Origin of the sequence: Pseudomonas sp. Z3-8, assembly GCF_051131975.1 — a bacterium.
In the GTDB taxonomy this organism is placed as follows: Bacteria; Pseudomonadota; Gammaproteobacteria; order Pseudomonadales; family Pseudomonadaceae; genus Aquipseudomonas.
This window is the reverse complement of record NZ_CP071643.1, coordinates 3,277,625-3,392,967: the sequence shown is the minus strand read 5'-3', so window position 1 is coordinate 3,392,967 and position 115,343 is coordinate 3,277,625. Positions and strand designations below refer to the sequence as shown.

At 61.9% G+C, this 115,343-nt stretch carries 94 protein-coding genes and 2 pseudogenes (2 of these 96 running past the window's edge); 52 read left to right on the top strand and 44 right to left on the bottom strand.

The annotated features are described in order from the left end of the window. On the top strand, window positions 1-354 hold the 3' end of the coding sequence (locus J3P94_RS15450; protein WP_434568663.1) for a LysR family transcriptional regulator. Its footprint begins 501 nt before the window's first position; the window shows 354 of its 855 coding nt (coding positions 502-855); the start codon falls outside the window, past its left edge; the stop codon is at window positions 352-354. A gap of 10 nt (window positions 355-364) precedes the next feature. On the opposite strand, the gene J3P94_RS15445 is transcribed toward J3P94_RS15450, so the two are convergent. Continuing rightward, on the bottom strand, window positions 365-820 hold the full coding sequence (locus J3P94_RS15445) for a PACE efflux transporter (protein WP_434568662.1): 456 nt from the start codon (window positions 818-820) through the stop codon (window positions 365-367). A 106-nt stretch (window positions 821-926) separates the two neighbouring features. Here J3P94_RS15445 and J3P94_RS15440 point away from each other — a divergent pair, with 106 nt between their 5' ends. Then, window positions 927-1,811, top strand: coding sequence for a LysR substrate-binding domain-containing protein (locus J3P94_RS15440; protein ID WP_434568661.1), 885 nt, complete (start codon window positions 927-929; stop codon window positions 1,809-1,811). A gap of 60 nt (window positions 1,812-1,871) precedes the next feature. On the opposite strand, the gene J3P94_RS15435 is transcribed toward J3P94_RS15440, so the two are convergent. Both J3P94_RS15435 and J3P94_RS15430 read right to left on the bottom strand, forming a co-directional pair. Next, window positions 1,872-2,117 carry a hypothetical protein gene (locus J3P94_RS15435; RefSeq protein ID WP_434568660.1) on the bottom strand — a complete coding sequence of 82 codons (246 nt, stop codon included), beginning with the start codon at window positions 2,115-2,117 and terminating at the stop codon, window positions 1,872-1,874. A gap of 240 nt (window positions 2,118-2,357) precedes the next feature. Then, window positions 2,358-3,539 carry an MFS transporter gene (locus J3P94_RS15430; protein WP_434568659.1) on the bottom strand — a complete coding sequence of 394 codons (1,182 nt, stop codon included), beginning with the start codon at window positions 3,537-3,539 and terminating at the stop codon, window positions 2,358-2,360. A 141-nt stretch (window positions 3,540-3,680) separates the two neighbouring features. Here J3P94_RS15430 and J3P94_RS15425 point away from each other — a divergent pair, with 141 nt between their 5' ends. Next, window positions 3,681-4,145 (top strand): winged helix-turn-helix transcriptional regulator, encoded by a 465-nt coding sequence (locus J3P94_RS15425; RefSeq protein ID WP_434568658.1) that lies wholly within the window; start codon window positions 3,681-3,683, stop codon window positions 4,143-4,145. Window positions 4,146-4,151: 6 nt separating this feature from the next. On the opposite strand, the gene J3P94_RS15420 is transcribed toward J3P94_RS15425, so the two are convergent. Next, window positions 4,152-4,886, bottom strand: a complete 735-nt coding sequence (locus J3P94_RS15420; protein ID WP_434574184.1) for a substrate-binding periplasmic protein — start codon at window positions 4,884-4,886, stop codon at window positions 4,152-4,154. Between the two features lie 247 nt (window positions 4,887-5,133). Here J3P94_RS15420 and J3P94_RS15415 point away from each other — a divergent pair, with 247 nt between their 5' ends. Further along, on the top strand, window positions 5,134-5,829 hold the full coding sequence (locus J3P94_RS15415; protein WP_434568657.1) for a tRNA (adenine(22)-N(1))-methyltransferase: 696 nt from the start codon (window positions 5,134-5,136) through the stop codon (window positions 5,827-5,829). 77 nt (window positions 5,830-5,906) lie between these two features. On the opposite strand, the gene J3P94_RS15410 is transcribed toward J3P94_RS15415, so the two are convergent. Then, a complete protein-coding gene (locus J3P94_RS15410; protein WP_434574182.1) occupies window positions 5,907-6,563 on the bottom strand; it encodes a glutathione S-transferase in 657 nt (218 codons plus the stop codon). 188 nt (window positions 6,564-6,751) lie between these two features. Here J3P94_RS15410 and J3P94_RS15405 point away from each other — a divergent pair, with 188 nt between their 5' ends. Beyond that, window positions 6,752-7,315, top strand: a complete 564-nt coding sequence (locus J3P94_RS15405; RefSeq protein ID WP_434568656.1) for a TetR/AcrR family transcriptional regulator — start codon at window positions 6,752-6,754, stop codon at window positions 7,313-7,315. A 1-nt stretch (window position 7,316) separates the two neighbouring features. Here the strand turns inward: J3P94_RS15405 and J3P94_RS15400 are convergent, their stop codons facing one another. The 3 genes from J3P94_RS15400 to J3P94_RS15390 all read right to left on the bottom strand — a co-directional run bounded on the left by J3P94_RS15400 (window position 7,317) and on the right by J3P94_RS15390 (window position 12,183). After that, window positions 7,317-9,605, bottom strand: coding sequence for an Orn/Lys/Arg decarboxylase N-terminal domain-containing protein (locus tag J3P94_RS15400; protein WP_434568655.1), 2,289 nt, complete (start codon window positions 9,603-9,605; stop codon window positions 7,317-7,319). Beyond that, on the bottom strand, window positions 9,602-11,011 hold the full coding sequence (potE, locus tag J3P94_RS15395; protein ID WP_434568654.1) for a putrescine-ornithine antiporter: 1,410 nt from the start codon (window positions 11,009-11,011) through the stop codon (window positions 9,602-9,604). The genes J3P94_RS15400 and potE overlap by 4 nt, the downstream gene beginning before the upstream one ends. Window positions 11,012-11,187: 176 nt before the next feature. Then, a complete protein-coding gene (locus J3P94_RS15390; protein ID WP_434568653.1) occupies window positions 11,188-12,183 on the bottom strand; it encodes an aldo/keto reductase in 996 nt (331 codons plus the stop codon). Window positions 12,184-12,296: 113 nt separating this feature from the next. Between J3P94_RS15390 and J3P94_RS15385 the strand changes: the two genes are divergently transcribed. From J3P94_RS15385 to J3P94_RS15365, 5 genes are all read left to right on the top strand, one after another. Continuing rightward, window positions 12,297-13,220, top strand: a complete 924-nt coding sequence (locus J3P94_RS15385) for a LysR family transcriptional regulator (RefSeq protein WP_434568652.1) — start codon at window positions 12,297-12,299, stop codon at window positions 13,218-13,220. Window positions 13,221-13,565: 345 nt separating this feature from the next. Further along, the gene (locus tag J3P94_RS15380; protein ID WP_434568651.1) at window positions 13,566-13,994 is read left to right on the top strand and encodes a DUF2231 domain-containing protein; all 429 of its coding nucleotides are present in this window, start codon (window positions 13,566-13,568) and stop codon (window positions 13,992-13,994) included. Beyond that, the gene (locus J3P94_RS15375; RefSeq protein ID WP_434568650.1) at window positions 13,991-15,283 is read left to right on the top strand and encodes a PQQ-dependent sugar dehydrogenase; all 1,293 of its coding nucleotides are present in this window, start codon (window positions 13,991-13,993) and stop codon (window positions 15,281-15,283) included. The genes J3P94_RS15380 and J3P94_RS15375 overlap by 4 nt, the downstream gene beginning before the upstream one ends. Before the next feature lie 184 nt (window positions 15,284-15,467). Continuing rightward, the gene (locus J3P94_RS15370; RefSeq protein ID WP_434568649.1) at window positions 15,468-16,232 is read left to right on the top strand and encodes an SDR family NAD(P)-dependent oxidoreductase; all 765 of its coding nucleotides are present in this window, start codon (window positions 15,468-15,470) and stop codon (window positions 16,230-16,232) included. A gap of 20 nt (window positions 16,233-16,252) precedes the next feature. Continuing rightward, entirely contained in the window at window positions 16,253-16,444 is a 192-nt protein-coding gene (locus J3P94_RS15365; RefSeq protein WP_434568648.1) for a hypothetical protein, read from the top strand. 663 nt (window positions 16,445-17,107) lie between these two features. Here J3P94_RS15365 and J3P94_RS15360 read toward each other — a convergent pair. Continuing rightward, complete coding sequence (locus tag J3P94_RS15360) at window positions 17,108-18,436, bottom strand: OprD family porin (RefSeq protein WP_434574180.1); 1,329 nt, start codon at window positions 18,434-18,436, stop codon at window positions 17,108-17,110. A gap of 218 nt (window positions 18,437-18,654) precedes the next feature. Here J3P94_RS15360 and J3P94_RS15355 point away from each other — a divergent pair, with 218 nt between their 5' ends. Then, entirely contained in the window at window positions 18,655-19,434 is a 780-nt protein-coding gene (locus tag J3P94_RS15355) for an EAL domain-containing protein (RefSeq protein ID WP_434568647.1), read from the top strand. An 81-nt stretch (window positions 19,435-19,515) separates the two neighbouring features. Here J3P94_RS15355 and J3P94_RS15350 read toward each other — a convergent pair whose 3' ends face one another. After that, window positions 19,516-21,237: an amidase gene (locus tag J3P94_RS15350; RefSeq protein ID WP_434568646.1), complete on the bottom strand. Its 1,722-nt coding sequence runs from the start codon at window positions 21,235-21,237 to the stop codon at window positions 19,516-19,518. Between the two features lie 269 nt (window positions 21,238-21,506). On the opposite strand from J3P94_RS15350, the gene J3P94_RS15345 reads away from it, so the two are divergent. The 8 genes from J3P94_RS15345 (at window position 21,507) to J3P94_RS15310 (ending at window position 30,053) form a co-directional block, all read left to right on the top strand. Continuing rightward, on the top strand, window positions 21,507-22,511 hold the full coding sequence (locus J3P94_RS15345) for an ArsJ-associated glyceraldehyde-3-phosphate dehydrogenase (protein WP_434568645.1): 1,005 nt from the start codon (window positions 21,507-21,509) through the stop codon (window positions 22,509-22,511). Window positions 22,512-22,520: 9 nt separating this feature from the next. Further along, a complete protein-coding gene (gene arsJ / locus J3P94_RS15340) occupies window positions 22,521-23,726 on the top strand; it encodes an organoarsenical effux MFS transporter ArsJ (protein ID WP_434568644.1) in 1,206 nt (401 codons plus the stop codon). A gap of 127 nt (window positions 23,727-23,853) precedes the next feature. Further along, window positions 23,854-24,585 (top strand): GntR family transcriptional regulator, encoded by a 732-nt coding sequence (locus tag J3P94_RS15335; RefSeq protein WP_434568643.1) that lies wholly within the window; start codon window positions 23,854-23,856, stop codon window positions 24,583-24,585. 123 nt (window positions 24,586-24,708) lie between these two features. Further along, on the top strand, window positions 24,709-25,998 hold the full coding sequence (locus J3P94_RS15330; protein WP_434568642.1) for an MFS transporter: 1,290 nt from the start codon (window positions 24,709-24,711) through the stop codon (window positions 25,996-25,998). A 27-nt stretch (window positions 25,999-26,025) separates the two neighbouring features. Next, window positions 26,026-26,856 carry an amidohydrolase family protein gene (locus J3P94_RS15325; RefSeq protein ID WP_434568641.1) on the top strand — a complete coding sequence of 277 codons (831 nt, stop codon included), beginning with the start codon at window positions 26,026-26,028 and terminating at the stop codon, window positions 26,854-26,856. Window positions 26,857-27,043: 187 nt separating this feature from the next. Continuing rightward, the gene (locus J3P94_RS15320; RefSeq protein ID WP_434568640.1) at window positions 27,044-29,227 is read left to right on the top strand and encodes a PAS domain-containing sensor histidine kinase; all 2,184 of its coding nucleotides are present in this window, start codon (window positions 27,044-27,046) and stop codon (window positions 29,225-29,227) included. Then, on the top strand, window positions 29,224-29,586 hold the full coding sequence (locus J3P94_RS15315) for a response regulator (protein ID WP_434568639.1): 363 nt from the start codon (window positions 29,224-29,226) through the stop codon (window positions 29,584-29,586). The genes J3P94_RS15320 and J3P94_RS15315 overlap by 4 nt, the downstream gene beginning before the upstream one ends. 20 nt (window positions 29,587-29,606) lie before the next feature. After that, window positions 29,607-30,053 (top strand): HIT family protein, encoded by a 447-nt coding sequence (locus J3P94_RS15310; protein ID WP_434568638.1) that lies wholly within the window; start codon window positions 29,607-29,609, stop codon window positions 30,051-30,053. A gap of 66 nt (window positions 30,054-30,119) precedes the next feature. Here J3P94_RS15310 and J3P94_RS15305 read toward each other — a convergent pair whose 3' ends face one another. Then, on the bottom strand, window positions 30,120-31,163 hold the full coding sequence (locus J3P94_RS15305) for an RHS repeat-associated core domain-containing protein (RefSeq protein WP_434568637.1): 1,044 nt from the start codon (window positions 31,161-31,163) through the stop codon (window positions 30,120-30,122). Between the two features lie 527 nt (window positions 31,164-31,690). Here J3P94_RS15305 and J3P94_RS15300 point away from each other — a divergent pair. After that, complete coding sequence (locus tag J3P94_RS15300; protein ID WP_434568636.1) at window positions 31,691-32,854, top strand: (R)-mandelonitrile lyase; 1,164 nt, start codon at window positions 31,691-31,693, stop codon at window positions 32,852-32,854. On the opposite strand, the gene J3P94_RS15295 is transcribed toward J3P94_RS15300, so the two are convergent. Beyond that, on the bottom strand, window positions 32,842-33,735 hold the full coding sequence (locus tag J3P94_RS15295) for a LysR family transcriptional regulator (RefSeq protein ID WP_434568635.1): 894 nt from the start codon (window positions 33,733-33,735) through the stop codon (window positions 32,842-32,844). The genes J3P94_RS15300 and J3P94_RS15295 overlap by 13 nt on opposite strands. A 187-nt stretch (window positions 33,736-33,922) precedes the next feature. Here J3P94_RS15295 and J3P94_RS15290 point away from each other — a divergent pair, with 187 nt between their 5' ends. After that, the gene (locus tag J3P94_RS15290; protein ID WP_434568634.1) at window positions 33,923-35,041 is read left to right on the top strand and encodes a hypothetical protein; all 1,119 of its coding nucleotides are present in this window, start codon (window positions 33,923-33,925) and stop codon (window positions 35,039-35,041) included. 47 nt (window positions 35,042-35,088) lie between these two features. Here J3P94_RS15290 and J3P94_RS15285 read toward each other — a convergent pair whose 3' ends face one another. Then, window positions 35,089-35,946, bottom strand: a complete 858-nt coding sequence (locus J3P94_RS15285; RefSeq protein ID WP_434568633.1) for a lipase family protein — start codon at window positions 35,944-35,946, stop codon at window positions 35,089-35,091. Window positions 35,947-36,240: 294 nt separating this feature from the next. Here J3P94_RS15285 and J3P94_RS15280 point away from each other — a divergent pair. Further along, a pseudogene (locus J3P94_RS15280) lies at window positions 36,241-36,360 on the top strand (transposase domain-containing protein); the annotation flags it as partial. A gap of 16 nt (window positions 36,361-36,376) precedes the next feature. Here J3P94_RS15280 and J3P94_RS15275 read toward each other — a convergent pair. Continuing rightward, window positions 36,377-36,834, bottom strand: a pseudogene (locus J3P94_RS15275) (winged helix-turn-helix transcriptional regulator). Window positions 36,835-36,930: 96 nt separating this feature from the next. Between J3P94_RS15275 and J3P94_RS15270 the strand changes: the two are divergent. Next, complete coding sequence (locus J3P94_RS15270) at window positions 36,931-37,887, top strand: aromatic alcohol reductase (RefSeq protein WP_434568632.1); 957 nt, start codon at window positions 36,931-36,933, stop codon at window positions 37,885-37,887. 288 nt (window positions 37,888-38,175) lie between these two features. Here J3P94_RS15270 and J3P94_RS15265 read toward each other — a convergent pair whose 3' ends face one another. Beyond that, window positions 38,176-39,204: an alpha/beta hydrolase gene (locus J3P94_RS15265; protein ID WP_434568631.1), complete on the bottom strand. Its 1,029-nt coding sequence runs from the start codon at window positions 39,202-39,204 to the stop codon at window positions 38,176-38,178. 25 nt (window positions 39,205-39,229) lie between these two features. Beyond that, the gene (locus J3P94_RS15260) at window positions 39,230-39,571 is read right to left on the bottom strand and encodes a cyclophilin-like fold protein (protein ID WP_434568630.1); all 342 of its coding nucleotides are present in this window, start codon (window positions 39,569-39,571) and stop codon (window positions 39,230-39,232) included. Window positions 39,572-39,801: 230 nt separating this feature from the next. Here J3P94_RS15260 and J3P94_RS15255 point away from each other — a divergent pair, with 230 nt between their 5' ends. From J3P94_RS15255 to J3P94_RS15235, 5 genes are all read left to right on the top strand, one after another. Beyond that, window positions 39,802-40,695 (top strand): LysR family transcriptional regulator, encoded by an 894-nt coding sequence (locus J3P94_RS15255; RefSeq protein ID WP_434568629.1) that lies wholly within the window; start codon window positions 39,802-39,804, stop codon window positions 40,693-40,695. 310 nt (window positions 40,696-41,005) lie between these two features. Beyond that, on the top strand, window positions 41,006-41,488 hold the full coding sequence (locus J3P94_RS15250; protein WP_434568628.1) for a formate dehydrogenase subunit gamma: 483 nt from the start codon (window positions 41,006-41,008) through the stop codon (window positions 41,486-41,488). Continuing rightward, window positions 41,482-43,041: a formate dehydrogenase beta subunit gene (locus tag J3P94_RS15245; protein ID WP_434568627.1), complete on the top strand. Its 1,560-nt coding sequence runs from the start codon at window positions 41,482-41,484 to the stop codon at window positions 43,039-43,041. Before J3P94_RS15250 ends, J3P94_RS15245 begins: the two co-directional genes overlap by 7 nt. Further along, window positions 43,038-45,914, top strand: coding sequence for a formate dehydrogenase subunit alpha (fdhF, locus tag J3P94_RS15240; protein WP_434568626.1), 2,877 nt, complete (start codon window positions 43,038-43,040; stop codon window positions 45,912-45,914). Before J3P94_RS15245 ends, fdhF begins: the two co-directional genes overlap by 4 nt. Further along, window positions 45,911-46,135, top strand: a complete 225-nt coding sequence (locus J3P94_RS15235) for a formate dehydrogenase subunit delta (RefSeq protein ID WP_434568625.1) — start codon at window positions 45,911-45,913, stop codon at window positions 46,133-46,135. Before fdhF ends, J3P94_RS15235 begins: the two co-directional genes overlap by 4 nt. A 268-nt stretch (window positions 46,136-46,403) precedes the next feature. On the opposite strand, the gene J3P94_RS15230 is transcribed toward J3P94_RS15235, so the two are convergent. The 3 genes from J3P94_RS15230 to J3P94_RS15220 form a co-directional block, all read right to left on the bottom strand. After that, complete coding sequence (locus J3P94_RS15230) at window positions 46,404-46,724, bottom strand: isochorismate lyase (RefSeq protein ID WP_434568624.1); 321 nt, start codon at window positions 46,722-46,724, stop codon at window positions 46,404-46,406. A gap of 193 nt (window positions 46,725-46,917) precedes the next feature. Beyond that, window positions 46,918-47,199, bottom strand: coding sequence for a fructose-bisphosphate aldolase (locus J3P94_RS15225; RefSeq protein WP_434568623.1), 282 nt, complete (start codon window positions 47,197-47,199; stop codon window positions 46,918-46,920). A 469-nt stretch (window positions 47,200-47,668) separates the two neighbouring features. Next, on the bottom strand, window positions 47,669-48,808 hold the full coding sequence (locus J3P94_RS15220) for an epoxide hydrolase family protein (protein ID WP_434568622.1): 1,140 nt from the start codon (window positions 48,806-48,808) through the stop codon (window positions 47,669-47,671). A 247-nt stretch (window positions 48,809-49,055) separates the two neighbouring features. Between J3P94_RS15220 and tspO the strand changes: the two genes are divergently transcribed. Further along, window positions 49,056-49,496 carry a tryptophan-rich sensory protein TspO gene (gene tspO / locus J3P94_RS15215; protein WP_434568621.1) on the top strand — a complete coding sequence of 147 codons (441 nt, stop codon included), beginning with the start codon at window positions 49,056-49,058 and terminating at the stop codon, window positions 49,494-49,496. Then, on the top strand, window positions 49,496-50,521 hold the full coding sequence (locus tag J3P94_RS15210) for an alpha/beta hydrolase (protein WP_434568620.1): 1,026 nt from the start codon (window positions 49,496-49,498) through the stop codon (window positions 50,519-50,521). Before tspO ends, J3P94_RS15210 begins: the two co-directional genes overlap by 1 nt. Here the strand turns inward: J3P94_RS15210 and J3P94_RS15205 are convergent. After that, window positions 50,463-51,707 carry an acyl-CoA dehydrogenase family protein gene (locus J3P94_RS15205; protein WP_434568619.1) on the bottom strand — a complete coding sequence of 415 codons (1,245 nt, stop codon included), beginning with the start codon at window positions 51,705-51,707 and terminating at the stop codon, window positions 50,463-50,465. The two genes, J3P94_RS15210 and J3P94_RS15205, sit on opposite strands and share 59 nt — an antisense overlap. 381 nt (window positions 51,708-52,088) lie before the next feature. On the opposite strand from J3P94_RS15205, the gene sfnG reads away from it, so the two are divergent. Continuing rightward, window positions 52,089-53,186: a dimethylsulfone monooxygenase SfnG gene (gene sfnG / locus J3P94_RS15200; protein ID WP_434568618.1), complete on the top strand. Its 1,098-nt coding sequence runs from the start codon at window positions 52,089-52,091 to the stop codon at window positions 53,184-53,186. Between the two features lie 124 nt (window positions 53,187-53,310). Here sfnG and J3P94_RS15195 read toward each other — a convergent pair whose 3' ends face one another. Then, entirely contained in the window at window positions 53,311-54,414 is a 1,104-nt protein-coding gene (locus J3P94_RS15195; protein WP_434568617.1) for a sigma-54 interaction domain-containing protein, read from the bottom strand. A 401-nt stretch (window positions 54,415-54,815) separates the two neighbouring features. Here J3P94_RS15195 and gabP point away from each other — a divergent pair, with 401 nt between their 5' ends. The 4 genes from gabP (at window position 54,816) to J3P94_RS15175 (ending at window position 60,986) form a co-directional block, all read left to right on the top strand. Then, window positions 54,816-56,216, top strand: coding sequence for a GABA permease (gene gabP / locus J3P94_RS15190; RefSeq protein WP_434568616.1), 1,401 nt, complete (start codon window positions 54,816-54,818; stop codon window positions 56,214-56,216). A gap of 333 nt (window positions 56,217-56,549) precedes the next feature. Continuing rightward, a complete protein-coding gene (locus J3P94_RS15185) occupies window positions 56,550-58,271 on the top strand; it encodes a type I secretion system permease/ATPase (RefSeq protein WP_434568615.1) in 1,722 nt (573 codons plus the stop codon). Further along, entirely contained in the window at window positions 58,264-59,634 is a 1,371-nt protein-coding gene (locus tag J3P94_RS15180; protein WP_434568614.1) for an HlyD family type I secretion periplasmic adaptor subunit, read from the top strand. The genes J3P94_RS15185 and J3P94_RS15180 overlap by 8 nt, the downstream gene beginning before the upstream one ends. Before the next feature lie 2 nt (window positions 59,635-59,636). After that, window positions 59,637-60,986, top strand: a complete 1,350-nt coding sequence (locus tag J3P94_RS15175) for a TolC family outer membrane protein (RefSeq protein ID WP_434568613.1) — start codon at window positions 59,637-59,639, stop codon at window positions 60,984-60,986. 680 nt (window positions 60,987-61,666) lie between these two features. On the opposite strand, the gene J3P94_RS15170 is transcribed toward J3P94_RS15175, so the two are convergent. The 5 genes from J3P94_RS15170 to J3P94_RS15150 form a co-directional block, all read right to left on the bottom strand. Next, window positions 61,667-67,279: a putative Ig domain-containing protein gene (locus tag J3P94_RS15170; protein WP_434568612.1), complete on the bottom strand. Its 5,613-nt coding sequence runs from the start codon at window positions 67,277-67,279 to the stop codon at window positions 61,667-61,669. A gap of 454 nt (window positions 67,280-67,733) precedes the next feature. Then, window positions 67,734-70,391, bottom strand: coding sequence for an excinuclease ABC subunit A (locus J3P94_RS15165; protein ID WP_434568611.1), 2,658 nt, complete (start codon window positions 70,389-70,391; stop codon window positions 67,734-67,736). A 221-nt stretch (window positions 70,392-70,612) separates the two neighbouring features. Continuing rightward, on the bottom strand, window positions 70,613-72,352 hold the full coding sequence (locus J3P94_RS15160; RefSeq protein WP_434568610.1) for a dipeptidase: 1,740 nt from the start codon (window positions 72,350-72,352) through the stop codon (window positions 70,613-70,615). Between the two features lie 346 nt (window positions 72,353-72,698). Then, window positions 72,699-74,702, bottom strand: coding sequence for a peptidase U32 family protein (locus J3P94_RS15155; protein ID WP_434568609.1), 2,004 nt, complete (start codon window positions 74,700-74,702; stop codon window positions 72,699-72,701). A 105-nt stretch (window positions 74,703-74,807) separates the two neighbouring features. After that, complete coding sequence (locus tag J3P94_RS15150; RefSeq protein WP_434568608.1) at window positions 74,808-76,376, bottom strand: sensor domain-containing diguanylate cyclase; 1,569 nt, start codon at window positions 76,374-76,376, stop codon at window positions 74,808-74,810. Window positions 76,377-76,504: 128 nt separating this feature from the next. Here J3P94_RS15150 and J3P94_RS15145 point away from each other — a divergent pair, with 128 nt between their 5' ends. Beyond that, on the top strand, window positions 76,505-76,963 hold the full coding sequence (locus J3P94_RS15145) for a metallophosphoesterase family protein (protein WP_434568607.1): 459 nt from the start codon (window positions 76,505-76,507) through the stop codon (window positions 76,961-76,963). Between the two features lie 10 nt (window positions 76,964-76,973). On the opposite strand, the gene J3P94_RS15140 is transcribed toward J3P94_RS15145, so the two are convergent. The 3 genes from J3P94_RS15140 to J3P94_RS15130 all read right to left on the bottom strand — a co-directional run bounded on the left by J3P94_RS15140 (window position 76,974) and on the right by J3P94_RS15130 (window position 80,120). After that, a complete protein-coding gene (locus J3P94_RS15140; RefSeq protein ID WP_434568606.1) occupies window positions 76,974-77,876 on the bottom strand; it encodes a sugar phosphate isomerase/epimerase family protein in 903 nt (300 codons plus the stop codon). A 130-nt stretch (window positions 77,877-78,006) separates the two neighbouring features. Next, complete coding sequence (locus J3P94_RS15135; RefSeq protein ID WP_434568605.1) at window positions 78,007-79,176, bottom strand: Gfo/Idh/MocA family protein; 1,170 nt, start codon at window positions 79,174-79,176, stop codon at window positions 78,007-78,009. 20 nt (window positions 79,177-79,196) lie between these two features. After that, window positions 79,197-80,120 (bottom strand): TIM barrel protein, encoded by a 924-nt coding sequence (locus J3P94_RS15130; RefSeq protein ID WP_434568604.1) that lies wholly within the window; start codon window positions 80,118-80,120, stop codon window positions 79,197-79,199. 127 nt (window positions 80,121-80,247) lie between these two features. Here J3P94_RS15130 and J3P94_RS15125 point away from each other — a divergent pair, with 127 nt between their 5' ends. Together J3P94_RS15125 and J3P94_RS15120 are read left to right on the top strand one after the other, a co-directional pair. Next, window positions 80,248-81,303 carry a LacI family DNA-binding transcriptional regulator gene (locus J3P94_RS15125; protein ID WP_434568603.1) on the top strand — a complete coding sequence of 352 codons (1,056 nt, stop codon included), beginning with the start codon at window positions 80,248-80,250 and terminating at the stop codon, window positions 81,301-81,303. Between the two features lie 239 nt (window positions 81,304-81,542). Continuing rightward, window positions 81,543-81,848, top strand: coding sequence for a DUF6482 family protein (locus J3P94_RS15120; protein WP_434568602.1), 306 nt, complete (start codon window positions 81,543-81,545; stop codon window positions 81,846-81,848). Between the two features lie 14 nt (window positions 81,849-81,862). Here J3P94_RS15120 and J3P94_RS15115 read toward each other — a convergent pair whose 3' ends face one another. The 6 genes from J3P94_RS15115 to J3P94_RS15090 are packed head-to-tail and all read right to left on the bottom strand — an operon-like array spanning window position 81,863 to window position 86,828. Next, window positions 81,863-82,354, bottom strand: coding sequence for a DUF2878 domain-containing protein (locus tag J3P94_RS15115; protein WP_434568601.1), 492 nt, complete (start codon window positions 82,352-82,354; stop codon window positions 81,863-81,865). Further along, a complete protein-coding gene (locus J3P94_RS15110; protein ID WP_434568600.1) occupies window positions 82,351-83,619 on the bottom strand; it encodes a class I SAM-dependent methyltransferase in 1,269 nt (422 codons plus the stop codon). Before J3P94_RS15110 ends, J3P94_RS15115 begins: the two co-directional genes overlap by 4 nt. Further along, window positions 83,591-84,406 carry a DUF1365 domain-containing protein gene (locus tag J3P94_RS15105; RefSeq protein ID WP_434568599.1) on the bottom strand — a complete coding sequence of 272 codons (816 nt, stop codon included), beginning with the start codon at window positions 84,404-84,406 and terminating at the stop codon, window positions 83,591-83,593. The genes J3P94_RS15110 and J3P94_RS15105 overlap by 29 nt, the downstream gene beginning before the upstream one ends. Further along, the gene (locus J3P94_RS15100; protein ID WP_434568598.1) at window positions 84,403-85,650 is read right to left on the bottom strand and encodes an NAD(P)/FAD-dependent oxidoreductase; all 1,248 of its coding nucleotides are present in this window, start codon (window positions 85,648-85,650) and stop codon (window positions 84,403-84,405) included. The genes J3P94_RS15105 and J3P94_RS15100 overlap by 4 nt, the downstream gene beginning before the upstream one ends. Before the next feature lie 3 nt (window positions 85,651-85,653). Then, window positions 85,654-86,409 carry an SDR family NAD(P)-dependent oxidoreductase gene (locus J3P94_RS15095; RefSeq protein ID WP_434568597.1) on the bottom strand — a complete coding sequence of 252 codons (756 nt, stop codon included), beginning with the start codon at window positions 86,407-86,409 and terminating at the stop codon, window positions 85,654-85,656. Then, window positions 86,406-86,828: a nuclear transport factor 2 family protein gene (locus J3P94_RS15090; RefSeq protein ID WP_434568596.1), complete on the bottom strand. Its 423-nt coding sequence runs from the start codon at window positions 86,826-86,828 to the stop codon at window positions 86,406-86,408. Before J3P94_RS15090 ends, J3P94_RS15095 begins: the two co-directional genes overlap by 4 nt. Window positions 86,829-87,258: 430 nt before the next feature. Between J3P94_RS15090 and J3P94_RS15085 the strand changes: the two genes are divergently transcribed. The 8 genes from J3P94_RS15085 (at window position 87,259) to J3P94_RS15050 (ending at window position 96,312) form a co-directional block, all read left to right on the top strand. Beyond that, the gene (locus J3P94_RS15085; protein ID WP_434568595.1) at window positions 87,259-88,563 is read left to right on the top strand and encodes a flavin-containing monooxygenase; all 1,305 of its coding nucleotides are present in this window, start codon (window positions 87,259-87,261) and stop codon (window positions 88,561-88,563) included. After that, complete coding sequence (locus J3P94_RS15080; RefSeq protein ID WP_092327904.1) at window positions 88,563-88,973, top strand: RidA family protein; 411 nt, start codon at window positions 88,563-88,565, stop codon at window positions 88,971-88,973. Before J3P94_RS15085 ends, J3P94_RS15080 begins: the two co-directional genes overlap by 1 nt. Before the next feature lie 10 nt (window positions 88,974-88,983). Beyond that, a complete protein-coding gene (locus tag J3P94_RS15075; RefSeq protein ID WP_434568594.1) occupies window positions 88,984-89,658 on the top strand; it encodes a DUF1028 domain-containing protein in 675 nt (224 codons plus the stop codon). Continuing rightward, the gene (argE, locus tag J3P94_RS15070) at window positions 89,651-90,820 is read left to right on the top strand and encodes an acetylornithine deacetylase (protein WP_434568593.1); all 1,170 of its coding nucleotides are present in this window, start codon (window positions 89,651-89,653) and stop codon (window positions 90,818-90,820) included. Before J3P94_RS15075 ends, argE begins: the two co-directional genes overlap by 8 nt. 15 nt (window positions 90,821-90,835) lie before the next feature. Beyond that, on the top strand, window positions 90,836-92,329 hold the full coding sequence (locus tag J3P94_RS15065; protein ID WP_434568592.1) for an aldehyde dehydrogenase: 1,494 nt from the start codon (window positions 90,836-90,838) through the stop codon (window positions 92,327-92,329). Window positions 92,330-92,392: 63 nt separating this feature from the next. After that, the gene (locus J3P94_RS15060; protein WP_434568591.1) at window positions 92,393-93,841 is read left to right on the top strand and encodes an APC family permease; all 1,449 of its coding nucleotides are present in this window, start codon (window positions 92,393-92,395) and stop codon (window positions 93,839-93,841) included. After that, complete coding sequence (locus J3P94_RS15055) at window positions 93,838-95,220, top strand: aspartate aminotransferase family protein (RefSeq protein ID WP_434568590.1); 1,383 nt, start codon at window positions 93,838-93,840, stop codon at window positions 95,218-95,220. Before J3P94_RS15060 ends, J3P94_RS15055 begins: the two co-directional genes overlap by 4 nt. Before the next feature lie 51 nt (window positions 95,221-95,271). After that, window positions 95,272-96,312 carry an ABC transporter substrate-binding protein gene (locus J3P94_RS15050; protein ID WP_434568589.1) on the top strand — a complete coding sequence of 347 codons (1,041 nt, stop codon included), beginning with the start codon at window positions 95,272-95,274 and terminating at the stop codon, window positions 96,310-96,312. 180 nt (window positions 96,313-96,492) lie between these two features. Here the strand turns inward: J3P94_RS15050 and J3P94_RS15045 are convergent, their stop codons facing one another. From J3P94_RS15045 to J3P94_RS15020, 6 genes are all read right to left on the bottom strand, one after another. After that, the gene (locus J3P94_RS15045; protein WP_434568588.1) at window positions 96,493-97,404 is read right to left on the bottom strand and encodes a LysR family transcriptional regulator; all 912 of its coding nucleotides are present in this window, start codon (window positions 97,402-97,404) and stop codon (window positions 96,493-96,495) included. Between the two features lie 214 nt (window positions 97,405-97,618). Further along, on the bottom strand, window positions 97,619-98,821 hold the full coding sequence (locus J3P94_RS15040) for an NAD(P)/FAD-dependent oxidoreductase (RefSeq protein ID WP_434568587.1): 1,203 nt from the start codon (window positions 98,819-98,821) through the stop codon (window positions 97,619-97,621). An 826-nt stretch (window positions 98,822-99,647) separates the two neighbouring features. Then, the gene (locus J3P94_RS15035) at window positions 99,648-100,595 is read right to left on the bottom strand and encodes an IS110 family transposase (protein ID WP_434568586.1); all 948 of its coding nucleotides are present in this window, start codon (window positions 100,593-100,595) and stop codon (window positions 99,648-99,650) included. A gap of 421 nt (window positions 100,596-101,016) precedes the next feature. Next, window positions 101,017-101,391 carry a response regulator transcription factor gene (locus tag J3P94_RS15030; protein ID WP_434568585.1) on the bottom strand — a complete coding sequence of 125 codons (375 nt, stop codon included), beginning with the start codon at window positions 101,389-101,391 and terminating at the stop codon, window positions 101,017-101,019. A gap of 100 nt (window positions 101,392-101,491) precedes the next feature. Further along, window positions 101,492-102,142, bottom strand: a complete 651-nt coding sequence (locus J3P94_RS15025) for a response regulator transcription factor (RefSeq protein WP_370870915.1) — start codon at window positions 102,140-102,142, stop codon at window positions 101,492-101,494. A gap of 18 nt (window positions 102,143-102,160) precedes the next feature. Continuing rightward, window positions 102,161-103,231: a sensor histidine kinase gene (locus J3P94_RS15020; RefSeq protein WP_434568584.1), complete on the bottom strand. Its 1,071-nt coding sequence runs from the start codon at window positions 103,229-103,231 to the stop codon at window positions 102,161-102,163. A gap of 401 nt (window positions 103,232-103,632) precedes the next feature. Between J3P94_RS15020 and J3P94_RS15015 the strand changes: the two genes are divergently transcribed. Then, the gene (locus tag J3P94_RS15015) at window positions 103,633-104,574 is read left to right on the top strand and encodes a LysR family transcriptional regulator (RefSeq protein WP_434568583.1); all 942 of its coding nucleotides are present in this window, start codon (window positions 103,633-103,635) and stop codon (window positions 104,572-104,574) included. A 20-nt stretch (window positions 104,575-104,594) separates the two neighbouring features. On the opposite strand, the gene J3P94_RS15010 is transcribed toward J3P94_RS15015, so the two are convergent. Next, window positions 104,595-105,614 (bottom strand): GlxA family transcriptional regulator, encoded by a 1,020-nt coding sequence (locus tag J3P94_RS15010; RefSeq protein WP_434568582.1) that lies wholly within the window; start codon window positions 105,612-105,614, stop codon window positions 104,595-104,597. A gap of 209 nt (window positions 105,615-105,823) precedes the next feature. Between J3P94_RS15010 and J3P94_RS15005 the strand changes: the two genes are divergently transcribed. The 5 genes from J3P94_RS15005 (at window position 105,824) to J3P94_RS14985 (ending at window position 111,639) form a co-directional block, all read left to right on the top strand. Continuing rightward, entirely contained in the window at window positions 105,824-106,825 is a 1,002-nt protein-coding gene (locus tag J3P94_RS15005) for an ABC transporter substrate-binding protein (protein ID WP_434568581.1), read from the top strand. A gap of 99 nt (window positions 106,826-106,924) precedes the next feature. Beyond that, window positions 106,925-107,896 carry a helix-turn-helix domain-containing protein gene (locus tag J3P94_RS15000; protein WP_434568580.1) on the top strand — a complete coding sequence of 324 codons (972 nt, stop codon included), beginning with the start codon at window positions 106,925-106,927 and terminating at the stop codon, window positions 107,894-107,896. A 71-nt stretch (window positions 107,897-107,967) separates the two neighbouring features. Further along, window positions 107,968-108,900: a SphA family protein gene (locus J3P94_RS14995; protein ID WP_434568579.1), complete on the top strand. Its 933-nt coding sequence runs from the start codon at window positions 107,968-107,970 to the stop codon at window positions 108,898-108,900. A gap of 10 nt (window positions 108,901-108,910) precedes the next feature. After that, window positions 108,911-110,164 (top strand): MFS transporter, encoded by a 1,254-nt coding sequence (locus J3P94_RS14990; RefSeq protein ID WP_434568578.1) that lies wholly within the window; start codon window positions 108,911-108,913, stop codon window positions 110,162-110,164. Between the two features lie 17 nt (window positions 110,165-110,181). Continuing rightward, a complete protein-coding gene (locus J3P94_RS14985) occupies window positions 110,182-111,639 on the top strand; it encodes an amidase (protein WP_434568577.1) in 1,458 nt (485 codons plus the stop codon). Between the two features lie 874 nt (window positions 111,640-112,513). Here the strand turns inward: J3P94_RS14985 and J3P94_RS14980 are convergent. After that, the gene (locus J3P94_RS14980; RefSeq protein ID WP_434568576.1) at window positions 112,514-114,001 is read right to left on the bottom strand and encodes an aldehyde dehydrogenase family protein; all 1,488 of its coding nucleotides are present in this window, start codon (window positions 113,999-114,001) and stop codon (window positions 112,514-112,516) included. A 117-nt stretch (window positions 114,002-114,118) separates the two neighbouring features. Next, a protein-coding gene (locus J3P94_RS14975; protein ID WP_434568575.1) for an alginate export family protein crosses the window boundary here: on the bottom strand, window positions 114,119-115,343 show its 3' portion. The gene runs 104 nt beyond the window's last position; only the last 1,225 of its 1,329 coding nucleotides appear in the window; its start codon lies off the right edge, out of view; its stop codon occupies window positions 114,119-114,121.

Sequence of the window (115,343 nt, the reverse complement as noted above, 5' to 3'; positions counted from 1 at the left end):
GTCTGGGTCGGCGCGATTCAGGCGACGGCCAACCCGGCGCAGCCGCTCGCCTTGGCTGTGCATGCAGCGCAGTGCCCTTATCGGCAAGCCATGATGCAGGCGCTCAGGGAGAGCGGTTACCGGCTGCGCGTAGTTCTGGAAAGCCCGTCCAACCAGGCCGTCAAGGCCTGTGTCGAGGCCGGCCTGGCGATCAGCCTGATCGACCGTGCTCGCGTGACCGAGCACATGCGGATCCTTGATGGCCTGCCGGTGATCGCCGACCATGCAGTGGTGTTCATGCGCTCCCAGGCATCACGCGGCAATGAAGCGGTAGACCTGCTTGGCCAGGCCATGGAGCAGCGTTTTCGACTGTAGGCGGGCTGTTTCAGGTGGCGTTGGCCTTGCAGGTCGAGGCCTGGTCGGGCTGCGCCGAAAGCGGAACATCAAACACCCGGTCGAATGCCCACTGAAAAACCAGGGCGTAGAAAAAGAAAAACACGAAGAGCCCCAGGTTTGTCGCCAATGCCTGCCACAGGCTGATACCCAGCCACGCGGCAATCACTGGCGTGAGGATCAGCGTCAGGCCGCCTTCGAATCCTAGCGAATGACCCAGACGCCGCCGCCAGTTGCGCTGGCGATTGTCCTGGCGCCGCTCCCAGGCTTCGAACAAACCATTGAACAGCATGTTCCAGGCCAGCGCGACGGAAGAAATCAGCAACGACAGCAGGGTCGAATAACCCATGCCCTGCTGGTAGATCAGCGCCAGTGCGGGGGCCACGAACAGCACGCCGCCGGCTTCGTAGAGAATGGCTTGAAGGATTTTTCGAGGTGCGCCTTGCATCGGTGGTCTCCTGGGAAAGGGGGCAGGACCACAGCCTGGCGAGTTGAGCGGCGGCGCACAATTGAGCTAAATTGAGCCTCGCTCAACCTGAGTAATGCTTGCCGCCATGTTTGCCAGACAGCCCCTGACCGCCTTGCGCGGCTTCGAGTCCGCCGCACGGCTGGGCAGCTTCAAGGCGGCGGCCCAAGAGCTGAGTATCAGCGCCGCGGCGATCTCCCATCAGGTCAAGAGCCTCGAAGCGTTTCTGGGCGTGCGGTTGTTCGAACGCTCCAGCCAGAACGTACGCCTGAGCCTCGATGGCGAGCGGCTTTATCCGCATATCCACCGGGCCTTGGCGGAGATCCAGCACGGCTTGCAGACGTTGGCGCCGCCTTGTGTCGCGCAATCACTGGTGGTGAGCACGACGCCGGCCTTCGCCAGCCTGTGGCTGATCCCGCGGCTCGGTGATTTTTATCGAGCGCACCCGGACATCAGCGTCCGACTGCACAGCAGCAATGACGTCGTCGACCTGCAGCGTGACGCCAGCATCGACCTGGCGATTCGCGCTGTGTTCACCTCGGATCCGCAACTGTTCGAGCAGCCATTGCTGGATGAATATTTTGCCGTCTACTGCCACCCCGGCTGGCAGCCTCCCGCAACGGGGGCTCCCGTCGAGTTGATCGACGTGCCGTGGCTGAGCAGTTCCGATGTCGCGGTCGATTGGCCGGCCTGGTGCGCCCGGGCCGGCACTTCGGTCTGGCTGGATAATGCCCGCGTGCGAGGCTATGACGAAGAGCAACACGCGCTGCAGGCGGCAATCGTCGGACACGGTCTGGTGCTCGCCAGCCAGGTCCTGGTTGCAGAGGCTGTGGCCCGCGGGCAGTTAGTGCCTTATCGGCCGGAGGTTCGCCTGGCGGGCGCGCGCTATACCCTGGTGTGCGTACCGGGACGGGAGCGGCAGCCAGCGGTGCGGGCATTCAGTGAATGGTTGCTGGGGCAGGGCGCCTGCTGAAACAGGGCGTCAAACGGCTGGGCCATGGAAAACCCGATTGGCGCGGGAACAGGTTCGAGGTCAAGGCTGTCCCTGGACTTTGGTCGAGACGAGACTCTCGTAACTTTCTGGATGCGGTGCCTCGGTGAAAATCACGTTGGAACGCTCGCTGCGGCACTTGAACTTCACGCCCTTGCGCGGCGTCATCTCCCTGGCCGTCTCAAGGCAGATCTGCCTTGAAGCGTAGGTCGGCCCCGGTCTGCGTTCTTCAACGCAGCCCTCGAAGCCACTGCAAATCGTCATAACGACAAAATATACGGTCATCATCCTTGTATTGCTCCGCTGGGCGATGCGATTGACTACCTCAGCGCCTGCCGCTGTTCAGTTGAACAGGCAGGGCCGATGAGGCGGATGATGAGCGCTTCATCGAACCTTCAGCAATGGCACGCCAGTGCCATTTGTCGGAATATTGTCGCTTTTTCGAATGTTTTTAAAACTGCCGTTTCTGTCGCCAATATATTGGCGAAAACGCCGTTATCGATAGTTTTTGCCAGGGGTCAAAAAGGCCTAGCTCCGCGCCGAGAAATACCATGCAACCAGCGCCGCTAGGCTGATCGAGGCGCCCAGTAAACTCACCGCCTGCCAGCCCCAAAGCGCATACACCTGAGTGGCAGCTGCCGCCCCCAGCGCGCTGCCGACCGAGTAGCAACACATGTACGCGCCAACCATGCGGCTCTGGGCGTCGGGCCGCGCGGCGAAAAGAAAACTCTGGTTGGTCACATGCACCGCCTGCACGGCGAAATCGAGCAGGATCACCCCCACGACCAGCGCGATCAACGACGACTCGGCAAAGGCGATGGGCAACCAGGAGAGCGCCAGCAGCCCCAGGGAAAGGCCGGTCACCCGTTGCCCCCAGCCTCGGTCAGCCCAACGGCCGGCCCTCCTGGCGGCGAGCGCCCCGGCAACGCCGGCCAGGCCGAACAGGCCGATGGCGGTGTGTGAAAGCGACAGCGGCGCGGCACTGAGGGGCAGTACCATGGCGGTCCATAGCACGGAAAACGCCGCGAAGATCAGCAGGGCGAACAGGCCTCTGCTGCGCAGGACCGGTTCAGTCAGGAACAGTTTGAACAGCGATCGAATGAGCGCTGGGTAGGTATGCTGGTTACGTAGCGGTTTGGCGGGTGGAGCTATTTTCCATAACACTGCCGCGATCGTCAGCATCAGTCCTGACGAAACGAAATAAACCGCACGCCAGCCCGCCAGGTCGGCGATCAGCCCTGAAGTGAACCGAGCCATGAGAATGCCCAGCACAATCGCGCTGGTCAAGGCGCCCACGGCCTGCCCGCGTTGGGCGGGTGGAGACAGCAGCGCGGCGTAGGCGACCAGTACCTGCACGACCACCGCCATCAAGCCCGTGAGGCTCATGGCTGCCAGCAGGACCAGCCACTGCCGGGAAGCGCCGACGGCCGCCAGCGCCAGCACCGACAAGGTCACGAGCGTCAGGATCAGCCGCCGGCTGTCGACCTTGTCGCCCAACGGCACGATGAACAGCAACCCCAGCGCGTATCCAGCCTGAGTGGCCGTCGCCACGATGCCGATCGATCCGGGCGTCACGCCGAGGCTTTGTGCGATGGAGGCGAGTAACGGCTGGGCAAAATAGACATTGGCAACGGCCAGTGCGCAAGTCACCGAAAACAATAACGTCAGCGTTTTGGACAAGCCTCGTTCCAGGGCGGTAAATGCGCTCATGTTCCTCTCCGTGGGTAATCCTGGTTTCAATTGAAAACCTGTTTGCGATTTATGCGGGACTGGGTTTTAAATTGCAACCACTTGGGCGAGACTGACCGACGAGTAAACGGCGTACCGCAGCCCCGTCCGAAGGTAAACAAGATGGTTGAGAACGATGTGTCGCATAACCGCGAATGCCCCGTGGCACGCACGCTGGAAGTCATCGGTGATCGCTGGTCGCTGATGATCATCCGCGACGCCTTCGATGGGCTTCGCCGCTTCAGCGAGTTTCAGAAGAACCTGGGGGTGGCCAAGAACATCCTGGCGTCGCGACTCAAGGCCCTGGTCGAGGTCGGCGTGTTCGAGGTGCGGCCCGCCTCGGATGGGAGCGCCTACAAGGAGTACGTCCTGACGGAAAAAGGCCAGGCGACTTTTGCGCTGGTCGTCAGTTTGAGGCAGTGGGGCGAAAGGTTCCTGTTCACCCCGCAGGAGACAAGGTCGCTGTTGGTAGACAACGAGTCGGGGCAGCCGCTGATGCCGATCGAGGTTCGCTCATCAAGCGGCCGGAAACTCGAACCGTGGGATTGTCACCGGGTCAGGCGGGTTGCCGGCGCGTCGGGAAGCTGATGTGCTTCAGCGTTCGGCAGGTTGCTCGTAGCGTTGCTGGATGCGCGCCAGTTCACCGGACCGGCGCAGATGCTCAAGCGCGCTGGCCCACTTGGCAATCACCTGCTCGTCGCTGTCGACACTGAAGGCGATGTACAGCGAGGAGCGGTAGAGTTCGATGGGAATCCTGCGCAATGTTCCGGTGGGTATTTTCAACTGGCGGCTGTAATACGCCACTCCCGCATCGGTATCGCCGACGATGATATTCGTCCGCCCGGCCAGCAACATGCGGTAGAGCAGCTTGCTCTCGGTGGCGCTCTTGTCCAGGTTGTTGAAGCCCAGCGATTTCAGCATCTGGGGCACCAGGCCGGCATGGCGGGTGGTGATTTGCGGGGCGCGCAGCAGTTGTTCCAGCGAAGTGATCGGCGGCGCGTCTGCCAATTGATAGGCGTGGATGGATTCTTCGACAATCGGCCCGACCCACTTGTACAACGGTTCGCGCTCCGGCGTGCGGAACAGCGAGTACATGATGGTCTTGGGCCGGGTCCGCAATATTTGCGTGGCCCGCATGCTGGGCTGCAGCACTACTTCGAAGTCGTCCCCGGTCTGGGTCATGATGGCTCGGACGATTTCCGTGGTCATACCGGTGAGCTGACTGTTTTCGACGTAGTTGTAGGGTGCCCATTCCTCGGTCACGACCTGATATGGCTCAGCCGCGGCCCCTGAACCGAGCAATAGACAGAGCAGCGCTGCGGCAGGCATCGAATGCTTCACATGTTCTCCTGATAGGCGGTTCGCCGTTCCTGAGCGAACCCAAGACAAGCATAGACCCAAACACGTGGCTGACGACGGCTGCGGCTCCGTTATGAGAACGATCCCTCAGTTGCGTGCCTTGCCAGGCCGGCTGCGCGAGGGTTCACAAGCCTGACTGCATCCGTCGCTGGTACAGTGTCGCGCCTGACCGTGGCTACAGACGCCGGGCCTGCCTGGCGAGAATAGGACTGGAAGTTTGAACGAACAGACATTATCCATGCGCCTGGAGCGTGTGGCAGCGCATGTGCCGGCGGGTGCCCGGCTTGCCGATATCGGCTCCGATCACGGCTACCTGCCGGTGGCATTGCTACGTCGTGGTGTGATCAGCGCCGCTGTGGCCGGGGAGGTGGCGTTGACGCCGTTCCGCTCGGCCGAACGCACGGTGCGCGAAAGCGGCCTGGAACACACGATTGCCGTGCGCCTGGCCAGCGGCCTGGGGGCGATCGAACCCGGCGACGGTATAACGGCGATCAGCCTGTGCGGCATGGGGGGCGAGACGATTCGCGACATTCTCGAGGCCGGCAAGTCCCGCCTGAACGGCCGGGAACGGCTGATCCTGCAGCCCAACGGCGGCGAGCAGCCACTGCGCCAATGGTTGGTGGCCCACGACTACCGCATCCTTCATGAGGAAATGCTGCGGGAAAACCGCTTCTACTACGAAATCGTCGTCGCCGAGCGCGATGGGCCGGTGACGTACAGCGCCGAGGAACTGTACTTCGGCCCGCTGCAGATGCAGGCTCGCAGCCCGGTATTCCTGGACAAGTGGCAGCGCATGCTGCGCTTCAAACACAAAAACCTGGCTAACCTCACCCGGGCGCAGCAGGGCGTGGCGCAGGAAAAGGTGCAGGAGATCGCACGGCAAATTCGCTGGATCAGCGAATTGTTGGCGTGAGCCGCTCGAGCTGTTCCGCGACTGGCTGACAAGGCGCATCCGCCGCCGTTACATCGAATGGCGGATGCGCTTTTACTTCAACGTTGCGCTGCACCGCGCTCGACCATCGCTCGCCATTGCTGGACGCTGGGTCTTGCCTGCATCTTCGAATGCCATGCCAGCAACGCCTGGCATTCCTCGGGCACTGGCAACTTGACCAGCGAGGCGAAGATCATGCCGCCCAGTACCGCGATGTCTGCCATCGAAAAACGCTCGCCTGCAACAAACGGGCGTTGGCTCAGCAGGTCGTTGAAATAACGCATGCCCCTGACCGCCTTGTCGCGCATGCGCATGCCCCACTCAGCGTTCTGGTACAACTCGACTTCCGGCCCTAGCCCCGGCGTCGCATGGTGGAAGTACACGCTGACCGCATCGAGGAATTCTATTTCGGCGCGCTTGGTCATCATCTGGATCAGGCCTTTCTCCAAAGGCGTTTCACCGATCAGGGCAGGGGGGCCAACCAGGGCGTCCAGGTACTGCGTGATCGCCGTGCATTCGGCGATGAGCGTGCCGTCTTCCAGCTCCAATACCGGCAGCGTTCCCGAATAATTGATCGCGAGGAACGCCGGCTTCTTGTGTTCCCCTGTCCATAGATTGACCGAGACGAATTCGGTTTTCGAGAGTAGACCTTTCTCTGCCAGGGCGATGCGTACTCGCGCCGGATAGGGGCCGTCAAACCAGTCATGGATTTTCATCATTGGGAGTTCGGAAACGTCGTGGTGGGAGTGGAGAAGAGTCATGATCAAGTTACCTGCCTGTCAATTGGTAGGTAAAAGATTGGGCGACTATCCTTCGGCTGTCAACCCCTACCTGTCACTTGGCAGGTAAACTGGCTGCGGGTACAATCAGCCAGGTTTCAGCCATTCAGAATGAGGAACGGGACGTGAGCGAAAACGCTCGGGAAGCCATCCTGGCAGCCGCTAAAAGCGCTGCGCAGACCCATGGCTACAGCGGAATCAACTTTCGAAGCATTGCCGAAGCGGTGGGGATCAAGAACGCGAGTATCTACTACCACTTCCCCAGCAAGGCCGATCTGGGCGCGGCGGTAGCTGAACGCTACTGGCAGGACGCGGTCGCCGTTCTGAAGACGATCCGTGAGGAGAACCCCGACCCACATGGTTGCTTGCGGCTGTACCCCTCGATCTTTCGCAAGTCACTGGAAGACGGCAACAGACTCTGCCTGTCCAGCTTCATGGCGGCCGAACACGAAGACTTGCCTGAGCCGGTGAAGCGTGAGGTCAAGGCCTTCGCCGACGCCAACGTGGCGTGGCTGGCCGAGGTGCTGGCAGCCGCCGGCACGGGCAGCGTGGAAAAGTGTGAACGCCGCGCCCTGGCCATTTACACCGCTGTCGCCGGTGCCCAGTTGATCGCCCGGACGCGGCTCGACATCAGCCTGTTCGATGAACTGATCCTCAGCTACCAGGAGGCCGGACTCATCCCGGCTTGAGCTACTGTTTCAGCACCAGCAATCGATAAGTGCCCGCTTCGCTTTCAATTCCATGGGTGTCATGGGTGAACCCGGGGAACGATCGGTCAAAGCTTTCCAGCGCCTTGAGGTAGGTCAGCACCGGTCCTTCCGAAGGCCCTGCGTTTTCTCCCGGCATCAGCAAGGGAATTCCTGGTGGATACGGCACGATACCCGTCGCGGCGATGCGTCCGGCCGCTTCTTCGAGGGTGACTTGCTCGATCTCGTTCTTGACCAGTTTCTCGTACGCCTCCACCGGGCTGAAGTGCGCCTCAGGCAGTGTGCCGAACGCCTGGGCCATGGCGGCAGTGGTCCTGGTTTGTTTCATGGCGGCGAAAATTTCTTCGGCGAGGTCCTTGAGCCCCATGCCGGAATAACGTTGCTGGTTGGCGCTCAACAGGTCGGGCAGGCAGAGTTCCAGTTCCAGGTTGGCGTCGTAGTCGCGCTTGAAGTCGAGCAGCGCGTTGACCAGCGTGCCCCACTTGCCCTTGGTGATGCCGATGGAAAACAGGAACAGGATGGTGAAGTCGGTGGTCTTTTCCACCACGATGCCTTGCGTGCCCAGGTAGGCACTGAGCACACACGCCGGAATACCAAAGTCCAGCAGGTTGCCGTCGTCGCCCATCCCGGGGCTGAGGATCGAGACCTTGATCGGGTCGAGCATGCAGTAGCCGTCTTCAATGTCACCGAAGCCGTGCCAGACCTCATTGGGGTGCAGGACCCAGCAGCCTGGATCGACCTTGAGCCTGGCCGGGTCGACTTCGTGGAACGCAATCGACAACCCGTCGACCTGCACTGACGGCGGCTGCCAGCAGGAAAAGAACCAGTCGTCATGGCTGCGCATTTCGTTCTGCATATGCGAGATGACCTGACGGAAAGCGATGGCTTCCTCGATCGCCTCGCTGGTGAGGATCTGCCCGCTGGGCGCCTCCATCATCGCCGAGCTGACGTCGCAGGAGGCCATGATTGCGTAATTCGGCGAAGTCGAGGCGTGCATCATGTACGACTCGTTGAAGCGCCCGTGGGGGATCGGATTGCGGCCGTTGCGCACATGGATCATCGAGGCCTGGGACAGCGCCGCCAACAGCTTATGCGTGGACTGGGTGGCGAACACGGTCGGTTTCGACGGGTCGTGATCGTCCGGGCTGCCATGCATCGCAAAGCGATCCTTGTACAGCGGATTAAAACGCGCGTAGCCATACCAGGCTTCGTCGAAATGCAGGCGGTCGACGCTTTGCCCCAACAACTCTTCGACGCGAGTGACGTTGTAGGTCAGGCCGTCATAGGTGGAGTTGGTGATGATCGCATGCACCGGCGTCGGGTCGATGTGACTCTTGACCAGCGGGTTGCTTGCGATGGCGGCCTTCACCCCCTCGGCGCTGAGGGTCCGCGGCAGGATCGGGCCGATGATGCCGAAGCGGTTGCGGGTCGGCACCAGGTAGGTCGGAATGGCCCCGGAGAGGGTCATCGCATGCTCGGCGGATTTGTGGCAGTTGCGGTCGCACAATGCGATCTGGTCACGGGTCACACTGGCCATCAGGATGACGCGGTTGGACATCGATGAGCCGTTGGTGACGTAATAGGTGCGGTGCGCGCCGAACACTTTGGCGGCATAACGCTCGCCCTGTCCGATGGGGCCGCTGTGGTCGAGCAAGGAACCCAGCTCGCCGACGGAAATCGAAAGGTCCGAACGCAGCAGGTTCTCCCCGAAAAATTCATAGAATGCCCGGCCGGCGGTGCTTTTCAAGAACGCCGTGCCGCCCGCATGGCCCGGTGTGTGCCAGGAATATTCGTAGCTGCGGGCAAACTTCAGCAGCGCGCCGAACATCGGCGGCAGCACTGCCTGGCGATAGCGCTCGATAGCCGCCAGTATCCGCCCGCTGAGGAAACGGCTGGTGTCTTCAGGCAGCCAGATGAAGTCATCGGCATGTTGCATGACGATCAACGGCACATTGGACGCCGTGCTGCGATCACTGATCAGGAACACTGGTACGCGGGTGTTGCGCTCGCGTAGCGCGGTGAGCAGGTCGATGCATTCGCGGTGGTCGTCGCTGGTGTCGATTTCCCAACTGAGCAACACGCATTGGATGGCCGGGTCGGAACTCAGGATCGACTTGGCATCACTCAGGGTTTCGGAGGTCAGCACGCTCACGGCGCGGTCCTCCACGTCGCTGATCAGCTGGATCAGGGCACGACCGAATACGCTGCGTTTGTCGGGCGCATTGGAGACCAGCAAGGCCAGCATCCCCAACAGATTTCGATGTTCCGTCATGGCAAGGGCTCCAGGTTAGCTGCCTTCAGGTGGTTGACGGGAATGGGCTCGCCAACGATGTGCTGCGCCGCGACGGTCTGGGTCGGTACGCTGTTGTTCATGGCCTCCAGGCGGATCAGGCGGGTGTTGACGTAACCGAACAGCGTGTAGCCGACGATGACCGCCACGCCGCCGAGCATCAGCGCCTGTTCGCCTGAGCTGTAGAGCGCGAGGTAGCTGTAGGCCGCCGCGACGCCCGCGACGATGTTGGTGACCAGGGCCTTGTTGGCCGGGACGTTGGAAATTTTTTGCAGGGTCACCAGTGTTGCCATGGAGAGGATGTAGGGCACCAGGTTAGTGACCACGGCGAGGTTCACCAGCGTATCGAACTGCTTGGCCAGGTCCGGGCTGATGGTCAGCAGTGCCATGGTTGTCTGCATCGCCAGCAGGATCAGCATGCTGATGATCGGCACGCCATGCTTGTTGGCCTTGGCGAAGATCGGCAGGAAATAGCCGGTATCCGCCGAACTCTTGAAGACCTGTGCCACGGTGAATTGCCAGCCGAGCAACGAGCCGATGCAGGCCAGCACCATCAGGCCCATGACGATGTCACCCACCAGCGGCGTGAACATCTTGGCGAACACCAGGCCGAACGGCGCGGTGGAGGAGACCAGCTCGGCGTTGTCGACGATGCCGGCGATGACGTTGGTGGAAACAATGTAGATCACTGCGGCACCAAGGGTCCCGCCGAGGACCGCGATCGGCACGTTCTTCTCGGGATTTTCCACCGCGTCACCGTTGGCGCAGGCCGATTCGAGCCCGAGGAATGCCCAGAGCGTGATCGCCACCGAAGCGCCTGCCGCTTCGTACCAGGTCTTGTCGTGAGGGTTCCAGCCGGCGGCATAAACGCTGCTGTCGAACCAGAACCAACCGACGGTGGAAACCAGCACCACCGGGGCAATGACTCCCCACACCGTCACGGCGCCGATCTTGCCGGTGATGCCTGCGCCGCCGAAATTGGCGAAGGTGGTCAGCCACAGCAGCGCGATGGTCGCCAGGCCGACTTGCAGGGAATCGAGCTTGATCTCGAACAACGTCTGGATATAGCCGACCGCGGTAATGCTGATCGCCACGTTGGCAATCAACAGCGAAAGGCCGTAGGTATAGTTGGTGATGTAGTTGCCGGATTTGCCAAAGGTATATTCGGCGTAACCGCCCATGCCGCCGGTCTTGCGGCTGAGCATGCCGCAGCGGGCGAACGCGTAGGCCAATGCCAGCGAGCCCGTGGCGGTGATCAGCCAGGACAAGATGGAGATGCCGCCGACTTCGGCGAGCTTGGTCGGAAGCAATATGATGCCGGACCCCAGCATGTTGACGGCGGTCAGCATGGTCAGCTGGCTCACACTCATCTTCTTGGCGACTGACATTCCCTTGCCCCACATGCATGAAGTGAAGGGCTTAAGCTATAGCAGAGGATTCGCAGTAAGCCAGAATATCGCAGCGGGATTTGCCGCCGCTGGTCAAGAATCGGATCGAAAACGTGCCGGGGTGGCACGGGGGACGAATGTCCCCGGTGCCGTTGCTGGTAAAAAGCCCGGCCTGATCAGCCGTCGAGCAAGGTCATCACCTCGGCGCTGTAGCGTTCGCCTGCCACCGCGCCTCGGGCGCCGAAAATCGCATCCAGCTGAGCCAGCTCCTCGGCGCTCAGGAACACGCTGGCGGCAGCGACGTTGGTTTCCAAGTACTTTCGCTGCTTGGTGCCCGGGATCGGGATCACATTGCTGCCCTGGGCCAGGACCCAGCCCAAGGCCAGTTGCGAGGCGCTGATCTGCTTCTGCTCAGCCAACGCCTTGACCCGTTCGACCAAGGCCAGGTTGCGCTGGAAGTTGTCGGCCAGGAAACGCGGGTTGAAGCGGCGGTAGTCGTCTTCGGCAAAATCGTCCGGAGTCTTCAGCTCGCCCGTCAGGAAGCCGCGGCCCAAGGGGCTGTAAGCGACAAAAGCGATCCCCAGGCGTCGGCACGTGTCGAGCACGCCGTTGTGTTCCGGCTCCCTGGACCACAGCGAGTATTCGCTTTGCACCGCTGCCAACGGATGCACGGCATGGGCCCGCTGGATGGTCTCGGCGCTGGCCTCCGAAATCCCGATGTGGCGGACCTTGCCGGCCTTGACCAGCTCGGCCATGGCGCCGATGGTTTCTTCGACGGGTACCTGTGGGTCGATGCGATGCTGATAGTAGAGGTCGAGGTAATCGGTACCCAGGCGCTTGAGGCTGCCGTCGATCGACTGCCGAACGTATTCGGGGTGACCATTGACGCCCCGGGCATGCGGATCATCGCTGCGCACCAGGCCGAACTTGCTCGCCAGATAGATACCTTCACGCTTGCCGCGCAAGGCGCGTCCGAGCAGTTCTTCGTTGGTGTGCGGGCCGTACATGTCGGCCGTGTCGAACAGGGTCACGCCCAGCTCGACGGCGCGGTGGAGCGTGGCGATGGATTCGCGCTCGTCGGTGCCCGTGGTGTAGAAATCCGACATGCCCATGCAGCCCAGGCCGATGGCGCTGACGTGTGGACCTTGATGGCCAAGTTGACGAGTGATCATGAGGTTGTTCCTTTGGGTTGAAGTGACGCGATCAGTCTCCGTAAAACGGTTTTCTGGATAAAGCCGCTGTTTTTGGTTTAACTATTCGCGATTTCTGAATAGTGAGTAGAACCATGGATCGATTACAGGCTATGCAGGTGTTCCGGCGCATCGTCGAACTGGGCGGTTTCGGCAAGGCGGCCGACGATCTGGGTTTGCCCCGGGCTACCGTCAGCCTGTTGATCCAGCAACTGGAGGGGCATCTGGGGGTGCAACTGCTACAGCGCACCACGCGGCAGGTGCGCGCAACCCTGGATGGCGAAGCCTATTACCAGCGCTGCGGTCAGTTGCTCGATGAACTGGATGACCTGGAAACCTCGCTGTCCGCGCAACGCAGCCAACCTCGCGGCACCCTGCGCGTTGACATGCCCATCGCCTTCGGCTGCACATGGATCGTGCCGAACCTGGCGGACTTCTATCGGCGCTATCCGCAATTGAAACTGGACCTGGGGTTTCATGACCGGTTGGTTCATCTGCAGCGTGAAGGCGTCGATTGCGCCATCCGGGCCGGCGTCATCAGCGACCAGGCGCTGGTTGCGAGACCGATCGTGCGGTTGTGCCAAGTGACTTGCGCCAGCCCTGGCTACCTGGCCCGTTCAGGTACGCCTGTGGCGCTGGAGGACCTGGCAGAGCACCGCGCCATCGGTTTCGCGTCCGGTAACGGTCGTTATTTCCCGTTCGAATTCGAAGTGGCAGGGCAGGTCCGAGAGTTGCAAATGTCATCCGAGCTGACCGTCAACAACGCTGACGGCTACGTAACGGCTTGCGAGGCGGGATTCGGCCTGATCCAGGCGCCGCGTTACCACGTGCAACGGCAACTCGCCGAGGGGCGGTTGGTCGAGGTATTGAGCGGTCATCCGGTGCCGTCATGGCCGATTTCAGTGGTCTACCCGCCTCATCGACAGCTGTCGCCGAGGGTGAGGGTGTTCATCGATTGGCTGATCGAGTTGCTGCATGGCGCGGCGGATGCGGACGAGGCCCTGATGGTGCGGGTTTAACACGAACCATCTCCAACACCGGTCCCCCGTGGCGAGGGAGCTTGCTCCCGCTGGATTGCGCAGCAATCCCAAAAAGCCTGTTCGGGATCAGCCTGGCACACCTCGGTGATAGGGCTTGGGGCCGCTACGCAGCCCAGCGGGAGCAAGCTCCCTCGCCACGGTTTGTATCGGCATGCCCCGTACTCCTTGTCATGAAAACGCTGGGAACTGCCGCCTTATCCCAAGCGAAAAATCGGAACTATCGCTTTGGCGGCACGATCATTTCCCTAGGCGTTAATCAACGCGACCCCGACGGCCCGGATCTCACGGAATCCGCCACGGGACGCTGAACGATAAGGAGCTGTCATGACCGTTACCACCCATCCCCTCTACCGAAGCACGCCAGGTCCGCTTCACGCGGTCCTGCTCGCCGGCACCGTTCCGTTGTTTCTCGGGGCGCTGCTCAGTGACATCGCGTACTACAAGACCTACCAGATCCAATGGAGCAATTTCGCCTCCTGGCTGATTGCCGGCGGACTGCTGTTCTGTGGGTTGGCATTGCTGTTTGCGCTGGTCAATCTGATCCGTGCGGAGCGCAAGGGCGGGCGTCCGGTGGTGTATTTCCTGCTATTGCTGGTGACCTGGGTACTCGGGCTGATCAATGCCTTCGAACATGCCAAGGACGCCTGGGCCATCATGCCCCAGGGCCTGGTTCTGTCGGTCGTCGTAACCGTGTTGGCCTGCGCTGCGGCGTGGGTCGGGCTGACCAATCTGCGTTCCGGAGGTGAGCAATGAAACCGCGCATCGCATTGACAGCCTTGAGCATGACGTTGTTGCTGAGCGCCTGCGGAGGAGAAGGGGACGCCACTCAGGCACGCGGTCCGGACCCCAAATTGCCGGAGCCCCAGCGCGGGTTGTTGCCCAGCATGAAAATCGCCGAGCCGGTGCCCTGGGGCGAGCAGAAACCGACGGTGCCGCAAGGCTACGACATCACCGCTATCGCCACCGACCTGAAGATTCCGCGCCAGACCCTGGTACTGCCCAACGGCGATATCCTGGTGGCCGAAGGCCGTGGCGGAAACGCTGCGAAGCTCAAGCCCAAGGACGTCATCGCCAGTGTCATCAAGGCCAAGGGCAACACCCAGGTCAAGGGCGGCAATCGCCTGACGCTGTTGCGCGACGCTGACGGTGACGGCACCTACGAGCTCAAGACGGTCTTCGCCGAAAACCTCAACGCACCCTATGGCCTGGCGTTTGCCGACGGCAAGCTGTACGTCGCCAACCAGGACGCACTGGTGCGCTTCGATTATGAAGAGGGCCAGACCAAGGCCAGCGGGTCACCCACGAAAGTCACAGACCTGCCGTCCGAGATCAACCACCACTGGACCAAGGCGCTGGCCATCAGTCCCGACGGACGCTCGCTGTACGTGGGCATCGGTTCGAACAGCAACGTCACCGAGCGCGGCATGGAAGTCGAAATCGACCGGGCCATGGTCTGGCAGATCGATGCCGAGACAGGCGCCCACAAACCCTATGCGACCGGTCTGCGCAACCCGACGGCGTTGAAGGTCGAGCCTGGCTCCGGACAGTTGTGGGCGGTGGTCAACGAGCGCGACGAGTTGGGTCCCGACCTGGTGCCGGATTACCTGACATCGGTGCGCGAAGGTGCGTTTTATGGCTGGCCCTATAGCTATTGGGGGCAGAACGTCGATCCGCGCGCACAACCGCAGGATCCGCAAAAAGTCGCCGCTGCGGTCAAACCCGACTACAGCCTCGGGTCCCACGTCGCGGCACTCGGTGTCGATTTCTCCATCCCGGCCATGGGCGAGCAATTTGCCGAAGGCGCCTTCGTGGGTGAGCACGGCAGTTGGAACCGCGACCAGCCGGTGGGCTACAAGGTCATTTTTGTGCCGTTTCGCAACGGTCGTCCCGCTGGTGAGCCGGTGGACTTCGCCACGGGTTTCCGCGGCGACGATGGCAAGACCCGTGGGCGGCCCGTGGGTGTGACCGTTGATCCGCGCGGTGCGTTGATCATCGCCGATGACCTGGCGAACACCGTGTGGCGGGTGACTCGCAAGCCATGAACCCGATGCCCGGGACGCGCTGCCGTCCCGGGTAATCCCGCCGGTTTTGCACGTTCGCGCAAAACCCCGACAGTCCCCGCAACATCACCAAAGCCCGGTAACCCTCGTTGCGCGACAGTGAAGCCGTCAATCACGACAGCGCACCGGCGAATGTCTCGTCGGTCGGTCAACGAGGAGAGTTACCATGAGCGATATCAAACACAACATTCCCCACGAAGTCGAAGGCAAGGTCGCCCTGGTCACCGGCGCCGCCAGCGGTATCGGCAAGGCCATTTCCCTGTTGCTGCATGCCCGTGGCGCCAAGGTGATCGCCGAGGACATCAACCCCGCCGTCAACGAGCTGGCCCGCCCGGGACTGGTGCCGCTGGTGGCTGACATTACCGAGGACGGCGCCGCCGAGCGCGCGGTGGGCCTGGCGGTCGAGCAGTTCGGCCGGTTGGACATCCTGGTCAATAACGCCGGCATCATCATCAACAAACTGGTGGTCGACATGACGCGCCAGGATTGGGAACGCATCCAGGCCGTCAACGCCACCGCGGCGTTCCTGCACTCACGCGAAGCGGTCAAGGCGATGATGCCCAACAAGTCCGGGGCCATCGTCAACATCGCCTCCTATGCATCCTATTTCGCTTTCCCGACCATCGCCGCCTACACCGCGTCCAAGGGCGCCCTGGCGCAGTTGACCCGCACGCTGGCGCTGGAAGCCATCGAGCATGGCATCCGAGTCAATGCGGTCGGCGTTGGCGATGTGGTCACCAATATCCTCAATGACGTGGTCGAGGACGGCCCGCAGTTTCTCGCCCAGCACGGCGAAGCCGCCCCCATCGGCCGGGCCGCCCAACCTGAAGAAATCGCCGAGGTGGTCGCCTTCCTGGCCTCGGACCGCGCCAGCTTCATGGTCGGCTCGGTGGTCATGGCTGATGGCGGCATGACTGTCACCGCTGGCTGAGCCAACAGAGGAGAACCGTCATGAACAATCGTAAAACCTGGCTGGTCACCGGCTGTTCCACTGGTTTTGGTCGATACATTGCCGAGCATCTGCTCAATGCTGCGCGAGCAAGCTCGCTCCCACATGTGTTCCGCAGTGCACGTGCATTTTATGTCCGCTGGAAATCATTGTGGGAGCGAGCCTGCTCGCGATGGCGGCAAGTCAGATGGTGAAGGTGTCGGATGTAGCGGCCGCTTCGCGAGCAGGCTCGCTCCCACATGGGTTCTGCAGTGCACCTGAATTTTATGTCCGCTGGAAATCATTGTGGGAGCGAGCCTGCTCGCGATGGCGGCAAGTCAGTTGATAAAGATATCGGACGTACCGGCCCCTTCGCGAGCAAGCTCGCTCCCACATGGGTTCTGCAGTGCATATGAATTTTATGTCCGCTGGAAATCATTGTGGGAGCGAGCTTGCTTGCGATGGCGGCAAGTCAGTTGATGAAGATGTCGGACGTACCGGCCTTTTCGCGAGCAGGCTCGCTCCCACATGGGTTCTGCAGTGCACGTGAATTTTATGTCCGCTGGAAATCATTGTGGGAGCGAGCCTGCTCGCGATGGCGGCAAGTCAGTTGATGAAGATGTCGGATGTACCGGCCCCCTTCGCGAGCAGGCTCGCTCCCACATGGGTTCTGCAGTGCACGTGAATTTTATGTCCGCTGGAAATCATTGTGGGAGCGAGCCTGCTCGCTCCCACATGGGTTCTGCAGTGCATGTGAATTTTATGTCCGCTGGAAATCATTGTGGGAGCGAGCTTGCTCGTGATGGCGGCAAGTCAGTCGATGAAGATGTCGGATGTGCCGGCCTTTTCGCGAGCAGGCTCGCTCCCACAGAGGGGCTTCAGAACGGCCCGAGCTTCAGCGGGTACTGGATGACGACGTACAGCCTGTCAATGTCATCGCCGGCCTGGGCGCTGTTGGCGCGGTGGGTGACGTGGGACAGTTGCAGCGACAGGTCCTTGGCCGGCCCTGATTGCACGACGTAATGCAGGTCCAGGTCGCGCTCCCAATGACGGCCGCCGTCCCCCTGCTGCGGGCTGTAGGTTCCGGTGTCGCTGTCGAACGGGTTGTAGGCGCCGCCCCTTGGCGCATGGCTGCCATCTATCCCGTTGCCGGTTACATAGCGGGCCATGAAACTCAAGCCGGGGATGCCCAAGGTGCCCAGATCAAGGTCATAGCGAGCTTGCCAGGAGCGCTCGCCCGGGCCATTGAAATCAGCGTATTTGATCGAGTTGGCGAGGTAGATGGAGTCGCCACCGACGAAATCGAAAGGCGTGTCGCCGTTGATTTTCTGATACGCCAAGGTGAGTGCCTGGGCTTCATGTCGATATTTGCCGGACAGGCTGAAAGCCGTGTTGTCGATGGCGCCTGCGCTGGCCTGGCCATGGTCGCGGGTGTAGTAGACGTTACCGTCGAGGAACAGCTGGCCCAGCGTCGAATGCACATTGCCGTAGTACTGGCGCCAGGTGTCGCTCAGCTCGGAAGCATAGAGCGCGCCGCCCACCGTGCGGCCGCTGAACAGGTCGGCGCCGATGAAGTCGATACTGCCGTGGCGGGTACTTGCGCCATAACCGGAGAAATCACCTTTGGCGGTGGAGGCATCCTGATTTTTGAAGGCGTTGAAATGACCCGCCTGCACATCGACCTCATCGAATTCGTGGCTCGACAGCCACACGCCGCTGGCGTATTCCGGTTGCAGGCGCTTGTCAGCCGTATCGAATACTGGTGTCGCCACGGTCATTTCGCCGAGCGCCAGGGTGGTTCGCGAGGTGTTGAATTTCAGCGCAGCGCCGGCGCTGGAGTATTCGTCCTCACTGCGCCCGTCGTCGTCCAGCGGCAGCAGTCCCGTCCCCGAGTGGCCCTTGCCGCCGTCCAGTTTCAAACCGACGAACCCATGGGCGTCGATACCTGCACCGACGATGCCGGGCGTGAAGCCGGACTCGAACGTGGCGATGAAGCCCTGGGCCCATTCCGCCTTGTAGCTCTTGCCCGCCGGGGTCGGGGACCGGTAGTCATTGTTGAGGTAGAAGTTGCGGCTCAACACCTCAAATGTTGCCCCTTGCAAGAAACCCTCGGCGGTTTGTCCTGCCAGCGCGGGTGCGCTTCCCGCTAGCAAAGCCAGCAGCCAGATCGGCTTCAGGGCGACCGGTGCTGGCCCGGGGACAATCATGTTTGTGAATGCGGGCGACATGCGTCTTTTCCGTGTGAACCAAGGCCTGGGCAGAGCGCCATTCTTGGTGAGGTCGCGCGCAAGGGCGAGTTAAACGTTGTTAATTGCGTAACGCGGGCCCGACCGCACTCCAGAAAGCGCGACCCGTGCCGATTCAAGGGAGATTGCCTATAGTTTCTGCAACACAGGGACACCCGCTGCCGCGACGGAACACTGATATGACCGCATCTTCTTCTCCTCAAACGTTCAAATCCCTTGGTTGCGCCGAGTGTCGCGACCATTCGGCGTTGGGATTTGATTTCACCATGGCGTTCCAACCGATCTTCAATGTCCGCACGCGCACGGCCTTTGCCTATGAGGCACTGGTCAGAGGCGTGAACGGCGAATCCGCAGGTTATATCCTCGGGCTTGTGAATGACGGCAACCGCTACCGGTTCGACCAGGCCTGCCGAGTGAAAGCGATCGAGGAGGCTGCCAGGCTGGGTATCCTCGACATCCCCGATTGCCTGCTCAGCATCAACTTCCTGCCCAACGCCGTGTACCGGGCCGAGACCTGTATACGGGCGACATTGGAGGCTGCGCGTCAAAGCCGCTTTCCGCCGGACAGGCTCATGTTCGAGGTCACGGAAGGCGAAAGGGTGGACGACCCCGAGCACCTCAAGTCGATCTTCCTGGAATACGAACGCCAGGGCTTCACTACCGCAATCGATGATTTCGGTTCTGGCTACTCGGGGCTCAATCTGCTGGCGCTGTTCCAGCCCCAGGTGCTGAAGATCGACATGGCGTTGACCCGAGGCATCGACCAGGATCCGGTCAGGCGCGCGATTGTCGAGGGGATCATCCTGGTCGCCGGCCGGCTGGGGATTACCGTCATCGCCGAGGGCGTCGAGACGCGAGAAGAAAGCGCGACGCTGCTGGAGTTGGGCATCGAGCTGATGCAGGGGTATCTCTACGCGCGGCCCGAGACGGGTCGGCTTGCGGTGGGCAGGTTCGATTAGCCAGCAGCAGGCGCTGATGACGCAGGCCTCACAGCTATTGAAGCGGTGGGCCTGCTTTTCTGTTTCATGTACCCGCCGCGATCAGGCGCGTGGATGGTCACCAGACAACGGCGGAGTCCGCGGCGGGATCATCCGTTTCGAGCCCGTCGACTCGAATGCCGAGGCCAGTTGCAGCAGTTTCGAATCGTCATAGGCACGGCCCGCGAACGTCAGCCCGACCGGCATGCCGATGTCCGCCATGACGCCCATCGGCACGGTGACGGTTGGCACGCCGAGGTGGCGGATGGCGAGGTTGCCGTTGGCGACCCATACGCCATTGCTCCAGGCAATGTCGGCTGACTCCGGGTTGACGTCCGCGTCGGCGGGCCCGACGTCCGCCACGGTAGGGAAGATCACCGCATCCAGCCCGAGCCGCTCCATCCAGTCTTCAAGATCGATCCGGCGTGTCTCTTCGAGGCCGCGCAAGCCATCGGGCAACGTCGGGATCTGATCCCACGGCGTGATGCCGCGCTGGGCCATCTTCACGTATTCGTCCATGCCGGCGGCAAGATCATCCTCGCGATTAGGCAGGGTGCCCGGGTCGTGAGGGAAAATCAGCGGTCCGTCGACGTCGGCCAGGCGATTGAGTTTCGGATCGCCGTTGGCCCGCAGGAAATCGTCGAACGCCCAGGCCGACAGGTCCCAGAGTTCATGGTGCAGGAACTCCTTGGACACCAGGCCGCGGGTGAACACCGTCGGCGCGCCAGGACGATCGCCCTCGCAGTTGGATACCAGCGGGAAATCCACCTCGACCACTTCGGCGCCCTGGGCCTCCAAGGCTTTGCGCGCGGCTTCCCAGAGGGCAATCACCGACGGGCGAGTGATGATCCGTTGCCCGGTCGGGCCGCCAATGCCTGGCTTTTCAGCGGTGCCGGCCTCGGGGTCGGCATTGATGTACATGCGCGGCACGCCGAAACGGATGCCGGCCAGCGCTTCGGGTTTGGCGGCAAGGCTCGGGTACGAGGCGGGACGGACCGAATCGACGGACGGAATCGGCACCCAGGGTTGCAGGCGCCACAGGTCGCCACGAGGGTCGGGGTCGTTCGCCACCACCACGTCGAGCACTTCCAGCAGGTCGGCCATGGTCCTCGCATAGGGCACCACAACGTCCATCGTCGGCGTCAACGGCCAGTTGCCGCGCACCGAGATCACTCCGCGTGAGGGCGTGTAGGCACACAAGCCATTGTTGGAGGCCGGGCCGCGTCCGCTGGACCAGGTTTCTTCAGCAAGGCCGAAGGCGGCGAAACTGGCAGCGGTGGCAGTGCCCGCGCCGTTCGACGAACCGGAGGCAAAAGGCGCGGTGAGGTAATCCGCGTTATAAGGGCTTTCGGCGCGGCCATAAACACCGCGCTGCATGCCGCCGTTCGCCATCGGCGGCATATTGGTCTTGCCCAGGCAGATCGCCCCGGCGGCACGCAGGCGTTCGATAGTGAAGGCGTCGCGATGGGCAACCAGGTCCTTGAAGGCCGGGCTTCCAGACGCAGCGGTCAGCCCCTTCACCAGATAACTGTCCTTGGCGGTATAAGGAATGCCATCGAGGGGGCCCAGAGTCTGGCCTTTGGCCCGCCGGGCATCGGACGCCTTGGCCTCGTCCAGCGCAGAAGGGTTGCGAACCACCACCGCGTTGAGGGCGGTAGGCGTGTCGGGACCGTCATAGGCGTCGATCCGGGCGAGATAGGCCTGGACCAGCTCGACCGCCGTGGTCTGGCCGGATTCCAGCGCAGCCCGGAGCTGGGCAATGGAGACTTCGGTGATTTCAATCATGCTGTTACCGCTTCGGCTGACGAAGAACATGAGGCACGGGTCTGTTCAAGCAAAATTCCCCGGACACCTGATGTCGTTCAAATTGGGGCTGATATCGGGTGCAGACTGTACTACGAGAGCGTGATCGGAACACTCTCCCTTCTGAAATAACAACGGACTCCGTGGCGAGGGAGCAAGCTCCCTCGCCACGGGGGGGCGCCACTTTCGATTTCCTCTTGTATTCGCAAACACATATATTCGACTGAACCCCAATAGACGGCCCCTTCAAAATGACGATCAAAGTAGGCATCAACGGTTTCGGACGCATCGGTCGCCTCGCCTTGCGTGCGGCCTGGGGCTGGCCGGAATTCCAGTTCGTGCAGGTCAACGATCCGGCGGGCGACGCGGCGACCCATGCGCATCTGTTGAACTTCGATTCGGTGCACGGCCGCTGGAACCGCCAGGCCGACGCCGATGGCGCCAGCATGATCATCGAGGGGCAGCGCATCAAGGTCACAGCCAACAAAGCGATTGACGACACCGACTGGTCGGGCTGCGATGTGGTGATCGAGGCCAGCGGCAAGATGAAGACGGTCGCGGTGCTCCAGGCGTATCTCGATCAGGGCGTGAAGCGCGTGGTGGTCAGTGCCCCGGTGAAAGAGCAGGGCGCCTTGAATATCGTCATGGGGGTCAATCACCAGCAGTTCGAGCCGGACCGGCATCGCATCGTGACGGCGGCTTCCTGCACCACCAACTGCCTGGCACCCGTGGTCAAGGTAATCCACGAGAAGCTCGGCATCCGTCACGGCTCGATCACCACCATTCATGACCTGACCAATACCCAGAGCATCCTCGACCAGCCGCACAAGGACCTGCGTCGCGCCCGGGCGTCGGGTATGAGTTTGATTCCCACCAGCACCGGATCGGCCACCGCCATCGCCGAAATCTTTCCCGAGCTGCGCGGGCGCCTCAATGGCCACGCCGTGCGGGTGCCGTTGGCCAATGCGTCGCTGACCGATTGCGTGTTCGAGGTCGAGCGAGCCACCACGGTGGAGCAAGTGAACCGTTTTCTCAAGGACGCAGCCGAGCACGAGCTCAAGGACATCCTCGGTTTCGAGGAGCGCCCTCTGGTGTCCATCGACTACCGCACCGATCCGCGCTCGTCGATCATCGATGCGCTGTCGACCCTGGTTGTCAACGGCACCCAGGTCAAGCTTTATGCCTGGTACGACAACGAATGGGGCTACGCCAACCGCACCGTCGAACTGGCCCGGATGGTTGGCCTGGCCGGCTGAGGAATCGTGATGAGTGCCTTGTCAGCCATAGCGCCGCAAGTGCGACAGTACCTGCTCGTCACCGGTAATTACTGGGCTTTTACCCTGACCGACGGCGCCCTGCGCATGCTGGTGGTGTTGCACTTCCACGCGTTGGGCTACAGCCCGTTGCAGATTGCCGCGCTGTTCCTGTTCTACGAACTCTTCGGCGTGATCACCAACCTGCTGGGCGGCTATCTCGGTGCCCGGCTGGGCCTGAATCGGACGATGAATATCGGCTTGGGCCTGCAAGTGGTGGCGCTGCTGATGCTGACCGTTCCGTCCGCCTGGCTGACCATCGCCTGGGTGATGATGGCCCAGGCGCTTTCGGGAATCGCCAAGGACCTGAACAAGATGAGCGCCAAGAGTTCCATCAAGCTCCTGGTGCCTGACGGTGAACAGGGCAGGCTTTATCGCTGGATAGCGATCCTCACCGGCTCGAAGAACGCGCTCAAGGGCGTCGGCTTTTTCCTCGGCGGGGCGTTGCTCGCATGGATCGGTTTCCAGGGCGCATTGTTGGCGATGGCTGTCGTGTTGGCACTGATCTGGGGCGGTAGCCTGATCCTGCTGAAGAAGGACCTGGGCAAGGCCAAGGCCAAGCCCAGATTTCGCGACATCCTTTCCAAGAGCCGGGCGATCAATATTTTGTCGGCCGCGAGAATGTTCCTGTTCGGCGCCCGGGATGTCTGGTTCGTGGTGGCCCTGCCGGTCTACCTGAGCAGTGTCTACGGCTGGAATTTCTCGACCGTGGGCGGATTTCTCGCCGCGTGGGTCATCGGCTACGGCATCGTGCAATTCCTGGCGCCGAACATCACCGGCAAGAAACGCGGGCAGGTGCCGGATGGACGCGCCGCGTTCCTCTGGGCGCTGGCGTTGGCGGGCTTGCCAGCGGCGATGGCCCTGGGGCTGTCACAACAGGCGATGCTGTTGGGCGGGCTGATGGTCTTTGGCGTGCTGTTCGCGGTGAATTCTTCCCTGCACAGTTATCTGATCGTGTCGTACGCCAAGGAGGACGGCGTGTCGCTGGACGTGGGTTTCTATTACATGTCCAACGCCATCGGCCGGCTGGCCGGGACGCTGCTTTCCGGTTGGGTCTACCAGGGGTACGGGCTGGCGGCGTGCCTGTGGATTTCCAGTGCATTCGTGTTGCTCGCTGCCCTGATTTCGTTGGCATTGCCTCGTCACGCAACGCACTGATTCGCTGCGCTTGCTGTTTCCGTTGGTCTGCAAAGTATCAGGCCCCGTCTTGACAATACGGCGGGGCGAAGCAAATACTCAGCTCAAATTCATATAGATGACTAGATAACAAGGTGAATATAGTCCTATGAACGCCCTGTCCAGCGACGCCCGCCTGCCGCTATATCAACGTTTGCGTGACCAGTTGGCGGAGCAGATCGCCAATAATCGCTGGCGTCCGGGGGAGGCGATTCCCACCGAGGCGGCGTTGTCAGCCGAATACCAGCTGTCCACCGGAACCGTGCGCAAGGCAATTGATGCTTTGGTCAGCGAGGGCATCCTGGAGCGCCAGCAAGGGCGGGGCACCTTCATTCGTCGTCCCCAGTTCCAGTCATCGTTGTTTCGTTTCTTTCGCTTTCAGTCGGCGTCCGGTGAACGCCGGGTTCCGGAGAGTCGCATTCTGTCTGTCGAGCCGGTGGCGGCGCCATCGGCGGTCGCACAGGCCTTGGGGTTGCCGGTCGATGCGCCGGTGATCCGCATCGTCCGGGTGCGCCTGCTGGAAGTCGAGCCGGTGCTCGCCGAAGAAATCTGGCTGCCACGTGGCCGATTCCAGCCGTTGCTGGAGATCGACCTGAACCAGAAAGGGCCGTTGCTCTATCCCATCTACGAGGAAATCTGCGGGCAGGTGGTTGCCTATGCGCAGGAAACCCTCACGGCCGAATCGGTCAACGAGGTGTATGCGCGGTTGTTGCAGGTTCCGGTCCACAGCCCGGTGGTGGTGATCGAGCGCCTGGCCCGCGATTACGCCGGCAACCCGCTGGAATGGCGCCGTTCGCGCGGGCATGCCGAGCATTTCCGCTACAGCGTCGAAATCCGCTGACTTCGGCGGGCTAGCGGCGTCTCGAACGCCGCTGCCCTTGCCCTGTGTGTTTTTCCTGACTGGCCCTGTAGCGGCGCGGTTCGCTCTCGGCTGCCTTTTGTTCCACTCATAAGGATAAGAATCATGTTCAGTTGGTATCGCCAGATCACTTCGCGGGAGCGCAAGACATTTTGGGCGTGTTTTGGCGGCTGGTCGCTCGACGCGCTGGAAGTCCAGATGTTCGGCCTGGCGATACCGGCGTTGATCGCCGCGTTCGCCTTGTCCAAGGGCGATGCGGGGCTGATCAGCGGCGTTACGCTGGTGACCTCGGCCCTGGGTGGCTGGGTCGGCGGGACGCTGTCCGACCGTTATGGCCGGGTGCGCACGCTGCAATGGATGATCCTGTGGTTCTCGTTCTTCACCTTCCTGTCCGCGTTCGTCACGGGCTTCCACCAACTGTTGATCGTCAAGGCATTGCAGGGCTTTGGCATTGGCGGAGAGTGGGCCGCCGGTGCGGTGCTGATGGCCGAGACGATCAACCCGAAATACCGCGGCAAGGTCATGGGCACGGTCCAGAGCGCCTGGGCGGTGGGTTGGGGGCTGGCTGTCGGGGTCTTTACGCTGATCTACTCCCTGGTGCCGCAGGACATGGCCTGGCGGATAATGTTCATCGTCGGCCTGCTGCCATCGTTCCTGATCATCTGGGTGCGGCGTAACGTCGAGGAGCCGGACAGTTTCCAGCGCCTGCAAAAGGAACAGGCAATTGCGCAGAGCTTCTTCAAGTCCCTGGGCGGCATTTTTCGCCCGGAACTGATTCGCGTGACGCTGTTCGGCGGTTTGCTCGGGTTGGGTGCCCACGGCGGTTATCACGCGGTGATGACCTGGCTGCCGACCTTCCTCAAGACGGAGCGCAACCTGTCGGTGCTCAATTCCGGCGGCTACCTGGCGGTGATCATCTTTGCCTTCTGGTGCGGTTGTGTCGTCAGTGGCTTGCTGATCGATCGCATCGGCCGGCGCAAGAACATCCTGTTGTTCGCGCTGTGCTGTGTGGTGACCGTGCAGTGCTACGTATTCCTGCCGCTGAGCAATACGCAGATGTTGTTCCTGGGCTTTCCGCTCGGCTTTTTCGCAGCAGGCATTCCGGCCAGCCTCGGGGCGTTCTTCAACGAGTTGTACCCGGCGGATGTACGCGGTGCCGGCGTCGGTTTCTGCTACAACTTCGGCCGGGTGCTGTCGGCGGTATTCCCGTTCCTGGTGGGGCACATGAGCGATTCCATGTCCCTGGGATCAGCCATCGGCATCGACGCCGGCATCGCCTACGGCGTGGCTGTGCTCGCGGCGCTTTGCCTGCCGGAAACCCGCGGCCGTAGCCTTGAGGCATCTGCGTCACCGGCGCCCGCCGTGGCATCTGCCAGCGAGAGCGCCCGGGCCTGATCACTTTAATTTTGATAGATGAGAACCATGGTTGATTCCTGTACTACGTCGATGACCGGCATCGACTGCCATGCCCACGTGTTCAGCCGTGAGCTGGAGCTGGCTGCCGTGCGGCGTTACACACCGGACTATGACGCTACGCTTGCGCAATACCTGAACCATTTGCAGACCCATGGCTTGAGCCATGGGGTTCTGGTCCAGCCGAGCTTTCTCGGCACCGATAACCGCTACCTGCTCGCCGCGCTGGAACAGGCGCCGGAGCAACTGCGCGGGGTCGTGGTGGTGGAACCGGATATCAGCCGAGTCGAGCTGGAGGAGATGGCGCGGCTGGGCGTGGTCGGCGTTCGCTTGAACCTGATGGGCACGGCCTCGCCCGACTTTCGCGAAACCCTGTGGAAAGACTTCCTTGGCCACCTTGCCGAATTGAATTGGCATGTCGAATTGCATGCCCCGGTAGAACATCTGCCGGGACTGATTCGCCAGTTGATGCCGTTCGGCGTGCGCTTGGTGGTCGACCACTTCGGTCGCCCCGATGCCCGTTCGGGCCTAGATCAACCAGGATATGCCGAGCTGATGGCGCTGGGCGCCAGCGGGCAAATCTGGATGAAGGTCTCCGGTATCTACCGGCTGGCGGGGACCGAGCGGCAGAATCTGGCATTTGCCAGGGCCGCATTGGGCCTGCTGGAGCTGAGTTTCGGCGCCCATCGCCTGGTGTGGGGCAGTGACTGGCCGCATACACAACACGAGGCAGTCGTGAGCTTCGATACGGTGACGCGCCAGTTACAGGATTTGCAGATTTCTTTGCCGTTTATGCGTGCGCTTATGGTAGAAACGCCCCGCGCGTTGTTCCGATTCTGAGACTGGCGTGCCATACCGCGCAATTTTCCTGAACTCGCAGGTTGAATAAGGATCTAGTATCCATTGCAGCTGCATGAAAAAATCCGCTCTGGCATGTAAAGGAATAGTCCGGGCTGGGATCGCCGACTCAGGGGATACCGGGTCGTTGGGTAGCATGCGCATTCAGCCAGGCGGATTGGGGATCGAAATGTCGAATATTGAAGCGTTTCCCGGGGAGACGCGTACACCGAGCGAATACGAAGGGCTTGTGGCGATGGGCGCGAACGCGCTCGACGCCATTCCTGGCGCGGTGTATCTGTGTGATCACAACGGCTGGCTGGTCCGCTACAACAGCGAGGCGGCCACCTTGTGGGGACGAGCGCCGATGTTGGGGGAGGGCGGCGACCGTTTCTGCGGTTCCTATCGCCTGTTCCTGGCCGACGGTACGCCGTTGGCATTGGAAGACTGCCCGATGGCCTGGGCGCTGGAGTCGGGTACGGCGACGCGCAACCAGGAGGTGTTCATCGAGCGTCCGGACGGCTCGCGGATCGTCGCGCTGGTGAACATCCGGGCCCTGAGGGATGAGCAGGGCACTATCCAAGGGGCGATCAACTGTTTTCAGGACGTCTCGGCGCACCACGCGATGGCCGAAGAGCTACGGCGCAAGAATGCCGACCTGGAAGATTTCTTTGAAAACAGTGCGGTGGGCCTGCACATCGTCAGCGGCGAGGGCACCATTGTGCGTGCCAACAAGGCTGAATTGGCCTTGCTCGGTTATTCGGCGCAGGAGTACATCGGCCGCCACATCACCGAGTTCCATGTCGATGAGCCGGTCATCGGCGACATCCTGAGCAAATTAAGCAACGGCGAATGCCTGGAAGACTATCCGGCTCGCCTTCGAGCCAAGGATGGTTCGATCAAGCATGTCACCATCACCTCCAACGGGCGGTTCGAGGACGGCAAGCTTTTCAACACCCGGTGCTTCACCGTGGACGTGACCTCGGTCCATGCGGCCGAGACGGCGCGCCAGGAGAGCGACGACCGGTTGTCCGCGACCTACGAGGCGGCGACGATCGGCATTGCCGAAGCCGGGGCGGATGGCCGTCTGTTGCGGGTCAACGATGCGCTCTGCAACATGCTCGGGCGCTCGCGCGAAGAACTGCTGAACATGACTTTCCTGGGGTATACCCACTCCGACAGCACCGACGAAGACGCCGCGCTGTATGCTCGCCAGGTGGCGGGCGAGCTGGATAACTACGTGCTGCGCAAACGCGCCTTCAAGCCTGACGGCGAAACCGTCTACCTGGACATCCACAGCTCATCGGTCCGGGACTCCCAAGGCGTGTTTCGTTATGGCGTGCGGGTTATCCAGGACGTCACGCAGGCGCGGCGCATGGAAAACCAGATCCTCGAAAGCGAACGGCACATGCGCAACCTGCTCGAGGCGCTGCCCGCGGCGGTCTATACCACGGACGCGCAAGGCCGGATCAATTTTTTCAACCGGGCGGCGGTCGAGTTGTCGGGGCGTACGCCTGAATTGGGCGACCTTTGGTGCGTGACCTGGAAACTGTTCACAACCGATGGCAATTTCCTGCCCCACGACCAGTGCCCGATGGCAGTGGCCTTGAAGGAAAACCGGCCGATACGTGGGGTCGAGGCAGTCGCGGAGCGTCCCGACGGCAGCCGGGTCCCGTTCGCGCCTTATCCCACGCCGCTGCACGACGCGGAGGGCAACCTGGTCGGCGCCATCAACATGCTGGTGGACATCTCCGAGCGCAAGCAGGCCGAAGACCGGCAGAAAACCCTGATCGACGAGCTCAACCACCGGGTCAAGAATACCCTGGCCACGGTGCAATCCCTGGCAGCCCAGACCGCCCGCAATGCGGTGGATGCCAAGGATGGTTACAACCGTTTCGAAGCCCGGCTTCTCGCGTTGTCCCGCGCCCACGATCTGTTGACGAGGCGGCATTGGGGCCAGACTCCACTGGCCTCCCTGGCCCGGGAAGTGCTGGTGCCGATATTCGGGGCCGACCCTGGCCGTATCACCATCGAGGGTGATGCCATCGACGTCGATACCCGGGTCGCGCTCGGCCTGACCATGACCCTCAACGAACTGGCGATCAATGCGCTCAAGTACGGCGCGATGTCGGTCGAGACGGGCAGGCTTTCGCTGAACTGGAACGTCCAGCCGCAATCGAACGGCACCTTGCTGACCTTGGATTGGCGCGAGCAGGGCGGCCCCCCGGTGTTTCCGCCGGAACGGGAAGGGCTCGGTTCGCGGTTGATGAAGCGCTGTATCGAGCGCGATCTTGGCGGAATTTTTGTCCTGACTTTTGCACCTGAGGGCGTTCTCTGTCGCTTCTCGTTCATGGTCGTTGAGCAATCTGCATGAACCGGTTTGCTGGTATCAGGGTTCTGCTTGTCGAGGACGAAGGCGCGGTCGCCATGCTGATCGAGGAAATGCTCGAAGAGCTGGGCTGCACGGTGGTGGCGTCAGTCCCACGACTCGCCCAGGCTCGAGAAAAAGCGGACACCCTGGAGGTTGACCTGGCAATCCTGGACGTCAATCTGGCTGGTGAACGGGTGTTCCCGGTGGCTGATATCCTGCGCGCTCGTAACGTTCCTTTCCTGTTCAGCACCGGATACGGCGTCAGCGGCCTGCCCGCTGACTTCGCCCAGTGTCCGGTTCTGCACAAGCCCTTTTCCGAAAACGAATTGCAGCTGAAGATAGCGCTGACGCTGAAAAATTGAAGTATTTGCGAGGAGCAACCATGAGCTTGTACGGCCAATACGATCCGCAGAACATCTTTGCGCTGATTCTTCGCGGCGAAGCGCCCTGCTATAAAATCTACGAAGACGCCGATGTACTGGCCTTCCTCGATATTTTTCCGCAGTCGCGCGGTCATGTGCTGGTCATCCCGAAGGCGGCCCAGGCGCGCAATATTCTTGATGTCGACCCCGCGGTGCTGGGCAAGATGATGTCGGCGGCGCAACGCCTCACTCGCATCCTCGTCGACGAGCTGCAGCCGGATGGCGTGCAGATCGCGCAGTTCAACGGCGCGCCCGCCGGGCAAACGGTCTTCCATATCCACGTCCACATCATCCCGCGCTGGAACGGCGAGGCGCCCGAGGCTCATGGACGGGGCAAGGCCGATCCGCAGGAGCTTGAAGCGTTGCAGGCGCGGCTGGTGGAGCGGATTGATTCTCAAGCAGAGTGAACCCATGCTTGGAATGAGAGGGCATGGCGACTAATCATGCACCACGATCGATTGCGTCTATACCCTCTAAGTAAAGTCTATGTTTTCAGAGCTGGCTCTAACACCTAAAGCTCTTAATTTGAACTTGGCGAGCGTTGTTCTTTTGGGTTTTGGCATGTAATGACCGGAATGGTTGGTGACGATGTATCCGTCATCAGACCTTATTATATAGCCCGCACTTACCACTTCGCGGCTTACGTTATCGTGAGTGGCTGCGTATTTTATTATGCTTGCATGCGAAGGGACTATGCTTTCATCCATATCATCTGCAATTGATCCCACAACAAGGGTGTTATCCTTGTTTAATACATACTTGTTCACCCGCCCAGGCTGCTCCAGGATCCCCAAGTCACTTTTTTTGGATATGGTTTTTATTGACGTTTTACTGTATTTTATATTCCATTTCAACACCACATCTTCACCGGCTATTGTTCGAGGTGCTGATTCAACGTTAGCGAGAGATGAAGATGCTCTGGCCCTTAATTTTCCAGAGCTTTTATAATAGGCTCTGGTTGTTCGGTTTCTAAATAAGTTAAGTCCGTCGGAGATCAAGCTGAAGATTGAGTTGGTGCCGGTGGGGTCGATGTAATTTATAGGGTCTCCTGAGCAGTAAGCATACGAATTAATGCCACCCTCGTCAAAAGGACTTAAAGAATCAGGGGAATTAAAACGCATCAGTATGGGGTTGTAGGATCTATGTCCTTGCCCCAACAGATAATGGCCCGTGACTGGGTCTGGCCGTTCGCCGTTGAATCCCAGTACGTTAAGTAACCCATTCGTCTTTGGACGATGGCCGTAAGGGGCGTAACTCTGCGGTTGGCTAATTGCATGACTGACACCGTGCAGCACCGATCTTTGCTGATCCGTGGCAAGCAAGGTGACAACATCGCCGGGGTGTAACTCTGCCAGAGGCATCGCCTCATGTTCGAAAAAACAGCTTCTCCGCTCTCCTTGAATCTCGGTCGCAATACGGCTGCCGTTGGAGAACCGTTGAGTCGAGTGAGCGTTCACCAACCGATCCAAGGGGTCGTAAACATAGACGTTGGCGGTGATTTTACGTAGTTCGTTCATGTGCCAAGCTCGGGGGAATAATTATCGACACCTCACAATCTCCCCGTTTACCAGAGCTGTATAGCTAGCAAATTTGTTAGGTGAAAAATGTGGGACAGCGAATACCGTGTTCCAGACCTGCCAGTTTGCGCAGAGCATGCCTAGCCGCGTTTGCTCAAAAGCGCGTAGTCAGGCCCCATATTGGCTGCCGCTGTCGGCCCCGGGGCTGAGCCAATACACCCACCGTGGCGAGGGAGCTTGCTCCCGCTCGGTGGCGCAGCCGCCGTAAAACCGAGCCATGCGGTGTGTCTGGTAAAAGGGAGATGCTAATTCAGGGGCGCTTCGCCCGAAGCGTCGGACCGGCCCAGCGGGAGCAAGCTCCCTCGCCACGGTTGATGCATTCGTCCGCGTAGATAGGGCAGCCCGCCGCTCTCGTACTGGCTCATTTATGTGATTTCGATATGAGTCCTATGTCATTGCCATGGTTTATCGATCAATGATGCCCGGGTAGTTTGCTTCTCAAGGATATCCATAGAGAGGCAAACCCAATGAAGGCAAGCACCTTTTATCTTGCGTTATGCGCGGCAGCGCCTTTTGCCGACGCCGCTGGCCCGGAAAGCGCCAGCGAGTCGCGCAATTCACAACAGATCAGCCGGGCGGGCAGCCAGGCTTCCGCCGCGGGACCGGCGGACTATTTCACCGGAAAAGTGCGTGTGGACCCGCTGTTCCCAGCAACGGAAGAGATCAACGTGTCTGGCGCCTACGTCACTTTCGAACCGGGCGCGCGCTCGGCCTGGCATACCCATCCCGCCGGTCAGCGATTGGTAGTGGTCTCCGGCGTGGGCCTGACGCAGGAATGGGGCAAGCCGGTGCAGCAAATCCGTCCCGGCGACGTGGTCGTTTGTCCTGCTGGCGTCAAGCATTGGCATGGCGCCGCGCCGGACACCGCCATGACTCATCTGGCCTTGACCGGCACGGTGGAGGGCAAGAATGTGCAGTGGTTGGAGAAGGTCAGCGAGGAGCAATACGGCGCCGGTGGAACGCTGACATCATCGGCCAAGCCAGATGCTGCGGCGGTTTCACAAACCCTGTCGGCCAGACAGCGAGCCATTCCGCTGATCGCCGCCGCCATGGCCACAAGCAACATGCCGGCTCTCGATAGCGCCTTGAATAAAGGGCTGGATGCGGGTCTCAGCGTCAGCGAGGCGAAGGAAATCCTGGTGCAGCTCTACGCTTACAGCGGGTTTCCCCGCAGCCTCAACGCGCTGGGCGAATTGATGAAAGTCGTGGAGGCCCGAAAGCAACGCGGCGTGCAGGATGCTCCGGGGCGCGCGCCGACTCGCCCGATTCCTACCGGCGATGCATTACTGGCGGCGGGCAAGGCCAACCAGACACGGATCGCCGGTGCGCCTGTCCAAGGGCCGCTGTTCGACTTCGCCCCGGTCATCAACCAATATCTGCAGACGCACCTGTTCGGCGATATTTTCGAGCGCGACAACCTGGACTGGCAAAGCCGGGAGCTGGCGACGGTCGCCGCGCTGGCCGTGACCCCAGGGGTGGAGTCACAACTGCGTTCACACATGGCTGCGAGCTTGCGGGTCGGATTGAGCGCTGCGCAATTGCGCCAATTGATCCAGCTGCTGGACGAGCAGGGCGAGGCCGCTGCGGCCAAGCGTGCCGCTGAGGCACTGGATGCCAGTCAGTCCTCGTAACGCAAGGCTTCGCGCAGCAGCGTGAAGGCCGGAGAGGTCTGGCGGCGACTCGGGTAGTACAGATGATAGCCGGAAAACGGCTCGCACCAATCGTCCAGTACCCGGATCAGCCGGCCTTGCGCGACAGCATCCAGCACCAGATCTTCCGGCATGAAGGCCAACCCCAAACCCTGGAGCGTCGCCTCCAGGCGCATGGCGATCGTGTTGAAAACCAGTTGGCCTTCTACCCGGACTTGCAGTTCCTGACCGCTTTTTTCGAATTCCCAGACATACAGGCCGCCATGAGTCGGCATGCGCAAGTTGATGCAATTGTGCGCCGTCAGGTCGTTTGGAATCAGCGGCTTGGGATGTTGGGCGAAGTACGTCGGCGAGCCGACGACCGCCATGCGCATGTCGGGGCCAATGCGCATGGCGATCATGTCCTTGGCGACCTGCGGGCCCAGCCGCACGCCGGCATCGAACCCCTCAGCGACGATGTCGGTAAAGGCGTAGTCGACGATGATCTCGATGTTCAGGTCGGGATTGTCCGGCAGCAGCTTGGCGAGAACCGGCTTGAGCACGGTGATTGCAGAATGCTCGCCAGCGGTGATGCGCAATTTACCGGCCGGCTTATCGCGAAACTCACTGAGCATCGCCATCTCCTGATCGATCTCTTCAAACCGCGGCGCGACCACCCGCAACAGCCGTTCGCCCGCTTGGGTCGGGGCAACACTTCGCGTGGTACGCGACAACAGCCGGACTCCCAGCCGTTCTTCCAGTTGTCGCATCGCCCGACTCAGTGCCGGTTGCGACATGCCAAGCCTGGCCGCCGCCCGAGTGAAGCTGCGCTCTTGGGCCACGACTGAGAAGATGGCGAGTTGGTCGTAGCGTTCAGTGGTCATTGAGCTGTCTCTGGTATAAGTAGGGTGGGATTATGGCATTGCGAGAATTAATTAAGAGCTTTCTAGTGGCGATGGCTTTGCTTGACCACTTTTAACTAAAAAGCGCAGCGGCATAGCAATTTGCCTTCTACTCTAAGTTGGCTTGCATCTATCGCTGAAGGTCCTCGCATATTTAGGGAAGAGATCAATGATAAACGTGACTTGCTTGACTGTAGTGGCTGTGACGTTTTGTTTGCTGACTGCCTGTGCCCCCTATCAAAAGTCTCGAGTCCTTGAGGCCGATGAGCGGTTGTTAACCTATTCCACTCGGATGGATGCAAGTGGCAAGAAAACCGAAGTGCTATGTCCCGAGCCCAGCCCGGATGCGCTTAAGACATTGGCAGGTTCGCTATCTGTAGAGAAAGAGAATGTGGCTGCGCTGGCAGCAGCATTTCAGGAGTCGGGTGCAAGTATTGGTCTACGGACCCATTCGATTCAGCTGCTGAGGGACCAGCTTTTCAGCATTTGCCAAGCTTACGGCAACTCTGGAATCACACCGAGCGCGTACCGCATGATGCTGACCAGGAACCAGCGCAATACGGTTGCTCTGATGGCGATCGAACAGCTTACGGGAGTTGTTCGTAGCCCGAGCGTAACGCTGAGCGGCTCGGCCACAGCCGATAGAGCGGGCACCGTGCTAGAGCTGACCAGCCAGCTCAATGCGGCGAACACCAAGTACAAGGCGATGGATGCATCAACGGATGAAGCCAAGCAGTTGAAAGTGTCTATCGACTCCATCGAAGGTGCACTGAAGGAGGCTAGGAAGTCGCTAGTCAGCGCCTCAGGATCAAGCGCATCTACAGTGGCGAGCACGAGCGAGGTGAGTAAAGACGTATTGGCTGTTATCGCCGCCAGTGTCGAGAAAATCGCTGGCTCGGTTATTGGGGTGGATGACCAGTTTTATCTATGCCTGGATCTGTACGAGAGCATTGGCGAAGGGAAGGTACCGGCCATACTCAGGGCTAGGTGCTCTGCAGTTTTCGCTAGAGACCTGACAGTGAAAGGCTTAGGCCAACAAGAGCAGTCGGTTGAATCCAGCGGTGGCGGCGAAGAGGTTGATACGACGCCAGTTGCTGGTCTGGTGCCGGGTTCTAGAGTCGCTACTACCGTTACAGTTCCGTCGGGTGCACAGCTTTTTATTTATGATGATAAGAGTATGGCTGTGATGCGCAAGCTAAAGCCTGGGGAATCAATCGGAAAGGAAATGGTGATCGACTCCAAGGGCTTGAAAGAGGTTATTGAAGAGTTACGCCGAGGCGCGATGTAGCGGATCTTCATGTCGCTGAAAGCCAGGTCACCAATGGGTGGCCTTGGTCATGTATTGCTCTCCCGCTCGCTCTCGTTTAACAAGGCCGGAAGGCTTGTATCGTCGTTCCAGATTATTTGTTTTGCGTTTATAAGGGCCTTCAGCTTCAATATATATTGTGTTATTGAGTGATCGGACGAAAAATTCGACACGGGGCCACTGATGGCTTTGATGAACCGCCCCGCCCAGCCAGCACTTGTAGAGATACCTTCATGCTGCAGCCATATTTCGGATCCCACATGCTTATAGAAAAACGGTGGCGTGAAAGGAACTGCGTCGGCGTTATTTATCAGTCGTACGGTTTTATTACCTAGTGTTCCGTAGTGTTTCTTGAATGCAGAAAGGCCAACAGCAGGGGAACCGAAGGTTACTATCTCTTCAAGGTTTTCTTTGACTTTGTCAGGGTGCAAGCTTCGCAGCTTGACGGCGAACAATATCGCTAAAGCTCCTCCGAGCGAGTGTCCGGTGATCGCAATCTTTTTATCTAGCAGGCGGTTTTTCTCAAGGCAAAGAAATATCGCATCGAGGCTACGCAGGTGAGTGGTCTTATCGACGTAGTCTAGTGTCCCTTGGAATCCCCTATGGACGAAGGTGTTCGAGGTTTCCGGGCAGTCTCGCAGCTGAGTCGGAAAAGCTCTCAGATTCGAGATCTGCCAATCAACACTTTCTCTCGTACCTCTGAAACATATTACGACCGATTCGGTGTTCCAGAAGATGCGGCAAAACCCTCTGCCGATAGAACCGTGGATTATTCTCTGCTCCTCGAAGGGCTTGCCTTTGTAACTGTGGTACTTATGAACTATCGGGCTGGCATATGCGGCTTTACTCGCCCTTGCCAACTCCAGAAAAGTTTTGAGTGATTCCATGTTGTGCATTCGGTGGCCCTTGCTGCTCATGCATCGCTGAGGTGAAGTAGGTGCATTGGAGTCTAGTATCAGTTTTGACCGCGCCGGTCTTGCATCTCAGGCGCCGAAAAGGGCGAGGGCCCGCAACAATTATGTCCTTGGGCGACAGGCGAAGAGAGTGCGAGTCCAAGGGCAGTGCTACGAATATGTTTGGTGAAAAACTATCAAGGCGTACTTCAATAACCGCTCGCCATACGTTCCATTTTTTACAGCCAACCGTTACCCGCGCTCAATACAGGCGCGATACCGGATTTGGCACGCATGAACGGGCATGATCCGTTCGCGTATCTCAAGGATGTACTGACGCGGTTGCCGACACAGAGGGCCAGTGCGATTGACCAATTACTACCGCATCAATGGGCACAGGGCTCTTAATACGCTGTGAGCTACATCAGTCAGACGCTTCTGAGCCTAATGGTGTCATGTAGGTATTTGCCATGCGGGTTTTTTGTCATCCTGACTGTCGAAAATACGCCGCGCCTTGCGGAAACCCTCAACGTTCTCGACAACCCAAGTCCAGATAGGAGACATGCGGATCAACAGTCCCATACCCAGCGGCGTCAGTTCATACTCGACACGTGGCGGGATTTCACCGAACTCCCGCCGAACCACTAGGCCATCCCTCTCCATGGAGCGTAGTGTCTTGGTCAACATCCGCTGAGTCACCCCAGTCATCTGCCTTTTTATTTCGGCATGACGCATCGTGCCGTACACCCCCAAGGCATGCAGGATACCCAACGACCAGCGGCTGCCTGCGTGAGCAAGCACTTCCCGCCTGACGCCATCATCGTTTTCTCTAAGCGTTCGGCAGATTGTCTCTGCCTGGCTGAGAGCCTCCTGATCGGTCATTTCTTTCTCTGGTATCACAGGTGTGCCTTCTTACGAGCCTTGCCAAATCGTGCAAGCATTTGTTCATCTTACAGGCAACAGGTATCAGGAGAAATCATGATCGAAGTGACCCAGTTTTCCCCCCAATCCATTCTCGTTCTAGGCGCCGGTGAGCTTGGGCTACCGGTTTTGCGCAATCTTGCGCGGGTAGCAAAGCGCGCGCCCGGTTCCACAATCAGCGTGCTGCTCAGGGATTCGACCATCAACACTGAGGTACCCGAGAAAAAGGTCGAAATCGATGAGCTTCGGGGGCTCGGCATCCAAATGGTAGTCGCAGACCTCGTAAATGACTCAATCGATCAGTTGGCTGAAGTTTTCGCACGTTTCGATACCGTAATCGGCTGTGCAGGCATGGTTGCAGGCCGGGAAACCCCGATGAAACTGGCTACCGCTGCTCTGAAGTCCGGTGTGAAGCGCTACTTCCCGTGGCAGTTTGGTGTCGACTTCGAGGTAATCGGTCGGGGCAGTCCTCAGGATCTGTTCGATGCTCAGCTTGATGTTCGCGAATTGCTTCGAGCCCAGGATAAAACTGAATGGGTAATCATCTCGACGGGTATGTTCACCAGTTTCCTTTTCGAGCCTGTATTCGAGGTGGTTGACTTCGAAAACGATACCGTGAACGCGCTGGGCAGTCTTGAGACCAGCGTGACGCTTACGACTCCAGACGACATTGGTGCGTTGACAGCGGAAATCGTTTTCTTCGAACCTCGCTTCCGCAATCAGATTGTGTACCTCTCGGGAGACACCGTGACGTACGGAGAGGTTGCGAGCCTCCTCGAACGTTTACTGGGCCGCCCGTTCAAACGTAACGTATGGACTGTTCCGTACTTGCTCCAAGAATTGGAGAAAGACCCAACGCATCACATCAAGAAGTACCGCGCTGTGTTCGCTCAGGGCAGAGGTGTGGCCTGGCCTAAAGCAGGCACATTCAACGCGCAGCACTCGATTCAAGTCACGACCGCTGAGAAGTGGGCCCGGGCAAATCTGGCAACTTCTTCAGCACAAGTGCAGTAGCCGAACTAGCATTTTCGCGCAGGGAGTTGACCTACTGAATAGCTCCTTAGCCTGATAAAGGGCGCTGATGACCGAAGCAAAACCGCGGGGTACGGGTTTAGTAATCCTAGACGTCCAAATATTTATCTTTTCCGCACCATCTGCCAGGGTCTGAGGCGCTCCAAAGCCACCAACTATTGAGTTTGCTCAGCGCCGACTGCCAACCACAGCGCATGAATGAAACGCTTGCCATGATTGGGGATTCTGAAGGTGTGTTCGTCGGACGCTTACTGCGAAGGGCGCATATTGTCACTTCAAATTGCTCTTGAAGAAACTCGTCAACTTATCGAAAGGAATCAGATCGACCCGGTCATAAAGATCGACATGCCCGGCGCCTGGAATGATGACCAGTTCCTTGGGTTGACCGGCAAGCTTGTAGGCCTCTTCGCTGAACTCCCTGGAATGCGCATCGGCGCCGGCAATGAACAGCATCGGATGAGGCGAGATAGTCTCGATGTCATTGAGCGGATAGAAATTCATGAACTTGATGTTGCTGGTCAGCGTCGGGTGCGTGGTCAGGTCCCTGGAAGAGCTGGCGGGCGTGAACTCGCCGCGGGGCGTGCGGTAGAAATCGAAGAACTCACGCTGGATAGGATGGGTGTTTTCATCCAGTTGATGCACGGTGCCGCTGGTGTAGAGCGTTTCGCCACCGGCGAATTCGACATTACGCTGCTGGGTGGCTTGGGCGATGATGGCGCGGCGTTGGTCCAGCGTTTGGGAATGCTTCAATCCGTTGCGATTGACGCCGCCCATGTCGTACATGCTCACGGTAGCGATGGCTTTCATACGCGGATCGATCTTGGCGGCGCTGATCACGAAGCTGCCGCTGCCACAGATGCCGAGAGCGCCAATGCGTTCCTTGTCGACAAAGGGCTGGGCACTGAGAAAGTCCACCGCCGCGCTGAAGTCCTCGGCATAGATATCCGGCGAGACTGCATTGCGCGGTCGTCCCTCGCTTTCACCCCAGAACGACAGATCCAGGGAAAGGGTCACGAAGCCTTTTTCCGCCAGCTTGGTGGCATACAGATTGGCGCTTTGCTCCTTCACCGCTCCCATCGGATGGCCGACGACGATTGCCGGATTGCGGGTCTTGCCATTGAGCTTTTTCGGAATGAACAGGTTGCCCGCCACGTTCATCTGGTATTGGTTCTTGAAGTTGACCTTCTGTACGGTCACTTCATCACTGCTATAAAAATTGTCTGCGCCGTGGGACATATCGGCTCCTATCGCTGAGAGCGAACTGACGAGAAGGGTCAATAAAACGAGGATCTTTTTCATGGGAGGTCCTGTCGATGCGTTGGCATCAATCGTGGGAGAACGTTACTTGCACCGTCCCCAGGCCCAGCGCTTGAGCCAGTCTTGAGGTGTCGTTCACGTGGCCCAGGCGCGTGTACGCGTAGGTTGAGTTGAAGTCCTTGTAGAAGACGACCAGGGTGTCCTTGCCGTACAGCATCAGGTCGCCGTTGCGGATTGTTCCCGGCCGGCTCGCCTTGACGGGCAGCGCTCGGGGGAGGGTGGCGTATTTTTCGTTGCGGTTGAGATCGTTCATCTCCAGTGTCAGCGGGGCTAACGCGGCAAGCGATTGGGCTGCGGTGGCATCGGCCAGAGTGATGCCAAAGCGTTGTTCGCCGACGATCATCCACATGTCAGGTTTCTCCGCTGTCAAAGAGGCCGATGCGGCATCGCCCCCGGCCATGCAACTGCCCAGCAGGAGCAAAGAGGCAAGCAAACCAAGGCTGGCAGAGCGCATCGGGGTTCTGTGTCGGGTTCTGTTCATGGGGCCCATGGTGACGCGCGAGCACTGATGCGACTAGCTAATGAGTACTTAACAAGGCTATAAGCCTGGCTAATCAATAGCTCTTGAAGTGCTTCGCCATGGTCAAACGCAATCTCAACGATCTGCTGTCTTTCGTCACCGTGGCGAGGGAGGGCAGTTTTACTCGTGCTGCCGGTGCACTAGGCGTCACCCAGTCGGCGCTGAGCCAGGCGATCAGTGGCCTGGAGGCGCGTTTGCAGATCCGCTTGCTGACGCGAACCACCCGCAGCGTATCGCCAACCATCGCCGGCGAACGGTTGCTGCAAGCCATCGGTAATCGTTTCGATGAAATAGAAACCGAGCTGGACAGGCTTACGGAAATGCGCGACAAGCCCGCTGGCACCGTGCGCATCACCTGTGGCGATCACGTATTACGCACGACCTTGCTGCCCAAGCTGACCGGATTGCTGCACGAGTACCCGGACATCAACGTCGAGTTCGATGTGTGTTACGGGTTCCGGGACATCGTCGCGGATCGCTTTGATGCGGGGGTGCGCCTGGGCGATACCATCGACAAAGACATGGTGGCCGTGCCGATAGGCCCTGCGTTGCGGATGGCTGCTGTCGCTTCACCTGAATACTTCGCCAGTCGCGCCATTCCGAAGAGCCCGCGCGACCTGCTCGGCCATCGCTGCATCAATCAGCGTATGCCGACGTCGGGCGGGCTGTATGTCTGGGATTTCGAGCGGCGCGGCAAGGAAGTGAACGTCCGGGTGGATGGGCAGTTGATCTTCAACACATCGACCCACATCGTCGAAGCCGCGCTGGCCGGATTGGGGGTGGCGTACCTGCCTGAAGAAGAATTCGAACCGCACCTCCAGGCGGGCCGGCTGGTGCGCGTACTGGAGGATTGGTGCGCGCCGTTTCCCGGGTACTACCTTTATTACCCCAGCCGACGGCAACCGTCGCCCGCGTTTACCCTGGTTGCCAATGCATTGCGTAATATCAACTGACACTGGCAGGCGCTCGGGTCCGTCAGAGAGTCGTTGCATCGTCTATCTTGTCAGGAACGGTTTTTTCGAAAAGCAAGCTAACCAATAGTCGCTTTCAGGACACGTTTCGTCGTCCACGTGCAATCGCCGCCCCCCGGGAGTGGCAAGCTGTGAAGATGCCCCGGACCAGGTGCGCCAAAGACACCTGGCCGGAGAGCAGGAATGGCGATCGGATTTGCCACGCTACCGTGACGTGGGCCGCACGCCCTAGCCAAGACTCCGGACGACTACCGCCACGCGGCGGTGTCGTTCGAGATGCCGAGGTACGTTTATGCCTGATGAGACGCTTCACCTGCCTCTGATTCACGGCGTGCTGGCGCGCAAGAAGGACACCCCCGGTGCCTTGTTGCCCATCCTTCATGCCATCCAGGAAGGTTGCGGGTACATTCCCGACGCCGCGGTCCCTGAAATCGCCCATGCCCTCAATCTCAGCCAGGCTGAAGTGCGCGGGGTAATCAGCTTCTACCATGACTTTCGCACCACGCCTCCGGCGCGCCATACCCTGCGCCTGTGCCGGGCGGAGTCATGCCAGAGCATGGGGGCCGAAGGCCTGGCTGCGCAGTTGCGCGAACAACTGGCGCTGGACGATCACGGCACCAGTGCCGACGGGGCGATCAGCCTGCGACCGGTCTATTGCCTGGGCGCCTGCGTGTGCTCGCCGGCCCTGGAGCTGGATGGGGAGCTGCACGCACGGCTGACCCCAGAACGCCTGCGCCAGTTGGTGAACGGTTGCCTGGAGGATGGCCCATGCTGACCCTCTGCATTCCCCGTGATTCAGTGGCCCGCGCCGTCGGTGCGGACAAGGTGGCGGATGCGCTGGTGCGCGAGGCCGAGCGTCGTCAATTACCGCTTGAGGTGCTGCGCACCAGCTCTCGCGGGCTGTATTGGCTGGAACCCCTGGTAGAGCTTGAAACGCCCGAAGGGCGGTTGGGGTTTGGCCCGGTCACCGCGCAAGACGTGCCAGGCCTGCTCGATGCACTTGGCCACGACCCGGGCGGGCATCCTTCAGCCTTGGGGCTGGTGGAGAACATTGCGTATCTGAAAAGCCAGCAGCGCCTGTTGTTTGCGCGTGCAGGCATCACCCGGCCCTTGTCTCTCGATGACTACCGGGCTCAGGGCGGGTTTCTCGGCCTGGCCCGGGCGATCCGGATGGACGGCGCCGAGGTGGTTGCCCAAGTACTCGATTCCGGCCTGCGCGGCCGGGGCGGCGCGGCGTTCCCGGCGGGCATCAAGTGGCGCACCGTGCGCGACGCGCAGGGCCCGCAAAAATACGTGGTCTGCAATGCCGACGAAGGCGACTCCGGCACGTTCGCCGACCGTATGTTGATGGAGGGCGATCCGTTCCTGCTGATCGAAGGCATGGTCATCGCCGGGATCTGCGTTGGCGCCACCATGGGCTACATCTATGTGCGCTCGGAATACCCCGACGCCGTCAGCACGCTGAACGAAGCGCTGCACATCGCCCGCGAAGCCGGTTACCTGGGCGCCGATGTCGGCGGCAGTGGCCGCGCCTTCGAGCTGGAAGTGCGAGTGGGCGCCGGCGCTTACATCTGTGGCGAAGAAACAGCGCTGCTGGAATCTCTCGAAGGCAAGCGCGGGATGGTGCGTGCCAAGCCGCCGCTGCCGGCGTTGCGGGGCCTGTTCGGCTTGCCGACGCTGGTTCATAACGTGGTGACCCTGGCCTCGGTGCCGGTAATTCTGGAGAAGGGCGCGCAGTTCTACCGGGACTTCGGCATGGGCCGTTCACTGGGCACCATGCCGTTCCAGCTGGCCGGCAACGTTCGTCGCGGCGGGCTGGTGGAGCGCGCATTTGGCCTGAGCCTGCGCGAGTTGGTGGAGGAGTATGGCGGCGGCACCGCCAGCGGTCGGCCGTTGAAGGCCGCGCAAGTCGGCGGCCCGCTGGGCGCGTGGGTCCCACCCGCGCAGTTCGACACGCCGCTGGACTACGAAGCGTTCGCCGCCATGGGCGCGATGCTCGGGCACGGTGGCGTGGTGGTTGCCGACGACAGCCTGGACATGGCCCGGATGGCCCGGTTCGCCTTGCAATTCTGCGCCGAGGAATCCTGTGGCAAATGCACGCCGTGTCGCATCGGTTCGACCCGTGGCGTCGAGGTGGTGGATCGCTTGATCGCCAGCACCGATGCCAACGCCCGCCAGGAACAGGCGGCGTTGCTGCAAGACCTTTGCGACACCCTGCAATACGGCTCGCTCTGTGCCCTCGGTGGGATGACGTCCTACCCCGTCGCCAGTGCCCTCAAGTACTTCCCCGCCGACTTCGGTCTGGCGACCACGGAGGCCGACCAATGATCAACATCTTCGATCCCGCCAGCGACATCGACCTGGGCACCCCGGCCCGAGTAAGCGACGTGCAGGTCAGTCTGACCATCGATGGCCGTGAAATCAGCGTTCCCTCCGGCACGTCGGTGATGCGCGCGGCGGCCTTGCTCGGTACTACCATCCCGAAACTGTGCGCCACCGACAGCTTGGAAGCCTTCGGCTCCTGCCGCATGTGCCTGGTGGAGATCGACGGGATGCGCGGTTACCCGGCCTCGTGCACCACGCCGGTGACCGACGGCATGGTGGTCCGCACCCAGACCTCAAAGCTCGCCACGCTGCGTCGCAACGTGATGGAACTGTACATCTCCGATCACCCGCTGGACTGCCTGACATGCCCGGCCAACGGCAACTGCGAGTTGCAGACCGTGGCCGGGCAGGTGGGCTTGCGGGAGGTGCGCTACGGCTACGAAGGCGCCAATCACCTGGCCGAAGCCAAGGACGTGTCCAACCCTTATTTCGACTACGACCCGAGCAAGTGCATCGTTTGCAGCCGCTGTGTGCGTGCCTGCGAGGAAATCCAGGGCACCTTCGCCCTGACCATCAGCGGACGCGGCTTTGATTCCCGTGTCGAAGCGGCCGGCGGTGACAACTTCCTCGACTCCGAATGCGTGTCCTGCGGCGCCTGCGTCCAGGCCTGCCCGACAGCGACGCTGATCGACAAGAGCGTCGTCGAAATCGGCCAGCCGGAGCGCAGCGTCGTCACCACCTGCGCCTATTGCGGCGTGGGCTGCTCGTTCCGCGCCGAGATGAAAGGCGAACAACTGGTGCGCATGGTCCCGGACAAGAACGGCCAGGCCAACCACGGCCACTCGTGCGTCAAGGGCCGCTTCGCCTGGGGCTACGCGACGCATCCGGACCGCATCACCAAACCGATGATCCGCAAGCACATCAGCGACCCGTGGCAGGAAGTCAGCTGGGAGGAGGCGGTCACCTACGCCGCCAGCGAACTGCGGCGCATCCAGCTCAAGTACGGGCGCGATTCCATCGGCGGTATCACCTCCAGCCGCTGCACCAACGAAGAAACCTACCTGGTGCAGAAACTGGTGCGCACGGCGTTCGGCAACAACAATGTCGACACCTGCGCGCGGGTCTGCCATTCGCCGACCGGTTATGGCCTCAAGCAAACGCTCGGCGAGTCGGCCGGTACGCAGAATTTCGACTCGGTGATGAAAGCCGACGTGATCATGGTGATGGGCGCCAACCCCACCGATGCGCACCCGGTGTTCGGCTCCCAGCTCAAGCGCCGCCTGCGCCAAGGCGCGCGGTTGATTGTCATCGACCCGCGGCGCATCGACCTGGTGGATTCGCCTCACGCCCGTGCCGAGCTGCATCTGCAGCTGCGTCCGGGCACCAACGTGGCGATGCTCAACGCGTTGGCCCACGTGATTGTCACCGAGGGGCTGGTTGACGAGCCTTTCGTCAAAGAGCGTTGCGAGGCGACAGATTTTGCCCGTTGGCGCGATTTCGTCAGCCTGCCGGAAAATGCGCCCGAGATCCTCGGCCCGGTGTGCGGCGTGCCCGCCGAGCAGATCCGCGCCGCCGCGCGGCTCTACGCCACCGGCGGCAACGCGGCCATCTACTACGGCCTCGGTGTCACCGAACACAGCCAGGGCAGCACCTCGGTGATGGGCATCGCCAACCTCGCCATGGCCACCGGCAATATCGGCCGCGAGGGCGTCGGGGTAAACCCGCTGCGTGGGCAGAACAACGTCCAGGGCTCCTGCGACATGGGCTCGTTCCCCCATGAGCTGCCGGGCTATCGGCACATCTCCAATGAAGCGGTGCGGGCCCAGTTCGAGCAGGCCTGGAACGTGACGTTGCAACCCGACCCGGGCCTGCGCATCCCGAACATGTTCGAGGCAGCGCTGGACGGCACCTTCAAGGCGCTTTACTGCCAGGGCGAGGACATCGCCCAGAGCGATCCCAACACCCAGCATGTGACTGCGGCGCTGACCGCTTTGGAATGCGTGATCGTGCAGGACATCTTCCTCAACGAAACGGCCAAGTTCGCCCACGTGTTCCTGCCGGGCAGCTCGTTCCTCGAGAAGGACGGCACCTTCACCAACGCCGAACGCCGTATCTCCCGCGTTCGCAAGGTCATGGACCCGTTGGCCGGAAAGGCCGACTGGGAAGCCACCATTGCCCTGGCTGGCGCCCTGGGCTACCAGATGCACTACAACCACCCTTCGGAAATCATGGATGAAATCGCCCGCCTGACGCCGACCTTCAGTCGTGTCAGCTACGCCGAACTGGAGCGTCACGGCAGCTTGCAATGGCCGTGCAACGATGCCGCGCCGGACGGCACGCCGACCATGCACATCGACCAATTTGTGCGCGGCAAAGGGCGCTTCATGCTCACCGGCTATGTGCCCACCGAGGAGAGGGTCAATGGCCGTTATCCGCTGCTGCTGACCACCGGACGGATCCTCAGCCAGTACAACGTCGGCGCACAGACCCGGCGCACCGACAACGTGGCGTGGCACGAGGAGGATCGCCTGGAAATCCACCCGACCGACGCTGAGAATCGCGGCATCGCCGAGGACGATTGGGTCGGTATCAGCAGTCGCGCCGGGCAGACGGTGCTGCGCGCCAGGGTCACCGAGCGGGTGGCGCCGGGGGTGGTCTACACCACCTTCCACTTTCCCGAGTCCGGGGCCAACGTGATCACCACCGACAACTCGGACTGGGCCACCAACTGCCCGGAATACAAAGTCACGGCGGTGGAAATCGTGCGGGTCAGCCAGCCTTCGGAATGGCAGAAGCGTTATCAGGCCTTCAGCGATGAACAGCGGCGCCTGCTGAAGGAACGTCGTCACGCCGAGAAAGCCGAGGTGCGCCGATGAGCTCGCAGAACCTGATCAAGATGGCCAACGAGATTGCCCGCTACTTCGCCACGGAGCCTGATCAGTCGCTGGCGGTGAGCGGCATCCGCCAGCACATCAAGAACTTCTGGACGCCGGGCATGCGCAGGGATTTGCAGGGTTGGGAGGAGAAGCATCCGGATGCGGTTTTGCATCCGTTGGTGTTGCTGGCGTTGAAGGAGCCGGAGGGGGTTACCTGGTAGCCGACCTGGTTCTTGCTGTCGTACTCCGATCCAACTGTGGGAGCGAGCCTGCTCGCGAAGGCGGACTGTCAGCCAATTAAGATGCTGAATGTGCCGGCGCCTTCGCGAGCAGGCTCGCTCCCACAGGGTTCTATGTGTGCCGTGAGATCTATATCCGCCGAAAATCCAATGTGGGAGCGAGCTTGCTCGCGATAGCGGTCGTTCAGTGACGAAAGTGTCTGACTTGCCACCGTCATCGCGAGCAAGCTCGCTCCCACAGGTACATGGCTCAGGCTTTGGATTGTTGAGCCGTCCAGTGTTTCATCTCTTCAGCAATGAAGTGATTGACGAGGTCGCTGTACATCTTTTCGATGGCATCCGGGCTGAGGTCCTCGGCCTCGGCCCATTGTCGTCTAATTGCCAGCATCGCCTGGAAACGCTCCGGGGCGCGGACCGAGGTCGCCGAAGTTTTGAACTTCGATGCCGCCAATACGTATTGAAAGCGCTTGCCCAAGAGTTTGATGACAGTCTGGTCCAGGGCATCGATTTCGCGGCGGATGTCTTCCATGCCGGTGCATTGCGCGGGGGACAGCTGGTTGTCGACTTCCATGTAGTTAACTCCGTTTGTTGAACTCTGATGTAACTCCCGGTTGGAGGCTCTTTGTGGCGAGGGGATTTATCCCCGCTGGGGTGCGAGGCACCCCATGGATCAGACACCGCAGTGTGCCTGGCAATATGGGGTCGCTGACTTAGGGCTGCTTCGCAGCCCAGCGGGAGCAAGCTCCCTCGCCACGGGTTCTAAGTCAGCCTTCGAGACCGCGTCGTTCAATGACGCCGAACACGTCGGCCACGTCCTGCACGAGGATCCGGGCAACGTTGGTCAGAGTGTTGATATCACTGGTGGAGGAGTCCCGCAGGCTGGAGCAAGCCACCAGCGTCAGGTAATCGAGCGTGGCGTGCAGCCGCTCGCTGACACAGGCGTGGAGTTCGGGCAGTGGCGCGTGAGTGTCGATCAGCAGGACCGGGTAGGTGGTGGCGATCGGGGTGAGGGGGGTGTAGCGGGCAGATGCTTGATTAGCGGTCATAAGGTTACTTCCTTCAAGAAAAAAGAAATGCCACCTTTTCGCTGCGAAACAAACGGGTGGCAGTTGCGCGCGGGTTCGCAGACCGAGGAAGGAAAACCCGGCAGACCCGAAGATCTCCCGCGCGCAACCGCCATAAAATGAACGCGGGCAAGTTTGCCTGAATTTCATTCGACGGTGCATTTCCTTTGCAGTCGGGCTGCGAAACCCAGCCACCAGCCAAAACCAGTGACGACCCAACTATAGAAGTCGATCCCAGCCCTCACAACCGACCTGTAGGACGCACACCGAACCCGTGGCGAGGGAGCTTGCTCCCGCTCGGTGGCGCAGCCGCCGCAAAACCAGGCGATGCGGCGTGCCTGACGAAATGGCGCAGCTGATTTGGGGCCGCTTCGCAGCCCAGCGGGAGCAAGCGCCCTCGCCACGGGTTGTGAATTCCTACATGTTTTTCGGAACACTATCGGTGGAAAACTCATCGCAAATCCCGAAAGAACGCCCGAATATCCTCCGCCAGCAACTCCGGCTGCTCCAACGCAGCAAAGTGACCACCGCGCGGCATCGGCGTCCAGCGCTTGACGTTATAGCCACGCTCCACCCAACTGCGTGGCGGCAGCGGCAGTTCCCTGGGAAACAGCGCGACCCCCAGTGGTGGTTTCACCCGTTCACCGCTATTGAGTTGCAAAGGCCGCCGACTGCCTTCCACATAAGGGCGAAACGACGAGCCGATGCAGTTCGTCAGCCAGTAGAGCGTCACATTGGTGAGCAGCCATTCGCGGTCGATGGGGGCGCTCGGATCGCACCACGACAGAATCTTTTCGCCCATCCAGGCGAGCAATCCCGCAGGTGAGTCGTTCAAGCCCACGGCCAGGCTTTGCGGCTTGGTTCGCTGGATGTGCGCATAGGCGCCTTCGGCTTCGCTGAAGGCCGCGGCGCGTTGCAGGAACGCCGTTTCTTCTTCGCTCAACGGCGGATCGGTTTCGCCCAGGGGCGGGCGGTAGGCGCCGGGGATGTAGTTGAGGTGGATGCCGGTCAGTCGCTCGGGGAAACGCACGCCCAACCAGGTGGATACGGCCGCGCCCACATCGCCGCCCTGGGCTCCGAACCGCTCATAGCCGAGCCCCGTCATCAGCTCGCTCCACAAACCCGCCGCCTCGAAAGGCCCGCAACCCGCCTGTTTGAACGGCGCGGAAAAGGTATAGCCCGGCAAGGATGGCACCACCACATCAAAGGCATCTAACGGATCACCGCCATGGCTGGCCGGATCCGTCAGCAGTTCGATGATGCGCTGCATCTCGATGAACGACCCGGGCCAGCCGTGGGTGAGCACAAGCGGCATCGGATTGGGCCCGACGCCGCGCTGATGGACGAAATGAACCTGCTGCTCGCCGAGCGTGGCGACAAATTGCGGCAGACGATTGAGCGCGGCTTCCTGGGCACGCCAGTCGAAGGTTGTTGACCACTGGCGGAGGAGTTCTCCAAGCACGTCCATGTCCATGCCTTCGCTCCAGCCCTGACCGGCCAGTGGCACCGGCAGCCGAGTGTTTTGCAGGCGATGGCGCAGGTCATCAAGTGCGCTTTCAGGAATGTCGATGGAAAAAGGTCTGGCGAACATTTCTTGCTCCCAAGTGGGTGGCAGCTGCCCGCCCAGTCATGGGCCTAGCGTAGGCGATTTGCCGGATTCACGGCAATTGATCGCGCCTGGCCCAGCGCTCAACCTTCCTTCCTGATACAACTGCCCCGAACGCGTTGAATTTTTACCAAGGCCAGCGAGTCTTTGAGAAGGACATGGCGATGCATCGCAACCAATCGCTGCCGATCATGCTCGCCCCTCGATAACGGCCCCCAGCCAAGGACGCCCAATGACCTTCTTTATTTTCCTCCTCGCCTGCTGCGCTGCGGCAAGCACCGGTGTCATTTTCAAACCGGGCCCGTGGTACGAATCCCTCGTCAAACCCCGCTTCACACCCCCCAACTGGTTGTTTCCCGTGGCCTGGACTGTCATCTACCTGCTGCTTGCCTGGGCCGGATATCGCTTGAGCCTGATCCCGGGGAGCCAATTCGTATTGGCTTTATGGGCGGCGCAGATTGCGCTCAATACTCTGTGGACTCCGGTGTTTTTCGGCGCCCATCAGGTCCTGGCCGGTATGGTGGTGATCACGCTGCTCTGGCTGGTCGTGGCCGTGATGGTGGTGTTGGCGTTGCGCCTGGACGTGATCACCGGGTTGATTCTGTTTCCTTACCTGGCGTGGCTTTGCGTGGCCGCTGCCTTGAATTTCTCGATCCTGCGCAATAACCGCTGATGAGCAGTCGCCCGTTGAATACCGCAAAGCTATGGCCAGCGGACGAAAATGAGCTGGCGCAGGTGCGCAGTTTCAACAGGAAACTGGTGTGGCTGCCACGCTTTCGCATCCGCAATCGTGTCACCCCGCGCCTCATTCAAGCGCTGTTGCGTGCCAGTCAGATCAACGGCGACGGCAAGTTGAACAAGCATGGGCTGGTGGCTGAAAAACGCCGGATAGGCAAGGGCGACGTCGCGGTCCCAGTGCGGATAATCCGGCCGAAAGGAAAAGCCAGAGGCGTCGTGCTGGATTTCCACGGTGGCGGGTGGGTCATCGGCAATGCCCAGATGAATGACCCGTTCAACATCGCCATGGTGCAAGAATGCGGGGTCGCGGTGGTCTCGGTGGATTATCGGCTCGCGGTCAGCACACCGGTGGAAGGCCTGATGGAGGATTGCCTCTCAGCAGCACGTTGGCTGTTGGGCGAGAAGGAGGAATTCGCCGATCTGCCGGTGATCGTTGTGGGTGAATCGGCTGGAGGCCACTTGGCCGTGGCAACGCTGCTGGCGCTCAAGCAATGGCCGGATTTGCTTGGGCGCATACGCGGTGCGGTGCTGTACTACGGCGTCTACGATCTGGCCGGGACCCCCAGCGTCCACGCCGCCGGCGCTGAGACGCTGGTGTTGGACGGGCCCGGTATGGTCGATGCCTTGCGCCTGCTGACGCCGGGCCTGAGCGATGAGGAGCGACGCCAGGCGCCGCTGTCGCCGCTCTATGGTGACTTCACGGGGATGCCAGCGGCGCTGCTGTTCACTGGCGAGTTGGACCCGCTCAGGGACGACACGCTTGGCCTGGCTGAGTTGTGGGGCAAGGCCGCTACGGTTGAAGCGCATCTTCTACCATCCTGCCCCCACGGGTTCATTCATTTCCCGACGGCGATCGCCGAGCACGTGCTCAAGCACAGTCGGGACTGGATCACGGCCCGGCTCAACGCTGCTTCGACCCCCCACCAATCTGCCAGACATACGGCGGCTCCGTCCCGTTGATCTCCCAGTCGCCAATGATGCGTTCCTTGTAGATCAGCGGGTTGTGCGAAGCCGCCGTCCGAGCGTTACGCCAGTGGCGGTCGAGGGCTTTGCTGGTGCTGGTGGCGGAAGCGCCCAGTGCGTTGAACAGGTCGCTGGTGGCGCGCAGTGTCAGGTCGGCGACCGCCACCTGGGCCTGGGCCGATTCCAGTTCGGCGAGGAGGTTAGCGGTGTGTTCCTTCTCGGCGTCCAGGTCGAAGCGACTTTGATAGGCCCGCTGCGAGGCATCGGCGGCGCGCAGGGTGGTGGCTTCGGCGGCGTAGACCTGGGCCGAGGCCCTGCCGATGACTTGCTGGACTTGCACATCCTGGCTCACTTCACTGGCGTTGCCGGTGCTGAACACCCGCGTGCGCTGGCGCACCTGTTCGCTGATGTCGCGAACGGCGGCGCGCCCGGCGCCGGTCTGCACGGCGAGCAATACCAACTGGTAAAACGCGGTCTGATATTTGAAGCGGGTGGAGAAGTCGATGAGGTTTTCGTCTTCTACCACGGCGTTCTCGAAGACTGACGTGCCGCTGCCCGTGGTCCGTTGACCGAAACCATCCCAGTCATCGCTTTGCCTGACGCCCGGTTGATGAACGCTGACGGCGGCGATCACGTCGGCGCCGGTGTCGTCGCGTTGGGCATACAGGTCGATCCAGTCGGCAAAGATGCTGCCGGTGCTGTAGTACTTGGTGCCGTTGACCACCCATTGGTCACCCTGGCGGGAAACCCGGGTGATGACCTGGCCAAGTTTCACCGCGCCGATTTCGGTCCAGGCGTTGCCCACCAGGTCACCGTCGACGAAGCGCTTGAACCAGACATCCTGTGGGCGGGTGGCATGGGCGTTGAGGCGATCCTCGACAAAGGCGAAGTGTCCGCGCAGCGCCTGGGGCAGGTTGGAGTCGGCTTCGGCCAGTTCGATCAGCAGTTGCAACAATTGCGGCAGCGAGGCGCCTGCGCCGCCATATTCGACCGGCACCCTTACGGCGCCGAAGCCCGCTTCCTTTAGCCATTTCACTTGTTCGAAAGGCAGGCTGCGGGTCTGTTCGCGTTCCAGCGCCCCGGCGTGGATACGCGCGAAAATCGGCCGGAAGCGCTCGGCCAGGGCTTCGTAGTGGGTGCCGGTGGAAAGGACATGCGGCAGGTATTGTTGCTGTGCGGTCATGGCGGTGTTCCTTCTGAGGGAAAGAGGGCGGGCAAGGCCAAGGCCTGCCGTTGCCGACAGCCATTGCACGCTCCATGCCGCTGCTCGAAGCCAATGAAAACAAGGGGTTCGCCGGGTTTACCGGCATAAATGCTGTCGTCCCGCGGGCAATCTGTCCGGCGGCTGTTCGGCAGGCAACAGTCCACCTTTTGCGCGGCAGTACGCCGGGTGTTGGCTGTGCAACAGCGATCCAGCAGCTTGCTCGCCGCACGACAGTGGCAAAACTGAGCAGGCGAATTAAGTGACTGAAAATAAAGGGAAAAACCAAGTGGCACGGTTGCTGCTCTAGCCGTTGTACAAAGGCGACGACGCCTATATCTCAACGAGCCGGGAGTACACGCAATGAGCCAGGACACGATCAAGTTTGCCTACTGGGTGCCCAACGTCAGCGGCGGGCTGGTGGTCAGCAAGATCCCGCAGCGCACCGACTGGGGGATCGATTACAACCGCAAGCTGGCGCAAATCGCCGAGGATGCCGGCTTCGACTATGCCCTGACCCAGATCCGTTTTACCGCCGGTTATGGCGCCGAATACCAGCACGAATCGGTGGCGTTCAGTCACGCGTTGCTGGCGGCCACCACGCGCCTGAAAGTCATCGCGGCGGTCTTGCCAGGGCCGTGGACGCCTTCGGTGCTGGGCAAGCAGATCGCAACTATCGACCAGCTCACCGGCGGCCGCGTGGCGATCAACGTGGTGTCCGGCTGGTTCAAGGGCGAATTCACCGCCATCGGCGAGCCCTGGCTGGAGCACGATGAACGCTATCGCCGTTCCGAGGAATTCATCACCACGCTCAAGGGCATTTGGACCACCGACAACTACACCTTCGCCGGTGATTTCTATCGCTTTCGCGACTACACGCTCAAGCCCAAGCCGCTGCAGCAGCATCCGGAAATTTTCCAGGGCGGCAGCTCACGGGCGGCGCGGGACATGGCTGCGCGGGTGTCCGACTGGTACTTCACCAACGGCAACACAGTGGAAGGGGTCAAGGCCCAGGTCGATGACCTGCGGACCAAAGCGGCGGCCAACAACCACACGGTCAAGGTCGGCGTGAACGCCTTCATCATTGCCCGCGATACCGAAGAAGAGGCCCGCGCGGTGCTGGCCCAGATCATCGACCAGGCCGACCCGGAAGCCGTCAACGCTTTTGGCGACGCGGCAAAACAGGCCGGCAAGGCCAGTCCCGAGGGCGAGGGTAACTGGGCCAAGTCCAGCTTCGAAGACCTGGTGCAATACAACGACGGTTTCAAGACCAACCTGATCGGCACACCCCAGCAGATTGCCGAGCGCATCGTCGCCTTGAAAGCCGTGGGAGTGGACCTGGTACTGGCCGCATTCCTGCATTTCCAGGAGGAAGTCGAGTATTTCGGCAAGCGGGTCCTGCCGCTGGTGCGCGAGCTGGAGCAGGGGAAATTGACGGTGAAAACCGCAGCGGTAGCCTAGTAAAGAACCCTGTGGGAGCGAGCCTGCTCGCGAAGACTTTGGTACATTCACCATTTTCACCATTTTCGCCAATTGACGCACCGCTTTCGCGAGCAGGCTCGCTCCCACATATCTCCCACATATCTCAAGTCGACAGATTGACCACCCGACCATCGCGCGTACTCAGCGCCGGGCGCCGTTTGTTGACCACCAGCTCGCCGATCCGGATCAGCAGGCTGCGGGTGACGTTGCGGCTCAGGCCCAGCAGGCTTGCGGTGTGGACCTGGTTACAACTGGCGTAGCGGTAGGCGGTGCGCAGCAGGGCCGCTTCGACTTTTTCATAGACATCGCCGTGCGCTTGCTCAAGCAGTTGCTCGAAGGCCTTTTCCAGCAGTGCCTCGGTGGTTTGCGGCGTGTTGTCCTGGGACGCGTCCTGGCGCTCGATGCGAAAGTTCGAAAGGTGCAGATCCTGCACGCCGATCACCTTGTTGCGGCAGATCAGCAAGGTGTGATGGATGACGTTTTCCAGTTCGCGAATATTGCCCGGCCACGAGTAGTCGAGCAGTTTGCGCTGGGCCTGGGCATCGAGCGTCACCTCGCCATGACCGAGCCTGCGGCTGTACTCGGCGACGAAATGGCGAATCAGCGGCAGGATGTCGCCGGGACGCTCGCGCAAGGGCTTGAGCACCAGGCTGACCACATTCAGTCGGTAATACAGGTCTTCGCGAAAATGCCCGGCGTTGATGGCTTTTTCCAGTTGCACGTTGGTGGCCGCCAGCACCCGCACATTGATTCTGATGGGCTTGCGCGAGCCGAGGCGGACCACTTCGCGCTCTTGTAGAACGCGCAGAAGCTTGACCTGGATCGGCAAGGGCAGGTCACCGATTTCATCGAGGAACAGCGTGCCGCCGTCGGCTTCTTCGAACCACCCGGCCTTGGCGGTCAAGGCGCCGGTGAACGCGCCTTTTTCATGGCCGAACAACTCGGCCTCCACCAGCGTCTCGGAAAACGCCCCGCAGTTCACCGCCACGAACGGTTTGTCGCGTCGAGCACTGAGGTTGTGGACGTGGCGGGCGACCAGCTCCTTGCCAGTACCGGTCTGGCCAATGATCAACACGCTGGCGTCACTGGGCGCGACTTGCTGCAAGTGCGTCAGCAGTGCCTGGGAGCTGGGATCGGCGAACACTTGGGCCGTGGCGCGGATCGAGGTAGCCAGGCCGGGGGAGGGAGGAAGCGTAAGAAGCTGCATGACGGTGGCCCGTTTATGAGAGTGCGGTGATGATTGGGTGAGGACCAACGCTCCTTGGTGGTATCACCGTGCGAAGCCATTGGGCTTAAGGCTTAATCTAAATGATCTAAAAAAAATAAAACAAATAACATAGAGTTATATGCTTAAGGCGATGAGCCGCCTTCGTCGTCGGCCGCAGAGCTTCTACGCAGGACCGGGTTTGGCGAGATCAGGCAAAAAGGCGGCGCTCACAGGTAACTAACTCGGGAGTGTAGGCGGGTAACGTGGCTCAACTTTACTGCAGAGCCCAATTCGCGAGGGACGGATCAGACATCCAGGGTGTGCCGCTTTGAGGAGGAGCGAAACCAGCAGCACCGACGGTCCCTCGACACGCCTCAATGTCGACAAGAGAATAAAAAACCATGACCAGCCCGAGCTTCAAGGATTCGAACGGCCACTTGGCGCAGGGCTTCAAGCCTCGTCACGTCACCATGCTTTCAATCGCCGGGATCATCGGCGCCGGCCTGTTTGTCGGCTCAGGCCATGCGATCGCCGCTGCCGGTCCGGCCGTCATGTTGGCCTATCTTTTTTCCGGTCTGCTGGTGGTGCTCGTCATGCGCATGCTTGGCGAAATGGCGGTAGCCCGGCCAGACACCGGCTCGTTCTCCACCTACGCCGACCAGGCGATCGGGCGCTGGGCAGGCTTCACCATCGGTTGGTTGTACTGGTGGTTCTGGGTGCTGGTGATTCCCATCGAGGCGCTCGCCGCCGGCCATGTACTCAACCAGTGGTTTCCCTCCGTTGATGCCTGGCTGTTTGCCTCGGTGTCGATCATTGCCCTGGCCGTGACCAATCTGTTCAGCGTGTCCAAATACGGCGAGTTCGAGTTCTGGTTCGCCATGGCCAAGGTGATCGCGATCATCGGTTTCATCTCCCTGGGATTCGCCGTGCTGATGGGCTGGATTCCCGAGCGCGAAGCCAGCGGCTTGAGTCGCTTGATGGAGGAGCATGGCGGGTTCGCGCCCAATGGCTTGTCCGCCGTGGTCGGGGCCTTCATCACCATCATGTTCAGTTTCATTGGCACGGAGGCGGTAACGATTGCCGCCGCCGAATCCAGCAACCCGGCACAGAACATCGCCAAGGCCACGCGCTCGGTGATCTGGCGCATCGGCGTGTTTTATCTGCTGTCGATCTTCGTGGTGATTTCCGTGGTGCCCTGGAACGATCCGCTCCTGGCCTCGGTGGGCTCCTACCAGCGGGCACTGGAGTTGATGAACATTCCCCACGCCAAATTCATGGTGGACGTGGTGGTATTGATTGCCGTAGCCAGTTGCATGAACTCCTCTATCTACATTGCTTCACGCATGCTCTATTCCCTCGGCCGGCGTGGTGATGCGCCGAGGGCGGTGGAAGTGACTTCGTCCGCTGGCGTGCCCCGGGCAGCGGTGATAGCCAGTACGGTACTGGGCTTGGGCATCACCGTGTTCAGCTACTTCATGCCGGCCGGGTTGTTCCAGTTCCTGCTCGCCAGCTCCGGCGCCATCGCCTTGCTGGTGTACCTGGCGATCGCCGTGTCCCAGTTGCGCATGCGTCGCAAGCTGCTTCGCCAGGGCGTCGAGCTGGGCTTTCGCATGTGGCTGTTTCCCTGGCTCACCTGGGCGGTGATCGTGTTCATCTGCGCGGCCCTGGCGGTGATGATGGTGACTCCCGAGCACCGCAGCGAAGTGAGCACCACCCTAGGCCTGGCCTTGGTCATTTCCTTTGTCGGCCTGGTGACTTCGCGGCAATCGCCGCAGCCTGAAGAGGCGGTTTCCCTCGGCTAGCCTTTATAAACCTGTGGGAGCGAGCTTGCTCGCGATTACGGTGTGTCAGCCAACATTGATTTGTCTGACCTACAGCAATCGCGAGCAAGCTCGCTCCCACAAGAGAACCGATTCCAAGTTCCCCTCTGTCTTCAACTCCGCCTCCAAAATCCCTCGCTCCCTCCAGCAACTAACCCTTGCTTACGTTGTCAGTACTTGGCGCCCGTAGCGCCGACGTTCGCCACCGATGGCGACAATGTCAGCTACATGGCGCTTTTTTTCTGACGCCTCAAGGCAAATAGCTCGCAATGGATTGCGCCGGGACCGTTTATTCCTTTTGCGGGTTGATTCTCTATGGGTTTTTTTCTTGATCCTCGGCATGACATCGACGCCGCTTTGTTGAGTTATCGCCGGGTATTCTGGTCCCTGGCCCTCTTCAGCGGCGTGATCAATCTGCTGGTGCTGGTGCCATCGCTGTACATGATGCAGGTCTACGATCGGGTCCTCACCAGTCGCAACGAAACGACGCTGTTCATGCTCACCTTGATCGCTCTCGGGCTGTTCATGTTCAGTGCGTTGATCGAGTGGGTGCGTGGCGAAGTGATGATCCGCATGAGCGCCGGGCTGGACGATGCCTTGGGCGAGCGGATTTTCGATGCAGCGTTCGCCCGCAGCCTGCGCGAGCACAACGCCAACCCGGCGCAGGTGCTGAGTGACCTGGCCACCTTGCGCCAACTGATTACCGGCCAGGGCCTGATCGCCTTGCTCGATGCACCGTGGTTGCCGATTTTCCTGCTGGTGGCGTTCATCATCCACCCCTGGTTCGGCGTGCTGACCCTGATCCTCGCAGCGTTGCTGGTCGGCCTGGCACTGTGGGGCGAGCTGGCGACCCGCACGCGCCTGGGGGAGGCCAATCGGCTGGGCGTGCAATCGTCGATCTACGTCAACAGCACCCTGCAGAATGCCGAGGTCATCCAGGCCCTGGGCATGCTCGGGCCGCTGCGCCAGCGCTGGAGCCTGCTGCAGCAACGGATCATCGCGGCGCAGGCGCATGCCAGTGATCGCGGTGCGCGTATCACCTCGGCGACCCGTTTCGTTCGGATTTCCGGCCAGTCCCTGGCCTTGGGGCTGGGGGCGCTGCTGGTACTCGAAGGGCAATTGTCGGCGGGCATGATGATTGCCATGTCGTTGTTGCTGGGGCGCGCCCTGGCGCCGGTGGAAATTGCCATTGGTTCGTGGAAACAATTCAACGCCGGTCGCCAGAGTTACCAGCGTCTGAGCCAGCTGCTCGCGCAACATCCTCGCGATCGCCTGCGTATGCCATTGCCACCGCCAACGGGCGCGGTGCGCCTGGAGCAACTCTACGTGGGGCCACCCGGTGCGACGCAGCCGCTCCTGCGCGGCATCAATTTCAGCCTGGACAAGGGCGAGGTACTGGCGGTGGTCGGGCCCAGCGCCAGCGGCAAATCGACCCTGGCTCGGGCATTGGTTGGCGTGTGGCCGGCCATGGGTGGCTCGGTGCGGCTGGACGATGCCGAGATCAGCCAGTGGTCCCATGACGCCTTGGGCCCGTACCTCGGTTATCTGCCCCAGGACATCGAACTGTTCGATGGCAGTGTCGCCGACAATATCGCCCGTTTCGGCGAGCAGGACGCCGACAAGATCATCGCCGCCAGTCGTCACGCGGGCATTCACGAAATGATCCTGCGATTCCCCAAGGGCTACGACACGCCGCTGGGTCCCGGCGGGCTTGGCCTGTCCGGCGGACAGAAGCAACGCCTGGGCCTGGCCCGTGCGCTTTATGGCAGCCCTTCGCTGATCGTCCTCGACGAGCCCAACTCGAACCTCGACGAAGTCGGCGAGCTGGCGCTGGTGCAGGCCATTGGCGTGCTCAAGGCCGCCGGCAGCACGGTGGTGTTGATCACTCACCGGCCCAACGTGTTAGCGGTGGTTGATCACATCCTGGTGCTGAAGGACGGTACCCAGCAGGCGTTTGGCCCGCGCGACCGGGTGCTCAAGGCGCTGATGCCAGGCCCGAGGCCGACGGCCGTGCGGGAGGCGGGTAAAGATGCGTGATTTGAAACCGGCGACTCCGGCCCACGGCGACCACGGCTTGAGCGTGCTCAGCAGCAACACGCTACCCAGCGCCAGTACCGATGCCGGCGGCGCGGCGCGCTACGGCGTGGTCTTTCTGGCCCTGACCTTGGGCGGTTTCCTGCTTTGGGCGTGCCTGGCGCCGCTCGACCAGGGTGTGGTCGGCAGCGGCACCGTGGTGGTGGCGGGCGAGCGCAAGGCTGTGCAATCGCTGGTGGGCGGGGTCGTGGAAAAGCTGCTGGTCAGCGACGGCGACCGCGTCAGCCAGGGCCAATTGCTGGTGCAGCTCAACACGGTGCAGGCGCAAGCGCAGTTGGACGTGACCCTGGGCAAGCTGCTCAATGACCGCAGCATCGAGGCGCGCTTGATGGCCGAGCGCCTCGGCGCCGAGGAAATCCAGTGGCCGGCGCAATTGCTGGAGCGGGCCGAGGAGCCGCGCGTCAAGGCGGCCATGGCGCTGCAGAAGCAACTGTTCCTGACACGCCGTGCCGAACTGGGCAGCCGCCTGCAGATCATCGAACATGAAGTCGGCGCCTTGCAGCAACAGTTGCAGGGCTATGAAGGGGTCAAGCGCAACTACGACGCGCAGATGCGATTTCAGCAGCAAGAGCTTGAAGGTTTGCGCGAATTGGCCCGGGAAGGCTACGTGCCGCGCAACAAACTCTTCGAGGCCGAGCGCAACGCGGCGCAACTGGCCGGGCAGATCGCTTCCGGCATTGGCGATGTCGGCCGCACGCGCCAGGCAATCAACGAAAGCCGGCTCAAGGCCTTGCAGGCGCAGCAGGAATTCCGGCGCGATGCCGAAACCCAACTCAGCGAGGTTTCGGCCGAGGCCGCCGGTTATGCCGATCAGATCCGCGCCTTGCAGTTTGAAGTGGATAACGGGGCGATCCGCGCGCCGGTGGCGGGGCAGGTCATGGACGTGTCGATCCATACGGTCGGCGGGGTCGCCCAGGCTGGGCAGACGCTGATGCAGGTGGTGCCGCTGGATGCGCCGATGGCGATCACCGCGCGTTTTGATCCGCTGATGGCCAACAAGCTCAGCCCGGGGCTGCCGGTGCACGTGCATTTTACTGCGTTGCAACGGGTGGACACGCCGACGGTGACCGGCACGATCACCACCGTGTCGGCGGACCAGTTGATCGACCAGCAGACCCACCAGCCGTACTTCTCCGCCAAGGTCGAGATTCCCGCCGACACGGTCGTTTCGCTGCAGGGCGCCGGGCTGCTGGTGCGCCCCGGCATGCTTGCCGATGTCACCGTGGTGACCGGCGAGCGGACCTTGATGAACTACCTGATGAAACCTTTGCGCGAACGCTTGCTGGCGGCCTTCAAAGAGGAATGAGCATGACCGACCGTTGCCGTTATGGCGTCCGTGTGCTGTTGAGCCTGTGCACCAGTTGGGCGGTGATCGGCCCCGTCTGGGCGGCGGAGGGCGGGCTGAGCCTGATCGCCGCCTACGATGCCTCGCGCCTCAACGACCCGACCTTGCAGGCAGCGACCCACGCCTACGATGCGTCGCGGCAGGAGGAGGCGATCGGCCGTGGCGGTCTTTATCCGCAAGTGTCGCTGTCGTCGCGTTATGGCTATGGCGGGCGTACCGATGGCGGCGACGACAGCAGTTACGTCAACAGCAACGATTACCAGGCGAACAGTGTGACCCTGGCGGCGCAGCAGGCGCTGTATGACAAGGGGCGTTGGGCGGCTTATCAGGAAGGCAAGGCGCGGGGGGCGCTGGGTAGCCAGCAATTCGACGTGGCCGGCCAGACCCTGTTTGATCGGGTCGCCAAGGGCTATTTCGACGTGGCCCGGGCCGAGAACGAACTCAAGCTGATCGCCCAGCAGAAAACCGCTATCAGTGGCTTGGTCCTCCAGAGTAAAAAGCTCTATGAGGGCGGCCAGGGGGCGATCACCGATATCGACGAGGCCCAGGCCCGGCTCGATCTGGTCGAGGCTCAGGAAACCGAAGCCCAGGCCCGCCGCGTGGCTGCGCTGCGAGCACTGTCGGGGCGGGCCAGCGTGCCGATCGACGACATCCAGGCGATGCGCGAAGAACTCCCCGCCGGCAGCCCGATCCCGCCGGAGCAGGATCTGCCGTATTGGACAACCATTGCCCGTGAGGCCAGTCCGGAGCTGGCGGCGCGGTTGGCGGCGGTAAAAGTCGCCGAGGCCCAGGCCGACAGCCAGCGCGCCGGGCATTATCCGACGTTGTCGCTCACCACTCAGTTGACCCGTCGGGAAACCCGCCAGTACCAGGAGCTCGACCCGCGCCAGGACACTTACTACGTCGGGGTGCAGCTGGATATCCCGTTGTATCGCGGCGGCGCGGTGCGTGCATCGGTGGCCAAGGCCGAGGCCCAGCTGGCCGGGGCCCAGTCCGATTACGATGTGCAGCGTCAGGAACTGGCCGAGGCTATCGAAACCGACTACCTGGGCGTGGTGGCGGGCTTCGCCAAGAGCAAGGCGATGCTACGGGCGGTGGAATCCAACCAGCGGGCGCTGACGTCGACCGAGAAGGGTTTCCAGGGCGGCGTACGCTCGACGGTCGACATCCTTGATGCTCAGCAACGCCTGTTCCAGGCACGCCGCGACCTGCTCGATACCAAGCTGGACATGCTCGAAAGTTATGTAAGCCTGCACACCCACACCGGCCAGATGAACCGCGCGGTGCTGGAACAGGTGCAAAGCCTGTTCTAAGGAACCGGCCGAGCCGCATCGCTTCTGTGGCGAGGGAGCTTGCTCCCGCTGGGGTGCGAAGCGCCCCCAAAGCCAATCACCGCGCTGTGTCAGGCTGGACCCCATCAACCTTTTTGGGGCTGCTGCGCACCCCAGCGGGAGCAAGCTCCCTCGCCACAGATGTATTGGCAAGCACCGTGTGGGAGCGAGCCTGCTCGCGATGACGGCAGTTCATTCAACGCCGTTCAGCCTGGCACACCGCTTTCGCGAGCAGGCTCGCTCCCACAAGGGGCACTGCCCTGGGGCCCAATGCTTCCTGCCCACAAGGATTTGCTTCATCAATCCTGTTGTGGCGAGGGAGCTTGCTCCCGCTGGGGTGCGAAGCGCCCCCAAAGCCAATCACCGCGCTGTGTCAGGCTGGACCCCATCAACCTTTTTGGGGCTGCTGCGCACCCCAGCGGGAGCAAGCTCCCTCGCCACAGATGTATTGGCAAGCACCGTGTGGGAGCGAGCCTGCTCGCGATGACGGCAGTACATTCAATGTCGTTCAGCCTGGCACACCGCTTTCGCGAGCAGGCTCGCTCCCACAAGGGGCACTGCCCGGGGGCCCAATGCCTCCTGCCCATAGGATTTGCTTCATCAGTGCTGTTGTGGCGAGGGAGCTTGCTCCCGCTGGGCTGCGCAGCAGCCCCCTCGTTCGCTCAGGCGGTGAAGTCGCTGGCGTGCAGCTCCTTGACGCCCACCAGTTCGAACTCGAACTCGGCGGTGGCGTCGGCATTGATGCTGCCGTAGAGGATGCCATCGACAAAACGCAGCTGGCCGGTGGCGTTGCTGGCGTCGAAGGCGTTGCTGCCGATGAAGGTGAAGGCATCGATGCTGGCGGTCAGCGGGTTGGCGTCCAGGCCGGTGAAGTCCAGTTTATCCAGCTCAGCCGTCTTGAAGCCGTTGATCACATCCCGCGCGGCGCCGACGCCCATGTCCGACAGCGCAGTAAACGCGTAGGTATCCGCGCCAGTGCCGCCGGTGAGGTTGTCGGTGCCGGCGCCGCCGATCAGCCGGTCATCGCCCGAGCCGCCCACCAGTGTGTCATTGCCGGCGCCGCCGTTGAGGATGTTCCCGACACTGTTGCCTGACAGCGTATCCGCGTAGGCACTGCCCGTCAGGTTCTCGATAAACTTCAGCGTGTCGAGCCCGGAACCCACGGTGTTCTGTTGCGCGGACGTCGACAGGTTCACGGTCACCCCGGCCAGGGCCCGGTCGTAGGAGGCAGTGTCGTTGCCATCGCGTCCATCCAGGATGTTGTCGCCCGTACCTGCAAACAGCGTGTTGTTCAGCGCATTACCGATCCCGTTGGCGGCCCCGGCGCTGTCGATGTACAGATTCTCCACGTTGTTGCCCAGCGTGTAGGTAGCGAGGCTGCTGTGGACGCCGTCGATGCCGCCGGACACCGGGTTGCTGCTGGTCTCGATCACGGTATCGCTGGCGTTGTCGACGTAGTAGGTGTCGTTGCCGTCGCCGCCGCTCATGCTGTCCGCTCCCACTGCACCATCGAGCACGTTGTTGGCGGCATTACCGGTGATGAAGTTGCGCCGTTCGTTACCGGTGCCGTCGATGTCCGACACGCCGGTCAGCACCAGGTTTTCCAGGTTGGCGCCCAGGGTCCAACTGACCGAGGCCTGTACCGTATCGATCTGCGAAGTCGAGGTGTTGGTTTCCACCACGCTGTCGAACGCGTTGTCGACGACGTAGATGTCGTTACCATCGCCGCCGGTCAACGAGTCGGCACCCAGGTCACCGTCCAGTATGTCGTTGCCGGCGCTGCCTACCAGGGTGTCGGCCTGGTCGGTGCCGGAAATCTTCCCGCCCTCATTCTGCGCGCCGTCGAAAATATCCTGCACGCTGTTGTTGTCGTTGGGGTTGCCCTGGAAGCCAAGGTCATTGGCGATGTAGTCCGCCAGGCGCTGGCCGACGATTTCCGCTGACTCCTCGTGCAGGTGCCAGACATCGTCGGGATACACCAACGGATCGACTTCATAACGCAAGGGCAGGTCGTTGTAGTCCACCGCCAGTTTCACATCGGCGCGCTCGGCGGCGATGGCTTCCTGGACGGCGCGGACGTAGCCCACACCCTCGACGATGGAAGCAATCTTTTCCTCCGAGTAACCACGGGCGCGCGCGGCGTCCTGCTCGTAGTGACCGGTCTCCATCAGGTACACGTTGAAATTGCCGAGTTGGGCGTGCAGGTAATCGAAGACTTTCAGCGTCGACGCCTTGTAGGCCGCCGCAGCCGCTGCCTTGTCGGTGGAGCGGGCGATTTCCTGGGCGGCTTCCTCGCCCTGGCCCCAGATGATCCCCATGGTCACGTTGTCGATGGCCTTGAGTTCCGTGAGCTGGTCGCGCAACAACGTCACGGCGCGCAGCAATGCCGGCCCGGGTTGGTTGGTGTCGGTCAGCCACCAGCACAACTTCAGCTCCTCGGCGCCGAGGGTCGACAAGCCGTTAACCGTGCTGCCACCCACTGCGATGTCAATGCCGTTGCCGTCGGCGTCGCTGAACTGGCTGCGCACGTCATAGGTGGTGTACTTGTTCAGGTCATTGACCAGCATCGAAGTGCCGGACTGATCGTCATCCTCGCTCATGCGCAGCAGGCGTGCGTTGGATTGGCCGAGCGTCGGCAGATATAGGATGTCCTGCTGGGCGCGTTCGCCGAAAACGAAATCACTGGCGGTCAGGGTGTTGAGGTAGTTGCCGTTCAGGGCGATCTCGAAACGGTTGCCATTGGCATCTGCCTGGCTGGACTTGACATAGGTCTTGTCGCCTGCCGCATTCAACGTCATGTAGAGCGTGCCGTTGCTACCGTCGCCGAGGCCGAGGAAACCCAGCCCGGAGACGTCGATCTTATCGACGCCGACGGTGAAGTCATAAATCGTGTCCGTGGCCGTGACGCCACCGGTATCGTAGTCCCGGTAGCTGTCGGACAGGTTGCTGTAGCGGAACGTGTCAGCGCCGTCGCCGCCATACAGCGAGTCCCTTCCGGCGCCACCGTCGATGATGTCGGCACCGGTCCCAGCCTTGATGGTGTCGTTGCCACCCAGGCCGAGGATCAGGTCGGCGCCTGCCGTACCGTTGAGGCTTTCGGCATTGGCCGTGCCGGTGATGGTGTTGGCGGGCGCATCGGCGACCACCAGGGCAAAGCTGTCGCTGACCGATGCGCCGGACGGATCGGTGGCCTTGACCAGCACGTCGTAGTTGCCGGATGCAGTGCTGGTAGGCGTGCCGCTGAAAGTCAGCGTGCTGGCGTTGAAGCTCAGCCATGAGGGCAGGGCGCTGCCATTGGCCAGGGTCGCGGTGTAGGTCAGCACGTCCTGGTTGGCGTCGCTGAAGCTGTTGTTGGCCACCGTGTAGCTGAACGGCGTGCTTTCGCTGGCGTTCTGGTCGAGCAGCGGAGTGACCACCACCGGCGCCACGTTGGTCGGGGTGTTCTGGTCGGCAAAGACAAAGTGATTGGCGGTCAGGCTGCTGACGAAATTTCCCGCCAGGGAGATTTCAAAGCGGTTGCCGTTGGCATCGACCGTGAGGTCCTTCAGGTACGTGCGGTTGGTTGACGAGCTGTAACTGACTTGCAGCGTCCCGTTGAGCCCGTTGCCCAGGCCGGTGTAGCCCAGCGCCGCGACATCGATCTTGTCGGCGGCCACGTCGAAATCGAGGATCTGGTCACTGGCGCTGGTGGAACCGGTGCGGTAGCTGTCGAGCTTGGAGGTGTAGCGAAACACATCGGCGCCCGTGCCGCCGGTGAGTTTGTCCACGCCCGTGCCGCCCACCAGAATGTCGTTGCCCGCTGCCCCATTGAGGGTGTCGTTGCCCGCGCCGCCGAAAATCTGTTCGTTGGCGACGGTGCCGGTCAGCGTGTCGTTGTTCGGCGTGCCGTTGATTACCACCGAGCCGGGCACGTCCTGCACCGCCAGGGTAAAGCTGTCACTGACGGTCGCGTTGCTGCCGTCGGTCGCGGTGACCTGGATCGAGTAGGTGCCCGATGCCGTGTCGGGTGGCGTGCCGCTGAAGGTGCGCGTGGCGGCGTCGAACGTCAGCCAGCTGGGCAGGGCGCTGCCATCGGCCAGCTTGGCGGTGTAGCTGAGGCTGTCATTGTCCGGATCGGTGAAACTGGTGGCCGGCACCACGTAGCTGAAGGGCGTCTTTTCACTGGCGTTCTGGTCCAGCAATGGCGTGGCCAGCACCGGTGCCTGGTTGGTCGGCGATGTCGTGGCGAAGACGAAGTTGGCGCTGGTCAGGGTGTTGAGGTAATTGCCGTCCAGTGCCACTTCGAAGCGGTTGCCGTTGGCATCGGCCTCCAGGGATTTGATGTAGGTCTTGGTGCCGGCGCTGTTGAGCACCAGGTAGACGGTATTGTTCTTGCCGTCGCCCAGGCCGGTGAAACCCATGGCGGAAAGGTCGATCTTGTCGGCAGCGATGTTGAAGTCGGTGATCAAATCGCCCAGGTTGGCGCCACCGGTGTTGTAGTTGCGGTAGCTGTCCAGCCGGTTGGCGAACACGAAGGTGTCCGCCCCGGCGCCGCCCGTGAGGGTGTCCATGCCGGCGCCACCGTCGAGCTTGTCGTCGCCCGCGCCACCGCTGAGGCTGTCGTTGCCGGCCAGGCCGAGCAAGGTATCGGCGGCGTCGCTGCCCAACAATGAGTCGCTGCCGGTGGTGCCGGTGATGACCCGATTGAAGATGAAGTTGCCCGCCGTCAGGGTGCTCGCCAGGTTGCCCGAGAGAATCAGTTCGAAGCGATTGCCGCTGGCATCGGCGTCGTAGTCCTTGATATAGGTGCGGTCGCTGCTGGCGTTGTAACTGACTTGCAGGGTGCCGCCGCGACCGTTACCCAGGCCGGTGAAGCCGAGGCCAGCAAGATCGATCTTGTCCTGTGTCACGTCGAAGTCGGTGATGGTGTCGTCGAAGCTTGCCGTTGCATTGCGATAGCTGTCGGACTGGCTGGTGAAGCGGAACGTATCGGCGCCCGTGCCACCGGTGAGTTTGTCGACGCCCGCACCGCCCACCAGGATATCGCTTCCGGCCGCGCCATTGATGGTGTCGTTGCCGGCCGCGCCGTAGAAAATTTCGCTGGCGGCGGTGCCCGTAAGGATGTCGTTGCCCGCCGTGCCTTGCACGGTGGTCATCGGCACGGTGGCGCTGACATAGCTGCCATCGCCATAGACCAGCGTGGCGCCCTTGCTGGTGTGGCTGATGGTGTTGGCGATGATCGCGTTGCGATCGGTGCCGTCTTCGTTGCGCTCGGCGACGCCGTAGGTAGACAGGTTGCTGCCACTGATGACGTTGCCCTGGATCAGGTTGTCGCTGCCGTTGAAGTACTTGCCGGACACACCGAGGGTGTCGTCGTAGGACTGGATGATGATTTCCGGCACCGCGCCGCCCAACGAGTTGTTGTTGAGGGTGTTGTCGATGACCTCGACATGGTTGCTGCCGTAGATGCGGATCCCGGCGCTGGCGTTGTCATGGATATCGACGCCGGTGACGGTCACGTCGCTGGACAGCTTGACCAGCACGCCTTCGGCGCCGTTGCCATAGACCTCGCCACCGGTGATGGTGATGTTGCTGGGAGAGGGAATATCTTCGCTGCCGCGCTGCACCACGATGCCGTTGCCGCCGTTGTTGTAGGCGACGTTGTTGGTCAGGGTGAAATCGTGGGTGCTGGTGACGACGTTGAAACCGTGGCGGTCGTTGTCGTAGGCGATATTGTTTTCGAAGGTGCTGTCGCTGAGGAAGTCGGCGACGAAGCCATCCAGGCCGTTGCCGTGGGACACGCTGTTCTTGATGACCATGTTGACGGTCTGCTCATGCGGGTCGAAGCCGTACCCGGAGCAGTCCTTGATCTCGACGCTGTCGAGGGTGACGTTGGAGTCGTAGCCTTCCTCGCCGGGAATATAACCGTTGAACCAGCCATCCACCTTGCCGGTGGTGGCGTCGCGGTTACCGTCGATGGTGAGGTTGCTGACGCCGAAGTCGTGGGTTTCCTCGCCATAGGCCGAGCGGATGATGCCGGTGATCTTGGTGTCCGATCCGTCGGCCAGCTTGACCGTGGTGTCGCCCATGCCGTCGCCGTACAGGTAGACGTTGCTTTTGAGCATCAGGCAGCCATCGGAGGGTTCCTCGCCTCCCGAAACGATGTAGGTGCCGGTGGGCATGTACACCTGGCCACCGCCTGCGGCCGCTGCCGCATCGATCGCGCTTTGAATGGCCGCCGTGTCGTCGGTGACGCCATCTCCTTTGGCGCCAAAATCTTGTACGTTGAAAATCATGGACTTATCTCCGTATCAGGCTAAAAACCTAAGTGACTGCCAATATTCCATCGGCGACCACCGTGTTATGACCCAGCGGAGCGAAAAAGTTGTGACCGCATATCGGCGAAGTGTCAAAAAACTGATAAACGGTTGTGGGGATTGTCGATGTGTAACGTTTCATTGACGCTTTTTGGTGCGAACGATGTTCCCTGTGGGAGCGAGCCTGCTCGCGAAAACAGGCCCTTCGATGCAAGCTGACACACCGCTTTCGCGAGCAGGCTCGCTCCCACAGGGTGAATGCGGCTGAGGCGCTAGCTGCGCCATGTGAAGAGTGCTTTCGTGGCGAGGGAGCTTGCTCCCGCTCGGTGGCGCAGCCGCCGCAAACCAGGCGCTGCGGTGTGCCTGGCGAAATGAAGTGATTGCCTGTGGGGCTGCTTTGCAGCCCAGCGGGAGCAAGCTCCCTCGCCACGGTTCATCGTGCGGGTTGCAGAGCTCTTTTCAGGAACGGTGCGGTACGGCTTTCGTCACAGTCTGCAACGACCTCTGGCGCACCGCACACCACCACGTTCCCGCCCTGTGTCCCGGCTCCCGGGCCGATGTCGATGACCCAGTCGCTCTGCGCCACCACGCGCATGTCGTGTTCCACCACAACCACCGTATGGCCTTCGTCCACCAGGCGATTCAACTGCGCCAGCAGGCGATCCACGTCCTGGGGGTGCAGACCGTTGGTAGGCTCATCCAATACATAAAGGGTCGCGCCCCGAGCCTTGCGTTGCAGCTCGGTGGCCAGTTTGATCCGCTGCGCCTCGCCGCCGGACAGCTCGGTGGCCGGTTGGCCAAGGCGCAGATAACCCAGGCCGATGTCTTGCAAGACTTGCAACGAGCGCCTGGCCGACGCTTGTTCGGCGAACACTTCTAGAGCCTGGTTCACCGTCAGTTGCAGCACTTGGGAAATGTCCAGCCCCTGCCAGGTCACGTCCAGGGTCTGCGGGTTGTAGCGGGCCCCATGACAGGTCGGGCAGGGCGCATACACGCTGGGCATGAACAGCAGCTCGACGCTGACGAAGCCTTCGCCTTCACAGGTTTCACAACGACCCTTGGCGACGTTGAAGGAAAACCGTCCGGCATCGAATCCCAGCGCCTGCGCCTGTTCGGTGGCGGCGAAGAGTTTGCGTACGTGATCGAACAGCCCCGTGTAGGTGGCGAGGTTGGAGCGCGGCGTGCGGCCGATGGGTTTCTGGTCGACCTGGACCAGTCGTTTGATTGCGTCGAGCCCGGCGGTGACGTGGCCGCCACTGGTTTGCACCGGTTCGTCTTCCAGGCTCTGCTCCTCGGCTTCCCCGTTGGGGCTGGCCTGACCCAGATGGGCACCGACCAGGTCCAGCAGGGCCTGGCTGACCAGGCTGGACTTGCCCGACCCGGAAATGCCGGTCACCGCCGTGAAGCAACCGAGTGGAAACGCTGCGCTCAGGTTGTCGAGGTTGTTGCGGGTGATGCCTTCCAGGCGCAGCCAATCCTCGGGTTCGCGGGGGATGCGCGCGGTGCCGCGGTCTTCGCCGAACAGGTAGGCGCGGGTCCGGGACTCGGGCACTTGACCGAGGCCATCGGGTGGTCCGCTGTAGAGGACCTTGCCGCCTTGCTCACCGGCGTCCGGGCCGACGTCGATCAGCCAGTCGGCGCGACGCATGGTGTCGAGGTCGTGTTCGACCACGAACACGGAATTGCCTGCGGCCTTCAGGCGTTGCAAGGCGCCGAACAGCGCCTCGCTGTCGGCCGGGTGCAGGCCGGCGGAAGGTTCGTCCAGGACATAGATGACGCCGAACAGCTGGGAATTGAGCTGGGTGGCCAGGCGCAGGCGCTGCAATTCCCCGGAGGACAGCGTCGGCGTGCTGCGCTCCAGGGCCAGGTAGCCAAGGCCCAGGTCGATCAGCGTGACGATCCGCTCCAACAATTCGGCGGCGATGCGTTGGGCCGCCAGGCGCTTTTCCAGGGACAGGTTCGGCGTGTGGCGCGCATCCGGCCCGCCGGCGTGCGGGTTGTCGCCGCGGGCGGCGCGTTGCTCGCGGGCCTCTCGGGTCTGGCTGTGGGTGAGCACATCGCCCGGCTCTTCGGGTTGCTCCAGATAGTCGGGGGCCGCGACGGTCTTGAGCACTTCGGCCAGTTCCAGCAGCGTCAGGTTGGACAACTGCGCTATGTCCAGGCCCGCGAAGGTGACGGTCAATGCCTGACGCTTGAGGCGCTTGCCTTCGCACATCGGGCAGGGGCTGGCGCGCATGTATTGCGCCACGCGCTTGCGCATCTGCGCGCTTTGCGAATGCATGAAGGTGTGCAACAGATAGCGTCGGGCCCCGCTGAAGGTGCCTTGATAGCTGGGTTCGAGCTTGCGCTTGAGCGCTTCGCGGGTCTGGGCTGGGGTCAGCCCTGCATATACCGGGACGGTGGGGGTCTCTTCGGTAAACAGAATCCAGTCGCGCTGCTTTTTCGGCAGGTCGCGCCAGGGAACGTCGACGTCATAACCCAGGGTCACCAGGATGTCGCGAAGGTTCTGGCCTTGCCAGGCCATGGGCCAGGCCGCCACGGCGCGTTCGCGGATGGTCAGTGATGGGTCCGGCACCATGGACGCCTCGGTCACCTCATGGACCCGCCCCAGCCCGTGGCACTCCGGGCAGGCGCCCTGCGGGGTGTTGGGCGAGAAGTCCTCGGCGTACAGCATCGGCTGGTCCGCCGGGTAGCTGCCGGCGCGGGAGTAGAGCATGCGGATCAGGCTCGACAGCGTGGTGACGCTGCCCACCGAGGAACGTGCGCTGGGCGTGCCGCGTTGCTGTTGCAAGGCAACCGCCGGCGGCAAGCCCTCGATGCTGTCCACGTCCGGCACGCCCACCTGGTCGATCAAACGCCGCGCGTACGGCGCGACCGACTCGAAATAGCGGCGCTGGGCTTCGGCATAAACCGTGGAGAAGGCCAGCGATGACTTGCCGGAACCCGACACGCCGGTGAACACCACCAGGGCATCGCGGGGGATGTCCACGTCGACGTTCTTGAGGTTGTGTTCGCGGGCGCCACGCACCCGGACGAAACCGGTTCCCGCGGGCAAGGCAGCAGCTGAAGCGGGGGCGGAGCGTGGCGGCATCGGGTATTCCTTGAGTATGTCGTGGTGCGCTTCGGGGCGTTGTGGTGTGGCGAGTGGGAGTGAGCCTGCTTGCGAAAAGCGCTGGCTCAGCTTGAACGATCAAGGAGAACCCCGTGGCGAGGGAGCTTGCTCCCGCTGGGCTGCGCAGCAGCCCCAAAAATCTTGCGGTCGCTGCGCAACCGAGCGGGAGCAAGCTCCCTCGCCACGGGGGGCGTGCAGTTTTAGAGCTTCGGTAACTGCCCGATCCGCCCCATCATCTCGGTCACGACCTGCAGGTCCAGCAGGAACTGCTCGACGGTCTTGAACTCGTTATCGTTGTGCCCGGTGTACTTGACGTCGGGCATGGCCAGGCCGAACTGAACGCCGTTTGGCAGATCATGAACCGAGGTGGCGCCGGCAGACGTGCCGAACTTGTGTTCCATGCCGAGATTTTCGGTGGCAACGGCGAGCAGCGCCTTGACCCACTCACCTTCGGGATTGCGGTACATCGGCTCATCGATGGAGTTTTCGAAGGCCACGGCAACCTTGGATTTCTTCGCCCAGGCCGAAAGTCTGTCGTCAATTTCAGTCTTCAGCGCTTGCGTCGGCTTGCCCACGGGCACCCGCAGGTTGACCGCGAGCTTGAAGGCCTTGTCATCCATCCCGACGTAGGTCAGCGAGGCGGTCAGCGGACCCATGAACGCGTCGGAAAAACCGATGCCGAGTTTTTTCCCCAGGTAATCCAGGCCCCAGTTGTCGGCGGCATAGCGGGCGGCGTCGGTGATGTGATTGTGCTTGAGTCCAACGGTGCCGTTCAGGCCATTGATGAATATCAGCATCCTGGCGACCGGGTTGACGCCTGACTCGGGCTCGGAGGAGTGTGCCGAAACGCCGGTGAAGGTCAGCTTGACTGTGTTATCGACGACCTCGCTGGCCACTTGAAAGTCGCCGCCATTGGCCTTGGCAAAGTCTGAGCCCGCCTTGACCAGGCTGGCAGCCAGCTCGGCGGGCTTGTCCGTGGTAAAGGTTGCCACCGAAGTCGACGGGATCTGGTTGGTCGCCATGCCGCCCGTCAACGCCGTGATCTCGGCACCTTGACCCTGTGCCGCCCGGCGCGGGAAATTCGCCATGACCGTGCCATAGCCTTTCTCGGCAATCACCACCGGGTAGCTGCCGTCCAGCGCCAGGTTGTAGTTCGGGGTCGGGTTACGCTCGAAGTAATAAGGAATGGCGTCGCCGGTGGTTTCCTCGGTGGTATCGACCAGCAGCTTGAAGTCGCGCGCCAGTGGCAGTTTTTCTTCCTTGATGATCTTCATGGCGTAGAGCGCCACGACGATGCCGTTCTTGTCGTCTTCGGTGCCGCGGCCATACATGCGATCACCCACCAAGGTGACCTTGAAGGGATCAAGCTTGGTGCCGTCCTTGAGCACCCAGTTTTCCGGCGTGACCGGCACTACATCGGCATGGGCGTGAATGCCCACTACTTCGTCACCCGAGCCTTCGAGGGATATCTCGTAGACGCGGTTGTCGATGTTGCGAAAGTTCAGGTTGAAGGACTCGGCCAGGCTCTTGATCTTGTCGGCGATCTTGAGAAATTCAGGGTTCTCATGCTGGGCAACGCCGTCCTTGCGATAGGTCGGGATTTCCACCAATTGGCGCAAGGTTTCGGTGGCGGCTTTGCCGTACTTTACCCGGGCGTAGATACCCAGCAGGCGATGAATTTCGTTCTGCTGTTCCGCCGACAGGGTCTTGTTGCCCTGGAAGGCGCTGATGGCCGGGCCGAGGTTGGCGGTTTTTGCCACCTCGCTATTGGCGACGCTTGCGAGGAACTGGCGGAAATCGTTGACCGAGCTATCAGTGAAATTTTTCACCAGGGTCGCGCTCTGTTGCGCGGAAATGTTGGCGTAGGCCGACATCGAGAAAGACGACAGGCTGGACAGGACGAGGGTGGCGATAGCGAGACGCTTGAACGGGAAGTTCATGGTGGGAGGCATTCCTTGGCAGGGAAAAAGTGACGGTATGAAACAATCACTTACAACCTAGCATCATGAATGCGCGATAGGGGAGCCCTTTGAACAGAATCTGTCGCCCGACAAAGCGAAAACGGCGCAGAAATGAAAATCCCTGTGGAATCGAGCGATGAGGCTGCAAATTCAGAATTTCTCCAAGCTGACTCACCGCTTTCGCGAGCAGGCTCGCTCCCACAGGGTGGACAGCCGCCAAAAAGTTGGACTCCAACCAGGGGGCAGGCCGGGAGAAGCTCAAGGCTACTGTGGGAGCGAGCCTGCTCGCGAACAGGACAGCACAGTCAATCGAGATCCATCTGGCTCAATGCGCTCCACGCACAATCGTCTTGAGCAAGTCTTCCGGACTGATATGACCGACCACCGGCTGCGCCGTGCTACCGGGCAACGGCAGGTCAAGGATGTGCCCCTTGATCTTGCCCACCACATGCATCTCGCAGGGTTTGCAGTCGAACTTCAGCGTCAGCACTTCATCACCATGGATCAACTGCATCGGCGCAACCTTGGTGCGTACGCCGGTGACGCCCTTGGCCTGCTTGGGGCAAAGGTTGAAGGAAAACCGCAGGCAGTGCTTGGTGATCATTACCGGGACTTCGCCGGTTTCCTCATGGGCTTCGAACGCCGCGTCGATCAGCTTGACCCCGTGGCGGTGGTAGAAGTCCCGGGCCTTCTGGTTGTAGACGTTGGCCAGGAATGACAAATGCGACTCCGGGTATACCGGCGGCGGCGTAGTCTCGGCCTTGCGTCCGCCCCGTGGGTGCGCCGCGACACGCGCTACGGTCAAAGCTTCGATGACCTCGCGACGCAGGGCCTTGAGCTGGGAGTTGGGAATGAAATAAGCCTGGGGCGCATCCAGTTTGATCGATGTGGCGTGGTATTCGGTGGTGCCCAACTGGCCGAGCAGGTCTTGCAATTGCTCCAGGGCCTGCTCCGGCTTGTTCGCCAGGCCGAAGGGACCGTCCAGGGCGACGCTGGCGCTGATGCCTTCTTCGCTGGTGGCGGTCAACTCCAGGCGTTCCTCGCTCAGACGAGCGACCCAGGCCAGGCCCACGCGGCGCTCGGCAGAGGTCTTGAGCAGTGCTTGCTGCCAGTTGTGATCGAGGTTGCGGCTCAGCGCATGGTTGGGGCGCAACTGGTACAGGCCGGCCGGCATCTCGTTGGGTTCGACGCGGTAGCGGTAGCGCTGCTTGCCGTCCTCGTCGAGGAATTCACCCTTGGGTTCGGCGATGTTGGCCCGGAAGCCGACCACTTCGCGCTTGACCAGCACGTTGAGGCCGTCACCGTTGGACAGCGGATCAAAGGTCACCACTTGCAGGTCGCGCTTGCCGACTTTTTCCACCACGCCCACCGGCACGCCGGTGAACGTCGGGGAGTCGAAGGCGCCGATATCGATCTTGCGCTCGCTGACGAAATAATCGGTGCTGCCACGGTGGAAGGTCTTGTCCGGGTCCGGCACGAAGAAATGCGCGGTGCGGCCGCTGGAGGCGCGGGCCAGGTCCGGACGGTCTTCGAGGACATCGTCGAGGCGCTGGCGATAGTAGGCGGTGATGTTCTTCACATAACCCATGTCCTTGTAGCGACCTTCGATCTTGAACGAGCGCACGCCCGCTTCGACCAGGGCGCGGATGTTCGCGCTCTGGTTGTTGTCCTTCATCGACAACAGGTGTTTTTCATAGGCGACAACCCGGCCCTGGTCATCCTTGAGGGTGTAGGGCAGGCGGCAGGCCTGGGAGCAATCGCCGCGGTTGGCGCTGCGCCCGTTCTGGGCATGGGAAATGTTGCACTGGCCGGAAAACGCCACGCACAGCGCGCCGTGAATGAAGAACTCGATGGCCGCATCGGTCTCGTCGGCAATGGCGCGGATTTCCTGAAGGTTCAGCTCGCGGGCCAATACCAGCTGCGAGAACCCGGCCTGGTCGAGAAACTTTGCCCGGGCCAGGGTGCGGATGTCGGTCTGGGTGCTGGCGTGCAGCTCGATCGGCGGGATGTCCAGCTCCATGACGCCCAGGTCCTGGACGATCAGCGCATCGACGCCGGCGTCGTAGAGCTGATGGATCAACTGGCGGGCCGGCTCCAGCTCGTTGTCGTGCAGGATCGTGTTGATCGTGGTGAACACCCGGGCGTGGTAGCGATGGGCGAATTCCACCAGCCCGGCGATATCGCTCACCTCGTTGCAGGCGTTGTGACGCGCGCCGAAACTCGGGCCACCGATGTACACGGCATCGGCGCCATGCAGAATGGCCTCGCGGGCGATGGTTACGTCGCGGGCGGGGCTGAGCAATTCCAGATGATGTTTAGGCAAGGACATGTTTTTTTAGTCAGGCTGGTCACGGTCGAAGCGCGCATTGTAGCCGCCAGGCGCCGGATCGGCACCTGTGCAGGCCAGTGTTGGCTGAAATCAACCGATATGCGGTCAGGCCTGGGAAGCGCCGGCGCTGCACCAGCGGTTTCGCCCGGTGTTCTTCGCCAGGTACAGGAAGGCGTCGGCGGCCTTGATCAGCATCGCAGGGCTGACGTCCTCGCTGCTCGGCTGGCAGGTGGTGATGCCGGCACTGATCGTCACGATCCCCAGCGGGTGGTCGCCGTGCTCAATGTTCAAGGCCCTGACGGACTCAAGGATTTGCTGCGCCACTTTGGCCGCACCTGCGCTGTCCGTGTTCGGTAGCAGCACGGTGAATTCTTCACCGCCGTAGCGGACGGCCAGGTCTCCCGGTCGCTTGATGGTCTGCCCGATCGCGCCGGCAATTGCCCGCAGGCAATCGTCGCCAGCGGCATGGCCGTATTTGTCGTTGTAGCGTTTGAAGTAGTCGACGTCGAGCATGATCAGGGCCAGGGACGAGCCTTGGCGCTTGGCCAGGCGCAGCTCGTCGGCCAGGGCAATGTCCAGCCGCCGACGATTGCCCAGCCCGGTCAGGCTGTCGGTCAACGCCATGTCACGCATGGCCTGGTGGGCGCTGCGAATCTGCGTTTCCATGGTCATGCGGTAGCGCAACTGGCTCAGGACGATGAGCCCGAAGCCGACCAGGATCGCGATCAGGAATACCAGTACCAGGCCGGTCTTGAGCAGGTCACGACGCCACGGGGCAATGATCGATTCCCGCGACAGGCCGGCTTCCACCACCAGCGGGTAGGTGGTCAGGGCCCGGTAGCCATACAGACGCTCGGTGTCGTCGACGACGGCCCTGGCTTCGGCGACGCCCTGGTTGGAAGTCGGCAGATGCTCCCGGAAGATCACGCTGTTGACGAGGCTCTTGCCGATCACCGCCGCGACGAAAGGCCGGCGGACCAGGATCGTACCGCTGCGCTTGGCCAGGACCAGCGCGCCTTTGCCGTCGATCTTGAAGTCGCCGTAGTAGTCGACGAAATAACTGACCTTGACCGTCCCGAGCATCACCCCGGCGAACGAGCCATCGGGGTTGTTCAAGCGGCGGGAGATGGGGATGATCAGGTCGTTGGTGGATCGGCTCTTGACCACATCGCCAATACGTACGCCTCGATCCTCGTGGGTGCGGTGGTACTGGAAGTAGTCGCGGTCGGCGTTGTTCGCCATTTCCGGAATCACTTCCTTGTCCGTCACCAGCCATTGGCCGTCCGGGCCGTAGATGAACAGTCCGTGCAACTGCGGCATGATCGCGGCCTGCTGCACCAGCAGCCGATGAATGCGCGGGATGTCCATGTTCTGCAGGCCGTCGCCTTCCACGCGTTCGGCGAGGGCGGCGGTGACCACGTCCACTTGTCGGATGGTGTCTTCGGCGTGTTGGGCCGTCGCCCGCGCCAGGTTCGTCACCGAATCGCGGGCAGACGCAAAAGCCGCCCGATAGTCTCGCCAGGTGCGCCAGCCTTCGACCGCGAGGAAAGCCACGATTACCACGAGCATGAAACTCACGGTCAGCCGAAATGCAGCCCCGGCCCGCACAGCTTGCGGGGAAAAGGCTTGATCGGGGCTTTCAATCCCGGGCTCCGGCCGTTTGCGTCCGAGCATTGATATATCCTTCTACACGACAGGGCTTGGCGCTTCAGCGCGCAGCCTATCCTATTCGATTTCAGCACGTTAGCTAACTGCGACGAGGCAGCTACAGCTGACGACACACCGTAGGGGAGGAAGGTTTCATGAAAGTGGGCGTGATTTCAGATACCCATGGCCTGCTGCGCCCCGAAGCAATGGCCGCGCTGCAAGGCTGCGAGCGGATTATTCATGCCGGTGATATCGGCAGCCCGGAGATCCTCGAGACGTTGGCCGCCATTGGCGAGCTGCACGTAGTGCGGGGCAACAACGACCTCGGCGCCGATTGGGCAGGGAATATCGCCGACAGCCTGCAATTCGAACTCGGCGGGTGGCAGGTGCTGTTGGTCCATGACATCGCCGATGTGCCGGCGCTGCTTGATGCCGATGTGAGGCTGGTGATCACCGGCCATTCGCACAAGCCCTTGATCGAATGGCGCGGCGAGCGGCTTTACCTCAACCCTGGCAGCGCCGGCCGGCGGCGGTTCAAGCTGCCGGTGACGCTGGCGTTGCTGGAGGTAAGCGAACAGGCGATCGAGCCGCGTATCGTGCCGTTGCTCGCCTGATCGGCACGGACTACTTGAAGTACTTGTCCACGTACGCCTGGATTTCCTGGCGCATGAACCGCCCCGAGTCATCCGCGCGTTCTTCCCAGCCGAACACGCACGCTGTAACGATGCCGTCGAAGCCGGTCTTGGCCAACTCGCCGAAGAACAGGTCCCAGTCGATCTCGCCCTGGTGCATGTCCATGTGCTGGTGCACGGTCACTTTCGCCCCGGGTGGGTTGACGATGTAGCGCAGCCCCGACGAAGCCTTGTGGTTGTAGGTATCAGCGATGTGCACATGGGCGATCATCGATCCGGCTTCGGCGATCATGGCTTTCATGTCGTCGCCGAAATAGAACGTGTGCGGCGTGCAATAGAGGAACTTGACGTTGTTCGAGCCGAGGGTCTTGAGCATGTCCAGGGCCGGTTGCAGCGTCTCGCACCAGTCTTCCGGATGAGGCTCGACGTTCAATGTGACCCCCTCCGATTCCAGGATCGGCACCAATTCTTCCATGGAGCGCCACCAGGCCGCTTCGCTGGACTCATGGCTGTGTACGCCGCCGCAGCAACTGACCTTGTGCCCGCGATCCGGCGACGGTCCGCGCCCGAACTCCGAGTTCATCGTCGTGCACCCCATCTCCACGGCGACCTGGATCGCTTCCTTCCAGTAGTTCACTGCGGCCCGGCGCTCATCCTCGTGGGGGCTGGCCCAGCGGTACATCGGCAGCAGCGAAGCCAGTTGCAGATCATGGTCGCGCAAGGCTTTCTTGAATTCGGCGATGCGCTCCTTGTGGGCGCGTGGGCGGACCCACCACGGCAGGAAGTCTTCCCGGGGCGACAGTTCAAGGTATTCGAAGCCGAGCTCGGCGGTCTTGCGACACAGCTCCGGCAGGCTCAGGTGACGGTGCATGTAGGGATCGAGGGCGATTTTCATTGTTGTTCTCCATGAGATAAAACCGGTTGCCCGTGGCGAGGGAGCTTGCTCCCGCTGGGCTGCGCAGCGGCCCCTTTTTTTTGCGATTGCTGCGCAATCGAGCGGGAGCAAGCTCCCTCGCCACGGGGGGTTAATAGGCGACCCAGGCTGAATCCTGGTTGGCTGATTCCACGCAGCGTTCGACCCAGCGCACGCCGTCCACGCCGGCGTCGATGCCGGGGTAGCGCAGGGCGGCGAGCGCCTCGGCGTCGCCACGTTCGGCGGCGTCCATGGCCAGGGCGAACCGCCGATAAAGGTTCGACCAGGCCTCGAACAACCCTTCGGGATGGCCACCGCCGATACGGTCATCCAGCAGGGCATCGGGGTGCAGGTAGCCCATGCCGCGCTCCAGGGTTTGCACGGGTTGGCCCTGGATCTCGAAGCTGAGCTGGTTGGGGCGCTCATCCCACCATTCCAGGCTTGCCCGCGAGCCGATCACGCGAATCTTCTGGCCGTGCATGGAGCCGGCATTAACCGCACTCGACCAGACCATGCCCATGGCGCCGCCTTCGTATTCCATCAAGGTGTAGGCGTTGTCTTCCAGCGGCGCGCGGCTGGCGACGAAGCTTTGCCGGCTGCACATCAGGCGCTTGATCCTGAGCTCGGGCAGCATCACCTTCGCCAGGTACAGCGGATGAGTGCCGACATCCCCCAGCACATAGCTGGGCCCGGCCTGGCGCGGGTCGACGCGCCATTGGGTCGCCGGGTTCTGCGCCTCCACCGGTGCGCTGTGAAAACCGTGGGCGAACTGCATGTGCACCATGCGAATTTCACCCAGCTCCTGTGCGGCGATCAGCGCCCGGGCCTGTTCGATCAACTGGTGCCCGGCGTATCCATAGGTGAGGCCGACGATGCGTCCTCTGGATCGCGCCAGGGTTCGCAACGCTTCGGCCTCTTCCAGGGTAAAGCACAGCGGTTTCTCGCAGACCACATGCAAACCGGCTTCAAGTGCGGCGCGGGTGATGGCGTAATGGGTGCCATTGGGTGTGGCGATCGATACCGCCTGGATGCCATCGGGCCGTTGCGCCTCAAGTTCGAACAGGCTCAGGTAGTCGGCGTAGCAGCGCGCTGGGTCGATGCCCAACTGTTCGCCAAAGGCCCGGCCACGGTCGGGATCGATGTCCAGCGCGGCGGCAACCAGCTCGAAGTGGCGATCGCGCAGGGCGGCCGAGCGGTGGATGTAGCCGATCTGGCTGTGCTCGCCGCCGCCGACCATGGCCCAGCGGATAGGCCGTGCAAGGGTTTTGCTGCCGTTGATCATGAGAAAAGTCCTTATGCGGGTCAGAAGCCGATGTTGGCGAGGTAGGCGCGACTGGCTGCCACGTCGTCCAGGCTGGCCGCGGCGTCGCGCGGGTCGCGTTCCTGTTCGACGGTGATGCAGCCGTGGTAACCCAGCTCCTGCACCAGGCTGTGCAACGCCGGGTAATCGATGACACCACGCCCGATGGGGCACATCACGCCACGGGCGCAGGCGGCAAAAAAACGGATGTGTTCGTTCAGCACCTGATCGAAAACCGTCGGGTCGATATCCTTGAAGTGCAGGTAGTCCAGGCGATGGGCGTAGGTGCGCAGCGATGCGACCGGGTCCATCCCTGCGTAATAGAGATGACCGGTGTCCAGGCACAGCCCGGCGACTTCATGGGGAATGTCATCCACCAGGCGCGCCAGTTCATCGGCAAATTCGATATGGCCGCCAGCGTGAGGATGGATGACGGCACGGATGCCGTAGGTGTGCCAGGCGATCTCGGCGATGGCGCGAATGTGCGTCATCATTGCGCTCCAGCGGGCATCGTCCAGGCGGGGCGCGCGGTCCGAGTGGCCGGCGGCGTAGTCGCGCGCGTCGTGGCCCCAATCGATGATCACCAGGTAGGGACCGGCAAAGCGCTGGCCCGCTTGCTGCTTTATCGGCGGCAATTGTTTGAGCAGCGTGCAGATGCCATGGGTCTGGCGCAGCAGTTCGGGCAGGTTGGCCGGGCTCACCACGTCATCGAAAATCGTTCCCGCGACCACTTGCAAGCCAGTCTTGGACAAGGCTGGTTCGAGGATGCCGGTGTCCAGCGGCAGAAATCCGTAGGGCCCAAGCTCGATACCGCGATAACCGGCCTCGGCGGCCTCGTCGAGCACGCGTTGCCATGGCGGCAGGAACGGGTTGTTGACGTCGTCGACGCCCCAGCAGCAAGGCGCGGTGCAGATGTGGATCGTCATGGAGCACTCCGGCGACATTGTTTTTATTGGCTTGGTCCTGATGCTATTGGGTTGCCGGAAGGGCGGCCATGGGGGCGTGGCTTAATCTGTCAAAACCCCTCATGATGCCGGGAAGAGGTGTCAAGACATGTCAGAAAATCCACGGCGCAAACTGCGTCCCACTATGGCCGATGTCGCTCGCGAAGCCGGGGTCAGCCTGTCTACCGTCGACCGGGTGCTGAACCTGCGTGCCGATGTGCGGGCCGATACCGCCCAGCGCATCGCCACCGCCGCCGCACGACTGGGCTTCCATGCCAAGGGCGTGATCGAGCAGCGTGTGCTCAACGACCGTCCCACGTTGCGTCTGGGGTTCTTGTTGCAAAAAAGCGGCGTGCCCTTTTACCAGGGGCTGGCTCACGCGCTGTCAAACGCCGCCGCGATTTGCACCCGCGCGAGGATTCGCGTGGTCATCGGTTATCTCGACGATCTCGACCCGGTCAACGTGGCGCAACGCATCCTGGCGCTGCGCGATCAGGTGGACGGCCTGGGGGTGGTGGCAGTCGACCATCCTCGGGTACGCGAGGCCGTTGGCCAACTGCGCGAGACGGGCATTGCGGTGGTTGCGCTGCTGTCGGAATTGTCGAGTACCGCCGGCACCGGTTATGCCGGTCTCGACAATCGCCTCACCGGCCGTACGGCGGGCTGGTTCATCAGCCGCCTCGCCAGGCAGCCCGGGCCGGCGGTGGTCATGCTCAGCAGCCAGCGCTTCCAGTGCCAGGAACTCTGCGAGCTGAGCTTTCGCAGCTATCTGGTGGAGCATTCCAGCGAATGGGAACTGCTAGCCTCGCGCCTGACCCTGGAAGACGATGAATTCGCCTATGGCAACACCCTCGACTTGCTCACGGCTGAGCCCGATCTGGCGGGGCTTTATGTGGCGGGCGGCGGCATTGCCGGAGTGCTGCGGGCTTTGCGCAGCTTCCAGGCACAGCAACAGCGCCTGCCCGTCGTGGTGTGTCATGACCTCACGCCGCTCACGCGCGAAGCGTTGAAAACCGGCTTGGTCCAGGCAGTGTTGTCCCACCCGGTGGTGACGCTGGCCGAACAGGCTGTCGATGCCTTGGTCGAGGCCGCAACGACCGCGCCGACAGGGCCGGTGACCAGGAGAGTGGTTCCGCTTCAGGTTGATGTGCAGGAAAGCGTTTAGCGAAGCGTCCTGCAATTTTTATACAGTATCTGTACAAGTTGTGCATTTTGTACAATTATCGGAGACCTCTGAGAATCCGGAAATTCGTCAATGCACAGCTTTTTCGCAGCCGACAGAGGGCTGCTCGCTATCGTAAGTCTCGCCTTGGCGTTGTTCTGGCTTGATCCTCGTACCCGTGAACCCGAACTGCGTCAGCGTTTGCTCGGGCTTGATCCAACCCGCGCCAGGAGCAGTACGCCATGACCCTGAAGGATCTGGTTGCGCTGGCTGTGGAGGGGCGAGTCGTCGGGCTGGAGCTGTTGTCGCTGGAGGGCGGCATCTACCTGCTGCGAGCTCAGTTGGATGGACAAACACGCACATTGCTCGATGAGTCGGGGCGTACGTTGCGTGTGCGCTCCGCTACCCATTTGCGCGAGCTGCTGCGTGAAGTTCCGCGCTTGCCTTGCATGCTGGTGCAGCAGGTCGTCCACGATGAAATGTGCGGCCAGCGTGAAGAGCCGATCACGCCGTTACGGTTGCCGATTTTCCTCGATGAGCCTTGGTAAACCGCCGCACCGGATCAGCGCGGGTCGGCCAGACGCACGGCCAATGGCAGCCACATCGCCCATAACGGTGCCAGGATCAACGCGGTGCCGGTTACGCCCAGCGGCAGCGTCACGCCAGCCAGCGGAGCGCCGGCACAATAGGCGAGAGGGCCACCAAACATGCCGGCCAGGGCGCCACGCCATACGGGACTGCTTGCCCAGGCCAGGCTATGCCGTAAACCCGTGGCGAAGACCAGCCAGAGCAGGGCCAGCCACAAGGGCAAGGGACTCTCGTTGAACCCGAACAGGCCCAGGGCGCCGAGGCTCCCATCCAACAGCATCCCGCTCGCCCCGACACGCAACAGCGCCTGGCACTCGCTTTTCGGATCGGGACACAACCCCAGGTGGACGCCTAACCCGGCGACGACCGCCAGCAGCCATGCGGGCTGTTGCGCACCCAATACACAGCCCCACCAGCCCAATTGCAGCCAGAGCGCATTGCCTATCAGCCAGCTGCGGCTCTTCATCCTTGCAGGTGTTCCTGCAAGGGCACCGGGCGAGCCGCTGGCGCAGCGAACAGCAGTTGCGCGACACCGATCGCACGCTCCTGGAATCCGCCTTCGCAGTAGCACAGGTAGAACTCCCACAGGCGCTGGAACGTCTCGTCGTAACCCAGCTCCAGCAAGGCCTGGCGCGATTGCCGGAAGTTGTCGTGCCAGTGCCGTAGCGTGCGCGCGTAGTGCTCGCCGAAGTCCTCCAGGTGCAACAGGTTGAGCGGCGTTTGGGAGCTGGCGGTCTGCAATAACACCGACAGCGAAGGCAACGCGCCCCCTGGAAAAATGTGGCGCTGGATGAAATCCACCGAGCGGCGGGCCTGCTCGTAGCGTTGGTCACGGATGGTGATGGCTTGCAACAGCATCAACCCGTCGTCCTTGAGTAGCGCGGCGCAGCAGCGGAAGTATTCGGGCAGGTAGCGATGGCCGACCGCTTCGATCATTTCGATCGACACCAGTTTGTCGAAGCGTCCCTCCAGGTCGCGGTAGTCCTTGCGCAGCACTTCGATGCGCTGTTGCAGGCCGAGCGCCTCGACACGTTGGCACGTGTGCGCGTACTGCTCCTCGGAAAGCGTCGTGGTGGTGACCCGACAGCCGTAGTGGGTGGCGGCATGGATAGCCAGGCTGCCCCAACCGGTGCCGATCTCCAACAGATGGTCACCTGGGCGCAGGTCGAGCTTGCGACAAATGCGTTGGAGTTTGTTGATCTGCGCCTGTTCGAGGCTCTGGTCGGGATTTTCGAACATGGCCGCCGAATACATCATGGTCGGGTCGAGCAAGCGTTCGAACAGGCTGTTGCCCAGGTCGTAGTGGGCCATGATGTTGCGCCGCGAGCCTTTGCGACTGTTGCGGTTGAGCCAGTGCAATCCGCGCAGCAACGGCCGCCCCAGGCGAGCGAGGCCGCTGTCCATCGCGTCGAGCACGCTGAGATTGGCGACGAACAGGCGAGTGACGGCAGTCAGGTCATTGCTGCGCCAGTAACCTTGAATGTAAGCCTCGGCGGCACCGATCGAACCGTTGCCGGCGACCATGCCCCAAACGGCGTTGTCGAGTATCTCGATGTCGGCCACCAATGGGCTGGTCGCGTCGCCGAAGCTCAGGGGCTCGCCCTCCAGCATCAGGCGCAGGTGGCCATGACGCAAACGGCGCAGTTGCGCGAGTACGGCCTGTTTGAACAGACCGCCGTTCAATGGGCAGGTACCGCCCGCCTTAGTGACGCTCAGGGTGGGTTCGGACATCGTCAGGATCCTCATGGACAGGTTCGCCGACACTCAGGTCGCCATGGCTGGCCTGGTGGTCGTGCAGGGGCGTGCGTTTGAAAAGCAGGCGCAGCGCCTGCCAGTAAATGGCGCTAACGGTGCGCAGGCTCATCCACGGGAAGGCCAGGAAATAACGACGCAATGCCGGTGCGTCCAGGGGCGCACGTTGCAAGGCAAGGTCGGCCTCGAACACCTTGTGGCCGGCACGCCAGTTCTCCATGCGTACGCGGATGCGGGTGTCCTGGATCAAAAAGCGCATGCGGTAATCCATGTCCCGTGGCAGGAAGGGTGAGACATGGAATGCCTTGGCGACCTGGAACGCATGGGGCTCGCCAGGGCTTGCCGGCAACACATAATGGTGGCGCTCGCGCCAGGGGGTGTTGCGCACTTCGCAGAGAATTGCCGCCAGGCGCCCGTCGGCTTCGTGGCAGAAATAGAAACTCACCGGGTTGAACGACAGGCCCCAACTGCGCGGTTGGGTCAGTAGGTGGATCGCGCCTTGGGGAGCTGATCCCAGAGCCTGCTCGACGATCGTCCGCACCGCTTGGATCAGCGGAATACCTTCACGGGTCAGGGCCGGCAGGTAATCACGTTCACGCCAGCACAACGGGGCCATGCGCCACGGGCGCAGCAAGCGCGACAGGCCGAGCACCTGTTCCTGCTCGGCGAGGTCCAGGTAAAGCATGCCGATCGGGTAGCGAAACGCGTGCACCCGTGGCGTCTGGCGCCGGTGGCCGATCCAGCCGTGACACAGGCTGCTGTTCAAAGGGTTTCTCCGAAATGCCGCGCCACGGCAAGCGCGCTGACCACGCCATCCTCATGAAAACCGTTGGCCCAGTAGGCACCGCAGAAGTAGCTGTGCTGGCGTCCTTGCAGATCGCCCTGGCGTGCCTGTGCGGCCACGCCGGCGAGGCTGTATTGGGGATGGGCGTAGTCGAAGCGCGCGAGTACCTGGGTCGGTTCCACCGACTCGCTTTGGTTGAGGCTCACGCAAAACGTCACGGGGGCATCCAGGCCCTGGAGGATGTTCATGTTGTAGGTCAGCGCGGCCGGCGCCTCGGGCGGGCCGCCAAGCCGATAGTTCCAGCTCGCCCAAGCCTTCCGGCGCTGCGGCAACAGGCGGGTATCGGTATGCAGCAGCACCTCGTTGCGGGCGTAGGCCAGCGCACCGAGCACCTCGGCTTCAGCGACGCTGGGCGTTTCCAGCAAAGCCAGGGCCTGGTCGCTGTGGCAGGCGAATACCACCTTGTCGAACCGCTCGATACCACGGCGGCTGTGCACGGTGATCCCATCGGCGTCGCGGCTTACCCGGCGCACCGGGCAATCGAGGTGGATATGCTCGCGAAAACCCGCGCACAACGGCTCGATATAGCCGCGCGATCCGCCTTCGATCACCCGCCATTGCGGACGCTGATCAACCGACAGCAGGCCGTGGTTGTGACAGAAACGCAGGAAAAACTGCAGCGGGAATTCCATCATCCCAGCCGGTGACATCGACCAGATCGCCGACCCCATGGGTAGGATGTATTGCTCGATGAAACGTCGGCCGTAACCTTGCGCGTGCAGGTAATCTCCCAGCCGGGTCGAGGCATCGATGCGCTGCGCCAGCAGGTCTGCGGTCGCCTGCCGGTTGAACCTGAGGATATCCAGGAGCATGCCCCAGAACCCCGGCGACAGCAGGTTGCGTCGTTGGGCAAACAGGCTGCCCAGGGTGTGGCCCTTGTATTCCAGGCCGCTGGCCGGGTCGTGCACCGAAAAGCTCATCTCCGTCGGGCGCGAAGCCACGCCCAACTGGTCCATCAGGCGAATGAAGTTGGGGTAGGTCCAGTCGTTGTACACGATGAAGCCGGTGTCCACGCCGTAGCGTTGGCCTGCCCATTCGACATCCACCGTATGGGTATGCCCGCCGATCCGGTTGTCGGCTTCGAACAGGCTGACCTGATGCTGGCGAGACAACAGATAGGCGCAGGTGAGGCCCGAGATACCGCTGCCGATAATTGCGATGCGCATGCTTCAAGCCTCCCCGGATTTGCGCGCCAGGCGCCGGCCGAGCGCCAGCCGCCAGCGTGCGGGCAGATGCCCGAGCAGACGCATGACCACGATGAACAACCCCGGAAACGCGATTTCCAGAGGGCGGGCAGGCAGTCGCCGTGCGATGTGCCGGGCCGCGCGTTCGGCCGGCCAGCACATGGGCATCGCGAAGTCATTGCGCTGGGTCAGCGGCGTATCAACGAATCCGGGGCTGACCAGCGTGACGTCAATGCCCTCGTCGGCCAGGTCGATGCGCAACGATTCAAACAGGTAGCGCAACGCGGCCTTGGATGCGCCGTAGGCACCGGCGCGCGGCAGGGCCAGCCAGGTCACTGCGCTGCACACCGCGACCAGATGCGGGTTCTGGCCTCGACGCAACAAGGGCAGGGCGACGTCCAGGCAGTGGCAGGTGCCCAGCAGGTTGGTATTGAGCACCCGTTCCACCAGGCGCGCGTCGAAGTGTCCCGGCTCCAGGTATTCGCACGTGCCGGCGTTGAGAATCACCTGATCGAGGGCGCCCCATTCCCGGTCGATGTGCTGGATGATCGCGACTACCTGATCCCGGTCGGTCAAGTCGCCCGGGAGCACCAGGACCTGATCCTGATAACGCTCGGCCAATGCTTGCAGCGGGCCGGCTTGCCGCGCGCTCAACGCCAGGCGATGACCTTGTTCAAGCAACACCTTCGCCAGTTCGGCACCGATGCCGCTGCTGGCGCCGGTCAGCCAGATGCGGCTCATGCCAGCCTCCGCTTGAGCCAGCGAATGAGCGGCCCGAACACGGGCAAGTGCTCGTAGAGCAGGGCGCCGGCATCAAAGAAGTCCCGGTGCGAATAGACCCGATCATTCCAGCGCAGGTAGCTGCAGCCGGGCAAGTCGACCGGCGCGCCGGCGTTCAAGCGTGGGTGCCGAAAGCGCAGGGTCCAGCGCAGGTAACCTTCGCCGGGAGCGATTTCGTCATATCCATGGAAGTCGTAGTGCAGATCGCTGACATTGGCGTAGAGCTGGGCGAAATATTCGCGCAGGGCAGGCAGGCCTTCGATCCGGTGCAACGGATCCTGGAACAGCACGTCGGCGCTGTAGAGCCTGTCGAGCTGGTCCAGGCGACTGGCGTCCAGTGCGGCGAAGGCGTGGGCGAAACCCTTGAGGAATGCGGACATGTCAGGCTCCGAAAGTTGTACATAATGTTGTTCATGTACAAGTTTTCGGAGCGTACTGCATGAGTTGTACGAGTTAAAGCATTTTGTATAAGTATTTTACGATTTTGTACAATTTACTCGGGCGTGGCTGGATACCCTGCCGTTTCAACGCCAACACGAGAAATTTGAGATCAAGGCGTTTGCGGCTCGACCGGTCTGAATGCACCGTTAAAGCGCTTTTATCTGCCCGTCTTTGCCTGCGCCGTCCTTGCTTGACGCAGTTTTTTGCCTGCCAGTTTTTTCCTTCCCAGCCGCAATAAAAAGCCTCGTTTCGCAAATCCCCACCTGCCAACACAATCGCCTCGACAGCTCGTTTCGAACAACAAGAAACCAGAACCCGAGGCGGCGCCATGCCGACCTGAACCAGACCCTCTGCCGGAAGTGCCCAGACATGCCCGTTGAAACCCTACTTATCGATACGCTTGTAATAGGCGCCGGCCAGGCCGGTGTCGCCATGAGTGAACATTTGAGCCGCCAGGGCGTGCCGCATCTGGTGATGGAGCGCAACCGCATTGCCGAAGCCTGGCGCACGGCGCGCTGGGATTCGCTGGTTGCCAATGGCCCGGCCTGGCATGACCGCTTTCCAGGACTGGAATTCGAAGGGCTCGATCCGGACGCCTTTGCTTCCAAGGACCAGGTGGCCGAGTACTTCGAAGCCTATGCGCGCAAATTCGACGCACCGATCCGCACCGGCGTGGAGGTGCGCAGCGTCGAGCGCAATGCCGGTCGCCCGGGCTTCGCCATTGAAACGTCGGACGGCCGGATCGAGGCTACCAACGTGGTGGTCGCCACCGGGCCATTTCAGCGGCCCGTCATCCCGCCCATCGCGCCTGACATGGCCACGGTGACGCAGATTCATTCGGCGCAATATCGCAACCCCGCGCAGTTGGCCGAAGGCGCCGTGCTGGTGGTCGGCGCCGGGTCGTCGGGGGTGCAGATCGCCGATGAATTGCAGCGCGCCGGCAAGCCGGTCTACCTCTCGGTGGGCGCCCATGATCGTCCGCCGCGGGCCTATCGCAACCGCGATTTTTGCTGGTGGCTGGGGGTGCTGGGCGAGTGGGACGCCGAAGCGGTCAAGCCGGGCAAGGAGCACGTGACCATCGCCGTGAGTGGCGCGCGGGGCGGGCACACCGTGGATTTCCGGCGGCTGGCCCATGAGGGCATCACGCTGGTGGGACTGACCCGGGCGTTCAACGGCAGCACGGTGAGTTTTGAACCCAACCTCAATGAAAACATTGCCCGTGGCGATGAAAACTACCTGGCACTGCTTGACGCCGCCGATGCCTACATCGCGCGCAACGGCCTGGACCTGCCGCCCGAGCCCGAGGCACGTCGGTTGTTGCCCGACCCCGAATGCATGACCCAGCCGATCCTGGAACTGGATCTGATCGAGGCGGGCATCAGCACCATCATCTGGGCCACCGGGTATTCGGTGGATTACAGCTGGCTGAAAGTCGATGCGTTCAAAGCCGACGGCAAGCCACGGCATCAGCGCGGGGTCTGCAGCGAGCCGGGTCTCTATTTTGTCGGCCTGCCATGGCTGTCGCGGCGGGGCTCGGCGTTTATCTGGGGCGTGTGGCACGACGCCCGGCACATCAGCGACCACATCATCAAGCAGCGCACCTATCTCGATTACCGGGATGCCTCCCAGCGCCAGTCGCAACCTTCGAAAACCAGCCTCATGGGAGTCCGCTGATGCCTACTCATACTCGCATCCGCATGTTCAACACCAAAGACACCTATCCGAACCAGACGCTGGACAACGACCTGTGCCAGGCGGTTCGCGCCGGCAATACCGTGTATGTGCGCGGTCAGGTTGGCACTGACTTCAGCGGTCAACTGGTGGGCCTCGGCGACCCACGGGCCCAGGCCGAACAGGCCATGCGCAACGTCAAGCAACTGCTGGAGGAAGCCGGCAGCGACCTGAGCCATATCGTCAAGACCACCACCTACCTGATCGACCCGCGCTACCGCGAGCCGGTGTACCAGGAGGTCGGCAAATGGCTCAAGGGCGTGTTCCCGATTTCCACCGGGCTGGTGGTCAGCGCCCTCGGCCAGCCGCAGTGGCTGATGGAAATCGACGTGATTGCGGTCATTCCCGAATAAGGAGCACGACATGACGTTTTCCATCGTCGGACGCTGCGCCGAGACTGGCCAGCTGGGCATCGCCATCAGCTCATCGAGCATCGCCGTCGGCGCCCGTTGCCCCTGGCTGCGGGCCGGTGCCGGTGCCGTGTCGAGCCAGAACATCACTTTGCCGGCCCTGGGGCCGCTGATTCTTGATGAACTGGCCGCCGGCCAGACGGCGCAAGAGGCGCTGGACCATGCCTTGGCGCGTAACGGCTATAGCGAATATCGCCAGGTCGCGGTGGTGGATGCCCAGGGACGTACCGCGGTCTTCAGCGGTCGCCACGCGTTGGGTATTCACGGCGCCCAGCCAGGTGAGCAGTGTGTGGCGGCCGGCAATCTGCTGGCGAGCGACGGAGTCATCGCGGCCATGGTCGCGGCGTTCGAGCAGGGCGAGGGCAGTCTCGCGTCACGCCTGCTTGGGGCGTTGCAGGCTGGGCAGGCCGCAGGTGGAGAGGCCGGTGCGGTGCATTCGGCAGCGCTGTCGGTGGTGGATGACCTGACCTGGCCCATCGTCGATCTGCGGGTGGACTGGGCCGACGAAAATCCCATCGGTGAACTGAAAAAACTCTGGCTCGCCTATCAACCGCAACTGCAGGACTACCTGACCCGCGCGCTCAACCCGACCCTGGCACCAAGCTACGGGGTGCCGGGCGATGAGTGAGTTGCGCAGTCGCGCTTTGCTCGCCGAGTTGGTGGGCTTTGCCACGGTCAGCCGTGATTCGAACCTGGCTCTGATCGAGTTCGTGGGCGATTACCTGCAAGGCCTGGGGGTAAGCAGCGAGCTGATCTACAACGCCGAGCGCACCAAGGCCAACCTGTTGGCGAGCATCGGCCCGTCGGTGCCTGGCGGTGTGGTGTTGTCCGGGCATACCGACGTGGTGCCGGTGGACGGCCAGGCCTGGACGGTTGATCCGTTCTGCCTGAGCGAGATGGACGGCAAGCTGTTCGGGCGCGGTACGGCGGACATGAAAGGCTACCTGGCCTCGGTGCTGGCGGCGGTGCCGACATTCCTGTCCAGCCCGCTCAGACGGCCGCTGCATCTGGCGTTTTCCTATGACGAAGAAGTCGGGTGCCTGGGCGTGCGCAGTCTGCTGGAGGTGCTGCCGCAACGCATCCCTCAGCCGGCCTTGTGCCTGATCGGTGAGCCCACCGAGCTGCAACCGGTGCTCGGTCATAAAGGCAAATTGGCGATGCGCTGCCACGTCCGAGGCGCACCGTGTCATTCGGCCTACGCGCCTTATGGAGTCAACGCCATCGAGCAGGCGGCGCGCCTGATCGGTCGCCTGGGAGAGATCGGTGCAGAGCTGGCCGAACCGTCGCGACACGATGGGCGCTTTGATCCGGCTTACTCGACCGTGCAGGTCGGCGTGATCCAGGGCGGGACCGCATTGAACATCGTTCCGGCCGACTGCCGCTTCGATTTCGAGGTGCGCGCCTTGCCGGATTTTGCCCCGCAGGGGGTGGTCGAGAAATTGCAGGATTACGCCGACCAGGCGCTGCTGCCGAGGATGCGCGCGGTTAGCGCCGACACCGCGATTCGTTTCGAACACCTGTCCGCCTACCCGGGCCTGGCGACTGCGCCGGACAGCGAAGCCGCGCGTCTCATAGCCCGGCTGTGCGGCAGCGAGGCCTTCGGCACCGTGGCGTTCGGCACCGAAGGTGGGCTGTTTGATCAGGCCGGTATCCCGACGGTGGTTTGCGGGCCCGGCAGCATGGACCAGGGGCACAAGCCCGACGAATACGTGAGCGTTGAGCAAATGGCTGCCTGCGACCGGTTGATGGACCGCCTGGCGATTTACCTCAGCGAACCCAATGACGTTTGATCCAAGGAATTACCCGTGAACGAATTTAATGACTGGAAGGCTCGGGCCGCCCAACTGCGTCTGCGTGACAAGGCGCTGATTGACGGCGTACCGCACGAAGCTATCGGCGGTGGACGGTTCGAGGTGATCAACCCGGCCAATGGCGCGCTGCTGGCGACGGTCGCCGCCTGCGCCGAGGCGGACGTCGACCTTGCGGTACTCAGTGCGCGCAAGGCATTCGAGCAAGGCCCTTGGACGCGCATGGCGCCGAGCGAGCGCAAAGCGGTGCTTCTGCGTCTATCGCAACTGATGCTCGCCCATCGCGAGGAATTGGCGCTGCTCGACTCCGTCAGCATGGGCAAGCCGGTGATGGACGCGTGGAATATCGACGTGCCTGGCGCCGCCCATGTGTTCGCCTGGTATGGCGAAAGCCTCGACAAACTCTACGATCAGGTGGCTCCCTCGGCGTCGAATGTCCTGGCCACCATTACCCGCGTACCGCTTGGAGTGATCGCGGCGGTAGTGCCATGGAATTTTCCGTTGGACATGGCCGCCTGGAAGCTTGCGCCGGCTCTTGCAGCGGGCAATAGCGTGGTGCTCAAGCCCGCCGAGCAGTCACCTTTTTCGGCCTTGCGCCTGGCTGAACTGGCCCTTGAAGCGGGAGTGCCGCCGGGGGTTCTCAACGTCTTGCCGGGCCTGGGCGAGCAGGCGGGAAGGGCACTCGGCTTGCATCCGGACGTGGATTCGCTGGTGTTCACCGGCTCCACGGAGGTCGGCAAGTGCTTCATGCAGTACTCGGCGCAATCGAACCTCAAGCAAGTCTGGCTGGAGTGTGGTGGCAAGAGCCCGAACCTGGTGTTCGCCGATTGCCAGGACTTGGATCTGGCCGCGCAAAAAGCCGCGTTTGGCATCTTTTTCAACCAGGGCGAAGTCTGTTCGGCCAATTCGCGGCTGCTGGTGGAACGGTCGATTCACGACGAATTCGTCGAGCGCCTGATCGATCAGGCGCGGCAGTGGCACCCCGGCAACCCCCTCGATCCCGCGAGCCGCGCCGGGGCCATCGTAGATACGCGCCAGACCGCGCGAATCATGCAATACATCCAGCAGGCCCAGGCTGATGGGGCAAAGCTGGTTTGCGGCGGACGCCAGTTGAGTATCGACGGCTCGCGCAATTTCATTGAGCCGACAATTTTTACCCACGTGCAACCCGCCATGCAGCTGGCCCGGGAGGAAGTGTTCGGGCCGGTGCTGGCGATCAGCGTATTCGATGACGAAGAGCAGGCCATCGCCCTGGCCAACCAACATATCTATGGGCTGGCAGCCTCGGTGTGGACCGACGATCTGAACCGCGCCCATCGCGTAGCGCGACGCTTGAACGCAGGCACTGTTTCGGTGAACACGGTGGATGCGCTGGACGTCAGCGTGCCCTTTGGCGGCGGCAAACAGTCGGGCTTTGGCCGTGATCTGTCGTTGCATGCTTTCGACAAGTACACGCAACTCAAGACCACCTGGATCCAGTTGCGCGATTGACCGCACCCAGGTCTCCAGCGCAATCGATTTGTTCTTCCTAAAAACAACAAAACGGAGCAACCGATGGACAGTTCCTCGAGCGTGCCGCTACACACCGTTACTCCCGCCGTGACCGGCCCGCGCAAACGGCTGGGCCTGAGTGCCCTGCTGGCGGTGGCCGTGGGCCTGGTGGTTTCCCAAGGCGTCATGGTGCTGATGTTGCAGGGCGCCGGAATCGCCGGCTTGGGGTTTGTGATCCCGTTGACCCTGGCCTGGCTGCTGGCCCTGAGTTACGCCTGCTCGTTTTCCGAACTGGCGCTGATGATCCCTCGCGCTGGCAGCCTGAGCAGCTACACCGAAGTCGCCATCGGCCAGTTCCCGGCCATTCTGGCGACCTTCTCCGGGTATGTGGTGGTGGCGATGTTTGCTTTGTCGGCAGAGCTGCTGCTGATGGAATTCATCATTGACAAGGTCTACCCGCATTCGATGCCGCCGCTGAGTGTCGCGCTTGGCGTTTTATGTCTATTCACCGTGCTCAACCTGTTCAACATCGACATTTTCTCGCGGCTGCAGACCGTTCTGGCGCTGGTCATGACCGTGATGTTGTTGGTGATGGGGCTCGGCGCCCTGACAAGTGACGGTGCCAGCAGCGTGTCTACGCTGGTCGCGCCTTCCGGCTGGAACCCCATGGGCCTCGGGGTAATTGCCCTGGCGGCGATGGCGGTGTGGGGCTTCGTCGGGGCGGAGTTCGTCTGTCCGCTGGTGGAGGATACGCGGCGTCCGGAGCGCAACATTCCTGCTTCGATGATGATCGGCCTCACCGTGATCTTCGTCGTCATTTGCTTGTACTGCCTGGGGGCGCTGCTCACTGTTCCCCAGGCTGAGCTGGCCAGTAACGGGCTGCCACATTACCTGTTCGCGACCACCGTTTTCGGCGAGGCTGGACAGGTGTTCTTGGTGACCGCCGCCATCACTGCGACGTGCAGCACGCTCAACAGTTCACTTGCCGCCATCCCACGTATGTTGCTGGGCATGGCCCGTAGCGGCCAGGCGTTCGGCGTCTTCAAGCGCCAGGGCAAACGCAGCGGCGCGCCCTGGGTCGCGGTGCTGTTCGTGGCGCTGGTCACCGGTTTGCCGCTGTTGCTGATGCACGACAGCCCCGACGCCATCAACCTTCTGCTGCTGGCTGCCGCCCTGGCCTGGCTGCTGGCTTACATCATCACCCACATCAACGTGATCGCCCTTCGCCGACGGTATCCCGATGCGCATCGGCCGTTCCGTACGCCGTTTTACCCGCTGCCCCAGCTGTTCGGCATCGCCGGCATGCTCTTCGCCATCTGGCACGTATCTCCCAGCCCCGAGATGACGATTCCGATTTTTACCAGTGCCGGTGTGGTGCTGGGCATCGTTTCGTTGATCGCGGTGGTTTGGATCAAATGTGTGATGGGCAAACCACTGTTCAAACCCGAGCCGTTGGCAGCTGCGCAAGGCACCGAAACCGACAGCATCAACAAGCAAGGAGACCTTCAATGAACGCGCCACTGAACCCCACCCGCAGCACCCGCGAATATCAGGCGCTGGATGCGGCGCACCACATTCACGCGTTTCTCGACCAGAAAGCCCTCAACGCCGAAGGGCCGCGGGTGATCGTCCGCGGTGAAGGCCTGGCGCTATGGGACAACGACGGCAAGCGTTACCTGGACGGTATGTCGGGCCTGTGGTGCACCAACCTCGGGTACGGCCGCCAGGACCTGGCGGCCGCGGCCAGCCGTCAGTTGGAGCAATTGCCGTACTACAACATGTTCTTCCACACCACTCATCCGGCGGTGGTGGAACTGTCCGAATTGCTCTTCAGCCTGCTGCCGGATCACTACAGCCACGCCATCTACACCAACTCCGGCTCCGAGGCCAACGAGGTGCTGATTCGGACCGTGCGCCGTTACTGGCAGATTCTTGGCAAGCCGCAGAAAAAAATCATGATCGGTCGCTGGAATGGCTATCACGGTTCGACCCTGGGGGCCTCGGCCTTGGGCGGCATGAAATTCATGCACGAGATGGGCGGGGTGATTCCGGATGTGGCGCATATCGATGAGCCTTACTGGTTCGCCCATGAAGGTAACCTGACGCCCTCCGAATTCGGCCTGCGCGCGGCCCGGCAGCTGGAAGAAAAAATCCTTGAGCTGGGCGCCGAAAATGTCGCGGCGTTCGTGGCCGAACCGTTCCAGGGCGCCGGCGGGATGATCTTTCCGCCAGAAAGCTACTGGCCGGAAATCCAGCGCATCTGTCGTCAATACGATGTGCTGTTGTGCGCCGACGAGGTGATCGGCGGCTTCGGTCGAACCGGCGAATGGTTTGCCCATGAATACTTCGGCTTCCAGCCCGACACCTTGTCCATCGCCAAGGGCCTCACCAGCGGCTACATCCCCATGGGCGGCCTGATCCTGTCCAGACGCATGGCCGAGGTGCTGGTCGAGCAGGGCGGGGTGTTTGCCCACGGCTTGACCTATTCCGGGCACCCGGTGGCGGCGGCGGTGGCGATAGCCAACCTCAAGGCCCTGCGCGACGAAGGCATCGTTGCCCAGGTCAAGGAAGACACCGGCCCGTACTTGCAGCGTTGTTTGCGGGAAATCTTCGATGGCCATCCGCTGATTGGCGAGATCCAGGGCGCCGGCCTGGTCGCGGCCCTGCAACTGGCCGAAGACAAGGCCAGCCGCAAGCGCTTCGCCAATGAAAACGAAATGGCCTGGCAATGTCGCACCTTCGGTTTCGAGGAAGGCCTGATCATCCGCTCCACCCTGGGCCGGATGATCATGGCGCCGGCGCTGGTGGCCAGCCATGCCGACATCAATGAACTGGTCGACAAGACCCGTATTGCTGTAGACCGCACCGCCCGCGCTTACGGTCGCCTCTGAGCCCCATCGCCGGCTCGTGCGGGCGAGCCGGCATTTTCGAGGAACCGCTTCATGTCCATATCCTTGCGTTGCAACATTGCGTGTGCCCTGGCGTTGCTGAGCAGCAGCGTCCTGGCCGCGCCACCAAGCCTGACCGTGATCTCATTCGGCGGCGCCACCAAGTTGGCCCAGGACAAGGCCTACTTCCAACCCTTCAACGCCAGCGGTGCAGGAAACATCGTCGCCGGCGAATATAACGGCGAGCTGTCGAAGATCAAGGCCATGGTCGCGGCCGGGCACACCAGTTGGGATGTGGTCGAGGTGGAAAGTCCCGAGCTGCTGCGCGGTTGTGAGGAAGGTCTGTTCGAAAAACTCGACCCGGCGGCGATCGGAAAAGCTGCGGATTTTGTTCCGGGTGCGCTTACCGAATGCGGCGTGGCGACGTATGTCTGGTCGATGGTCCTGGCCTACGACCAGGGCAAGCTCGCCAAGGCGCCCCAATCCTGGGCGGATTTCTGGAACGTGAGCGAGTACCCGGGTAAACGCGGATTGCGCAAGGGTGCCAAGTACACCCTGGAAATCGCCTTGCTGGCGGATGGCGTCAAGGCCGAGGATCTGTACAAGGTGCTGAACACGCCGGAAGGGGTGACACGTGCTTTCGCCAAGCTCGATCAGATCAAGCCGAACATCCAGTGGTGGGAGGCGGGTGCGCAGCCGGCGCAATGGCTGGTGGCCGGGGACGTTGCCATGAGCGCCGCCTACAACGGGCGCATCGCCTCGGCACAGAAGGAAGGCATGAAACTGAGCATCGTCTGGCCGCAAAGCCTGTATGACCCAGAGTACTGGGCGGTGGTCAAAGGTACGCCGAACAAGGCCCTGGCCGAGAAATTCATTGCCTTTGCCAGCCAGCCGCAGACGCAGAAAGTCTTCTCGGAAAACATTCCCTACGGACCGGTGCATCGCCAGACGCTGGCCTTGCTGCCCGCCGAAATACGCGAGCAACTGCCCACGGCCGAGGCCAACCTGGCGCAAGCGCGAGCGGTGGATGCCGAGTTCTGGGTGGACCATGGTGAAGAGCTTGAGCAGCGCTTCAATGCCTGGGCGGCTCGCTAGGCACTGAAATTCCTGGCGAACCGCTCTTGTGGCGAGGGAGCTTGCTCCCGCTGGGGTGCGCAGCAGCCCCTTTGTTTGAGCCTGTGGTGGTGGACCCTGTCAGGCTTTTTTGGGGCTGCTTCGCAGCCCAGCGGGAGCAAGCTCCCTCGCCACGGGGGAGCGGCTGGGCGCAAGGGTGGGCTACGCCAGCCACTCGCCGAACTGCTCCTTGCAATAATCCACGAACAGCTGCGCCGGCTTGGTCAAGTGCGCGCGCTTGAGCCAGCCGGCCACCAGCGCTGAACCTGTCACGTCCTCGGCGATGTTGACGCACACCACTCGCTGCCCGTCGTAGGTGCAGCTCGATTGCGGCCGCGTAACCAGCACGGCGAAGCCGAATCCCTGGCCGACCATGCCGCGCACCATCTCGATGGAGGGCGAACTGAAGACAATGTTCGGCGTCAGGCCCAGTTCTTCGAAGATACTCACAAAATAGGTCCGGCTGGGCTGCACGTCCAACAGGATCATCGGTTCGAGCGCCAGGTCCCGCAATGACACCTGGCCTTGATCGGCGAAGCGATGCCCCTCCGGCAGCAACGCATAGGGCCGCTGCGGCGCGGTGAGCGCTTCGGTTTCGATGGTGCTGTCCAGATCGTGCTCATAAAAAATCGCCAGGTCGAAACGTCCCCCCGTCAAGCCCTGGACCAGCTCCTGCTGTTCGCCATCCTGTACGCGGATTTCCACCCCGGGAAAACGCTCCCGGAACCCGGCGATCAGCCGTGGCAAGTAGAGCGGGGCGACGGTCTCGAAGCAGCCGATGTCGATCTGCCCGCTGACCACATCGTTGTCCGCCAGCGCGTTCTGTTCGAACTCCCGGGCCATGCGCAGCAGTTCCTGGGCCTTGCGATAGAAACGCGCACCGGCGGGCGTCAGCGAGACGCCCTGGGCGTGATGGCGGATCAGCAATTGCACGCCGAAACTGTCCTCCAGGCCTTTTACCGCCGTGGCAATCGATGGCTGGGCGATGTACAGCTTGCGCGAGGCTTCGGCGACGCTGCCGCATTCCACGGTGGTCACGAAGTACTTCAACTGACGCAGGGAGTAGGACGCCACGACACACCTCGATCCGGATTTTTGCCTACCTTACCGTGTGTCGCTCATGCAGGGCGATGGACGTTGCAACGGATTTTGCTGGGCAGTGGCGATATCCAGGCTGGCTCGCCGCGCGGGTAGAAAAAACGCCCGCCGAAACAAACTTGGCAGGCGTCTGGGAAAGACCGGCGCAGAAGGACTGGCCGGGCCGGGCGCGTGAATCAGGCGAGAGGAATCAGGCCACGGGAATCGATGGATCGGCTGCGGCCAGGGCGGTTGCCCGATCGGCGGCGGGCGGGTAGATCCACACCGAATTGATCTGGGTCTTGAGCTCCTTGGCTTCCTCGCCAACCAATTTGAGCTGGCGGTCCCAGCCTTCGGTGTACACCGCGCCCCAGGCGCCCAGGTCCAGGCACGTCACGTACTTGGGCTGGCTGTAGGTCATCGGCGCGACGCCGAGCAGGTCGGCGGCAACGTTGTTGCCCGCATAACGACCCAGGGCGATGGCATGCTGGCAGGACATGACCGCGTAGTTGCCCAATTCGTCGGTGGCGGCATAGGCCACATCGCCGCTGGCGTAGATATCGTTCTGCCCGAGCACCTTCAAATGCCCGTCGACATGCAGACGGCCCTGGCGGTCGCGGGTTGCGGGCACCTGTTCGGTGAGAGGGCTCGCGCGAAAGCCTACGGTCCAGATAACGGTGCTGGACTCGATGCGCTGGCCATCCGAGAGGGTGACACCGCCGGCATCCACCGATTCGACCGAAGCATTGAGGATCCACTCGATGCCCAGGTGCTCGGACGCTTCGATGATCGAAGGGCTGATTCCCTCACCCAGTGCCGCACCGATTTTCGGCCCGCGGTCCACCACGATCACGCGGACATCGGCGTCGCTGCCGAGGACGGCGCGCAGACGGGCGGGCATTTCGGTGGCGGTTTCGATGCCGGTGAAACCACCGCCTGCGACGACCACGGTATTGCGTGCGGGACTGTCCGGCAGGTTCCCGAGCGAGTTGAGGTGGGCTTCGAGGCGTGTTGCCTGTTCGATCTCATCGACATCGAACGCGTGTTCAAGCATGCCTTGCAGGTCAGGGCGAACCAGCTTGCTGCCCGCGGCCAGTACCAGTCGGTCGTAGCCCAGCGTCGCGAGGCTGCCGGACACGTCGCGGTAGCTGATCTGCTTGCGGCTGACATCGATGTTCTCGGCCACGCCCTGGACGAAGTTCACGCCGACCGCATCGAACAGCGCGCCCAACGGCGCCATCATGGTATGGACGTTCGGCTCGTAGAACCGCGGGCGGATACGCAGTTCCGGCTGGGGGGCCAGGACGCTGATCTGTACGTCGTTGCGATCATGCTGGTCGAGCAGGCGGGCGGCGCTGAGTGCGCTCCATACGCCGCCGAAACCGGCGCCGACAATCAAGATGTGCTGTTTCATGATGAGCTCCCGAAGACGAAAATCGATACGTTGAATTGTTTGAGGTTTCAGCGTGACCGTGTTGCGAGGTACCCGAAGCTGTGGGGCCTGATGGTTGAAATCATCGGGCGCATTCAGCTTCGGTTCGCTGTGGGAGATGGTAGGGGGTGGCTCTGGGTTCGACACTTCTACATAGGGTCAGTGGGGGTATGCGTGGGTGTGAGGGGGGTATACGGAGGTATGTGTGTATATCCGTTCTCGCAGTCGCGGCCACTTAGGGTTCCGCCCTTACGGCGGCTCACTTTTGGAGGAGCGCCAAAAGTAAGCAAAAGCGCTTTGCCCCACCACTCGGTGCCTCGCCTAGGCTCGGCATGCCCTCACTCCGGCATTGCTCCGTGGGCCGCCGCGAAGGGCCATCCATGGCCCAGCGCGGCTAACCCGGCATCCATGCCGGGTTACCCACTGCGCAATGCCTGCGTTCGGCCAGCGTGGTTAATGGGGCGCTGAGATCAAAATCAAAAGCAGAGCAAGAGCAAGGGCAAGGGCAAGAGCAAGAGCAAGAGCAAGAGCAAGAGCGGGGCACATGCTGGCACTTATGCAACTGACCCATCGCCTTCGCGAGCAGGCTCGCTCCCACATTGGATTTTTGGCAAACGCTGATTCATGGCATACAGAGAACCCCTGTGGGAGCGAGCTTGCTCGCGAAGGGGCCAGCCCATTCAACATCTCCATTGGCTGACCCACCGCCTTCGCGAGCAGGCTCGCTCCCACATTGGATTTTTGGCAAACGCTGATTCATGGCATACAGAGAACCCCTGTGGGAGATTCTATGGTGCAGGACTAGCCCCTAAATGCCTTTTGGTAAGTATTCGCTCTGGTTCTTCAACAGAGCGAATACCACTCGGGCAAGCTTGCGGGCCAGCGCTACCAATGCCTCGGTTGTGCTGAGCCCTCGGGACCTCAAACCCTCGTAAAATCCCTTCCACGCCGCCGTGCGACTCGCCGACATCGCGGCGTTGTGCATCAATCGGCGTGCCTCCGGATCACCTCGCTTAGACAGGCAGCGGCGTCCCTTCTTTTTTCCCGAGTCCGATATGCGCAGGTCCAGACCCAGAAAAGCGATGAAGGCATCGGCATTTCTGAAATCTCCACGCTGGAACGACGTGAGCAAACGGGCACCGCTTAACAGACCGATGCCTTCGACTTTCATGCAGCGCTTGAGCTGACTGCCCAAACCGGCTGCATCCAACTGCGTCTGGATTGTTTTCTCAAGCAAAATTTCGAGTCTTTGCATGGCCTTTATCTGGTTCTCAAAGGCCGTTTTGAGCAACGGTTCGTTTGACCAGCTTTGCTTGAGGCTGACACGCGCCTGAACCAAGGCTGCCCGCCGCCGGAAAAGGCTTATAAGCCTGCAATACAGGGGCGATGGCGGGGACCAAGGGTGCAACTGGTGGCCTTCGTTGTTCAAGTAGCGAGCCAACAACCGAGCATCCAGCGCATCGGTTTTAGCGCGCATTTTCACACCTTTGCGGTAATGACTGAGTTCGTAACCGCCGATCATATAAATCACACAGCCATGCGCATAAGCCAGATCGGCGAAGTCCTGGTGATAGATATTCGTGGCTTCGATGGCGACATCCATTGGCGCAGGTAATGCCTTGAGCCACTTCTTGATATCAGCTTTGGTGTTGGGGATCGTTTCGAGTCGATCGGATTGGGCGTGATAAATCACCAACTCATCTTTGGCGACATCCACACCTACGATCGGCTGGGCGGTGGCGACGGGCATTGCCATTGAAAATCCTCCGGGCTAAGGTTTGAACACTTGAAGGGTTCACCCAGAGGCGCAGGCTTGTTCCTATCGTCGGTCTAGGCCAGATGCATTCTTTATCGGCGCTTGGGTGAAAGGAGGAGGGGTGAAATCTCCCACGGTCTGTACTGCGGCTAACAGTCAGAATCGAGCCTAGTCCCTCCTCCTCCCTTCAAGTCCTACCATACAAGCGAGTCTGCTCGCGAAGGGGCCAGCCCATTCAACATCTCCATTGGCTGACCCACCGCATCGCGAGCAAGCTCGCTCCCACATTGGATTTTTGGCAAACACAGATTTCATATCCCACATTGAGTCACTGTGGGAGCGAGCCTGCTCGCGAAGGGGCCAGCCCATCCAACATCTTCATTGGCTGACCTACTGCCATCGCGGGGATATACACACCAATCTAAACCGACCGTTCAAGAATCGACTCGATGCAAGCAACCAACTCCCCACACCTGAACGGCTTGGGGAAAACCGCCACGGGACCGCAACCCCCCGGTATGGCCAGCGCGGGCACAACAGGCAGGCCCGTGATGAAAACAAGCGGAATGTCGATTCCTCGGGCATAGAGCTCATCGCACAACTGAATGCCCGTCATGCCCGGCATTTGTATGTCCGACAGCACGCACGCGGTGTTTTCAAACCCGGCTGAAGACAGGAAGGCGACGGCACTGGCATAAGTCCTGACGCGATACCCGTGAGAGCGCAGCAAACCATCCAATGCAACTCGAACCGATTCATCGTCATCGATAACAGAAATAATTGCGCTGTCGGACATTTCGAAACCTGGCAGTAATATCAGGTCGCTATTAAAGCGCCCCTATCACTGCAAGATACGCGGTCCAAAAGCCGCGCCTAGTATACGTGGGTATGAACTTTCAACGATCGCGGCCCGGTTCCAGGGCCTGGGCCATGCGCACCAGGTCGGCAAACGAACGCGCAGCCATCTTGCGCATGGCCTGGCCTCGGTGGATCTTGACGGTGATCTCGCTCAGGCCTATTTGCCCGGCGATCTGTTTGTTCATCAGGCCCGACGCCGCCAGTGCCATAACCTGGCGCTCCCGGGCGGTCAACGTGGCGTAACGGTCCTGAAGCGCCTGCTGGCCACGCTCGGCTTCGCGGCGCAGTCGGTCGCGCTGATGGGCGGCGGACACCGCATCGATCAGGTCCTGTTCGCGAAACGGCTTGGTCAGGAAATCCACCGCACCGGCCTTCATGGCCCGCACGGTCATGGCAATGTCGCCATACCCGGTCATGAATACGATCGGCAGATGAATTCCGGCGTTCGCCAACTGCTGCTGGAAGTCCAGCCCGCTGGTGCCGCGAAGGCGCACATCGAGCAATAGGCAACTGGGCGCGTCGGGACGTGGATGGCCCATGAAATCCGTCACCGAGTCGAACAGCTCGACCAACAGGCCAATGGACCGCAGCAGACTGCGAAGGGCTTCGCGTAACGATGCGTCGTCGTCGACCACGTAGACAATCGGTTCATGGGCGAGAGCAGGGGGCATGGCGTGGCTTGGGTTCATGGCAGGGGTCCGCACAGGTCAGGCTTTGGCTAACAACGGCAACGAAAAGGTGAACGAGGTGCCTTGGCCTGCCTCGCTGGTAGCCCAGATCCTGCCGTCATGGAAATCGATGATCGAGCGACAGATCGACAGGCCTATGCCAAGGCCGTTTTCCCTGGTGGTAAAAAACGGGTTGAACAATGAGGGCAGTGTCTCGGCCGTGATGCCGATTCCCCGGTCCGTCACCGCCAGCAGCACCTCGTGCGCGTGCGTCCAGGTGCGCACGTAAAGGATTCGGTCGCGCACCGGGAGCGTTTCCATGGCGTGGCAAGCGTTGGAGACCAGGTTGATGATCACCTGCTGCAGCTGGACCCGATCAGCGTCGACCAGGCTTGCCGCCGTCAGGTCTACCTTTAGGCTGACTTGGTGCTGAGCCAGCTGGTGGCGCACCAGATCCAGTGTTTCGCTGACGATTTCGTCCAATCGTTCGGGCCGACGCAGAGGGTCGCATTTGCGCGCCATCGCCCGGGTCCGATTGATGACTTCACTGGCGCGGCACGCGTTGGCGACGATCCGGTCCAGCGAGTCGAGGGCCTCCTTGAGGTCGGGCACCGGACGGTCCAGCCAGCGGCGACAGGCTTCGCCGCTGCTGGTAATGGCCGTCAACGGCTGGTTCACTTCATGGGCGATGGAGGCGGCCATTTCCCCCAGGGACGTCAGCCGCGTGGCATGGGCCAACTGCGCCTGGGCTTCGATCAGGTAGGCCTGGTTATGCCGCAGGCGGTCCGAGGCATGCTTGCTGCGCAGTGCGAGAAACGCGATGGCTGACAGGGCCGTCAGGCAACGGAAGAACCCGGTGGTCGATTCCCAGCGGTGGTAACCGCCGTTGTACAGGAACATCGCCGTCAGCAGGAACATGCACAGCAGCGCAACGGTGATCACCAGGTTGATTGAAAACAGGTTGGCCGCCATCAGCAGCAAGGTGATGTACAGCAGCGTCGGTGCCAGGTCGGAATGGGTTTCGGAATTAATGATGACAATCCCGCAGGCCACGACCAGGCCGACCGCCCAGCCAAGGGCGTTGACCAGCGGGTGAGAGCTGATGCCCATAGAAGGGCTCGATGCCTTCGGAGGCGGCTGATACCGAAGGCTGTCGTAGATGCTTTTGAACATCATGGCGGGTGTGGGCACGCTGCAACCTTTCTTTTGTCTTGTCGGTCCGGTCCCGGTGGCGGTGGACACGGGGGCATCGTCTTGAATCTTAAAAGCTGCCCCTTGCCTCGGGGTAGGACATAAAACCCTGAAATCCTGCCAGACCCTGGCACTCGTCCTGTATACCCAGGTATCAATCGGTGGACCCAAAGCATCAACGCAGCGTCCTCCCGTACGACAGACGCCGGATGGGCCGTGGCATAACCTTCCAGGCACGCCGTCGCTGTCGAGCCGCGCAAAGCGGCCCAGGCACGACGTTTCTTTCCCGCCTCATTGGCCCTGCGCCTGGAATGGCTACCATGATGAACAGAAATGACCTGCGTCGTGCTGACATCAATCTGCTGGTTGTCTTCGAAACCATGATGCATGAGCGAAATGTCACCCGTGTCAGCGAGAAGCTGTTTCTTGGCCAACCGACCGTCAGCGCGGCCCTGGCGCGGTTGCGCCTGATGTTCGACGACCCCTTGTTCATCCGCGCGGGCCGGGTGATGGAACCGACCTCCCGGGCGCAGGAAATCTTTTCCAACCTGTCGCCGGCGCTGGATGGCATCGCGGCTGCCTTGAGCCGCTGCCAGGCGTTCGATCCCGCCACCAGCGACGCGACGTTCCACATCGGCCTGTCCGATGACGTCGAATACGCGCTGCTGCCAGACCTGCTGCACCGACTGCGTATCGAGGCGCCGGGCACGACTCTGGTGGTGCGCCGGGCCGATCAATGGCAGATGTGCCAACTGCTTGCGAGCGGCGAAATTACCATCGGTATCAGCCATACCCTGGAGCTTCCGGCCAATGCCCGGCGCAAGGCGCTGCGTCCGATCCGGCCGATGTTGCTGCGCGCCGATTCGCGTCCGGGCGAGCTGACATTGGATGAGTTTTGCCGCCGCCCGCATGCGGTGGTTTCATCCATGGGACATGTCATCGATGATTCCGATCGGGCCCTGAGCCAGATGGAGCGGCAACGGCGTGTGGTCCTGAGCGTGCCGCAATTCAGCGCCTTGCCGGTGTTGTTAGCGCGCAGCGAGATGATCGCCATCGTGCCCGACTACGTCGCTCGGGCAATGGCCCAAACGACCGGCTTGCGCGCGGAACCGGCGCCGCTCCGGTTGCCCGAGCGCGAGCTGTCGATGGTCTGGCGAGGGACTTCCCATAATGACCCGGGAGAACGCTGGCTCCGTTCACGCTGCTGTGCGTTCATCGGTGAGCAGGCCGAAGCACAGGCTCAAGCCAGGCGCGTAGCCTGACGCGACAGCGCGGTTCAAGCTCAGCGGGAGAACCGGTTGCGATAGTCCCGTGGCGAAATCGAGAGGTGGCGTTGGAAGGTGTAGCGCATCCGTTCCTCGTCGCCGAAACCGCACGAACGGGCAATCTGATCGATGTTGCGCTCGGAGTCCTCCAGCAGTCGTCTGGCCGCTTCGAGCCGGAACATCTCGACGGCCTTGGCCGGGGTGCGTCCGGTCTGGCGCTTGTAGACCCGGGCGAAGTTGCGCGGGCTCATGCGCGCTTGCCGGGCCAGGCGTTCGATGCTCAGGTCGGCCTCATCCAGGTGCTCGGCGAGCCAGGCGTGCAGTTCATCGAATCCGGCGCTGTCCTGGGTCTGTGCCAGCAGCAACTGGCTGAACTGCGCCTGCCCCCCGGGGCGCTTGAGAAACACCACCAGTTCCCGGGCCACTTGCAGCGCGACATCGCGACCACAATCGGCTTCCACCAAGGCCAGGGCCATGTCGATGCCGGCGCTGACGCCCGCCGAGGTCCAGACGCTGTCCTGCTGGATAAAAATCGCGTCGAGGTCCACTTCGACCAAGGGGAAGCCACTCTTGAGCATTTCGCACATGGCCCAATGCGTGGCGGCGCGGCGGCCGTCGAGCAAGCCGGCCTGGGCCATGAGGAAGGTCCCGCTGCACACCGAAGCAGTGCGGCGGGCCTTGGTCGAGGCCGCGCGCAGCCAGTCCACCAGCTCGACGCAGTCGATCATCGCCTGACGGATGTTCGGCGCGCCAGGCACGATCAGCGTGTCGATGACGGCATTGTCGAACTCGCCCAGGGCGCAGGTTTGCACCACCAGCCCTTCGGCGGTCTGCATCAGGCCGCCTTCAAGGCTGGCGGTGTGCATCCGGTAGCCGGGCAGGCCACGTTCGGTCATGGCTTTGGTGGCCGCCCAGAACACCGTCTGGGCGCCGGTCAGGTCGAGCAGGCCCATCTGCGGATAGGCGAGGAATACCAGCGCGCGCGGTTGGGATACGGACTCGGCGGCAACGCGGATGTCACAGGTCATCTCGTTCATGGTCGCGCGGCTCGTTTCAAGAATGGGCGGGTTCGGAGGGGGCAGCGGCTGCGCCTCGGTGTCCCTGGGTGATTAATCCTCCGCCCGGACAATGTCAAGTCGGCCGCGTTGAATCCTCAGGTGCTAAAGTTATGCGATACAGGTATTTAAATTTTATTTTTTATAGCTTTAAAGTCGGCGCCTGAATTTATCCATAAGAGGCCACGGCCATGGCGTTCAAGCGTCCCGTACTTTTTCTTTCCCTGGCGGCGAGCCTGCTGGTCGGGCCGCTGGCCCATGCCGAAGGCAAGATCAGCATCGCCCAGCAATTCGGCATTGGTTATCTGATCCTGGACGTCGTGCGTGACCAGCAGCTCATCGAGAAACATGGCAGGGCCCAGGGCCTGGATATCAAAGTGGACTGGAACAGCATCTCCGGCGCCACCGCCATGAACGAAGCGTTGCTCACCGGCGCCCTCGACGTGGTGTCGGCCGGGGTGCCGCCAATGCTGACGATCTGGGATCGGACCCGGGGCAAGCAGAACGTCAAGGCCATCGCCTCGCTGGGCTCGATGCCCAACTACCTGTTGACCAACAACCCCGAGATCAAGACGCTCAAGGACTTCACCGACAAGGACCGGATCGCGGTCCCGGCGGCGGGTGTCGGCTTCCAGTCGCGCACATTGCAGATCGAGACGGCCAAGGTGTTCGGCAACGAGCGCTACAAGAAATTCGACGACATCTCGGTCAGCCTCCCGCACCCGGACGCAACGGCCGCGTTGATCGCGGGCAAGTCGGAAATCAATTCGCACTTTTCCAGCCCGCCGTTCCAGTACCAGGCGTTGCAGAACCCCAACGTGCATAAAGTCCTCAGCTCCTATGACGTGCTCGGGGGGCCGGCCACGTTCAACGTGCTTTACACCACGGAGAAATTCCACGACGAAAACCCGAAGACCTACAAGGCGTTCTACGCCGCGCTAGTTGAAGCCCAGAACATCATCAAGGCCGACAAACCTGCCGCCGCCCAGACGTATATCCGGGTAGAGCAATCCAAGCTGCCATTGCCCCTGGTGGAGAAGATCGTCAGCGACCCGGAAATCGATTTCACCGTGGTCCCGCAACGCACCTATATCTACGCCGACAAACTGCATGAGCTGGGTGTGTTGAAGAACAAGGCCGACAGCTGGAAGGACTACTTCTTTGAAGAAGCCCACGGCGGCGCAGGCAGCTGACTAGCCGTTTTCGGCACAATCGAGCGAGTCACCCGGGAGACGGAATGGAACTTGCCTGATCTTCGATCCATAACCCTGGAATCAGCGAAGGTCGGGTGAATGAACGACGACATGGCGGACGGGTTGCCGACGCGGCCGATCAATCGGTTCCGCACCGGCGACATCGACGAGCACGCGCGGAACATGGGCGGCTGGCAGGTGAGCTACGACCAACTGACGCCTGGACGCTTCGAAGGCGAGTTGATCGAGTTCCGTGCAGATTGGATGCAACTGGTGCGCGACCGCTCTAATCAGGCCATGACCAAGCGCGGCATGGCGTGGGAGGGCGCGATTACCTTCAGCGTACCGTTGCGCGCTGACGGGCCGGTATTCTGCTGCGGGCACCCGATTGTCGAGCCGAGCCTGATGGTCGCCCATGGCCGCAACCTGCCCGACCTGCGTACTCCCCAGCACTTGGACCTGCTCGGCGTTGCCGTCAAGGAGCAGGCCCTGGAGCACCTGCTGGAGCGCCAGGGCAGCGACTTTCGAATTACCGATCTTCCCAAGTGTTACCGTCTCGGCGATTCGACCTTGCCCGCTGAGCTGGCGGTGCTCTTCGACGAACTCGAAGGGGGCGGCCAGGGGCATGAGTCATTGTTGGGCTTCGAGTCGATCCGCCGTGGCATGCGCGATACGGTGATGCTGCACCTGCTGGAGCTGGTGGCGCCCGACCAGGCGCCGCCGCTGACCCCGACGGCCCGCAAGCGCATGGTCGACCGGGCCCGGGAATATGCCCTGGCCCATGTCGACGAGCCGCTGTCGATCCTCGACCTGTGCAACCACATTGGCGCCAGCCGGCGTAAATTGCAGTACTGCTTCCAGGAAACCCTGGGCATCAACCCGGTGGCCTATTTAAGGGCGCTGCGCCTCAATGCCGTGCGCCGGGAGCTGCGCGCTGGCGACCAGGCGCGGGGCGTGCAGGAGGTGGCGGCACGCTGGGGCTTCTGGCACCTGAGCCGTTTCTCCAGCGACTATCGGACCCTGTTCGGCGAAACCCCTTCACAAACCCTGCGGCGCACGCATCTGTGCTGAAAACGGATAACGGCTGGCGGACCGGCTCCCTAGGATGACCCCATCACCACATGGTTGGGACGGGGCATTCGATGAATCAGAACAAAAAGAAAAACCTGCAACGTAATGCGTGGATCACCGTGGGGCTGATCGGCGCCTGCGCCATGGCCAATGCCACTGAAAGTGGCGCGCCGACCACCGCGGTGGGGGTCTACGATTTCGGCGCTGGCATGATGCCGCCGGCCACGCCCTTCGGCACGGTCGGGCTGCGTACGGCGTTCTATTCGGCCAACGTGCAGAAAGATCGCCACGGCAATTCCCGCGACAACAATCTTTCCCTCGACGTGCTGTCCTTCGGCGTGGCTTACATGCACATGACCGATTACACCGTGCTTGGCGCCCAGTACGGTTATGGCGCGGTGGTGCCGTTCTTCAAGATGGACGCTTCGGTACGGGTGCAGACGCCGGTCGGTCCGCTGGACCTTGAAGCCGATCCGTTTCGCCTGGCGGATATCCAGGTGCTGCCGGTGATCCTGCAATGGACGCTGTCGCCGAACCTGTTCGTCAATGCCCAGTTCCAGATCCAGGCACCGACCGGCGACTACGACGAGGACCGCCTGATCTCGCCGGGCCTGAACCACTGGACATTCTCGCCGATCCTCAACGCGACCTATATCTCCGACACCGGCTTCGAGGTGTCCTCCAGTTTCGAAGTCGACGTGAACACCCGCAACCCCGCCACCGACTACAAAAGCGGCGTCGAGTATCGCCATGAATTCGCCGTTGGCCAGCATGTCGGCCCCTGGACGCTGGGTGTGGGCGGCTACTACTACCGCCAGTTCACAGACGACGATGCTCCGGGGCTTGAGGCAGGCAATCGCGCGCGGGTTATCGCGGCGGGGCCGGCGGTGGGCTATTTCAAACCGGGCGTGCCGCCGGTCTGGCTGCACGTCTACAAGGAATTCGACGCGCGAAACCGCGCCGAGGGCTACACCACGGCCCTGCGCATTTCTCACAGTTTCTGAAGGGGACGTCATGAACTCATCAAATTCCATTTCAACGGCGTCGCCGCGTCAGGCAGTTGGCCGGCGCGAAGGGTTGGTGCTGATGCTCGGCAGCAGCCTGACCATCATGGGCTCGGTAATGGTCACGCCGATTCTTCCTCGGCTGGCCGCCGAGTTCGGCCCCATCGAGCCTCGCGCCGATTTACTGGTGCCGCTGGCGATCACCGGGCCGGCCCTGGCAATTGCCCTTTGCGCGCCCCTGGCCGGCTGGTTGGCCGACCGGGTCGGACGCAAGGCCTTGCTGGTGCTGGCGACATTGCTCTACGCCTTGCTCGGCGCGTTGCCGGCAATGCTCGACAACCTGCCGGCGATTGTCGGCGCGCGCTTGCTGTTTGGCTGTGCCGAGGCGGCGGTCATGACCTGTTGCGCGACCTTGATTGCCGACTATTGGCACGGCGAGGAACGCTTGCGCTACGTCAACCGGCAAGTGGTGACCATCGGCCTGGTGGGGGCGCTGTTCTTCGTCGTCGGCGGGGCCCTCGGGGAACATTCGTGGCGCTCGCCGTTCCTGCTGTACCTGCTGCCGTTGTTGCTGGTGCCGGCCATGATGAAAATCCTCTGGGAGCCGCCGGTGGCCAAGCTGCGGACGGTCGACGCGCGCCCCGATGAATCGGCGCCGGGCAAAGTCGCGTTGCTGCAGCTGGTGGTGGGCTACCTGATGATCGTGAGCGGCATGGTCCTGACCTTCGTCATGCCGATCCAGGCCCCCACGCTGTTGGTCGGCCTGGGCGTGACCTCCAGCACTCTGATCGGCCTGGCGGCGGGGTTGAGCCTGTTGGCGACACTCGTTGGCTCGTTGACGTGGCCGTTGCTGCGCCGACGCTTGGGCATTGCCGGTTGCAACGCGCTGTTGCTCGCCCTGATGGGCCTCGGGCTGTGCTTGCTGGTGCGCGCGCAAAGCTACAACGCGGTGCTGTTGGCGGTGTTTGTCCAGGGGTTAGGCGCCGGGTTGCTGGTGCCCAACGTGATGGCGCCGGTGATGAATGCGCTGACCGCCACCACCCGTGGCCGAGGCCTGGGCGGGTTCACCTCGTTTCTCTACATCGGCCAGTTCATCAGTCCGTTGGTGGTGGCATTCGTCGGTGCCTTTGCCGGTGACCTTCGTCAGTCCATCCAATGGCTGGCCTTCGCCAGTCTCGCGGCGGCACTGCTCTGGGTGGCGGTCGGTTTACGCACGCGCGGCCATCGACAGGCGGACGTCGCCGGATCTCGTCAATCGTCATGAACAAGGAATCTGAAACCATGAGTCTGCAAGACATCCACCAATTGATGGACAGCGAAGACGGTACCGCCCTGGCCGAGTGGGTCAGGCGCGGTGAGGTCCAGCCCGGCGAGCTGCTGGAGACGGCTATCGAGCGCCTGGAACGGGTCGAACCGCAGCTTAACGCCGTGGCGGAACGGCTTTACGATTCGGCCCGGGAGGCGGCGCGTGCGCCTCAGGCCGGGCAGGGCCTGTTTGCCGGCGTTCCAACCTTGATCAAGGATCTGTTTTCGCCGGTCCAGGGCGCGGCGATGACCAACGGCTCCCGCTCGCTGGGCGCCTGCCGCGCGGATTTTGAATCGGAAGTGGTGACGCGCCTGAGAAATGCCGGATGCCAGGTGTTGGGGACCAGCACGTCGCCTGAGTTCGGCACGTCTTACTCCACCGAATCGGCGCGCTTCGGCGCCACGCGCAACCCGTGGAATACCGAGCGCAGCGCCGGCGGCTCCAGCGGCGGCGCGGCCGCATTGGTGGCGGCCCGGGTCGTGCCGTTCGCCCACGGCAACGATGGCGGCGGTTCGTTGCGGGTGCCGGCGTCGTGCTGCGGGGTGTTCGGCTTCAAGCCCAGCCGCGGATTGCTGCCGTCGGGGCCGATGATCGGCGAAGGCTGGGCAGGGATGGGCACGCCCCATGCAATCACCCTGTCGGTGCGCGACAGCGCTGCGTTGCTGGATTCCACCGTCGGGATTGATCCGGGCGCGCCGTATGCCGCGCCGCTTCAGGCGCAGCCTTACGTGACGGCGCTGCAGCGCGATCCGAAGCCGTTGCGCATTGCCCTGGTCGAGCAATTCGGCCCCTGGGGCACCTCCGCGCAAAGCCTACAGGCGGTGGGCGAGGTCGCCAGGTTGTGTGAAACCTTGGGCCATCGCGTCGAACCGGTGAGCTTGCCGGTGGTGTTGCCGGAGTTTCTTGATCAGGTCTTCACCATCATTGGTGCGAGTACCCGCCATTACGTCGACCTGCTCGGCCAGATGCGCGGGGCCGCGGTGCAGGCGGAGGAACTGGAAGTGCGCACCCGGATCATCCTGCGCGACAAGGGCAACGTCAGTGGCGCCCAATACGCGGGCGCGGTGGAGTGGATCCATGCCCTCGGTCGCGGGCTAGCGTTGTTCATGGAGAATTACGACGTGATCCTCAGCCCGGTCCTGAGCCGCGAACCGGTACCGATTGGCGAGTTGGACCTGCAAGACGTCTGCATGAGCCTTGAGCAGCTCATCGAACGATTCCACAGCTATTCGCCGTTCACCGCGCTGTTCAATGCCAGCGGCCAGCCGGCGATGTCGGTACCGTTGTCCTGGAGCGCGAACGGCCTGCCGCTGGGCGCGCATTTTGCCGGGCGGTTCGGCGAAGAAAGCACCTTGCTGGCCCTGGCCGCCCAACTGGAACGCGCCCAGCCATGGCGCGGGCGTGTACCGCCGGTCAATGCTCACCGCGGATGAAAACTGCACCCACACCTCATGTGGAAGCTGGGCGGGGATGGTGGGGGCACAGCGGAACCTGTGTGGGAGCGAGCTTGCTCGCGATGGCGTTGTCAGGTTTGACATCATTTATTGACTGACAGTCCGCTATCGCGAGCAGGCTCGCTCCCACAGGTGATGAGTGTCGGGCGGGGATGGTGGCGGCGCGGCGGAACCTGTGTGGGAGCGAGCCTGCTCGCGAAGGCGTTGTCAGGTTCAATATCCTCTTTGACTGAACGTCCGCTATCGCGAGCAAGCTCGCTCCCACAGGTGATGAGTGTCGGGCGGGGATGGTGGCGGCGTGGCGGAGCCTGTGTGGGAGCGAGCTTGCTCGCGATGGCGTTGTCAGGTTTGACATCATTTGTTGACTGAACGTCCGCTTTCGCGAGCAGGCTCGCTCCCACAGGTGATGAGTGTCGGGCGGGGATGGTGGCGGCGCGGCGGAACCTGTGTGGGAGCGAGCCTGCTCGCGAAGGCGTTGTCAGGTTCAATATCCTCTTTGACTGAACGTCCGCTATCGCGAGCAAGCTCGCTCCCACAGGTGGCGAGTGTCGGGCGGGGATGGTGGGGGCACAGCGGAACCTGTGTGGGAGCGAGCTTGCTCGCGATGGCGTCGTCAGGTTCGACATCATTTATTGACTGACAGTCCGCTTTCGCGAGCAGGCTCGCTCCCACAGGTGGTGAGTGTCGGGCGGGGATGGTGGGGGCACAGCGGAACCTGTGTGGGAGCGAGCTTGCTCGCGATGGCGTTTTCAGGTTCGACATCATTTGTTGACTGAACGTCCGCTTTCGCGAGCAGGCTCGCTCCCACAGGGCTTCTGAGCAGCGAGCATGGGGGAATCAGTGCAACCGGAGCTCAATACCGAATCATTACCGACTTCAGCTCTGTGTAGTCATCGATGAACGCGCTGCCGAACTCCCTGCCGATACCCGAAGACTTGCTCCCGCCGAATGGCACGGCGGGGTCGAGCAGGGTGTGCATGTTCACCCAGACGGTGCCGGCTTCAATGGCGGGCACCATGCGCAGGGCCTTGCCCAGGTCGTTGGTCCAAAGGCTGGCGCTCAGCCCGTAGGGCGAGTCGTTCATCAGGTCGAGCAGTTCCTCCTCGGTGTCGTAGGGCAGGAAGGTGGCGATCGGGCCGAAGGTTTCTTCATTGAGCAGCGCATCATCTCGATGGTTGGCGAGGATGATGGTCGGCTCGACATAGCAGCCAGGCCTGTCGATCAGCTTGCCACCATGAACAATCCTGTTGTTCTGTGCCCGCGCCCTGGCGAAATACTCGCCGAGTTTCTGCTGATGCTGACGGTTGGTCACCGGACCGAATTGCGTGGCTTCATCCAGCGGCGAGCCGATGCTGAGCTGACTCAGGCGTTCGGCGAGCTTGCGCATGATCGGTTCGATCTGCGAGCGGTGGACAAAGAACCGCTCGGCCGCCGCGCAAATCTGCCCGGAGTGCAGGAAACCCGCCTCGATGATGCCATTGACCGCCACCTCGGGATCCACATCTGGCAGGAATCCCGCAGCATTCTTGCCACCCAGTTCCAGTGTCGTCCGGGTCAGTCCGGCGCCCATCGCCGCCTGGCCCACGGCGATGCCGGTAGGCACCGAGCCGGTGAACGACACCTTGTTGGTGCCTGGATGCTCGATCAAGCCCTTGCCCACCAGGCCGCCGCCCGTCACCACGTTCAACGCGCCCGCCGGCAGACCGGCCTCCATGGCCAGTTCAGCGATGCGCAGGATAGTCAGGGGAGTGAACTCGCTGGGCTTGATGATAATGCTGCAACCGGTCACCAAGGCCGAGGCGAGTTTCCAGATGGCGATCATCGTCGAAAAATTCCACGGCACGATGCCGACCACCACGCCCACCGGTTCGCGCAGGGTGAACGCCGTGTAGCGTTCGCCGGCGAAGGAGGGCAGCGACGGGGTGATGGTCTGGCCGCTGATCTTGGTCGCCCAGCCGGCGTAGTAACGCAAGAAGTGCGTAGCCTGGTCGACTTCGAAGGCGCGGGAGATATGGATGATCTTGCCGGATTGGCAGGTTTCGATCTGTGCCAGCTCCTCGCGGTGTTGCTCCATCAGGTCCGCCAGTTTCAGCAATACATGCCCGCGGACCGCCGGGGCGGCCTGGGACCACTGCTTGAAACCGCGCCGGGACGACTCGACCGCCGCATCGATATCGCCAGGAACGGCGTCACAGACCTGGGCGATGACCTGGCCCGTGGCCGGGTTGATCACGTCCAGCGTCTGTCGGCTCTGGCTTTCGACATAAGCACCGTCGATGAACAGCGCGTGGTGTCGGCCAAGGAAGGCTTGGACCTCGGGCAGCAGGGCAATATCGCTCATGGGAAGTTCCTGTTCGCAGGCAAGGGAAAGCCCCGAGACTAACCCTTGGGAGGCCGGGCGGGCTTGACCGTGCCTGCCGCGTCGCATGTCTGTGGCTGCCAATTCCGGGGCTGATGCTCAGAACGGAACCGCCACCACCAACTGGCTGTAGACATTGGTGCCGTTGCCACCCACCTGATTGCCTCCGTTGCTGGCGTCTTTCTCTGGCTTGTACAGGCCCAGCAGCGGCGTGATGATCAGGTGCTCACTGGCTGCCCATTCGACGTACAGGTCCAGCTCACGACCGTCGAGGTTCAGCGCTTGAGCGGTGTGCAAGGTCTTGTAGTCGAAAAACAATGCGCCGATCGTCACGGTCTCGGTTGGCTTGAGCTTGAGGCCGACGTGCTGGATGGCCGTGTTGCTGTTGAACGGGCCGGCGTAATTGCCCGCCACTTCGCCTTGGAACCAGGTGCCATAACCTCGGTTCGTGCCGGTGAACATCGAGTCCCAGTTTTTCGAATAACGGCTGTAGCGATAGGTCAGGTCGGGGCTCCAGGGTAGCTCGGTGAAGGTATAACCGGCTTCGGTGTACCAGGCTTTCTGAGGACCGGCGTCCTTGTCTTGCCAGGCGTATTCGAAGGAGAAGTGCGCGTTTTCGATACCGGCATCGCCCGCGCCGCGCAGGCTGTAGATGTCCATGCCGTCGCGTTGTTTCTGCAAGTCACTGGCGTAGTGCTCATCCACATCGATGCCATGGATGTAGGTCAGCCCGAGGGTGCCGGGTGCTGCGGTGTATTCCAAGATGCCGGCGGCCATCTCGGTGTTGGCTTGGGCGCGATTGTCGGACTTGAACCACAACAGGCTCCCATACACGCCGTCCTTGCCGCCCAGGCGCAGCACCGCGGTCTTGTCGAAGGCGTGCCGGGCGGCGAGGTAATAGGCGCCGCCGCGATTGAGTTCGCCATCGGCCACGCCCTTGCCGACGTTCAGGCCGTCGTCGTTGATGATGAAACCGTCGCCAAGGGTAATCACCTGGCGACCGAAGGACAGGTCGACACCATCCTTGCCCAACAGCGGGAACAGATCGCCGGAGCGCCAACCGGCGAAGGCCTCGTCGAATTTCGTGGTGCGTTCGGAACCGTCGCTCAGGCCCGCCGCATCGCCATCGCCCCAGGTGCCGGAGCTGACCAGGTTGGCGGTCCCGTAGAGGTTTGCGCGGCCGTCGAGTGTCTGCTCGATACTCAGGCCATACTTGATGAAACCTTCGCGCCAGCTCGAACCGCCGGCGCTGCCGTCGTAGTTCTTGCGGCTGTTGAACAGGCCGTAGACCGCGAGGAAGTTGCCGGTGACGGTGGTGTCATCG

Coding starts and splice junctions, on each gene's coding strand:
- J3P94_RS15445 (WP_434568662.1), bottom strand. CDS start 820: ATGCAAGGCGCACCTCGAAAAATCCTTCAAGCCATTCTCTACGAAGCC.
- J3P94_RS15440 (WP_434568661.1), top strand. CDS start 927: ATGTTTGCCAGACAGCCCCTGACCGCCTTGCGCGGCTTCGAGTCCGCC.
- J3P94_RS15435 (WP_434568660.1), bottom strand. CDS start 2,117: ATGATGACCGTATATTTTGTCGTTATGACGATTTGCAGTGGCTTCGAG.
- J3P94_RS15430 (WP_434568659.1), bottom strand. CDS start 3,539: ATGAGCGCATTTACCGCCCTGGAACGAGGCTTGTCCAAAACGCTGACG.
- J3P94_RS15425 (WP_434568658.1), top strand. CDS start 3,681: ATGGTTGAGAACGATGTGTCGCATAACCGCGAATGCCCCGTGGCACGC.
- J3P94_RS15420 (WP_434574184.1), bottom strand. CDS start 4,886: ATGCCTGCCGCAGCGCTGCTCTGTCTATTGCTCGGTTCAGGGGCCGCG.
- J3P94_RS15410 (WP_434574182.1), bottom strand. CDS start 6,563: ATGAAAATCCATGACTGGTTTGACGGCCCCTATCCGGCGCGAGTACGC.
- J3P94_RS15400 (WP_434568655.1), bottom strand. CDS start 9,605: ATGACGGAACATCGAAATCTGTTGGGGATGCTGGCCTTGCTGGTCTCC.
- potE (WP_434568654.1), bottom strand. CDS start 11,011: ATGTCAGTCGCCAAGAAGATGAGTGTGAGCCAGCTGACCATGCTGACC.
- J3P94_RS15390 (WP_434568653.1), bottom strand. CDS start 12,183: ATGATCACTCGTCAACTTGGCCATCAAGGTCCACACGTCAGCGCCATC.
- J3P94_RS15385 (WP_434568652.1), top strand. CDS start 12,297: ATGGATCGATTACAGGCTATGCAGGTGTTCCGGCGCATCGTCGAACTG.
- J3P94_RS15380 (WP_434568651.1), top strand. CDS start 13,566: ATGACCGTTACCACCCATCCCCTCTACCGAAGCACGCCAGGTCCGCTT.
- J3P94_RS15375 (WP_434568650.1), top strand. CDS start 13,991: ATGAAACCGCGCATCGCATTGACAGCCTTGAGCATGACGTTGTTGCTG.
- J3P94_RS15370 (WP_434568649.1), top strand. CDS start 15,468: ATGAGCGATATCAAACACAACATTCCCCACGAAGTCGAAGGCAAGGTC.
- J3P94_RS15365 (WP_434568648.1), top strand. CDS start 16,253: ATGAACAATCGTAAAACCTGGCTGGTCACCGGCTGTTCCACTGGTTTT.
- J3P94_RS15360 (WP_434574180.1), bottom strand. CDS start 18,436: ATGATTGTCCCCGGGCCAGCACCGGTCGCCCTGAAGCCGATCTGGCTG.
- J3P94_RS15355 (WP_434568647.1), top strand. CDS start 18,655: ATGACCGCATCTTCTTCTCCTCAAACGTTCAAATCCCTTGGTTGCGCC.
- J3P94_RS15350 (WP_434568646.1), bottom strand. CDS start 21,237: ATGATTGAAATCACCGAAGTCTCCATTGCCCAGCTCCGGGCTGCGCTG.
- J3P94_RS15345 (WP_434568645.1), top strand. CDS start 21,507: ATGACGATCAAAGTAGGCATCAACGGTTTCGGACGCATCGGTCGCCTC.
- arsJ (WP_434568644.1), top strand. CDS start 22,521: ATGAGTGCCTTGTCAGCCATAGCGCCGCAAGTGCGACAGTACCTGCTC.
- J3P94_RS15335 (WP_434568643.1), top strand. CDS start 23,854: ATGAACGCCCTGTCCAGCGACGCCCGCCTGCCGCTATATCAACGTTTG.
- J3P94_RS15330 (WP_434568642.1), top strand. CDS start 24,709: ATGTTCAGTTGGTATCGCCAGATCACTTCGCGGGAGCGCAAGACATTT.
- J3P94_RS15325 (WP_434568641.1), top strand. CDS start 26,026: ATGGTTGATTCCTGTACTACGTCGATGACCGGCATCGACTGCCATGCC.
- J3P94_RS15320 (WP_434568640.1), top strand. CDS start 27,044: ATGTCGAATATTGAAGCGTTTCCCGGGGAGACGCGTACACCGAGCGAA.
- J3P94_RS15315 (WP_434568639.1), top strand. CDS start 29,224: ATGAACCGGTTTGCTGGTATCAGGGTTCTGCTTGTCGAGGACGAAGGC.
- J3P94_RS15310 (WP_434568638.1), top strand. CDS start 29,607: ATGAGCTTGTACGGCCAATACGATCCGCAGAACATCTTTGCGCTGATT.
- J3P94_RS15305 (WP_434568637.1), bottom strand. CDS start 31,163: ATGAACGAACTACGTAAAATCACCGCCAACGTCTATGTTTACGACCCC.
- J3P94_RS15300 (WP_434568636.1), top strand. CDS start 31,691: ATGAAGGCAAGCACCTTTTATCTTGCGTTATGCGCGGCAGCGCCTTTT.
- J3P94_RS15295 (WP_434568635.1), bottom strand. CDS start 33,735: ATGACCACTGAACGCTACGACCAACTCGCCATCTTCTCAGTCGTGGCC.
- J3P94_RS15290 (WP_434568634.1), top strand. CDS start 33,923: ATGATAAACGTGACTTGCTTGACTGTAGTGGCTGTGACGTTTTGTTTG.
- J3P94_RS15285 (WP_434568633.1), bottom strand. CDS start 35,946: ATGGAATCACTCAAAACTTTTCTGGAGTTGGCAAGGGCGAGTAAAGCC.
- J3P94_RS15270 (WP_434568632.1), top strand. CDS start 36,931: ATGATCGAAGTGACCCAGTTTTCCCCCCAATCCATTCTCGTTCTAGGC.
- J3P94_RS15265 (WP_434568631.1), bottom strand. CDS start 39,204: ATGAAAAAGATCCTCGTTTTATTGACCCTTCTCGTCAGTTCGCTCTCA.
- J3P94_RS15260 (WP_434568630.1), bottom strand. CDS start 39,571: ATGTGGATGATCGTCGGCGAACAACGCTTTGGCATCACTCTGGCCGAT.
- J3P94_RS15255 (WP_434568629.1), top strand. CDS start 39,802: ATGGTCAAACGCAATCTCAACGATCTGCTGTCTTTCGTCACCGTGGCG.
- J3P94_RS15250 (WP_434568628.1), top strand. CDS start 41,006: ATGCCTGATGAGACGCTTCACCTGCCTCTGATTCACGGCGTGCTGGCG.
- J3P94_RS15245 (WP_434568627.1), top strand. CDS start 41,482: ATGCTGACCCTCTGCATTCCCCGTGATTCAGTGGCCCGCGCCGTCGGT.
- fdhF (WP_434568626.1), top strand. CDS start 43,038: ATGATCAACATCTTCGATCCCGCCAGCGACATCGACCTGGGCACCCCG.
- J3P94_RS15235 (WP_434568625.1), top strand. CDS start 45,911: ATGAGCTCGCAGAACCTGATCAAGATGGCCAACGAGATTGCCCGCTAC.
- J3P94_RS15230 (WP_434568624.1), bottom strand. CDS start 46,724: ATGGAAGTCGACAACCAGCTGTCCCCCGCGCAATGCACCGGCATGGAA.
- J3P94_RS15225 (WP_434568623.1), bottom strand. CDS start 47,199: ATGACCGCTAATCAAGCATCTGCCCGCTACACCCCCCTCACCCCGATC.
- J3P94_RS15220 (WP_434568622.1), bottom strand. CDS start 48,808: ATGTTCGCCAGACCTTTTTCCATCGACATTCCTGAAAGCGCACTTGAT.
- tspO (WP_434568621.1), top strand. CDS start 49,056: ATGACCTTCTTTATTTTCCTCCTCGCCTGCTGCGCTGCGGCAAGCACC.
- J3P94_RS15210 (WP_434568620.1), top strand. CDS start 49,496: ATGAGCAGTCGCCCGTTGAATACCGCAAAGCTATGGCCAGCGGACGAA.
- J3P94_RS15205 (WP_434568619.1), bottom strand. CDS start 51,707: ATGACCGCACAGCAACAATACCTGCCGCATGTCCTTTCCACCGGCACC.
- sfnG (WP_434568618.1), top strand. CDS start 52,089: ATGAGCCAGGACACGATCAAGTTTGCCTACTGGGTGCCCAACGTCAGC.
- J3P94_RS15195 (WP_434568617.1), bottom strand. CDS start 54,414: ATGCAGCTTCTTACGCTTCCTCCCTCCCCCGGCCTGGCTACCTCGATC.
- gabP (WP_434568616.1), top strand. CDS start 54,816: ATGACCAGCCCGAGCTTCAAGGATTCGAACGGCCACTTGGCGCAGGGC.
- J3P94_RS15185 (WP_434568615.1), top strand. CDS start 56,550: ATGGGTTTTTTTCTTGATCCTCGGCATGACATCGACGCCGCTTTGTTG.
- J3P94_RS15180 (WP_434568614.1), top strand. CDS start 58,264: ATGCGTGATTTGAAACCGGCGACTCCGGCCCACGGCGACCACGGCTTG.
- J3P94_RS15175 (WP_434568613.1), top strand. CDS start 59,637: ATGACCGACCGTTGCCGTTATGGCGTCCGTGTGCTGTTGAGCCTGTGC.
- J3P94_RS15170 (WP_434568612.1), bottom strand. CDS start 67,279: ATGATTTTCAACGTACAAGATTTTGGCGCCAAAGGAGATGGCGTCACC.
- J3P94_RS15165 (WP_434568611.1), bottom strand. CDS start 70,391: ATGCCGCCACGCTCCGCCCCCGCTTCAGCTGCTGCCTTGCCCGCGGGA.
- J3P94_RS15160 (WP_434568610.1), bottom strand. CDS start 72,352: ATGAACTTCCCGTTCAAGCGTCTCGCTATCGCCACCCTCGTCCTGTCC.
- J3P94_RS15155 (WP_434568609.1), bottom strand. CDS start 74,702: ATGTCCTTGCCTAAACATCATCTGGAATTGCTCAGCCCCGCCCGCGAC.
- J3P94_RS15150 (WP_434568608.1), bottom strand. CDS start 76,376: ATGCTCGGACGCAAACGGCCGGAGCCCGGGATTGAAAGCCCCGATCAA.
- J3P94_RS15145 (WP_434568607.1), top strand. CDS start 76,505: ATGAAAGTGGGCGTGATTTCAGATACCCATGGCCTGCTGCGCCCCGAA.
- J3P94_RS15140 (WP_434568606.1), bottom strand. CDS start 77,876: ATGAAAATCGCCCTCGATCCCTACATGCACCGTCACCTGAGCCTGCCG.
- J3P94_RS15135 (WP_434568605.1), bottom strand. CDS start 79,176: ATGATCAACGGCAGCAAAACCCTTGCACGGCCTATCCGCTGGGCCATG.
- J3P94_RS15130 (WP_434568604.1), bottom strand. CDS start 80,120: ATGACGATCCACATCTGCACCGCGCCTTGCTGCTGGGGCGTCGACGAC.
- J3P94_RS15125 (WP_434568603.1), top strand. CDS start 80,248: ATGTCAGAAAATCCACGGCGCAAACTGCGTCCCACTATGGCCGATGTC.
- J3P94_RS15120 (WP_434568602.1), top strand. CDS start 81,543: ATGACCCTGAAGGATCTGGTTGCGCTGGCTGTGGAGGGGCGAGTCGTC.
- J3P94_RS15115 (WP_434568601.1), bottom strand. CDS start 82,354: ATGAAGAGCCGCAGCTGGCTGATAGGCAATGCGCTCTGGCTGCAATTG.
- J3P94_RS15110 (WP_434568600.1), bottom strand. CDS start 83,619: ATGTCCGAACCCACCCTGAGCGTCACTAAGGCGGGCGGTACCTGCCCA.
- J3P94_RS15100 (WP_434568598.1), bottom strand. CDS start 85,650: ATGCGCATCGCAATTATCGGCAGCGGTATCTCGGGCCTCACCTGCGCC.
- J3P94_RS15095 (WP_434568597.1), bottom strand. CDS start 86,409: ATGAGCCGCATCTGGCTGACCGGCGCCAGCAGCGGCATCGGTGCCGAA.
- J3P94_RS15090 (WP_434568596.1), bottom strand. CDS start 86,828: ATGTCCGCATTCCTCAAGGGTTTCGCCCACGCCTTCGCCGCACTGGAC.
- J3P94_RS15085 (WP_434568595.1), top strand. CDS start 87,259: ATGCCCGTTGAAACCCTACTTATCGATACGCTTGTAATAGGCGCCGGC.
- J3P94_RS15080 (WP_092327904.1), top strand. CDS start 88,563: ATGCCTACTCATACTCGCATCCGCATGTTCAACACCAAAGACACCTAT.
- J3P94_RS15075 (WP_434568594.1), top strand. CDS start 88,984: ATGACGTTTTCCATCGTCGGACGCTGCGCCGAGACTGGCCAGCTGGGC.
- argE (WP_434568593.1), top strand. CDS start 89,651: ATGAGTGAGTTGCGCAGTCGCGCTTTGCTCGCCGAGTTGGTGGGCTTT.
- J3P94_RS15060 (WP_434568591.1), top strand. CDS start 92,393: ATGGACAGTTCCTCGAGCGTGCCGCTACACACCGTTACTCCCGCCGTG.
- J3P94_RS15055 (WP_434568590.1), top strand. CDS start 93,838: ATGAACGCGCCACTGAACCCCACCCGCAGCACCCGCGAATATCAGGCG.
- J3P94_RS15050 (WP_434568589.1), top strand. CDS start 95,272: ATGTCCATATCCTTGCGTTGCAACATTGCGTGTGCCCTGGCGTTGCTG.
- J3P94_RS15040 (WP_434568587.1), bottom strand. CDS start 98,821: ATGAAACAGCACATCTTGATTGTCGGCGCCGGTTTCGGCGGCGTATGG.
- J3P94_RS15035 (WP_434568586.1), bottom strand. CDS start 100,595: ATGGCAATGCCCGTCGCCACCGCCCAGCCGATCGTAGGTGTGGATGTC.
- J3P94_RS15030 (WP_434568585.1), bottom strand. CDS start 101,391: ATGTCCGACAGCGCAATTATTTCTGTTATCGATGACGATGAATCGGTT.
- J3P94_RS15025 (WP_370870915.1), bottom strand. CDS start 102,142: ATGAACCCAAGCCACGCCATGCCCCCTGCTCTCGCCCATGAACCGATT.
- J3P94_RS15020 (WP_434568584.1), bottom strand. CDS start 103,231: ATGGGCATCAGCTCTCACCCGCTGGTCAACGCCCTTGGCTGGGCGGTC.
- J3P94_RS15015 (WP_434568583.1), top strand. CDS start 103,633: ATGATGAACAGAAATGACCTGCGTCGTGCTGACATCAATCTGCTGGTT.
- J3P94_RS15010 (WP_434568582.1), bottom strand. CDS start 105,614: ATGAACGAGATGACCTGTGACATCCGCGTTGCCGCCGAGTCCGTATCC.
- J3P94_RS15005 (WP_434568581.1), top strand. CDS start 105,824: ATGGCGTTCAAGCGTCCCGTACTTTTTCTTTCCCTGGCGGCGAGCCTG.
- J3P94_RS15000 (WP_434568580.1), top strand. CDS start 106,925: ATGAACGACGACATGGCGGACGGGTTGCCGACGCGGCCGATCAATCGG.
- J3P94_RS14995 (WP_434568579.1), top strand. CDS start 107,968: ATGAATCAGAACAAAAAGAAAAACCTGCAACGTAATGCGTGGATCACC.
- J3P94_RS14990 (WP_434568578.1), top strand. CDS start 108,911: ATGAACTCATCAAATTCCATTTCAACGGCGTCGCCGCGTCAGGCAGTT.
- J3P94_RS14985 (WP_434568577.1), top strand. CDS start 110,182: ATGAGTCTGCAAGACATCCACCAATTGATGGACAGCGAAGACGGTACC.
- J3P94_RS14980 (WP_434568576.1), bottom strand. CDS start 114,001: ATGAGCGATATTGCCCTGCTGCCCGAGGTCCAAGCCTTCCTTGGCCGA.